This is a genomic window from Geodermatophilus saharensis (assembly GCF_900188205.1).
Classification (GTDB): domain Bacteria; phylum Actinomycetota; class Actinomycetes; order Mycobacteriales; family Geodermatophilaceae; genus Geodermatophilus; species Geodermatophilus saharensis.
This window is the reverse complement of record NZ_FZOH01000007.1, coordinates 113355-226033: the sequence shown is the minus strand read 5'-3', so window position 1 is coordinate 226033 and position 112679 is coordinate 113355. Positions and strand designations below refer to the sequence as shown.

The following is a 112679-nucleotide window of genomic DNA, read 5'->3' as shown; positions in this document are numbered from 1 at the left end:
GCAGCGGGCGCCCCGCCGGCACACCCGAGCACCACCCGCACCCCTCCGGGGCGTCGACGACGACGGCCCGGCCACCGAGTCCGGTACCCGCGAGGGACTGGAACGAGAGGTGACCGCGATGCCTGCTGCCCGCAGGACCCCCCGCGCCGCCGGGCTCCCGCCCGCCGACAGCGCCCCCGCCCGGCTCCGGGTCGGGATCATCGGTGCCGGCCGCGTCGGCGCCGTCCTCGGCGCCGCCCTCGCCGCCGCCGGCCACGACGTGGTCGCCGCCTCCGGCCTGTCCGCCGCCTCCGCCGAGCGCGCCCGCCGGCTGCTGCCCGGCGTCCCGTTGCTGCCCGCCGACGAGGTCGTCGCCGCGGCCGACCTCGTCGTCCTCGCCGTCCCCGACGACACCCTCACCGGGCTGGTCGCCGGCCTGGCCGGCACCGGCTCCTGGCGCGCCGGCCAGATCGCCTTCCACACCTCCGGCGCCCACGGGTTGTCCGCCCTCGAGCCCGCCGAGCGGGCCGGCGTCCTGCCGCTCGCCCTGCACCCGGCCATGACCTTCACCGGCGTCCCCGAGGACGCCGACCGGCTGCCCGGCACCCCCTTCGGCGTGACCAGCCGGCCCGCCCACCGGCCGGTCGCCGAGACCCTGGTGCTCGAGATGGGCGGCGAGCCGTTCTTCGTCGCCGAGGACGACCGGCGGCTCTACCACGCCGCGCTGGTCACCGGCGCCAACCACCTGGTCACCCTCGTGGCCGAGGCCGCCGACCTGCTGCGCGCCGCCGGCGTCGACAGCCCCGCCCGGGTGCTCGCCCCGCTGCTCACCGCCGCGCTGGACAACGGGCTGCGCCGCGGCGACCGCGGGCTCACCGGGCCGGTCAGCCGCGGCGACGTCGGCACCGTCGCCGACCACCTCGAGACGCTCACCGACCGGGCTCCGGCGTCGGTCGCCGCCTACGTCGCGATGGCGCAGCGCACCACCGAGCGTGCGGTGGCCGCCGGCCGGCTCAAGCGGCACGAGGGCGCCCCGCTGCTCGACCTGCTGTACGAGGCCGCCGACCCGGCGGGCTCGCGGTGACCACGAGCACCCGGCCGGTCGTCGCCGAGACCGCGGCGCAGCTGCGGGAGGTCGTCGCCGGGCTGCCCGGCCCGGTCGCCCTGGTGCCCACCATGGGCGCGCTGCACGAGGGTCACCGCACGCTGGTGCGCACCGCCCGCGAGCGCGCCGGGAGCGTGGTCGTCTCGGTGTTCGTCAACCCGACCCAGTTCGGCCCCGGCGAGGACCTCGACCGCTACCCGCGCACCTGGAACGCCGACCTCGACGCGCTCACCGAGGAGCGTGCCGACGTCGTCTTCCACCCGCCGGTCGACGAGGTGTACCCGCCCGGCGCGCTCGGCGTGACCGTCGACCCCGGCCCGCGGGGCGCGGTGCTCGAGGGCGCGGTGCGGCCCGGGCACTTCGCCGGCGTGCTCACCGTCGTCGCGAAGCTGTTCGGCCTGGCCCGGCCGGACCTCGCGGTCTTCGGCGAGAAGGACTACCAGCAGCTCACCCTCGTCCGGGCCATGGTCCGCGAGCTGGCGCTGCCGGTGGAGGTCGTCGGTGTGCCCACCGTCCGCGAGGACGACGGCATGGCGCTGTCGAGCCGCAACCGCTACCTCTCGCCCGGGGAGCGCGCCCGCGCCGCCACGGTGAACCGGGCGCTGCGCGCCGGGGCCGACGCCGGCCCGCGAGGCGCCGAGGCCGTCCTCGCCGCCGCGCGGGAGGTCCTCGCCACCGCGCCGCAGCTGGTGCCCGACTACCTCGAGCTCACCGACCCCCACCTCGGCCCCGCGCCCGCGGCCGGCCCCGCCCGCCTGCTGGTCGCCGTCCGCGCCGGCAGCACCCGACTCCTCGACAACACCGCCGTCCTGCTGGGAGGCCACCGATGATGCGCACGATGCTCAGGTCCAAGATCCACCGGGCGACGGTGACCCAGGCCGACCTCCACTACGTCGGCTCCGTGACGATCGACGAGGACCTGCTCGACGCCGCCGACCTGCTCCCCGGCGAGCAGGTCGCCATCGTCGACGTCACCAACGGGGCCCGGCTGGAGACCTACGTCATCCCCGGCGAGCGGGGCAGCGGCGTCATCGGCATCAACGGCGCCGCCGCGCACCTGGTGCACCCCGGCGACCTGGTCATCCTCATCAGCTACGGCCTGATGGACGAGACCGAGGCGAAGTCCTTCATCCCCAGGGTCGTGCACGTCGACGGCGCCAACCGCGTCGTCGAGCTGGGTGGCGACCCGTCAGCCCCCGTGCCGGGCGCAGCGGACCAGCGGCGCAGCGACCTGGGCGTGCCGGTCCGGTGACCTCGCTCGCGGCGCCGACCGTCACGGGGCTGCCCACCCGGCTCGCCGCCCCGGCGCCCGGGTGGGAGCTGTCGGCCGACGTCTGCGTCGTCGGCTCCGGCGTCGCGGGGCTGTGCGTGGCGCTGCACGCGCGCGCGGCCGGCCTGTCGGTCGCCGTCGTCACCAAGGTCCGGGTCGACGACGGCTCGACCCGCTGGGCGCAGGGCGGCATCGCCGCCGTCCTCGACCCCGCCGACACCCCGGAGGCGCACGCCCGCGACACCGAGGTGGCCGGCGTCGGGCTGTGCGAGCCGGCCGCCGTGCGCGCCCTGGTGACCGAGGGCCCGGCCCGCCTGCACCAGCTCATCGGGTGGGGCGCCGGTTTCGACCGCGACGCCGAGGGCCGGCTGCTGCTGACCCGCGAGGGTGGGCACACCGCCGACCGGATCGTGCACGCCGGCGGCGACGCGACCGGGGCCGAGGTCATGCGCGCGCTGTGCGAGGCGGTGCACGCCGACCCGGCCATCACCCTCGTCGAGCACGCGATGGTGCTCGACCTGCTCACCGACGCCACCGGCCGCGCCGCGGGGGTCACCCTGCACGTCCTCGGGGAGGGCACCGAGGACGGTGTCGGCGCGGTGCGCTCCCGCGCGGTCGTGCTCGCCACCGGGGGGATGGGGCAGGTCTACGCCGCCACCACGAACCCGCCGGTCTCCACCGGGGACGGCGTGGCGCTGGGCCTGCGCGCCGGCGCGGTGGCCACCGACCTGGAGTTCGTGCAGTTCCACCCGACGTCGCTGTACCTGGGCCCCGGCGTGCGCGGGCAGCAGCCGCTGGTCAGCGAGGCGCTGCGCGGCGAGGGTGCGGTGCTGCGCGACGACACGGGCGAGCGGTTCATGCTCGGCGTGCACCCGCTGGCCGAGCTCGCCCCGCGCGACGTCGTCGCCAAGGCGATCACCCGGGTGCAGCTGCGCGACGGCGTCGACCACGTGTGGCTCGACGCCCGCGGGATCCCCGGGGTGGCCGAGCGGTTCCCGACCATCGTCGCGCGCTGCCGGGCCGGCGGCGTCGACCCGGTCACCGAGCTGGTGCCGGTCACCCCCGCCGCGCACTACGCCTCCGGCGGGCTGGTCACCGACCTGTCCGGGCGCACCACCGTCCCCGGCCTCTACGCCTGCGGCGAGGTGGCCTGCACCGGGGTGCACGGGGCCAACCGGCTGGCGTCGAACTCGCTGCTGGAGGGGCTGGTGTTCGCCGCCCGCATCGGTGCGGACCTGGCCCGCGCCCTCCCGCCGTCGGCTCCCGCGGTGGCGGCGGCACCGGCGACGGGCGGGCTGCTCGACCCGGCCGGCCGCCGGGCGGTCACCGACACCATGTCGGCCCGGGTCGCGGCGCTGCGCTCGGGCACCGGGCTGGCCGAGGCCACGCACACCCTGGCCGGGCTGGCCGCCTCCCTGGCCGGCGGTCCGGGCGCGGCGCCCGGAGTCGAGAGCTGGGAGGCCACCGGGCTGCTCACCGTCGCAAGCGCGCTGGCCGCCGCGGCCACCGCCCGCGAGGAGACCCGCGGCTGCCACTGGCGGGAGGACCACCCCGACAGCGAGGAGCGGTGGCGGGTGCACCTCGACGTCCGCCTCGACGGCGACGGGCGGCTGACGCTGACCCACCGCCCGGTCGGCGCGCCGGTGGGAACCCCGTGGTGAGCGCCGACCCGCGCTCGCTGGCGGGCACCGGGCTGACGGAGGCCTGGGTCGACGACCTCGTCGAGCGCACGCTGGCCGAGGACCTCGCCGGCGGCGCGGTGCTGCCCAGCGAACCCGACCTCGCCGTCGCCCTCGACGTCACCAGCGCCGCCACCGTGCCGCCCGCCCAGTACGGCACCGCCGACCTCGTCGCCCGCGCCGACGGCGTCGCCGCCGGCCTGCCGGTCGCCGCGCGGGTGCTCACCCGGCTGGCGCCCGGCGCGACGCTCACCGCCGGCGCCACCGACGGTGACCGGGTCGCCCGGGGCGACGTGCTGCTCACCGTCCGCGGCCCGGTGCGGGCGCTGCTGGCCGCCGAGCGCAGCGCGCTCAACATCGCCAGCCGGGCCAGCGGCATCGCCACCGCCACCCGCGCCTGGGTCGACGCAGTGGCCGGCACCGGTGCGGTGGTCCTCGACACCCGCAAGACCACGCCCGGCCTGCGCCCGCTGGAGAAGTACGCCGTGCGCTGCGGCGGCGGGTCGAACAAGCGGATGGGCCTCTACGACGTCGCGATGGTGAAGGACAACCACGTCGCGGCCGCCGGCTCGGTGGCGGCCGCCGTCGCCGCGGTGCGCGAGCGCGCGCCGCGGGTGCCGGTGCAGGTGGAGGCCGACACCCCGGCGCAGGCGCTGGAGGCGGTCGAGGCCGGCGCGGACTTCCTGCTGCTGGACAACATGCCCCCCGCGCAGCTGCGCGAGGTCGTGGCGCTGGTCGGCGGCCGCGCGGAGCTGGAGGCCACCGGCGGGCTGACCCTCGCCGTCGCCCGGGAGGTCGCCGCGACCGGCGTGGACTTCCTGTCGGTCGGCGCGCTCACGCACTCCTCGCCGATCCTCGACCTCGCCCTCGACCTGCGGAGCTGAGCCCGGTGCTGCTCACCGTCGACGTCGGCAACAGCCAGACCGTGCTGGCCACCTTCGACGGCGCCCGGCGGGTGGGGTGCTGGCGGGTGACGACGCACGCGCGGGCCACCTCCGACGAGCTGCGGATGCTGTGGCGCGGCCTGCTGCGCGACACCGAGGTGACCGGCGTGGCCGCCTGCTCCACCGTGCCCGCGCTGCTGCCGGCGCTGCGCCGGCTGCTGGACTCCCTCGAGGTGCCGGTCGTGCTCATCGGCCCGGGCGTGCGCACCGGCGTCCCGCTGCACGTGGACAACCCCCGCGAGGTGGGCGCCGACCGCGTCGTCACCGCCCTGGCCGCCCACGAGCTGTTGGGCACCGCCCCGGACGGGCGCACCCGGCCGGTCGTCGTCGTCGACTTCGGCACCTCCACCAACGTCGACGCCGTGGGCCCGGACGGGCAGTTCCTCGGCGGTGCGCTCGCGCCGGGCCTGGAGGTCAGCCTGGAGGCCCTGGCCTCCCGGGCGGCGCAGCTGCGCTCGGTCGAGCTCACCGTCCCGCCGCAGGCGATCGGCAAGAACACCGTCGCGGCGCTGCAGTCCGGCGTCGTCCTCGGCTTCGCCGGCCTCGTCGACGGGCTCGTCGACCGCATCGGCGGCGAACTCGTGGCGCAGTTCGGCCGCGAGCCGGTCGTCGTCGCCACCGGCGGGCTGGCGCCCCTGGTCGCCGACAGCTGCCGGTCGATCGCCGCCCGCGAGCCCGACCTCACCGTCCACGGGCTGCGGCTGGCCTTCGAGCGCTCCCAGGCCGCCGGCCGCCGGTGACCGCCGGGGTGGCGCGGCGCACGGCCGTAGGCTCGGGCGCCGTGACCGACGAACCCCCCGGCCCGCTGGACGACGAGCTCCCCGAGCAGATGCGCGTGCGGCGCGCCAAGCTCGACCGGCTGCGCGAGGCCGGCACGGACCCCTTCCCGGTCACGGTGGCCCGCACGACCTCGCTGGCCGACGTCCGCGCGGCGCACCCCGACCTGGAGCCGGACACGCTGACCGGGGACCGGGTGGGCGTCACCGGCCGGGTCATCTTCAGCCGCAACACCGGCAAGCTGTGCTTCGCGACCCTGCGCGAGGGCGACGCCGAGCTGCAGGTCATGCTCTCGCGCGACCGGGTCGGCGCCGAGGCGCTCGACGCCTGGAAGGCCGACGTCGACCTCGGCGACCACGTCTTCGTCGAGGGCGAGGTCGGCACGTCGCGGCGCGGCGAGCTGTCGGTGTTCGCCGACTCCTGGCGGATGGCGGCCAAGGCGCTGCGCCCGCTGCCGGTGGCGCACAAGCCGATGAGCGAGGAGCTGCGGGTGCGCCGCCGCTACGTCGACCTCATCGTCCGCGACGAGGCGCGCCGCACCGTCCGCCAGCGGGCCGCGGTCGTGGCCGCGCTGCGGGCCGGCCTGACCGGCCGGGGCTTCCTCGAGGTCGAGACGCCGATGCTGCAGACGGTGCACGGCGGCGCCGCGGCCCGGCCGTTCCGCACCCACATGAACGCCTTCGACCTCGACCTGTACCTGCGCATCGCACCGGAGCTGTTCCTCAAGCGGTGCATCGTGGGCGGCCTGGAGAAGGTCTTCGAGATCAACCGGAACTTCCGCAACGAGGGCGCCGACAGCTCGCACTCCCCGGAGTTCGCGATGCTGGAGTTCTACGAGGCGTGGGCGGACTACACCGACGTCGCGCGCACCACCCGCGAGCTGGTGCAGGAGTGCTGCGCGGCGCTGTTCGGCGACCACGTCGCCCGCCACCACGACGGCACCGAGATCGACCTGTCCGGGGAGTGGCCGCACGTGCCGCTGTACTCGCTGGTCTCCGACGCCGTCGGCGAGGAGGTCACGCCGGAGACGCCGGTGGAGCACCTGCGCGCGCTCGCCGGGCGGCACGACGTCGGCGTGGACCCCGCGTGGCTGCCCGGCAAGGTGGTCGAGGAGCTGTTCGAGGCGCTGGTCCAGGACTCGCTGCAGGCGCCGACGTTCGTCGTCGACTACCCGGTCGACACCTCGCCGCTGACCCGGGCGCACCGCACGACGCCGGGGCTGGCCGAGAAGTGGGACCTCTACATCGGCGGCGTCGAGCGCGGGACCGGGTACTCCGAGCTGGTCGACCCGGTCGTGCAGCGCGAGCGGTTCACCCAGCAGGCGCTGCTGGCCGCCGCGGGCGACCCCGAGGCGATGGTGCTCGACGAGGACTTCCTCGAGGCCCTCGAGTACGGCATGCCGCCCAGCGGCGGCGTCGGCATGGGAATCGACCGGCTGATGATGACGCTCACCGGTCTCGGCATCCGGGAGACGATCCTGTTCCCTTTGGTGCGGCCCATTTCCTGATACCGACTCTCACGAACGGACGATTCCTCCCCGTATTGGGCGAACTGCGGTGGGCTAATCGTCTTCTCGCCCTTCCGTGTGGTGGAATGGCCACGTCGTCCACGACGGCGACCAATCGTCCGGCCGCGGGGCCGAGGAGGAGTGAGGCAGAAGAATGGCGCGCAAGGTGCAGGTGATCCTGAGTGACGACCTCGACGAGGACGTCCCCGCCGACGAGACGGTGAGCTTCTCCCTCGACGGCACCAGCTACGAGATCGACCTGTCGGAGAAGAACGCCACGGAACTGCGGGACACGTTCTCCCGGTACGTGCAGGCCGCCCGCAAGGTGAGCCGCGGCGGTGGTGGCCGGGCCTCCGGCGGCGGCCGTTCGCGCGCCACCGGTGGTGGCGGCCGCATGGACCGGGAGCAGGCCGGCGCCATCCGCGACTGGGCCCGCAAGAACGGCCACAACGTCAGCGACCGCGGCCGCATCCCGGCCAGCGTCGTCGAGGCCTACGAAGCCGCCCACTGACGAAGGACCCCGCTGCCCCCCACCGCTCGCACGCTCGCGGTGGGCCCCTGCAGCGGGGCCGTTCCAGCACGTCACCCCGCTCGGGGCGGGTCCCTGCGAGGGGGCCGTTTCAGCACGTCACCCCGCTCGGGGTGGGCCCCTGCGAGGGGGCCGTCCAGCACGTCACGACGGCCCGGCACCCACTCGGGTGCCGGGCCGTCGGCGTCTCCTGGTCGCGACGCGCCGTCCGCTGTCGGCGTAACCGGATCGGAACACCGCCACGGCACCATCGGTTGGACCGGGCAGCCACCCACCGCCCGCCGGTCGAGGCCGACAGGACGGCGTGGTCCGTGACTACAGTGGAAAGACCGGTGCCCCAGCGCGCCGACGGACGTCGGGTGCTCCTCCCCAGGAACGGGGAGGGCAGTGCCGGACCAGCCGGTCAGAGGAGAAGCAGCGCATGTTCGAACGGTTCACCGACCGAGCCCGACGGGTGGTCGTCCTGGCGCAGGAAGAGGCCAGGATGCTCAACCACAACTACATCGGCACCGAGCACATCCTCCTGGGCCTGATCCACGAGGGTGAGGGCGTCGCTGCCAAGGCCCTCGAGTCCCTCGGCATCTCGCTCGAGGGCGTCCGCCAGCAGGTCGAGGAGATCATCGGCCAGGGTCAGCAGGCCCCCTCCGGCCACATCCCCTTCACGCCGCGGGCCAAGAAGGTCCTCGAGCTGTCCCTGCGCGAGGCCCTGCAGCTCGGCCACAACTACATCGGCACCGAGCACATCCTGCTCGGCCTGATCCGCGAGGGCGAGGGTGTCGCCGCGCAGGTCCTGGTCAAGCTGGGTGCCGACCTCAACCGCGTCCGCCAGCAGGTCATCCAACTGCTCTCCGGCTACCAGGGCAAGGAGCCGGCCGCGGCCGGCGGCCCGTCCGAGGGCACCCCGTCGACCTCGCTGGTGCTCGACCAGTTCGGCCGCAACCTGACCCAGGCCGCGCGCGACTCCAAGCTCGACCCGGTCATCGGGCGCGCCAAGGAGATCGAGCGGGTCATGCAGGTCCTCTCGCGGCGGACCAAGAACAACCCCGTCCTCATCGGCGAGCCCGGCGTCGGCAAGACCGCCGTCGTGGAGGGCCTGGCCCAGGCCATCGTCAAGGGCGAGGTCCCCGAGACCCTGAAGGACAAGCAGCTCTACACCCTCGACCTCGGCGCCCTCGTCGCCGGGTCGCGCTACCGCGGTGACTTCGAGGAGCGCCTGAAGAAGGTCCTCAAGGAGATCCGCACCCGCGGCGACATCATCCTGTTCATCGACGAGATCCACACCCTCGTCGGTGCCGGTGCCGCCGAGGGCGCGATCGACGCCGCCAGCATCCTCAAGCCGATGCTGGCCCGCGGTGAGCTGCAGACCATCGGCGCCACCACGCTCGACGAGTACCGCAAGCACCTGGAGAAGGACGCCGCGCTCGAGCGGCGCTTCCAGCCGATCCAGGTGGGCGAGCCGACGCTCACCCACACGATCGAGATCCTCAAGGGCCTGCGCGACCGCTACGAGGCGCACCACCGGATCAGCATCACCGACGGCGCCCTCGTCGCCGCCGCCACGCTGGCCGACCGGTACATCTCCGACCGCTTCCTGCCCGACAAGGCGATCGACCTGATCGACGAGGCCGGCGCCCGGATGCGGATCAAGCGGATGACCGCGCCGCCGGACCTGCGCGAGTTCGACGAGCGCATCGCCGGCATCCGCCGCGAGAAGGAGTCCGCGATCGACGCGCAGGACTTCGAGAAGGCGGCGTCGCTGCGCGACCGCGAGAAGCAGCTGCTGGGCGAGAAGGCCGAGCGCGAGAAGGCGTGGAAGGCCGGCGACATGGACGTCGTCGCGGAGGTCGACGACGAGCAGATCGCCGAGGTGCTGGCCAACTGGACCGGCATCCCCGTCTTCAAGCTCACCGAGGAGGAGACCACGCGTCTGCTCCGCATGGAGGACGAGCTCCACAAGCGGATCATCGGCCAGGAAGAGGCCATCAAGAGCGTCAGCCAGGCGATCCGGCGCACCCGCGCGGGCCTCAAGGACCCGCGCCGCCCCGGTGGCTCGTTCATCTTCGCCGGCCCCTCGGGTGTCGGTAAGACCGAGCTCGCCAAGGCGCTCGCGCAGTTCCTCTTCGGCGAGGACGACGCCCTCATCCAGATCGACATGGGCGAGTTCCACGACCGGTTCACCGTGTCGCGCCTCGTCGGTGCCCCTCCCGGCTACGTGGGTTACGACGAGGGCGGCCAGCTGACCGAGAAGGTGCGGCGCAAGCCGTTCTCGGTGGTCCTCTTCGACGAGATCGAGAAGGCGCACGCGGACGTGTTCAACACGCTCCTGCAGGTGCTCGAGGACGGCCGGCTCACCGACGGTCAGGGCCGGATCGTGGACTTCAAGAACACGATCCTGATCCTCACGACCAACCTCGGCACGCGCGACATCTCCAAGGCCGTGGGGCTGGGCTTCCAGGTCGGCAACGACACCCAGTCCAACTACGAGCGGATGAAGAACAAGGTCAACGAGGAGCTCAAGCAGCACTTCCGGCCGGAGTTCCTCAACCGGATCGACGACATCGTCGTGTTCCACCAGCTCACCGAGGACGAGATCATCCAGATCGTCGACCTCATGGTCGCCCGCGTGGAGGGCCAGCTGGCGAACAAGGACATGTCCCTGGAGATCACGCAGGACGCCAAGAAGCTGCTGGCGGCCCGCGGGTTCGACCCGGTGCTGGGTGCCCGGCCGCTGCGCCGGACCATCCAGCGCGAGATCGAGGACGCGCTGTCGGAGAAGATCCTCTACGGCGAGCTGACCGCCGGTCAGATCATCGTGGTGGACGTCGAGGGCGAGGGCCCGACCGCGAAGTTCACCTTCCGCGGCGAGGCCAAGCCGATCGACCTGCCGGACACGCCCCCGGTCGCGCTGACCGTCGGCGACGACGAGGACGGCCAGGGCGGCACCACGTCCCTGGAGAAGAAGTAGCTCCACCCGCACCATCGACGAGGGCCGTCTCCCGCACCGCGGGGGGCGGCCCTCGCCGCGTCCGGGCCCGCGCCAGGAGCAGGGACCTGATCGTGGCGCCTCCTCCCGCACGGTGGGACGTGAGGGAGGACGCCCGGCGGTGAGGGAGGACGGCGGGCGGCCGGGCCCCCCGCGACGACGTCGCCGGCCGGTGTCGTCTCCGCGACCCGTGGTCCGGTCAGCGGGGGACGGCGACCGGTCCCAGGTCCACGGCGCGGTGCACCCAGGTCCCGGTGACCACCATGCCCACCCGCTCGTAGAGGCCGAGGGCGCCGGTACGGGAGTCGGTGGACAGCTCGCAGCGCGTGGCGCCGTGCCGGCGGGCGTTCGCGAAGGCGTCGGCGAGGAGGGCCCGGGCCAGACCGAGCCCGCGCCGGTCACGGCGCACCGCCAGCCTGTCGACGTAGCCGTCCCGGCCGCCGGTGACCAGGAAGCACGCCCCCACCACGTCGCCACGGTGGTCCACGACGACCCGCAGGTGCCACGGCTCGAACCCGGGCCGGCGCACGGTCGTCGCGGCGAAGTCCTCGAACGACCGGCGGTCCCGCTGCGACCACTCGAGGAAGGCGTCCTCGACCACCGTCCAGGCGGCCCGGTGGTCGGCCTCGCCGTCCGCCGTCCGGATGGCGTACCCGTCGGGCAGCGGCTGCGTCTCGATCCGCCTGTCCTCGGGGAGCTCCAGCAGCCACGAGGTCCACCGCACGTGGTAGCCGAGGTCGGCCAGCAGGACGTCCGCGGGGGAGCCCTGCGGCACGGACATGCCGAAGACGTGGGCGCCGCGCTCGCGGGCCCGCTGCCGGGTCCAGGCGGCCAGCGCCGTCCCGATGCCCCGTCCGCGGTACCGCGGGTGCACGGCGGCGTCCCCGCGCCCCTCGCCGGAGACCTCCGCGTAGGCGACGAGCCGGTCGCCGTCGAAGACGCCGAGCGTGCCGGCCGCGACTCGAAGCTGGGGCGCTGCCAGTCCCCGACGATGTCGGCCTCCTCGATCTCGACGAGCCCGATGTCGTGCTGCTCCTGCGCGGCCATCACCTCGTACACCGCGCGGGCGTCGTCCCCGGTCAGGGGTCGGGCGGTGAGTCCCGCGGGCAGCTGCACGGGTCCCAGTGAACCGTGCCGCGGGGTCGTCGCACGACCGGATCGGTTGCGGGTGGCGGCGCGGGGCCGGTCAGTGGGGGAGCCGGAACAGGCCGTCGTCGGTCTGCTCGACCAGCCCGTCGGCGAGCAGCGAGTCCAGGCAGCGGGACCGCTGGGCGGCGTCGTCCCACGCGGCGTCGAGGGCCTCGGCGGGCACCGGGCCGTGTGCGGCCCGCAGCACGTCGAGCAGCCGGCCGCGCACCTGCCGGTCGGTCCCGGCGAAGCGCTGCACCCGCCGCGGCGGCCCGTCGGCGGCCGGGCAGCCGGCCAGCCGCCAGGCGCAGCGCTCGCGCACCGGGCAGACGGCGCAGCGCGGCGTGCGGGCCACGCAGACCAGCGCGCCGAGCTCCATCGCCGCCACCGAGAAGCGGCACGCCCGCTCCCGGTCGGCCGGCGCCAGTGCCGCGACGTCGGCGAGGTCGGCGGCCCGGGCGGTGCCCGCCTCGGCGCGGCCGTGCACCAGCCGCGCCACCACCCGCCGCACGTTGGTGTCCACCACCGGCTGAGGCTGTCCGTGGCCGAAGCAGGCCACCGCCCGGGCGGTGTAGGTGCCGACACCCGGCAGCGCCTCCAGGGCCGCCACGTCGGCCGGGACGGTCCCGCCGTGCCGCTCGGTGAGGGCGACGGCGGTCTCGCGCAACCGCAGCGCCCGGCGCGGGTAGCCGAGCTTGCCCCACGCGCGGATGACCTCGGCCGGGGAGGCGGCGGCCAGGTCGGCCGGCGTGGGCCAGCGGGCCATCCACGCGGTCCACACCGGCTCCACCCGCGCCACCGGCGTCTGCTGCAGCATCACCTCGCTGACCAGCACCGCCCACGGGTCCACGCCGGGACGCCGCCACGGCAGGTCGCGGGCGGCGGTGTCGTACCAGTCGACGAGGGCGTCGCCGAGTCCGGCCGTGCTGCTCACGGGGGTCCAGTGTGCCCGGCGCCAGCCGCGGCGTGCCCTGTGCGGTGGTCCGCGGCGGGGCCGACTACGGTCCGACTCGTGCTGCACCCGGTCGGACCCCTGCCGGCCGCCGTCTACTGGCGACGGCGACTCCTGGTGCTGCTCGTCCTCCTGGTCGTGCTCGGCGGGGGCGGCTGGCTCGGCGTCTCGCTGCTGACCGGATCGGGGGACACCGCCGCGGCGGCCGGCTCCGCGGCGTCGTCCTCGCCGGTGGGCACCCCCGCCCTCGACCGGGTGGTGCCCTCGCTGGCCGGCGTGCAGACGCCGACCCCGCCACCGAGCACCACCCCACCCGCCCCGCAGCCGCCCGCACCGCCCGCCCAGGAGGCCGGTGCCCCGTGCGGCGACGACGTCGTCGCCCTCGAGGTGCGCACGCCCGGCAGCGCGCCCTCGGGGTCGGCACCGGTGCTCGAGCTCGTTGTCACCAACACCGCGGCCGTGCCCTGCACCCGGGTGCTGGACAAGCAGCTGCAGGAGATGGTGCTGCTCGACGCCGCCGGCGCGCGGCTGTGGGGGAGCAACGACTGCCAGCCCGAGACCAGCAGCGACACCCGCACGCTCGCGCCGGGTGAGCAGGTCGTCTTCCCGCTGACGTGGAGCGGCCTGACCAGCGAGCCGACCTGCACCGCGGCGCGCGTGCCGGTGGCGCCGGGCAGCTACGTGGTGCGGGCGCGGCTGGACACCAAGACCAGCCCGGACGCTCCCCTGCAGATCACCTGAGGGCGCAGCCCTCGTGGTGACCGGCCGGAACGGCCCTCCTGCAGGGTCCGACCGCGAGCGTGCGAGCGGTGGCGGGCAGGAGGGTCCTCACTCAGCTGTAGCGGTCGAGGATCGAGGTCTCGGCCAGCCGCGACAGGCCCTCGCGGATGCCGCGGGCGCGGGCCTCGCCGACCCCCTCGACGGCCAGCAGGTCCTCGATGGTGGCGGCCAGCAGCTTCTGCAGCCCGCCGAAGTGCTCGACCAGCCGGTCGATGATCGCGGCCGGCAGGCGCGGCACCCGCGCCAGCAGCCGGTAGCCGCGCGGGCTCACGGGGGAGTCCAGCGCGTCGGGGGTGGTGGGCAGGCCGTAGCAGCGGGCGACCGCGGAGAGGTCGAGCAGTTCGGTGGCCGACAGCGTGCGCAGCTCGGCGAGGACGTCCTCGATGGTGCGCGGCCGCCGCGCGGCGCCGCCGGGCATGTAGTCGCGGACCAGCAGCGCGCGGTCCTCCTCCACCCCGGCGAGCATCTCGTCGAGCTGCAGCGCCAGCAGCCGGCCGTCGGTGCCGAGCTCGACGACGAAGCCCTCGATCTCGTCGGCGATCCGGCGGACCATCTCCAGCCGCTGGCTGACGCTCATCGCGTCGCGCACGGTGACCAGGTCCTCGATCTCCAGCGCCGACAGCGTGCTGGCCACCTCGTCGAGGCGCAGCTTGTAGCGCTCCAGCGCCGCGAGTGCCTGGTTGGCGCGGGCGAGGATCGTCGTCGGGTGCTCGAGGGTGTACCGGCGGCCGGCGACGTAGACGCTGATGATGTGCATCGACTGGCTGACCGAGATGACCGGGAAGCCGGTCTGCACGGCCACCCGCTCGGCGGTCCGGTGGCGGGTGCCCGACTCCTCGGTGGGGACCGTGGGGTCGGGCATGAGGTGTACGCCCGCCCGCACGATGCGCAGGCCGTCGGAGGAGAGGATGACCGCGCCGTCCATCTTGGCCAGCTCGCGCAGCCGGGTGGCCGACAGGGCGACGTCGAGGGCGAACCCGCCGGTGCAGATGGACTCCACGACCCGGTCGTAGCCCAGCACGATCAGCGCGCCGGTGCGGCCGGCCAGGATCCGCTCCAGGCCGTCGCGCAGCGCCGTCCCCGGGGCGATGCGGCCGAGGAGCTCGCGCAGAGCGACCTCGGAGTCCACAGCGGGGGGCACGGGCACTCCTGACGTCGACGCGGTTGGCCGCGATTCTACGGGTCACCCCGCGGGGCCGGTCGCGAGCGGGGCGCACGACCGGGCTCAGCCCGGGAACAGCCCCGCCAGCGCCGCGCCCAGGTCGGGCACCTCCATCAGCCGCATGCCCTTCGGCGCCGGCCCCGCGTCCGGCGGCACCAGCGCCAGCCGGTAGCCCTGCCGGGCCGCCTCGGCCAGCCGCCGCGCGGTGCCGCCGACCCGCCGGATCTCCCCGGACAGGCCGACCTCCCCCAGCGCCACCATCCCCTCGGGCAGCGGGGTGTCCCGCGACGCCGAGGCGATGGCCAGCGCCAGCGCGAGGTCGGCCGCGGGCTCGGCGATCTTCACCCCGCCCACCGAGGCGGCGAAGACGTCGGCGTCGGCCAGCCGCACCCCGCCGCGCCGCTCGACGACGGCGTTGACCATGGCGACCCGCTGCGAGTCCAGCCCGCTGACCGCGCGGCGGGGCGAGCCGCCGCCGGCGCTGGTGGCGACCAGCGCCTGCACCTCGGCCAGCAGCGGCCGGCTGCCCTCCATCGTCACCGTGACGCAGCTGCCGGGCACCGACGCGGTGCGGCGGGAGACGAACAGGTGCGACGGGTCGGGCACGCCCACCACGCCGCCGTCGCCGATCTCGAAGCAGCCGATCTCGTCGGCCGGGCCGAACCGGTTCTTGGTGGCCCGCACCAGGCGCAGCGTGGAGTGCCGCTCGCCGTCGAAGGAGACGACGACGTCGACGAGGTGCTCGAGTGCCCGCGGGCCGGCGATCGCGCCGTCCTTGGTGACGTGCCCGACCAGGATCGTCGTCATCCCGCGGGACTTCGCGACGGCGGTCAGCGCCGTGGCGACCGCGCGCACCTGCGAGGCGCCGCCGTCGGTGCCGTCGACGGCGGGGGAGCGGACGGTCTGCACGCTGTCGAGGACCAGCAGCGAGGGCGACACCTGCTCGACGTGGGCGAGGACGGCCGACAGCTCGGTCTCCGCCGCCAGGTACAGCCGCTCGTGCAGCGCGTCGATGCGCTCGGCGCGCAACCGCACCTGGGCCGCGGACTCCTCGCCGGACACGACCAGCGTGGGGCCGTTGGACGCGGCCACCCGGTGGGCCACCTCGAGCAGCAGCGTGGACTTGCCCACGCCCGGCTCGCCGGCGACGAGCACGACCGCGCCCGGGACGAGGCCGCCGCCGAGGACCCGGTCGAACTCCGCGATGCCGGTGGGCACCGCGCGGGCGCCGGTGAGCTCGACCTGGGCGATGGGCCGCGCCGGCGCGGTCACCGGGCCCGCGGCGACCGCCCGCAGCGCCGGCGCCGTGGCGCCGACCTCCTGCAGCGTGCCCCAGGCCTGGCACTCCGGGCAGCGGCCGACCCACTTGGCCGACGCGTAGCCGCACTCGGTGCAGCGGTGGGCGGGGCGGGCGGGCTTCACTCCGGAGGGGGGCACCCCGTCACGGTAGGTGGGGGGACCGACAGTCCCGCCTCACTCGGCCTGGGTGTCCTCCTCGGACTCGGGGTTCTCGGCCTCGCCGGCCTCGCCCTCGTGGAAGTCGAAGGCCTCGCCCCGCTCGACCTCCTCGTCGGGGTTGCCCACCAGCGCCTGGACCTCGATCTCGCCGGCCTGCTCGAAGGTGAGCGTCAGGCTCAGGCTCTGCCCGGCCGTCAGCGGCTCGCTGAGGTCCTCGAGGGTGATGGTGGCGTCGCCGTCGCGGCCGATGTAGAGCGCGGTGTCGGCGGGGATCTCCAGGGACAGGTCCGAGCTCGCCGCCGAGGACCCGGTGGGGGTGGCCGGGGAGCCCGGGGTGGCGCCGGTGGTGCCCGGCGTCGGCGCGGTGGTCGGCTGGTTCCCCGCGGGGGACGACGGCGACGGCGTCGGGCCGGTGCCGCTGAGCCGCACGCCGGAGAAGCCCTCGCCCTCGATCGAGGTGAGCGTCTCGTCCTCGTTCGACTCGTTGACGATCGTCATGACGAGCGTCGCGTCGTCGCCCTCCTCGTAGAGGCCCTCGTCGGGGTAGGCGAGCAGCACCTGGCGCAGGAGCACGTCCTCCACCTGGGCCTGCGGGCCGACCTTGTCGCGGTCCTGGGTCCCGGTCTGGGACACCTGCCCGGCGCTGCACGCACCGAGCGCGACCGGGCTGATCACGAGAGCGCCCGTCAGGGCGGCGCGCAGGGCGCGGTTCACAGCGGTCGACCTCCAGCGAGCACGTGCCGGCCACCGTGTCGTCGATGGCCCGAGTCGCGCCGAGCCTAACGGTCCACCCACCATGTCCGCCGGGAGGTGGAGCCGATGCAGCGCCCGGGACACGGCGCCGAGGAGCACGACCCCGCGCTCGCCGACTTCCCCGAGCGGTCGCCCGCCACGCGGCGCTGGCTGTTCGCCGACCAGCTGGGCCCGCACTTCCTCGACCGCCCCGACCAGCCGGTGCTGCTCGTCGAGTCGAGGGCCGTCCTCGCCCGCCGCCGCTTCCACCGGCAGAAGGCGCACCTGGTGCTCTCCGCGCTGCGCCACCGCGCCGCCGAGCTGGGCGAGCAGGCGCACCTGCACCAGGTCGGCACCTACGCCGAGGCGCTGGACCGCTACGAGGAGCCGCTGAGCGTCTGCGCGCCGACCACCTGGAGCAGCCGCGACTTCGTGCTCGCCCGTCCCGGCCTGCAGGTGCTGGCCGCCCGCGGGTTCGTCAGCTCGCAGGACGAGTTCGCCCGGTGGGCGGAGGGCAGGGGGCGCCGCCGGCTGCTCATGGAGGACTTCTACCGCGACGCCCGCCGCCGCCTCGGCGTCCTCATGGACGGCGCCGAGCCGCTCGGTGGGAGGTGGAACCTCGACCCGGAGAACCGCGAGCCCCCGCCGCGGGACGGCCGCTCACCGGCGCCCGAGCCGTGGTGGCCGGCGGAGGACGAGATCGACGAGCAGGTGCGTGCCGACCTCGACCGCTGGGAGGCCGACGGCGAGGTCTCCTTCGTCGGTGACGACGGCCCGCGGCGGTTCCCCGTCACCCGCGAGGAGGCCCTCACCCGGCTGCACGACTTCCTGACCGCCCGGCTGGGCGTCTTCGGCCCGCACGAGGACGCCATGCTCGCCGAGGAGCGGTGGCTGGCGCACTCGCTGCTGTCGCCGGCGATGAACCTCGGCCTGCTCGACCCGCTGGAGGTCGTGCGCGCCGCCGAGGCCACCGCCCGCGCCCGGGCCGCCGACGGCGACCCCCTGCCGCTGAACTCCGTCGAGGGGTTCGTCCGGCAGGTCATGGGCTGGCGGGACTACGTCTGGCACACCTACTGGCACTTCGGCCGCCACTACCGCCACGCCAACGCGCTGCGGGCGCTCGAGCCGGTGCCGGACTGGATGGCCGAGCTCGACGACTCCGCGGTCGACGCGGCGTGCCTGTCCGGCGTCCTGGGCGACCTGCGCCGCGACGGCTGGGTGCACCACATCCCGCGGCTGATGGTGCTGGGCAACTACGCGCTGCAGCGCGGCATCGACCCGCGGGAGACGACCGACTGGTTCCACCGCACGTTCGTCGACGGCTACGACTGGGTGATGGTGGCCAACGTCGTCGGCATGAGCCAGCACGGCGACGGCGGGGCGCTGGCCACCAAGCCCTACGCCGCCGGGGGCGCCTACATCGACCGGATGAGCGACTACTGCGGCCGCTGCCCCTACGACCCGCGCCGGCGGCTGGGCGAGGACGCCTGCCCCTACACCGCCGGCTACTGGACCTTCCTCGACCGCAACCGCGAGCGGCTGGCCGGCAACCAGCGGATGCACCGGCCGCTGCAGGGCCTCGACCGGCTGCGCGACCTCCCGCTGGTCGTCGAGCAGGAGACCGCCCGCGGCACCAGCCCTCCCTGATCGGGGGACCGCGGTCCAGTTCCGCGGCGTCCCTGCCGATGCCTCCCCCGCACGGGGAGACGGCAGGGAGGTGCGGATGGCGGTCGGACCGGCGTTCGACGACGTCCTCACGGCGGCCCAGGCGGGCGCGGCGTGGGGGTTCGAGGTGCTGTACCGGGACCTGTCCCCGGCGGTCACCGGCTACCTGCGGCTGCACGGCGCGCAGGACCCCGACGACCTCGCCAGCGAGACCTTCCTCGCCGTCTTCCGCGGGCTGGGCGGCTTCCGCGGGGACGAGGACGCGCTGCGCTCCTGGGTGTTCACCATCGCCCACCGCCGGCTCGTCGACGACTGGCGCCGGCGCAGCCGGCGACCGCAGCTCACCGACGACGCCGGGGGCCTGCTGCCCGAGGCCGCCGGCGGCGACGTGGAGGACGACGTCCTGACCCGGCTGGGCACCGAGGCCGTGCACCGGCTGTGCGCGGGGCTGCCCGCCGACCAGCGCTCGGTGCTGCTGCTGCGGGTGCTCGCCGACCTCACCGTGGAGCAGGTGGCCGCGGTGATGGACCGCTCCGTGGGCTCGGTCAAGGCGCTGCAGCGGCGCGGTCTGCGCCGGCTGCGGGCCGAGCTCGAGCCGGCCGGCACCACCCGCCCGGGTGAGACCGCGGGGACGGGCGCACCCCTGCGCGTCCGTCCGGCGATGACGGGAGCGAGATGACCACGCCAGCCGACGCCCGGACCGACGAGGAGGCCTTCGCGGCCTGCCTCGCCGGCCGTCCCGTGCCCGCGGGCGCGCCGGACCTGACCGCGTTCACCGACGCGGTCCGGGCCTGCGCCACCGCACCCGGGCGGCCGAACGCGGCCCTGGCCGAGCTCCTGGCGACCGGTCTGATCACCGACCAGTCGCAACCGTCCACGCGGACGACCGGGCACCCCGCCCGGGCCTCACGGAAGAGACCCCGCATGCTGCTCAGCACCCTCACCGCCAAGATCGCCGCGGCCGGCGTCGCCGCCAAGGCCGCCGCCGCCACCGGCGTCGTCGCCGTCGCCCTGACCGGCACGGTGACGACCATCGCCGCCATCGAGGAGCCCGCCGTCGTCGAGTCCGGTGACAGCGCCGTCCTCGAGCCCGGCGAGACCACCGGCGAGGTGCCCGCCGAGGAGGCGCCCACCGACGAGACCCCGGCCGGCGAGCTGCCCGCGGACGACACCCCGGCCGAGGAGGTCCCGACGGAGGAGACCCCCACCGGGGATGTCCCGACGGAGGGCACCCCCGAGGAGGTGCCCACGGAGGGGACCCCCACCGAGGAGGTGCCGACCGAGGAGGTGCCGGCCGAGGACGAGCCCGTCGCCACGCCGGAGCGCAGCCAGGACGAGTGGGCCGCGGGCCCGGCCGCCGGGGAGTCCCACGGCCACTGGGTCAGCGAGGGCGCGCGCAACGGCTGGGTCACCGGCGAGCAGGTGAGCCAGGCGGCCCACGACCGCAACGACGAGCGGAAGGCCGACCGCCAGGGCGGGCAGCCGGCCGGGGCGCCCGCCCAGCCGGTCACCGAGCAGCCGGCCGCCGCCGCGCCCGCGCCCGCCCCGGCCCCCGCACCGGCCGCGACCGGCGGCGGGAACGGGAACGGCAACGGCCACGGCAACGGCAACGGCAACGGCAACGGCAACGGCAACGGCAAGAAGTGACGCCGGGCGGGGCCGCGCTCAGGTGAGCGCGGCCCCGCCGAGCACCAGCAGCACCACGTCGAGCACGGTCAGGACCAGCACCGCGGGGAAGGCCAGCCGCCGCAGACCCGGCCGGCCGGCCAGCGCGGCGACGGCGACCGCGGGCACCGCCAGCGCCAGGCCGGCCCAGCCCCACCACGCCGGCGGCCCGTCCGGGCCCAGCACGAGCACCAGCGTGGCGGCCCCCAGGAGCAGCGCGCCGAGCGCCGCCGACCCGTTCGCGCCCAGGCGGTGCGGGAGACCGCGCACCCCGGTGGCGAGGTCGTCGGCGATGTCGGGCGCCACGTTGGCCAGGTGCGCGGCGGCACCCAGCGCCGCCCCCGCCAGCGGCAGCCACCACGGCGCCAGGGGGGCGCCGGGCGCGGCGGCCACCACCCCCGCCGGCAGGGCGCCGAAGCCGGTGACGTAGGGCAGTCCCGACAGCACCGTCCGCTTCAGACCCGCGTTGTAGGCCCAGCCGCTCGCGACCAGCACCAGCAGCAGCAGGCCGGGCACCCGGCCGAGCACGAGGGACAGGACGACGGCGACCGCGGCCGCCGCGAGCGCCGCGGCACGCAGCACGGCGGGGTCGACCGCGCCCTGCACGACGGGCTTGTCGGCGCGGGCGACGGCGCGGTCGCGGTCGGCGTCGAGCCAGTCGTTGCTCCAGCCGATGGACGCCTGACCTGCGAGGACGGCCAGCCCCACGAGCAGCACCCGTGCCGGCGGCACCTGCGCGGCCACCGCCAGCAGGGTCGCGACGACGGTGACCGCGGCCGCCGGAGGTGCGTGCGTGGCGCGCACGAGGGCCCGAGCCGAGGCCGCCCGGGCGGGCCGCGCACGCACACCGACCACGCCTCTGTCAACCCCTTCCCCGGACTTCACCAGGCCTCTGACCTGCGCATATCCGCCGCCGCGCCATTCCGGGCGTCAGTCTGCCGTGCTAACCTGGGTACAGCGAAAGGGGTCACACACACATGGGCTTCACTGTCGGCGAGACCGTCGTCTACCCGCACCACGGTGCCGCTCTGATCGAGGCGATCGAGACGCGGGTCATCAAGGGCGAAGAGAAGGCCTACCTCGTGCTGAAGGTCGCCCAGGGCGACCTGACCGTGCGCGTGCCGGCCGACAACGCAGAGATCGTCGGCGTCCGCGACGTCGTCGGTCAGGACGGGCTCAACCGCGTGTTCGAGGTCCTGCGGGCCCCGCACACCGAGGAGCCGACCAACTGGTCGCGCCGCTACAAGGCCAACCTCGAGAAGCTGGCCTCCGGCGACGTCAACAAGGTGGCCGAGGTCGTCCGCGACCTGTGGCGCCGCGACAAGGACCGCGGCCTCTCCGCCGGCGAGAAGCGGATGCTGTCCAAGGCCCGTCAGATCCTGGTGAGCGAGCTCGCGCTCGCCGAGGGCACCAACGAGGACAAGGCCGAGATCCTGCTCGACGAGGTCCTCGCCAGCTGAGCTCCGCCTCCGCGCCCCCGCACCACCCGGCCACTCCCGTGTCCGCTGTCGGCATCGTCGCAGCGGCCGGGAGTGGTTCGCGTCTGGGGGCCGACCTGCCCAAGGCGCTCGTCCCGCTCGCCGGCCGGCCGCTGGTCGTGTGGGCGGTGGAGAGCCTGCTCGCCGGCGGGGTCGCCGAGGTCGTCGTCGCGGTACCGGCCGCCGACCGGGCCGCCTTCGCCGCCGCGCTGCCCGGCACCGTGCAGCTCGTCGACGGCGGGGCCACCCGCACCGCCTCGGTGCGCGCCGGCCTGGCCGCCGCCGGTCCGGCCGCCGACGCCGTCCTCGTGCACGACGCCGCCCGCCCGCTCACCCCGCCCGAGGTCGTCGCCCGGGTGCTGGCCGCCCTGGCCACCGGCGCCCCGGCCGTCGTCCCGGTGCTGCCGGTCGTCGACACCACCGTCGTCGTCGACGAGGCAGGCACCGTCACCGCCGCCGTCCCCCGTGCCTCGCTGCGGCGGGTGCAGACCCCGCAGGGCTTCGACCGGGCGGTGCTCGTGGCCGCCTACGCCGCGCTCGAGGACGGGGTCGAGCTGACCGACGACGCCGCGGTGGTGCGCGCCGCCGGGGTCGCCGTCGGCACGGTCGAGGGCGACGAGCGCGCCGCCAAGGTCACCGTGCCGCACGACCTGCACCTGGCCGGGCTGCAGGTGGGCCGGTGACCGAGCTGCCGCGGGTCGGGCTCGGCCTCGACGTGCACCCGGTCGAGGCCGGCCGGGAGTGCTGGCTGGCCGGGCTGTCCTGGCCCGGCGCCGACGGCTGCGCGGGGCACTCCGACGGCGACGTCGTCGCCCACGCGCTCACCGACGCGGTGCTGTCGGGGGCCGGCCTGGGCGACATCGGCGGGCTGCTGGGCACCGACGACCCGCGCTGGGCGGGTGCCCGCGGCGTCGCCGTCCTCCAGCACGCCCGGGACACGCTGGCCGCCGCCGGCTGGCGGGTGGGCAACGCCGTCGTTCAGCTGGTGGCGCCCACGCCGAAGCTCGGCCCGCGCCGGGCGGAGGCGGAGGCGGCGCTGTCGGCGGCCCTCGGGGCCCCGGTGAGCGTCACGGCGACCACCACCGACGGGCTCGGTCTGGTCGGCCGGGGGGAGGGCCGGGCGGCGGTCGCGACGGCGCTGGTGGTCCGGGCGGGGTCCGTAGACTCCCCGCGGTGAGCCTCCGCCTCTACGACTCGGCCGCCCGGGCGGTCCGCGACTTCACGCCGCTGCGGGCCGGGGAGGCCTCCATGTACGTCTGCGGGCTCACCGTCCAGGGGCCGCCGCACCTCGGGCACGTGCGCGCCGGGCTGGTCTTCGACCTGCTGCGCAACTGGCTCGAGCAGGGCCACGGCACCGAGGTCACGCTGGTCCGCAACATCACCGACATCGACGACAAGATCCTCGCCAAGGCCGCCGAGCACGGCGTGCCGTGGTGGGCGTGGGCCTACGAGAACGAGCTGGCCAGCACCCGCGCCTACGAGGCGCTGGGCGTGCGGCCGCCCACCTACGAGCCGCGGGCCACCGGGCACGTGCCCGACATGGTCGAGTTCATCGCCCGGCTCGTCGAGCGCGGGCACGCCTACGCCGTCGATGGCGACGTCTACTTCGACGTGCGCTCCTTCCCCGGGTACGGCGCGCTGACCCGGCAGAAGATGGAGGACCTGGAGCCCGCGGCCGACACCGACACCGACGAGAAGAAGCGCGACCCGCGCGACTTCGCGCTGTGGAAGGCGCACAAGCCCGGCGAGCCCGACACCGCCGGCTGGGCCACGCCGTGGGGCCGCGGGCGGCCCGGCTGGCACCTGGAGTGCTCCGCGATGGCCGAGCGCTACCTCGGGCCGGACTTCGACGTCCACGGCGGCGGGCTGGACCTGCGCTTCCCGCACCACGAGAACGAGCAGGCCCAGTCGCACGCCGCCGGGCACGGCTTCGCCCGGTACTGGGTCCACAACGGCTGGGTCACCCTCGGCGGCGAGAAGATGAGCAAGTCGCTGGGCAACACCGCGCTGGTCGACGAGGTCGTCCGCCGGGTGCGCCCGGTGGAGCTGCGCTACTACCTGGTCACCCCGCACTACCGCTCGACGATCGAGTTCACCGACGCGGCGCTGGAGGAGGCCGGGTCGGCCTTCCGGCGGATCGAGTCGTTCGTGCAGCGGGCCGCCGAGCGGGTGGGCGCCGAGCAGCCGGCCGAGTTGCCCGGGGAGTTCCGGGCGGCCATGGACGACGACCTGGGCACCCCGGCCGCCGTCGCCGTCGTGCACGAGACCGTCCGGCAGGGCAACACCGCCCTCGCCGAGGGGGACGACGCCGCGGCCGCCGCGGCCCTGGGCCGGGTCCGCGCCATGCTGCGCGTCCTGGGCCTGGACCCGCTCGACCCGCGCTGGGCCGGCGGTGGCGACGGCCGGCTCGCCGAGGTCACCGACGGGCTGGTGCGGCTGGCGCTCGAGCAGCGGCAGGCCGCCCGCGCCCGCAAGGACTACGCCGCGGCCGACGCCGTGCGCGACCAGCTCGCCACCCTGGGCGTACAGGTCGAGGACACCCCGCAGGGACCCCGATGGGAGCTGACCCGCTGATGGCCGGCAACAGCCAGCGCCGCGGCCGCACGAGCGGTGCCGGCAAGAAGACCGCCACGGCCGGCACCGGCGGCAAGAACCGCCGGTCCCTGGCCGGCCGCGGTGCCACCCCGCCGGCCGAGATGCGCAAGGGCCACCCGGCGCAGCGCCGCGCGCAGGCCGACGCCCGGCGGCGGGCCGAGCGCGACCGCAGCCGGCAGCGTGCCGAGGAGGCGCCCGAGCTGCTGCTGGGGCGCAACCCGGTCGTCGAGGCGCTGCGGGCGGAGATCCCGGCCAGCGCCCTCTACGTGGTCACCGGCGACGCGACCCGCACCGACGAGCGGGTCGCCGAGGCCGTGCAGCTGGCCGGCGACCGCGGGCTGCCGCTGCTGGAGGTCGGCAAGGCCGAGTTCGACCGGATGTCGGGCGGCGCGCTGCACCAGGGGATCGGCCTGCAGGTCCCGCCCTACGACTACGCCCACCCCGACGACCTGCTCGACCTCGCCCGCGACTCCGGCCGCCCGCCGCTGGTGGTCGCCATGGACGGCGTGACCGACCCGCGCAACCTCGGCGCGGTGGTGCGCTCGGCGGCCGCGTTCGCCGCGCACGGCGTCGTCGTGCCGCAGCGGCGCGCGGTCGGGATGACCGCCTCGGCCTGGCGCACCAGCGCCGGTGCGGCCGCCCGGCTGCGCGTGGCGCGCGCGGTGAACCTGGCCCGGGCGCTCGCGTCCTACCAGGACGCCGGCCTGCAGACGGTGGGCCTGGCCGGCGACGGGGACATGGAGCTGCACGAGTACGACGGGTTCGCCGACCCCGTCGCGCTCGTCGTCGGCGCCGAGGGCACCGGCCTGTCGCGGCTGGTGCGCGAGCGGTGCGACGTCGTCGTGCGCATCCCCATCGCCCGCGACACCGAGTCGCTCAACGTCAGCGTCGCCGCCGGCATCGCCCTCTACGCGGCGGCGCAGGCCCGCGGCTGACCCTCCGCACGCCGTCGAGATCGCGCGACCTCGACGGGGACGGGGCGCGGGCGGTGGCTCACCCGAGCAGCTGGGCGACGCTGTAGATGACCAGCCCGGCCAGCCCGCCGACGACGGTGCCGTTGATCCGGATGAACTGCAGGTCACGGCCCACCTGCAGCTCGATGCGCCGGCTGGTCTCCTCGGTGTCCCACCGCGCCACGGTGGTGCCGACGACGTCGGCGAGGTCGCCGGCGAACCGCTCGACGAGGTAGCCGGCCACCCGCACCGACTGCCGCTGCACCCGCTCGCGCACCCGCGGATCGGTCTGCAGCAGCCTCGCGGCGTCGACGATCAGCCCGGCCACGCGGGCGCGCAGCTCCGAGTCGGGGTCGGCGGCCGCGGCGAGGAAGGCCGTCTTGGCGTTGGTCCACAGCGACGACGACCAGGTGCGCACCGCCGGGTGCTCGAGCAGCTGCTTCTTGAACGCCTCGACACTCGCCGCGGTGTCGGGGTCGGTGCGCAGCGCGTGCACGTAGGCGCGCAGCCGGGCGTCGTAGACCCGCCGCAGCTCGTGGTCGCGCTCGGCGCCCACCTCGTGCAGGAAGCCCTGCAGCGCGGCGAAGACACGGTCGAACACCCGGTCGTCGACCCAGTCGGGCACCCACGCCGGCGACGCGTCGCCGAGCTGGGCGCGGAAGACGATCCGGTTCTCCTCGAGGAAGCGGGCCAGGTACCGCAGCGCCGCGGAGAGCACCTCCTGGTGCCGGTCGCCGTCGACCACGAGCTCCAGCACCCGGGCGAGCACCGGCGCGGCCGGCGTCTCGTGCAGCTTGCGGTCGACCAGCCCGGCGACGGCGTGCTGCACGTCGTCGTCGCGGAGCAGGTCGGTCACCCCGGTGAGCGCGACGGCGGCGTCGCCGGCCAGCCGCTGCGCGCGGCCGGGTGCGACGAGGAAGTCGCCGAGCCGGCGGGGGACGTCGACGGTGGCGAGCTTGTCCTCGACGACGGCGCGGGTCAGGAAGTTCTCCTGCACGAAGGTGCCCAGGCTCGCGCCGATCTGGTCCTTCTTGCGCGGGATGATCGCGGTGTGCGGGATCGGGATCCGCAGCGGGTGCCGGAACAGCGCGGTGACGGCGAACCAGTCGGCCAGCGCCCCGACCATCGAGGCCTCGGCGGTGGCCCGCACGTACCCCACCCACGCGCCGGCGTCCTCACCGATCAGCACGCAGGCCAGGAACACCGCCGCGGCCAGCCCGAACAACCCGGTGGCCAGCCGCTTCATGCGGCGCAGCCCCTCGGCGCGGGCGGGGTCGTCGAGCGAGGAGGTCAGCGGGACGCTCACCGGGGGTCTCCAGGACGACGACACCCTCCCGAGCCTAGGGCGGCCCGGGAGGGTGTCGGAGGTGGCCGTCGGGTCAGCCGGCGCTGCCGCCGAGGGTGACCTCGACCGTCGTCGTCTGCCCGCCGCGCTCGACGGTGAGGGTCACCCGGTCGCCGGGGGCGGAGCTGCGCACGGCGGCGGTGAGCTCGGTGGAGGTGGTGACGGCGCGGTCGCCCACGGCGGTCACCACGTCACCGGCCTGCAGCCCGGCGTCCGCGGCGGGGCTGCCCGGCTCGACCTGCGCCAGCTGCGCGCCGGTGCCGACCTCGCTGTTGGCGCCGTCGGTGGCGGTCTGCGCGCGGACCCCGAGGACGGCGTGGGTGGCCGTGCCGGTGTCGATGATCTCCTGGGCGATGCGCTGCGCCACGTTGCTCGGGATGGCGAAGCCGACGCCGATGTTGCCGCTCTGCCCCGACGAGCCGGGCGCGCCCGAGGCGACCGAGGCGATGGCGGTGTTGATGCCCACGACCTCGCCCGAGGCGTTGACCAGCGCGCCGCCGGAGTTGCCGGGGTTGATCGCGGCGTCGGTCTGCAGGGCGTCGAGCACGGTGGCGTCGTCCTGGGTGGAGCCGGTGGCCACCGCGCGGTCGGTGGCGCTGATGATCCCGTCGGTGACGGTGTCGGACAGGCCCAGCGGCGCGCCGATGGCCACGGCCAGGTCACCGACCTGGACGTCGTCGGAGTCGGCGAAGGTGGCCGGGGTCAGCCCGCTGGCGCCGTCGAGCCGGAGCACGGCCAGGTCGGAGGTCGGGTCGGTGCCCACGACGGTCGCGTCGTGCAGCGTGCCGTCGGCGGTGCGCACCTGCACGGCCGCGCTGGTGGTGCTGCCGTCGAGGCTGACCACGTGGTCGTTGGTCAGCACGTAGCCGTCCTCGGTGAGCACGACGCCCGAGCCGCTGCCCGAGCCCGAGCCGCTGGTCACGTAGACGGTCACCACGCTCGGCGCGGCCTTGGCCGCGGCCGCGGTGACGGCGGTGGCGTTCTCCGGGTCCTGGATCACGACCGACTGGGCCGGGGCGGCGCCGCTGCCGCCGCTCCCGCCGTCGTCGGTCAGGGCGACCACGCCGGCCCCGGTGCCGCCCCCGATGAGCGCGCCGGCCAGCAGGCCCGCGACGCCGATGCGCAGCCGGCCGGCGCGGCGCGCCTCCGGGGCGTGCGGTGCGACGGGCGGCCCGACGGGGGGCGCGACGGGCGGTGGCAGCGTGGCGGTGCCGGTGGACGCCGCCGGGTGCCAGGAGCCGCCGGACGGCGGCGGGTTCCACCCCGGGGTCGCACCGGCCGGCTGCTGCGGCTGCGCCGGCTGCTGCGGCTGGGGAGTCGGGTACGGGGTGCCGTTCATGGTGGTGGTCCTCCTCGCGTGGCGGCGCTCCGCCGCCTCGGGACCGACTGTCGGCCGGGCGTCTGACCGGGCGCTGCGGGTCGGCTGTGAGGTGTCTGGGCGCGGTCAGCGGGGGAGGCCGGGCAGCAGCCGGCCGCGGGCGACCAGCTCGGTCACGATCCAGATCGCGGCCACCTGCACGGCCAGCAGGCCGACCAGGACGAGCAGCTGCGTGGCGCCGGCGGCCAGCGGGCTGCCGCCGCCGAGCAGGACGCCGACGTAGGCGCCGGGCAGGGTGACCAGCCCCACGGTCCGGGTCTGGTCCAGCGGCGGGAGGAGCGCGGTGGCGGCCGCGTGGCGGCCCACCTCCAGGACGGCGTCGCGCGGCAGCAGGCCCAGGGCGAGCGCGGCCTCGACCTCGCCGCGGCGGGTGGTGAGCTCCTCGCGCAGCCGCCGTCCGGCCAGCGACGTCGCCGTCATCGCACCGCCGACGAGGATCCCGGCGACCGGGACGACCGCCTCGCCGCGCAGCGGCACCGTCCCGCCGGCCAGCACCAGCGCGACCACCGGCAGCGCGCCGCCGGCCACCGCGAGCGCCGCCGTGGCCGTCCGCCGGGCCGTCCCGGGAGCGCGCAGCGGCAGGCCGGTGACCCGCCCGGCCGCGGTCCCCGCCGCGACGGTGACCATGAGCGCGACGAACGCCGCCGACAGCCACAGCGAACCCACCACCAGCAGCACCACCGCCGACACCGCCGCCAGCTGGACCGTGGCGCGCAGCGCGGCGACCACCACCGGCCGCTCCTGACCCAGCCCCGACAGCCGCCCGCCGGCCGCCGCCAGCCCGGTGAGGAGCACCAGGACGACGACCAGGCGCGGGCCGAGCTCGACGACGGAGGTCCCCACGGGCGGCGATCCTGCCGGGCGCGCCGCGACACGCCGTGCACGGTGTGCGCCCGGACCGTCGCTGGGTAGAGGGGGGTCCCGGCCGGTCCTCGCGGAGCGGGTGGGGACCTCTGCCCGGCCTGCGTCCCTGGAGGCTGCTCGTGTCCGACCGCGGAGTCCCCGCCCGGCTGCTCCTGGGGCTGGCCGCCCTCACCGCGGCGGCGGTGGCCGTCGTCGGCGGGCTGGCGCTGCGACCCCCCGGGCTGCTCGCCGTGGGGCTGGCCTCCGTCGTCACCGCCTGCCTGGCCGCCGGGGTGGCCCGCGAGTCCGCGGTCGACCCGCGCGCCGACCTCGGGATCCTCGACCGCCGCTCTCCGCTCGAGGCGGCCTGGCGCGTCGGCGCGGCCACCATCGGGGTGCTGCTGTTCCTGTCCGGGACGGCGGCGGTGGGCGGACCGGTGCTCACCGTGCTCGCCGGCGCCGTGCTCACCGTCGGTGGGCTCGGGCTGTGGCTGCTGCGCACCGGGCGCCCGCCGCGGCGCGACGCGAGCCCGCCCGCCGCCCGGGCCGCGGGCGGGGCGCCGCCCGCCGCGGCCCCCTCGCCGCTGACCGGTGCCCGGCCGGGGGAGACCGTCGGCACGGTCACCTACCTGCCGCCGGTGGCGACGCTGTCGACCGCGGCGCTGGGCCGGGAGTGGCTGAGCACGACGACGGCGCTGGCCGGGCAGCTGCACCCGGCGGCGCGGCAGTCGATCGTGCGGCGCCGCCAGGAGACCCTCGACGAGCTCGAGCGCCGCGACCCCGCCGGGTTCGCCCGCTGGCTGGCCGAGGCCTCGCCGCGCACCGACCCGGCCGGCTACCTGAGCGAGGGGCCCTCCGCGGCCTGACCGGCGACGGGGAAGACGACGGCCGGGTCGACGTTCATCACGACCTCGCAGTCGCAGAACCCGCCGAACTCCTCGAGGCCTTCGTGCAGCCGGTCGAGGGCGACGCCGTGGCTCGCGGCCCAGGCGTCGGTGGCGCGGCGGGTCTGGTCGCAGCCCCCGTCCCCGAGCAGCGCCTCGACGTGCTCCCGCAGCGCGTCGAGCTGGGAGCGGTCCAGCGGCAGGAGGGCGGCCTCGTCGTCGGTCGGTGCCACACCGTCAGGATCGGCCGGGAGGGGTGCGGCTGGAGCCCAACCCGGTCGAGTCCTGCGCGCCGCCCTGGCACCCTCGTGCGCCGTGCCCGCCGATCCCGTCGTCCTGCGCCCCGCCGTCCCCCCGGACGCCGCGGCGATCGCCGGGGTGTGGTCGCGCTCCTTCTCCGCCGCCCTGCCGACGGTGCGGCGCGCGCACACCGACGACGAGGTCCGCGGCTGGGTCCGCGACGTGCTGGTGCCGCGGCACGACACGTGGGTGGCCGAGGCCGGCGGTGCCGTCGTCGGCCTCCTCGCGCTCTCCGACGGCTGGCTCGACCAGCTGTACCTCGACCCCGCCTGGCGCGGGCGGGGGATCGGTGACCGGTTCGTCGAGCTGGCCAAGCGGCGGCAGCCCGCGGGCCTGCAGCTGTGGACGTTCCAGGTCAACGCGCCCGCGCGGCGGTTCTACGAGCGGCACGGGTTCCGCGCCGTCGAGGAGACCGACGGCTCGGACAACGAGGAGCGCGAGCCCGACGTCCGCCACGTCTGGCGGCCGGGCAACCCGTGGGCGGGGGCAGTCCGTCAGGGCGCGTCGCCGTCCTCGGGCGGCCGAGCGGGCCGTGGCCCGTGGACAGTCGGTCGCGAGCGTCGCAGACTTGCCCCGGAGGACGAGCGAGCCAGAGGCGGCCGACGATGAGCGAGTCGACGCACCGGACGGATCCCACCTTCTACCGCAGCGCCGCCGACGCGATCGCCGCGCCGACCGAGCAGTTGGCCTACGTGGTCGCCTTCGACCGCGCCAGACAGCGACCGGATGCGCTCACCGTCGTCGACACCGACCCGGACTCCGCCACCTACGGACGACTGGTCGGCTGGGCGGAGCTGCCCACGGTCGGCGACGAGCTGCACCACTTCGGCTGGAACGCCTGCTCCAGCGCGCTCCAGCACGAGGGCCACGACATGGGCCACGACGGCCTGCAGCGCCGTTACCTGCTGCTGCCCGGCCTGCGCAGCTCGAACGTGCACGTCTACGACACCCACCCCGACCCGCGTTCGCCGCGGCTGCACAAGACCATCGCGGCGGAGGAGTTGGCCGGGAAGGCCGGCTACTCACGGCCGCACACGCTGCACTGCGGCCCGGACGGCGTCTTCCTCACCTGCTTGGGCAGCGGCGAGGGGGACGGCGGCCCCGGTGGGATCGCGCTGCTGGACCACAGCACCTTCGACGTCCTGCGGGCCTGGGAGACCGACCGCGGCCCGCAGTACCTGGCCTACGACGCCTGGTGGCACCTCAACCAGAACACGCTGGTCTCCAGCGAGTGGGGGACCCCGGCGATGGTGGAGGACGGGCTGGTCCCGGAGCTGCTCCTCGGCGGGGAGTACGGCCACGCACTGCACTTCTGGGACCTCGCCGAGGGCCGGCACCGGCAGACGGTCGACCTCGGCGCGGAGCACCAGATGGTGCTCGAGCTGCGGCCCTCCCACGACCCGGACGAGACCTGGGGCTTCGTCGGGGTCGTCGTCTCCACCGCGGACCTGTCGGCGTCGGTGTGGCGCTGGTTCCGCGACGGCGAGGAGTGGAAGGCCGAGCAGGTCATCACGATCCCCGCCCAGCCCGCCGACCCGGACGACCTGCCGCCGGCGCTCAAGCCGTTCTCGGCGGTGCCGCCGCTGGTCACCGACATCGACCTGTCGGTCGACGACCGGATGCTGTACGTGTCCTGCTGGGGCATCGGCGAGCTCAAGCAGTACGACGTCACCGACCCGGCGGCGCCACGGGAGGTGGGCTCGGTCCACCTCGGTGGCATCGTCCGGCGGACCGCGCACCCGGCGGCCCCGGGCGAGCCGCTGGCCGGTGGCCCGCAGATGGTCGAGGTCAGCCGCGACGGCAGGCGGATCTACGTCACCAACTCGCTGTACGGGGCCTGGGACGACCAGTTCTTCCCGGCCGGCACCGGCTCCTGGATGGCCAAGATGGACACCGACCCCCAGGCCGGCGGGATGACCCTCGACGAGCGGTTCTTCCCGCACGGCGAGGACTGGCGCGGCCTGCGGCCGCACCAGGTACGGCTGCAGGGCGGCGACGCGTCCAGCGATTCGTACTGCTATCGCTGACTCCCGGCTCGCTCACGGAGGTCGTGCCCGTTGACGGCCGCTTCACGCTGCCCGCCCTGGCGCCCGCAGACCGGTGACCTACCGCGGCGGTGTGGACGGACAGGTGGTCCAGTCCGCGCCGGCGGCGGACGGACCACGGCACCCGACACGGCGGAGTCGTCCCGTGCGGTGTCCCTATCCTTGTCCCGGGACTCGTTCCCGGGTCTCGCCGGCGTGGCGCAACTGGTAGCGCACCCGACTTGTAATCGGGCGGTTGGGGGTTCGAGTCCCCCCGTCGGCTCAGTCGAAGCTGCCCGACCCGCCGACCCGGTAGGGGAAGCGCTCCTCGACCCGCGCGCTGCGGCGGCGCTCGGCACGCTCCTCGCGCAGCCGGGCGGCGGTGCCGGCGGGGTAGCCGGCCTTGGCCACCCGGTGCTCGGTGGTCTCCACCATGAAGGCCAGCGAGTACACCAGCCCGACCAGCAGGCCGCCGAAGGCGGCGGTCAGGCGGTAGGCCAGCGCCATGGGGACGGCGACCAGGCAGATCACGACGAGCGGCGAGAGCTGAACCAGCGAGCGGGTCACGTGCCGGCGAACCCACCCGGGCCGGGTGGTGTCCGACAGCACCCAGGCCGACAGGTCGCGCGGCAGACCGCCGCCGAAGGCGTAGCGGAGCCACTGCAGGACCGAGGGGGACGCCGCCGTGGGGGCGTCGTGCCGGGTGGTGCGCACACGTCGACGGTAGGCCCGTCCGTCCACCCGTGGGGACGGTTCCGTCCCGTACGCCCGGGGGCGTTGCCCCGCGGTCCCGGCCGGGTGGAGACTGCCGCACCGACAGGTGAGGAGGCTCCCGTGCAGATCTCCCAGCTGCTCCGCCGCAAGGGTCCCGACGTGGTCACCGTGGACCCCGCCGCCAGCGTGCGGGACGCGCTCACGTTGCTCGCCCAGCACGGCATCGGCGCGCTGGTCGTCTCCTCGACGGGGAGCACCGTCGAGGGCATCGTCTCCGAGCGCGACGTCGTCCGGGGGCTGCACGCGTCGGGTCCGCCGGTGCTCGAGGGCCCGGTGTCGGCGCTGATGACGGCCGACGTCCACACCTGCCCGCCCACCGCCTCGGTGCACGACCTGGCCCGCACGATGACCGACCTGCGGGTACGGCACGTCCCCGTCACCCAGGACGGCCGGCTGCTGGGGATCGTGTCGATCGGGGACGTCGTCAAGGCCCGCCTGGACGAGCTCGAGGAGGAGCGCGCCCACCTGGTCGACTACATCCAGACCGGCTGATGGAGGACCCCCTTGCCCCCCACCACTCGCAGGCTCGCGGTGGGGGGCAAGGGGGCCACGGGTACGGTTGCCGCTCGTGGACGAGCGGCGGCTGGGGACGGCGGCGGGTCTGTCCGCCTACCTGCTGTGGGGCTGCTTCCCGCTGTACTTCCCGCTGCTCGAGCCCGCCGGCGGCGTCGAGATCGTCGCCCACCGGGTGGTCTGGTCGCTGCTGTTCATCGCCCTGCTGCTGACCGCGCTGCGCCGCTGGGCGCTGGTCCGGGCCGCGGTCACCGACCGCCGCACGATGCTCGTCCTCGCCGGCGCCTCGGTGCTCATCGCCGCCAACTGGCTGGTGTTCGTCTACGGGGTCAACTCCGGTCACGTCGTCGAGACCTCGCTCGGCTACTTCATCAACCCGCTGGTCAGCGTGCTGCTGGGCGTCGTCGTCTTCGCCGAGCGGTTGCGGCCGCTGCAGTGGGCGGCGGTGGCGCTGGCCGCCGTCGCCGTCGCCGTCCTGACCTGGGACTACGGCCGCCCCCCGTGGATCGCGCTCTCCCTGGCCGCCACCTTCGGCGGGTACGGGCTGCTCAAGAAGCTGGTCCGCGTCGAGGCCGCACCCGGCCTGTTCGTCGAGACGGCGGTGGCCTTCCTGCCGGCGCTGGTCTTCCTGGGCGTGCTGCAGGCCACCGGGCGGGGCACCGCGGGCTCGGAGGGGACCGGTCACCTGCTGCTGCTCATGGCCTCGGGGGTCGCGACGGCGGTGCCGCTGCTGCTGTTCGCCGCGGCCGCCCGCCGGATCCCGCTGTCGACGGTCGGGCTGCTGCAGTACGTGACGCCGCTGATGCAGCTCGCGATCGGCGTCTTCGTCTTCCACGAGCCGATGCCGCCCGCCCGCCTCGTCGGCTTCGCGATCGTCTGGGCCGCGCTCGCGGTGTTCACCGTCGACAGCCTGCGCACCGCCCGGGCGGCCGGTCGCCGGGCCGCGGCCGAGCGGGTGGTGGCGGCGGCCTGACGGCGGGCGCGACACGCTGAAAACGTCGGCCGGCGGGCATACCGTCGTCGGTGACGGCTTCCCCCCGATCGAACGGACCCTCCCATGACCCCCGACCCCGTCCCCGCGGTCTCCCCGCCGGGGGGCACGGCGTCCGGGAGCGAGCCCGCGCAGCCCGCGGGCCTGACCCGGCGCGAGCACGAGATGCTGGCCTTCGAGCGGCAGTGGTGGCGCCACCCGGGCGCTAAGGAGACGGCCATCCGCGAGCAGTTCGGCCTGCCCCCGACTCGCTACTACCAGGTGCTCAACGCCCTGGTCGACCGCCCGGCCGCGCTGGAGGCCGACCCCCTGCTGGTCCGCCGGTTGCGCCGCCTGCGCAGCGCCCGACGCCAGCGGCGTTCCCCGTCCCTCCTGGGCAAGGACCCGTCGGCCATCTAGATTTGGTCACCGTGGGCAGGCACGCGGCGTCAGGTGGTGACCAACCGGACCGGCCGTCCGCCCCGGTGGCCGGTGGACGCCGGCGCACGGACCCCGTTCCCGGGCAGCCCGGCGCGGACGCTGCCGGCGTGCTCGACGACACCGACTGGAGCGACTCCCCGACGCTGACGGGGCCGCTGCGCAGCCGCGCCGAGCGCCGGCGCGACGCACTGCTGGGGGACGAGACCGACCGCCGCCGCCCGCTGACCGGCCGGCCGGGCCGGCCCGCGGTCCCCGCTCGCACCGGCGAGCCGGACCGCGCCGCGCAGCCGGCCCCCGCCCCGCAGCCGGAACGCCGCGCCGAGTCCGCGCGCCCCGGCGCGTGGGTCCGCCCGCCGGCCGCCGGCGCCACCCGCCAGGCTCCCGCGCCGGTCGAGCGGGCCGCCCGCCCGGCGCCGGTCCCGCAGCGGCCGGCACCCGCGCGGCCCGCGGCCCCGCCCCTCGTCCCGCCGACCGCCGCGCGGCTGCCCGCGCCGCCGTCGGTGTCCCCGCCCGCTCCGCAGGCCGCGGCGGCGCCCGCGGCACCGGCCCGCCCGGCCGCCCCGCTCACCACGGTCGCGCCCTTCCAGGCGGTGCCGACCCCCCAGCCCGACACCCCCGCGCCGGCCGCCGCGCCGCTGGACCCGTGGGACCGGCCGGCCCGCCCGGCCGCCGCGGGTCGCGCACCGCAGGCCGCCGCGTCCTCGGCCCCACCAGCCGCCCCGGCCACCGAGGCGATCCCCGACCGCGAGATCGCCCGGGGACGGGCGGCGGCCCCGCTGACCGAGGCCATCCCCGACCGCGAGATCACCCACGGGCGCGCCGCCGCACCGCTGACCGAGGCCATCCCCGACCGCGGTGTCCGGCGGGGCGAGCGGACCCGTGCGCCGGAGCCGGACACCGGCCCGCCCACCGGGTCGCCCACCGGGCTCTCGAGCGACACCGGCGTCGTCGGCAACCGCGCCGCGCTGCGGGCCGAGCGGCAGGCGCGCGAGGCCGAGCGGCAGGCGATGGAGTCCGAGCGCCGCAAGGCCGCGCGCCGGGCCGGTGTCTCCCGCGCCGCGCTGCGGGCCGCGGCGACCGCCGAGGACGACGCCCCGCCGCGCCGGGGCCGGACCGTGCCGGCGCTGCTCGCCGTCGTCGTCGTCGCGCTGGTGGTGCTCGGCGTGTACAGCTTCACCTCCTCGGCGACGCAGGAGGCCGGCTCCACCAGCACGCCGACCCGGACCTCGGCACCGGCCGGCGTCGCCGCGCCCAGCGGCGCCCTCCCGGAGCTGTCGGTGGAACCGCTGCCCCCGGTCGCGCAGGCGCCGAGCACGCCGGTCCGCGTCCCGGTGACCGTGCTCAACGCCACCGACGTCAGCGGCCTGGCCGGCGACGCCGCCGACGCCTTCCGCGCCCAGGGCTGGGAGTCCAACGGCATCGGCCAGTACGAGGGACCGGGCGTCGCCGTCACCACGGTCTTCGTCAGCGCCGGTGACGAGCAGCAGCGCCAGTCGGCGGTCCAGCTCATGGCGGCCTTCCCCGGCGTGGTCGGCGGCCCGGCGGAGCGCTTCTTCGAGGTGCCCGGCGTGGCCGACCCCGGCCTGGTGGTCGTCGTCACCGGCGAGTGGCGGCCCTGACCGGACCCCGCGGCACCCCGGCCGGACGGCGCCGGAACACCGGCGCGGGACCGTCCGTTGGCCGCTTCGTGCGTCCCGTCCGCGGGCCCGTGCGTCCTCGCCCGCGCCCCGGCGCCCGCACGACGCTCGGCGCCCTCCTCGCCCTGCTGGTCACCGGCAGCCTGCTCGCGTGGGCGCCGGCGACCGCCGTCGCGGCGGAGGAGGTGCGCACCGAGGACGCCCGGGTCCCCTCCGGCTCCGGTGCCGACGCCGTCGAGCTCGACACCACGCTGTACCTGCCCGGGTCGGCCACCGCGGACGACCCCGCCCCGGCGGTCGTCCTCGCGCACGGCTTCGGCGGCAGCAAGCAGTCGGTGGCCGACGACGCCCGCGACCTCGCCGGTCGCGGCTTCGTCGTCCTGACCTACTCCGCGCGCGGGTTCGGCGCGAGCACCGGCCAGATCGGCCTCGACGACCCCCGCTACGAGGTCGCCGACCTCTCCACCCTGCTCGACCTGCTCGCCGGGCGCGACGACGTCCTCCTCGACGGCGACGGCGACCCGCGGGTCGGCGTCGCCGGGGCCAGCTACGGCGGGGCGCTGTCGCTGCTCGGCGCGGCCTACGACGACCGGGTCGACGCCATCGCGCCGCAGATCACCTGGAACTCGCTGACCGCCGCGCTGTTCCCCTCCCAGAGCGGCACCGCCGACGCCGCCACACCCGCCGCCACCCCGCAGGCCGCCGACACCGGCGTCTACAAGCGGCTGTGGGCCGGGCTGTTCTTCGGCGTCGGCTCGGTCCCCGGCGGCGGGCTGCTCGACGCCCTCGGCGGCGGGGACGGCGCCGCCGGGGCCGAGGACGGCGAGGACGGCGGGGGCGGCACCGCCGCCACCGGCGACGGCGCGGCCGCCGCGCCCGCCTCCGTCCCCTCGCCGGAGGACCTGCCGGTCGACCTCTCGACGGTCGACCCCGCCGCGGTGGAGCAGGCGCTGACCTGCGGCCGGTTCCGCGCCGACATCTGCGCCGCCTACCAGGCGGCCGCGGCCACCGGCACGCTCACCCCCGAGGTCGCCGCGGTGCTCGACCGCAGCAGCCCGGCGGCCGTGCTCGACCGCATCACCGCGCCGACCCTGCTGGTCCAGGGCACCGAGGACTCCCTGTTCGGCCTCGGCCAGTCCGACGCCAACGCCCGCGGCATCGCCGCCACCGGCACCCCGGTGAAGGTCGTCTGGTACGCCGGCGGCCACGACTCCCCGGCCTCCGAGCGGGAGACCGCCGAGCTGCGCGACCTCGTCGCCGGCTGGTTCTCCTGGCACCTGCGCGACGCGGACGACCCCGCCCGCGGCGAGGACCCCGGCACCGGTTTCGAGTTCCCCGTGCCCAGCGGCCTGGGCAGCACCCTCGGCAGCGTCCAGGGCGGCACGCAGAGCGTCGTCGCCGACGCCTACCCCGGTCTGGAGGGGACCGAGCCCACCGCGCGCACCGAGCTCGCCCTCGACGGCCCGCTGCAGCCGGTGGTCACGCCGGCCGGCGGCACGCCCGCGGCGATCACCACCGTCCCCGGCCTCGGGGCGCTGGCCTCGGCGCTGGGCGGCGCCGCCGTCGAGATCCCCGGCCAGTTCGCCGCCTTCGCCACCGAGCCGCTCGACGGGGCCGTCGAGGTCGTCGGCGCGCCCACCGTCGAGCTCGCCGTCGCCTCGCCCACCGGCACCGCGACCCTGTTCGCCAAGCTCTACGACGTCGGCCCCGACGGCGCGCAGACGCTGCCCGGCGGGCTGGTCGCCCCCCTGTCGCTGACCGGCCTGTCGGCCGACCCCGCCGCGCCCACCGAGGTCGCCGTCACGCTGCCGGGGATCGTGCACCGGTTCGAGGCCGGCCACACGATGCGCGTCGTCGTCTCCTCCACCGACCAGGCCTTCGCGCTGCCGGCCGACGCGGGCGTCTACTCGGTGTCCCTGGCCGGCGACGGCGGCAGCGCGCTCGCCGTCCCCTCCGTGGCGGGGGAGGCGCAGGCCGACGGCGGCACCTCGCGCTGGTGGTGGCTGCTCGGCGCCGTCGTCGTCCTCGGGCTGCTCGGCTGGGCGGCCGCGGTGCTGTGGGGGCGCCGGCGCCGCCGGGTCACCTCGGCCGTCGAGCCCGACGGCGAGGACGTGCCGCTGCGCTTCGAGGGCGTGACCAAGGCCTACAAGGACGGCTTCGTGGCCGTCCGCGACCTGTCCTTCGAGGTCCGCCGCGGCCAGGTGCTCGGCCTGCTCGGGCCCAACGGCGCGGGCAAGACGACGTCGCTGCGGATGCTCATGGGCCTGATCCGCCCGACGCAGGGACGGATCAGCGTCTTCGGCCACGCCGCCGGACCCGGTGCCCCGGTGCTGTCGCGGCTGGGCTCCTTCGTCGAGGGCACCGGCCTCATGCCGCACCTGTCGGGCCGCGACAACCTGACCCTGTACTGGGCGGCCACCGGCCGGCCGGTCGAGGACGCGCACATGGACGAGGCGATCGAGGTCGCCGGCCTCGGCGCCGCCATCGACCGCCCGGTCCGCCGCTACAGCCAGGGCATGCGGCAGCGGGTCGCGATCGCCCAGGCGATGCTCGGCCTGCCCGACCTGCTGGTCCTCGACGAGCCCACCAACGGCCTGGACCCGCCGCAGATCCACGCCATGCGGGAGGTGCTGCGCTCCTACGCCGCCACCGGCCGCACGGTGATCGTCTCCAGCCACCTGCTCAGCGAGATCGAGCAGACCTGCACCCACGTCGTCGTCATGGCCAAGGGGCAGAAGATCGCGCAGGGCACGGTGGAGGAGATCGTCGGCGCCGGGGGCGCGGTGCTCATAGGCCTCGCCGACCCGGCCGACGCCGACCGCGCGGCCGCCGTCCTGGCCGGGCTGCCCGGCGTCGCCGTCGAGCGCACCGACGACGGCCTGGTCGCCGACCTGGGGCCGCAGACCTCCCGCGCGGCCGCGCTGCAGGCGCTGGTGGCCGCCGACGTCGCCGTCGACCAGTTCACGCCGCGCCGCCGCCTGGAGGACGCGTTCCTGGCACTCGTGGGGGAGTCGTGACCGCGACCGAGCACGTCCAGCCCACCGGCGCCGTCGCCGGCTACCGCCCCGAGCGCACGCTGCGGCTGCCGGTGGAGCTGCGCCGGCAGTTCAGGCGGCGGCGCACCCTGGGCGTGTTCGCGCTCATGGTGGCCCTGCCGCTGGTGCTCATCGCCGCGCTGCAGCTGGGCGCGAGCGAGGACGCGCAGGAGAACAGCCGGATCAACCTGGTCGACGTCGCCACCTCCAGCGGGCTGAACTTCACGCTGTTCGTGCTGTTCGCGACCACCGGCTTCTTCCTCGTGGTCGTCTACGCGCTGTTCTTCGGCGACACCGTCGCGAGCGAGGCCCAGTGGGGGTCGCTGCGCTACACGCTCGCCACCCCGGTGCCGCGGATGCGGCTGCTCCGGCAGAAGTGGCTGGCCGCGCTGGTGCTGGCGGTGGCCGCCCTGCTCACCCTCGCCCTGGTCGCGGTGGTGGCCGGCGGCATCGCGTTCGGCTTCGGCGACATCCGCACGCCGATCGGCGTGAGCCTGCCGCAGGGCGAGGGGCTGCTGCGGCTGGCGGGGATGCTCGGCTACCTGTCGGTGCACCTGCTCGTCGTCGGCTCGCTGGCGTTCTGGCTGTCCACGGTCACCGACGCGCCGCTGGCCGCCGTCGGCGGCGCGGTGTTCACCACGATCGTCTTCTCGATCCTCGACCAGGTCGAGCAGCTCGGGGCGATCCGCGACTGGTTCCCCACCGCCGAGTCCTTCGCCTGGACCGACCTGCTGCAGACGCCGGTCGACTCCTCGGACCTCTTCCGCGGGGTGGTGCAGTCGCTGGTCTACGTCGCGGTGTTCACCGCACTCGGCTTCCGCCACTTCGCCCGCCGCGACGTCACCAGCTGACCGAGGTGAGCCGCCCTGCGGGGGCGGGACGCGGGGACGGGCCCGGAGGGTCCTCGCCAGGTCCGCGCGCAGCGGCTCCACGCGGCAGGGGGACGGCACCTGGCCGCGGTGCGGTCCGGTAGGACCGCGGTGTCACAAACTCGCTCTCACCGCCTGGGCCCAGCCGACGCCCATCGCGCCGTCGGTCACCGACACGTTCGGGACGGCGGCCATGAGCCCCGCCATGCCGTCGACCTCGGCCCCGTTGGCGGTGATCCACAGCCGGCCGACGGCGCCGGCCATGTCCAGGTCGCTCACGCTGTCCCCGACGGCCACCGCGTCGGCGGGGTCGAGGCCGCGCCGCCGCAGGTCCCAGGCGATGGCCGCGCCCTTGGAGATGCCGCGCGGCATGAGGTGGTAGACCCGCGCCAGCTGCCCCTCGGGTGCCAGCCGGAGCCGCGCCGAGGCCGGGATGGCGCCGTTGTCGTGGAGGGTCAGCCAGCCCAGGCCGCGCTCGGCGAGCCACGCGTCGACGGCGGCCGGGTCGACGTAGCCGCGCAGCAGCGCGTCACCCTCGTGCGTGGCGTGCCAGGGCGCGTGCCACTCCAGCCGGCCGGGGTGTGCGGCACACAGCGCCTCGACGACGCCGAGCTCGGCCATCACGTCCATCGGCGTGCGGCCGGCGTACTCGGCGGGCAGCTCGCCGGTGAGCTGGTGCCGCTCGCGGCCGCCCCGCCAGGTGACCAGCGAGCCCAGCTCGGCGATGGCGCCCTCGGCGGCGAAGATCCGGCCGGCCTCGGTGACCTGGTCGGCGGTGCGCCCGCTGACGATGACCAGCTCGACGCCGGCGGTGTGCAGCTCCAGCAGCGCGGCCGCGGGCTCGGCGGTGGGGGAGCCGTCGGCGCCGTGCCAGAACGACCCCCGCGGGCCGACCATCGTGCCGTCGAGGTCGGTGTAGACGATGCGCGCTGCCACCCGCCCATCCTCACCTGCCGTCGTCGTCAGTCCGTACCGGCCCGGCAGGTCTCCACCGCGAACGCCTCCAGCCGGCGCCGGACCTCCGGGCCGGGCGTCACCACCACCGGGCGCGGCTCGGCGTCGGCGAGGGCGACCACGAGCCCGACCAGCCCGGTGCGGTAGCTCTCCCCGAGGGCGTGGACGTCGCACCGCGAGGGCCGCATCCGCAGCACCACCTCGACGGCGGGCTCGTCGTCCAGCGTGGGCAGCGGGCCGGTGGCGTCCACCGCGTACACGGTGTTCGAGCCGACCCCGGTCACCCGCAGCGGGTCGCTGCCGGCGAGCCGGGTCAACCGCACGGTCAGGTCCAGTGCCGGACCCTCGGCGCCGTCGACCTCCCGGACGCCGGTCGCCTCGATGCGGACCTGCCGCGCGAACTCCTGCTCCGCGCAGTCGGCCTCGTGCAGCCGGGCGACGAGGCCGCCGTCGTCGAGGGGGACGTCGACCTCCCGCTGCGCCCCGGTGGCGTCGCGCAGCCGCACCACCGCGTGCGGCGCGCCGGGTGTGGTCGCGCAGTCGCTCGCCGCGGCCACCACGGGCAGCGCCAGCCCGGCGCCCGGGCGCAGCTCGGCGCCCCGCGGGTCCGCCGGTGCCGTCGGTACACCCGGGGCGACCAGGTCGAGCGCCTCCACGACGAGGCCGGCGTTGCCGGCGACGAGCTCCACCTGCAGGCGCCGGGCCGGGACGTCGCGCCGGTACTGCAGCAGCCTCCCCCGCAGTCCGGCGCGGGGGTCACCGGCCACGGCGGCGAGCCCGGGCGCCGGAGCGGCGGAGCTGCTCGCCGGCGGGGAGGGAGGAGGTGCCGTCGCGGCCGGCCCGGTGTCCCCGTCACCGCTCCCGCAGCCGGTCACGGCCAGGGCGAGCGCGGCGGCCAGCCCGGGCCAGGGGCGGCGGTGTCCGCGACCGGGGTGCACGGCCCTCCTCGCGGGTCGGTGGGGCCCGCATGGTGCGCCGGGGACCCGGGGCGTGTCGAGAGCCGGACCGGCCGTGCCGCCGGCCGGGCCGGGGCTCCCGGGTGGGTAGAGTCGGCCGCGTTCCACTCATCCAGAGGGGCAGAGGGACACGGCCCGGTGAAGCCCCGGCAACCGCCGCACGCGACCTGCGCGCGGAAGGTGCCAATTCCGTCCCGCGCGGCTCGACGGCCCGTCGCGGGGAAGATGAGGAGGTAGTCGTCGCATGACCCTGACCGCCCCGCCCCCCACCGAGGTCCCCGCGAGTCCCGCGCGCGGACTGGTCTGTCGCAACTGCGGCGCCACCTTCGGCCTGGTCGCCGAGCACGCCTGCGCGCAGTGCTTCGGCCCGTTGGAGGTCGACTACGACCCCGAGCGCATGCGCGCGGTCACCCGCGAGCAGATCGAGGCCGGCCCGCAGAACATCTGGCGCTACGCCGGCCTGCTCCCCGTGGGCCAGGACCCCGCCGACCGCGTCTCGCTCGACCCCGGGCTCACCCCGCTGGTGCGCGCCGACCGGCTCGCCGCGGAGCTCGGCATCACGGGCGGCCTGTGGGTGAAGGACGACTCGGCCAACCCCACCCACTCGTTCAAGGACCGCGTCGTCAGTCTCGCCGCGACCGCGGCCAGGGGCCTGGGGTACGCGAAGATCGCGGCCGCCTCCACCGGCAACCTGGCCAACTCCGTGGCCGCGCACGCCGCCCGCGCCGGCCTGCCCTCCTACGTCTTCATCCCCGCCGACCTCGAGCCGGGCAAGGTCGTGCAGTCGGCCGTCTACGGCCAGACGCTGGTCGCCGTCGACGGCTCCTACGACGACGTCAACCGGCTGACCAGCGAGCTCGCCGAGACCGACGAGTTCGAGGACACCGCCTTCGTCAACCAGAACGTGCGGCCCTACTACGCCGAGGGCTCCAAGACGATGGGCTACGAGATCGCCGAGCAGCTCGGCTGGCGGATCCCGGCCCAGGTCGTCATCCCGATGGCCTCGGGCTCGCTGCTGACCAAGGTGGACAAGGCCTTCCGCGAGCTGGTGGCCGCCGGGATCGCCGAGGACACCCCGTGGCGGGTCTTCGGCGCCCAGTCGGCCGGCTGCGACCCGATCGCCACCGCGTTCGACAACGGCTGGGACGTCGTGAAGCCGGTCAAGTCCACCGGGATCGCCAAGTCGCTCAACATCGGCAACCCCGCCGACGGCCCGTACGCGCTCGACGCGATCCGCCGCACCGGCGGCGCCGTCGGCCGGGTCGGCGACGAGCAGATCGTCCAGGGCATCCGGGACCTCGCCCGCACCACGGGCGTCTTCGCCGAGACCGCCGGCGGCGTCACCGTCGCCGTCCTGCGGCAGTTGGTCGAGGACGGGCGGCTGGACCCGGCGCAGGAGACCGTCGTCCTCAACACCGGCGAGGGCCTCAAGACCCTCGACCCGCTCACGCCGGTCGTCGGCCCCACCCACCGGATCGACCCGTCGCTGCGGTCGGCCCGGGCGGCGGGCCTCGTCGGCTGACGCGTACCGTCCCCGGGAAGCCGATCCGGTCGGGTGTCACCCCGTCGCCGGATCGTGGCCGGGTCGTGTGTGCAGGATCTCCCCGCGACGACCTCGCTGTTGTACCGTCTCGCGCGGTCGTCAGTTCCACGCACGTGTCCACGGGCGGGTGAGCTGTACCCCGGCCCCCGGATCACGGGGGTCGTCCGCACGCACGAACGTGGGAGCACACGTGGCACAGGGCACCGTGAAGTGGTTCAACGCCGAGAAGGGCTTCGGCTTCATCGCCGTCGACGGCGGGCAGGACGTCTTCGTCCACTACTCCGCCATCCAGATGGACGGGTACAAGAGCCTCGACGAGGGCCAGCGGGTCACCTTCGAGGTCGTCCAGGGCGAGAAGGGCCCACAGGCCGACGGCGTGCGCGTCGCCTGAGCTCCCGAGCACCGAGCCGCGGCCCGGTCCCCCGAGCGGGGGGCCGGGCCGTCGCCGTTCCCGGGGAGGGCCAGGGCGGGAACAGCCCCGCCCCACCCCCCGTTCTTGCACTCGGCAGGGGCGAGTGCCAGACTTCGGATTGGCACTCGACAGTGCCGAGTGCCAATCAGGTCGGAACGGTGAGGCACCGGAGCGCGGGCCGTAGGAGCGTCCGCGGCGCCGGTGTCGTCCGTCGCGGGCGCCGGTCCCGGCCGTGCAGCGATCCATGCATGGAGGACATCACCACATGGCCAAGATGATCGCCTTCGAGGAAGAGGCGCGCCGCGGCCTCGAGCGGGGCATGAACACCCTCGCCGACGCCGTCAAGGTGACGCTCGGCCCCAAGGGCCGCAACGTCGTCCTCGAGAAGAAGTGGGGCGCTCCCACGATCACCAACGACGGTGTGAGCATCGCCAAGGAGATCGAGCTCGAGGACCCCTGGGAGAAGATCGGCGCCGAGCTGGTCAAGGAGGTCGCGAAGAAGACCGACGACGTCGCCGGTGACGGCACCACCACCGCCACCGTGCTGGCCCAGGCGCTCGTCCGCGAGGGTCTGCGCAACGTCGCCGCCGGCGCCAACCCGATGGCCCTGAAGAAGGGCATCGAGAAGGCCGTCGCCTCGGTCACCGAGCACCTCCTCTCGACCGCCAAGGACGTCGAGACCAAGGAGCAGATCGCCGCCACCGCGTCGATCTCCGCCGCCGACACCGCCATCGGTGAGCTCATCGCCGAGGCGATGGACAAGGTCGGCAAGGAAGGCGTCATCACCGTCGAGGAGAGCAACACCTTCGGCCTCGAGCTCGAGCTCACCGAGGGCATGCGCTTCGACAAGGGCTACATCTCGCCCTACTTCGTCACCGACGCCGAGCGCATGGAGGCCGTCCTCGACGACCCGTACGTGCTCGTCGTCAACAGCAAGATCAGCTCGGTCAAGGACCTGCTCCCGCTGCTGGAGAAGGTCATGCAGTCGGGCAAGCCGCTGGCCATCATCGCCGAGGACGTCGAGGGCGAGGCCCTCGCGACCCTGGTCGTGAACAAGATCCGCGGCACCTTCAAGTCGGTCGCCGTCAAGGCCCCCGGCTTCGGTGACCGCCGCAAGGCCATGCTCGCCGACATCTCCATCCTCACCGGCGGCCAGGTCATCAGCGAGGAGGTCGGCCTCAAGCTCGACACCGCCGACGTCTCGCTGCTCGGCCGCGCCCGCAAGGTCGTCGTCACCAAGGACGAGACGACGATCGTCGAGGGTGCCGGTGACAGCGACCAGATCGCCGGCCGGGTGAACCAGATCCGCGCCGAGATCGAGAAGTCGGACTCCGACTACGACCGCGAGAAGCTGCAGGAGCGCCTGGCCAAGCTGGCCGGTGGCGTCGCCGTCATCAAGGCCGGTGCCGCGACCGAGGTCGAGCTCAAGGAGCGCAAGCACCGCATCGAGGACGCGGTGCGCAACGCCAAGGCCGCCGTCGAGGAGGGCATCGTCGCCGGTGGTGGCGTCGCCCTGGCGCAGGCCGCCGCCGTCGCGTTCGAGAAGCTCGACGTCGAGGGTGACGAGGCCACCGGTGCCAACATCGTGCGCGTCGCGCTCGAGGCGCCGCTGAAGCAGATCGCCGTCAACGCCGGCCTCGAGGGCGGCGTCGTGGCGGAGAAGGTGCGCAACTCCGAGGTGGGCCACGGCCTCAACGCCGCCACCGGCGAGTACGTGGACCTGGTCTCGGCCGGCATCATCGACCCGGCCAAGGTCACCCGCTCGGCGCTGCAGAACGCCGCCTCCATCGCGGCGCTCTTCCTCACCACCGAGGCCGTCATCGCCGACAAGCCGGAGAAGGCCGCTGCGGCCGCCCCCGGTGGCGACGGTGGCATGGGCGGCATGGACTTCTGATGAAGGACTACGTCGTCCCCCACGATACGCTTCGCGCGCCGCGGGTCCCTATGACGTAGCCGTTTCAGAACGTCACCTCCGGCAGGGGCGGTCCCGCACTCGCGGGGCCGCCCCTGTCGGCGTTCTGCGCCCGGCCTGTCCCGTCGAGATCACGTGATCTCGACGCGGGCCGGCGTCGTGTGCGTCGAGATCGCGTGATCTCGACGGGCGAGCGGGGTCAGGAGCCGGGCGGGAAGCAGCAGAACTCGTTGCCCTCGGGGTCGGCGAGCACGTCCCAGCCGATCTCCCCGGCGTCCTCGTCGGCCTGGTGACCCGGGCGCTCGTCGGAGGCCCGCACCACCGTGGCACCGGCGGCCTGCAGCGCCGCGGAGTCGCCGACGACGTCGAGGTGCACCCGGTTCTTGACCACCTTCGCCTCGGGCACCGGGTTGAGCCAGATCACCGGGCCGCCCCCGGCCGGGTCCTCGATGAGCACCGGCCAGTCCCGCTCGCGCGGCGTCCCGTCGGGCAGGGTGTCGCGGCGGACGTAGCCGATCGCGGCGCACCACCAGTCGGCCAGCGCCTGGTGGTCGCGGGCGTCGATGCAGAGGTCCTTGAAGCGCGCGGGTGCGTCGGCCATGGGTGCGGAGGGTAGGCCGACGGCGTGGCCGTGGTGATCGGGACGTCGGGGTGGCAGTACCGCGACTGGCGCGGCCGCTTTTACCCCCAGCGCCTGCCGCAGCGGCTGTGGCTGGAGCACCACGCGCGGCACTTCGCCACCGTCGAGAGCAACGCCGCGTTCTACCGGCTGCCCGAGCGGGACACCTTCGCCGCCTGGCGCGAGCGGACCCCGCCGGACTACCGCTGGGCGGTCAAGGCCAGCCGCTACCTCACCCACGTCAAGCGACTGCGCGACCCCGAGGAGCCGGTGGCCCGCCTCGTGCAGCACGCCGAGGGCCTGGGCGACCGCCTCGACGTCGTCCTGCTGCAGCTGCCGCCCACGCTCAGGGCCGACGTCGGCCTGCTGCGCGACTGCCTCGCCTGCTTCCCGCCGGGCCTGCGGGTCGCCGTGGAGCCGCGGCACGACAGCTGGTGGACCGACGAGGTGCGGGCGCTGCTGGAGCGCTACGGCGCCGCGCTGTGCTGGGCCGACCGGGCGGAGCGGCCGGTGACGCCGCTGTGGCGGACGGCGGCCTGGGGCTACCTGCGGCTGCACACCGGTGCGGAGGGCTGGGGCTACCCCCCGGCGGTGCTCGAGGAGTGGGCACAGCGCCTCGCGGCCACCTACGCCGACGACGAGGACGTGTTCGTCTACCTCAACAACGACCCCGGCGGCGCGGCCGTCGTCGACGCCGTCGCGCTGGCCGGCGCCGTGCACCGGGCCGGCCGCACGCCCACCCGGGTGCCGACGCCGGAGGAGGCGACCGGCGCGGCCTGGGCGGCGGCCTGATCAGCCGAGGACGTGCGGGTCCTCGCGGTGGTGCACGCCGAGCTGGTGGGCCGCCTGCTCGAGCACGTCCTGCACGGCGAGGGTGTCGGCCAGCGGCATGACCGCGCTCTCGCGGTGCCCCTCCTGCACGCACCGGGTGACCTCGGCGAGCTCGTGGGAGTACCCGACACCGTCCGGCGGGAGGGTGATCTCCTCGGGCTCGGCACCGGTGCGGTGCAGCACGATGGTGGCCGGGTGGTGGAAGCGGGGGAGGACGTCGACCCACCCCTGAGTCCCGAACACCCGGGCCTGTCCCGGCGTCGGGTACCGCAGCGACGTGGTCAGCGTGGCCGAGCGGCCGTCCGCCCAGCCGAGCAGCAGCGCCGCCTCCGCGTCGGCCCCGGTGGGGTAGGTGGAGCCGACGGCGGTGACCGTGTCGGGGGGGCCCAGCAGCATCTGGGCGAAGGAGACGACGTAGACGCCGAGGTCGAGCAGCGCGCCGCCGCCGAGCTCGAGGGCGAACAGCCGGTCGGAGGGGTCGTAGGCGCGGTCGACGCCCAGATCGGCCTGCACCGACCGGACCTCGCCGATCGCCCCCTCGGCGACCAGCTCCCGCAGCCGGACGACGGCGGGCTGGAACCGCGTCCACATCGCCTCCATGACGAAGACGCCGCCGGTCCGCGCGGCGTCGACGACCTCCTGCGCGCCGGCCAGCGTCGCGGTGAACGCCTTCTCCACCAGCAGCGCCTTGCCCGCCGCGATGGCGGCCAGCGCGACCGCGTGGTGCTGCGGATGCGGGGTGGCCAGGTAGAGGACGTCGACGTCGGGGTCGGCGACGATGTCGGCGTAGGAGCCGTGGGCGCGCTCGAGCCCGTGCTGCTCGGCGAACGCCCGCGCCCGGTCGATCGAGCGGGAGGCGACGGCCACCGGCCGGGCTCCCGGCACGTGCGCGAAGTCGCCCATCACGCTCTGCGCGATGCGGCCCGGCCCGACGACGCCCCAGCGGATCTCGTCCACGGCGTCGACCGTAGTGGGCGGGCAGACTGGGCCCGTGGTCGTGCTGATCGACAGCCCCGTCTGGCCCTGGCGGGGGCGCCGGTGGTCGCACCTGGTCAGCGACGTCTCCCACGACGAGCTGCACGCCTTCGTCGCCGCCGAGCTCGGCATCCCGCGCCGGGCGTTCCAGGGCGACCACTACGACGTCCCCGAGGACCTCTACGACGTCGCGGTCGCCGCCGGGGCGCAGCCCGTGGGCGCGCGGGAGCTGCTCGCCCGGCTGACCGCCGCCGGCCTGCGGGTCAGGAAGACCGCGCGCGCAGCAGGCCGATCTCCGCGGTGAGGTTGGCCCGCGCCCGCGCCTCCCAGGCCGCCGTCGCCGGCAGCCGGTAGAGCGCCGGCAGCGCCAGCAGCGACTCCAGCACGGCGATCCGCCCGGCGGTGAACGCCTCGTCGGGCAGGTGGCCGTACTCCGCGCGCACGGCGGAGGCGTAGGCGGCGTAGGCGTCCGGGGGCGCGGCGAGGACGGCGAGGTCGGCGTCGCAGAGCACCGCGCCGTTGGCGTCGTCCGGCGCGGCGCCGTGCCCGGCGGTGAGCAGCACCAGCCGCACCACCTCCTCGACCCGCGCCGCGGGCACCAGCCCGCGCAGGCCGGCCCGTGCCCGCTCGGCGCTGACCTGCTCGTTGTCGCCGCGGCGGGGGTCGTAGACGACGTCGTGGTACCAGGCGGCCAGCGCGACGGCGGCGGCGTCGTCGGCCGCGGCGCCCAGCTCGCGCACCAGCCCGAGGACGGCGGCCAGGTGGTGCAGGTCGTGGTAGCGGCGGTGCGGCTCGCTCCACGCGGCGACGACGGCGGCCCACTCGGTGCGCGCGGTGGGGGAGTCGCCGGTCAGCGCCGCGAAGTCCTCGTAGCCGATCACGCGACCCCGCAGCGCCGGACGGTGAGCAACGCCAGCGCGCGGGCGACGGCGGCCACCTCGGCCACGGGCACCCGCTCGGCCGGGCCGTGCGCGAGGTGCAGGTCGCCCGGACCCAGGTGCAGCGCGGGGACGCCGGCGGCGGCGTAGAGCCGCAGGTCGGTGCCGGCGGGCACGGCGCGCTCGGGCGGCAGGGCGCCGCCGGTGTCGACGACGGCGTCGCGGACCTGGCCGAGGAGGGCGTCGCCCGCCGGCAGCGACCCGCTGGCGAAGGCCCCACCGGTCCAGGCCACCTGCACCGGGTGGGCGGCCAGCCACGGGTGCCCGGCGCAGAACGCGGCGAGGCGCTCCTCGAACGCCGCGCGGGCGGCCTCGACCGGCTCGCCGAGCCGCACGCCGTAGCGGCCCTCGGCGACCAGCCGGTCGGGCACCGTCGAGGCCCAGTCCCCGGCGTGCACCGTGCCGATCGACAGGCCGTAGGGGTACCGCTCGCCGGCGAAGCGCGGGTCGGCGTCGCGCTGCCGCTCCTCCTCGAGGGCCCGCAGGTCGGCGTGCACCGCGGCGAACAGTTCCACCGCGCTGACCCCGCGGTCGCGCATCGCCGCGTGGGCGGCGTGGCCGGTCACCTCCAGCCGGAAGGTCAGCGCCCCGGCGGCGGCGGTGACCACGGCGCCGTCGGTGGGCTCGGCGATGACGCAGGCGTCGCCCCGGTGGCCGCGGGCCAGCGTCGCCCACGCGCCCAGGCCGCCGTCCTCCTCGCCGATCACGCTGTGCAGCGCCACCGGACGGCGCAGCCGCACGCCCGCCGCGCGCACCGCGGCCAGCGCCGCCACCGACGCCGCGAGGCCGCCCTTCATGTCGCAGGTCCCGCGCCCGTGCACGTCGCCGCCGGCCAGCCGGGGGAGGAACGGGTCGCCGTCCCACAGCGCGCGGTCGCCGGTCGGGACGACGTCGGAGTGGCCGCACAGCACCAGCGCGGGGTCCCCCTCCGCCCGCCCGGGCAGCGTGCCGACGACGCCCCACGCCTCCTCGCGCGCGACCTCCTGGCCGGGCGCGTCCGGCGCGGTCGCGGCGGTCTCGAGGTCGATCGCCCAGTGGTCGACGTCGCAGCCGAGCCCGTCGAGCTCGGCGGCGACCAGGGCCTGCACCTCCGACTCGGCCGCGGTGCCGCCGACCGAGGGGACGGCGACCAGCCGGCACAGCAGGTCGACCGCGGCGGCGTCGTCGACGGCGTCGAGCACGGCGGCCTCGGTGGGTGTCAGGTCGGCCACGGCTGAGGAGTCTGGCAGGCCGGGTTCCCGGCGATCGGATGTGTCACCGCCGGGGAGAGGGGTACCGTCGGTGTCGTCCGGACCGGGCGATTCTGTGTCCCCGGGTGCCAATTGGATACCGCCGTCGCGGAACACCGCCCCGACCCCGGTCGGGGGCTGGAGCCGCGTCGTGCCTCTCGCCGCGAGGCGACCAGAGCCCGGTCCGGACCCTCCTCCTCAACCGCCCAGCACCCACCCGCACGGGTCGGCCAGCACGTCGGCCGCCTCCGGGCCCCAGGAGCCGGGCGCGTAGGGCTGCACCTGCGGCCGGGCGTCGAGCAGCGGCGCGACCGCCCGCCAGGCCTGCGCCAGCCCGGCCCCGGTGGTGAACAGCGACCGGTCGCCGACCAGCACGTCGTGGATGAGCGAGGCGTAGGCCGGCAGGGGCTCCCCGCCGGGGACCTCGCCCAGGTCCAGGGAGGCGCCCGCGACGGCGAGGTCGAGGTCGGGCCCGGGGCGCTTGGCCACCAGCCCCAGGTCGAGGGAGCCGGCGCCCTTCAGGGACAGCGACACGGTGTTGCCGCCGCCGGGCGTCGGCCCGACCGGCCCGTCCGGCCGCCGCATCACCAGGGTGACCCGCTGGTGGCTCTCGGCCAGCCGCTTGCCGGTGCGCAGCAGGAACGGCACGCCGCGCCAGCGGTCGGTGTCGACCCACAGCCGGGCGGCGACGAAGGTGTCGGTGCGGCTGTCGTCGGGGACGTGGTCGAGGCCGCGGTAGCCGTCGAACTGGCCGAGGACGACGTCCTCGGGGGACAGCGACCGGAACGCCGTCAGCACCGCCTCGCGGGCCTCCTGCAGGTCGGCCGGCGTCAGCGAGGCCGGGGGCTCCATGGCCACCTCGGCGGCCACCTGGAACAGGTGGGTGACCAGCATGTCCAGCGTGGCGCCGGTGGCGTCGTAGAACTCCGCCCGGTCGGCGACGTCGAGGGTCTCGGGGACGTCGACCTGCACCTGGGCGACGTGCTCGCGGTTCCACACCGAGGAGAACAGCCCGTTGGCGAAGCGCAGCACGTGCAGGTCCTGGGTGCCCTCCTTGCCGAGGAAGTGGTCGATGCGGAAGACCTGCTCCTCGTCGAGGACGGAGTGCACCAGCTCGTCGAGCTCGCGGAACCCCTCCGGTGAGGTGCCGTAGGGCTTCTCGTAGACGACGCGGGCGCCCTTGGCCAGGCCGTGGGTGTCCAGCGCGCGGGTGATGCCCTCGAACGCCCCGGGCGGGACGGCGAGGTAGTGCACCAGCTGGGCGTCCGCGCCGAGCTCCTCGCGGGCCCGCTGGACCTCGTCGAGCAGCTGCCCGGGGTCCTCGGGCGTGTGCCCGCCGCCGGCGAAGCGCAGCCGGTCGAGCAGCCCGTCGGCGGGGTCGCCGTCGCCGTGCTCGGCGAGGGCGCCGCGGACCAGGTCGCGGAACTCGTCGTCGGACCGCTCGCCGCGGCCGCTGCCGATCAGCCGCCAGTCCGCGGGCAGCAGGCCGCGCCGCTGGAGCTGGTCGAACGACGGCAGCACGAGCCGCGAGGCGAGGTCGCCGGTCGCGCCGAAGAGGACGAAGACGGTGGGGGGCAGGTCGGCCATGTGCCCAGCCTCGCCGCCCGGCTCCTCAGGCGCGCGCCAGGTGCGTCTGAGGGGGTCTCAGACGCCAGGAGCGGGCGAGGACTGCCCGGTCGCCCGATGCCCGGGGTGCCGCCTCAGGCCGACCGTGGTCGCCGTCCCCACCGGACGACCACACGAGGAGACCGTCGTGAACACCTACCCCAACCCCGGACTCGAGGCGGAGCTGGCCTACCGGCGCGAGGTGCTGCAGGCGATCGGGCACGGCACCCGGCGCGGCGCGCGGCGCGGCTCGTGGCTGCGCCGGCCGCGTTGACGAAGGACCCCCGTGCCCCCCGCCGCTCGCACGCTCGCGGCGGGACCCTGCACGGGGCCGTTCCGACACCACACCAGTGGCCACCCCCGAGGCAGCCGTCCTGTCGGCGGCGCATGCCACGATCGGCGCCGTGCCGCGGTGGGACGAGCGACCCCTGGTCGGCCGGGCCGGTGAGCTGGCCGCCCTGGAGGCGGCCGTCGAGCGCGCGGTGACCGGCCGCGGCTCGGCCGTGCTCGTCGCCGGCGACGCCGGCGTCGGCAAGTCCCGCCTGCTCGACGAGCTCACCGCCCGGGCCACCGCGCGCGGCCTGCGGGTGCTCGTCGGCCACTGCGTCGACCTGGGCGAGGTAGGCCTGCCCTACCTGCCCTTCGTCGACCTGCTGCGGCCGGTCGCCGCCGAGCTGGGCGAGGACGCCGCGGGTCTGTTCGCCGCGCGGGTCGGGAGCCGGGAGCCCGACGCCGCCGACCTGCCCAGCCCGGTCCGCACCCTGCGCCCGCCGGTCGACGACGGCCGGCTGCAGCTGTTCGAGTCCGTCGCCGGCGCGCTGGCCGGGCTGGCCGCCGACGCGCCGGTGCTCGTCGTGCTCGAGGACCTGCACTGGGCCGACCGCTCCAGCCGCGACCTGCTGCGCTACCTGCTCGCCCGGCTCGGCGACGAGCCGGTCGCCGTCGTCGCCTCCTACCGCTCCGACGACCTGCACCGCCGGCACCCGCTGCGCCCGCTGCTGGCCGAGCTGGTGCGGCTGCCCGGCGTCGAGCGGCTCGACCTGGCCCCGCTGCCCGACGCCGCGGTCGAGGAGCTGGTGCGCGGCCTGGCCGCCGGCGTGCCGGACCGCACCGTCGACGACGTCGTGGCCCGCGCCGAGGGCAACGCCTTCTACGCCGAGGAGCTGCTGGCCGCGGGCCTGGCGGGGGAGACGCTGCCGCTGGGCCTCACCGACGTGCTGCTGACCCGGGTCGAGCAGCTGGCGCCCGGCGCGCAGCAGGTGCTGCGGGTGGCCGCGGTGGCCGGCCGGCGGGTGCGGCACGAGCTCGTCGCCGCCGTCGGCGGGCTCTCCGACGCCGAGCTGGACCGGGCGCTGGCCGAGGCGGTGCACTCGCACCTGCTCGTCGTCGGCCCCGACGGCGCCTACCGCTTCCGGCACGCGCTGCTGCGCGAGGCCGTCCTCGCCGACCTGCTGCCCGGCGAGCGGGTCCGGCTGCACGCCGCCGTCGCCGCGCACCTGGCCGCCGTCCCGGCCGCGGGCACCGCCGCCGAGCGGGCCCACCACCTGCGGGAGAGCAACGACCTGGCCGGCGCCCTGGCCGCGTCGCTGGAGGCCGCCGACGAGGCGCGCCGCGTCGGCGCCCCGGCCGAGCAGCTGCAGCACCTGGAGGCCGCGCTCGCGCTGTGGCCGGCGGTGCCCGGCGCCGCCGACCGCGCCGGGCGCGGCCAGGCCGAGCTGCTGCTGGAGACCTCGACCGCCGCCCGCCGCGGCGGGGAGCTGCACCGGGCGGTGGCGCTGCTGCGGGCGGCACAGGACGTCCTCGGCCCCGACGGCGACCGCGAGCTGCGCGCCCGGGTGCACTACACGCTGGCGCAGGCGCTGGCCCGCATCGAGGACCAGGCCTCCGCGGTGCGCGAGACCACCGCGGCGATGGCGCTGGTCCCGGCCGCGCCGCCCTCCCCGGTGCGCACCTGGGCCGCGGCCACGCACGCGCGGGCCTGCTACGAGGTCGGCCGCCGCGCCGATGGCGACGCCGCCGCCGAGGAGGCCCTCGCCGCCGCTGACGCCCTCGGCCTCGACAGCGCCTGGGCCGACGTCGCGGTGACGCTGGCCCGCTCCCGCGGCGGGGACGGCCTGACCGCGCGGCTGGAGGAGGCGCTGGCGCGGGCCCGCCGGTCCGGCGATGCCGACGTCGAGATCCGGGTGCTGTTCAACCTGGCGATCGTCGCCTACGAGGCCGGGACGGTGCGCGAGACGCTGCGCTGGAGCGACGAGGGGCTCGCCCGGGCGCAGGTCCTCGGCGTCGAGTGGTCGTTCTACGCGGCCGAGCTGCGCCACCTCGGCGTCGTCTCGCGGTACGTGCTCGGCGACTGGGACGGCAGCCTGGCGCTGGCCGACCGGCTGGCCCGCGTGCCGGAGATGGCGGCGCACGTGCGGGCCGCCGGCCTGCTGGTGCAGGTCGGCCGCGGCGACCCGGCGGCGGCCGCGCGGATCACCTGGGCGCGCGGCCTGGCCGGGCGGCTGGACGCCCACGTGCTGCTGCTCCTGGCCACCGCGGGCGCCGAGATCGACCTCGCCGCCTGGACCGGCGACCCGGCCACCGCGCTGGACACCGCGCGCAGCGCCGCGGCCACCCTGGCCGAGCTGTGGGGCGACGAGCGGCTCGCCGTCGTGCGGCTGGTGGCCACCGCGCTGGCCCCGGTCGCCGACGCCGCGGTCACCGCCCGGCTCACCGGCGACGCCGCGGCGCTGGCCGGGTGGACGGCGGCGGGGGAGTCACTGGTGGCCCTGGGTCGTGACGCGGTCGCCGACCACGCCCGCGCCGTCGGGCCGCACGGGGTCGAGGCCGACGCCTGGGTGGCGCGGCTGGACGCCGAGGCCGCCCGGCTGGCCGGCGAGAACGCACCCGAGCTGTGGTCGGCCGCCGCCGAGGCGTTCGGCTACGGGCACGTCTACGAGCAGGCGCGCTCCCGGTGGCGGCTGGCCGAGGCGCTGGTGGCCACCGGAGACCGCGACGCCGCGCTCGGGCCGCTGACGTCGGCCGCCGACACCGCCCGGTCGCTGGGTGCGCGGCCGCTGGCCGACGCGGTCGCCGCGCTCGCCCGCCGCGCCCGGCTGGAGCTGCCCGGCGCCGGGCGCGTGGTGGACACCGCGGCGGTGTTCACCCCGCGCGAGACCGAGGTGCTCGCGCTGCTCGCCCGGGGCCGCACCAACCGGCAGATCGGCGGCGAGCTCTTCATCAGCGAGAAGACCGCCAGCGTGCACGTGAGCAACATCCTGGCCAAGCTCGGCGCCGGCAGCCGCACCGAGGCCGTCGCCGTCGCCGCGTCGCGGGGCCTGCTCCCCACCGGCTGAGGCCGGGCACTTCCGCGGAAGTGCCCGGCCTCAGAGCATCGTGCGCAGGCGTTCCCGGCGGGCGCGCAACACCTCGACCGACGCCGACGCCGACGGCGGACCGGGCACGGACTTGCGCAGCTCGGTGTGCACCACGCCGTGCGGCCTCGACGTCTTCGCCGCGACCCGCGCGACCAGGCGGTTGACCTCGCGGCGCAGCTCGGCGGCGTCGCGCCACGAGCGGCCGGCGTCGTCCTCGTCGGGGTGGTCCTCCACGACCGGCAGCTCGCCGGTGTCCTCCTCGTGCACCCGCTGGGCGATCCGCAGCCGCAGCTCGTCGTCGCGCCTGGCCAGCAGCGACGCCGTCTGCTCGGCGGTGAGCAGGCCCGGGATGCCGAGGAACTCCTCGTCCTCGGGCGCGATCACCGCACCGTCGGAACCGGTGTGCGCCGTCCCGCCGTGCAGCACGTGCGCGAAGCGGGCGTCGGCCTCCAGTGCCTCCCACTGCTTGAGGCCCACCGCCTCGCGCTCCTTGGGCGGCAGCGGGTCGAGGTCGAGCGCCTCGGGGTCGGCCGCCTTGGGCGGCGGCATGACGTGGTTGCGTTCCTTCTCCAGCGACGCCGCCAGCCCCAGCAGCGGCCGGACGGCGGGGAGGAACACCGTGGCGGTCTCGTGCGACGCCCGCGAGCGGACCACGCGGCCGACGGCCTGCGCGAAGAACAGCGGCGTCCGGTAGGAGGTCATCCACGCCAGGACGGCGGCGCGCGGCACGTCGACGCCCTCGGAGATCATCCGCACGCAGACGGCGATCCGCGCCGACCCGGCGGCGAACCGCTCGATCTTCTTCGACGCCTTCGGGTCGTCGGAGAGGATCAGCTCGGGCGCCTTGCCGGTGATGCGCTTGACGATGCGGGCGTAGGCGCGGGCGTCGTCCTGGTCGCTGGCCAGCACCAGCCCGGCGGCGTCGGGCATGCCCCCGTGCTCGCGCAGGTGGGTGATCCGCTCGTCCATCGCGGCGATGACGTGCGGCACCCACTGCCCCTTGGGGTCCAGCGCGGTGCGCCAGGCGGCCATCTCCACCGAGCGGGTGCCGGCCTCCGACAGCGACGCGGCCACGACCTCCCCGGCGGAGTTCCGCCAGCGCGAGGTGCCGGTGTAGGCGGCGAAGACGACCGGCCGGACGACGTCGTCGGCCAGCGCCTCCTTGTAGCCGTAGGTGTAGTCGGCGCGGCTGACCAGCCCGGCGCCGGCCTCCCCGGCGTCGCCCTCGAACCCGTCCTCCTCGTAGCGCACGAAGGGGATCCGCTCGTCGGGCTTGGTGCGGAACGGCGTCCCGGTCAGGCACAGCCGGCGGGCGGCGAAGCCGTAGGCCTCCTCGATCGCCTCGCCCCAGGACAGCCCGTCCCCGGCGTGGTGGACCTCGTCCAGGACCACCAGCGTCTTGACGGCGGTGGCGCGCGCGGCGTGCAGCATCGGCTTGCCCGCCACCTGCGCGTACGTGGTCACGTAGCCCTGGGTGCCGGCGCGCACCGGGCCGACGGCGTTGGTCAGGCCGGGGTCGAGCACGATGCCCATCCGGTCGGCGGCGTCGGCCCACTGCAGCCGCAGGTGGTCGGTCGGGCAGACGACGATGACGCGGGCGACCTCGCGCCGCTGCAGCAGCCGCGCGGCCAGCGTCAGGGCGAAGGTCGTCTTGCCCGCGCCCGGGGTCGCGGTGACGAGGAAGTCCTTGGGGGCGGCCTCCTCGTAGCGCTCGAGGGCGGCCTGCTGCCACGCCCGGAGCGGTCGGCTGGTCGTCTGCGGGGCGACCGCCCCGGCCCGTGCTGCACTCGCCATCTCGGGGCTCATCCTGCCTGCGGCCGCCGGGACACGCCCAACCGGCCGCCTCCCGCGCGCCTGCCGCGCGACGACGTATACGCGCCGGTCCGCACGTCGCTGACCTGCGCGGACGTCGTCGGCCACGCCCGGTGAGTGGTGTGTCTCACGCTGCGGGCGGACCGGTCCGTCGCGCGCGACCGCGCCGCCCGGCGTGCGGGCGGCGCGGCGGCGGGACCCCTCGTCAGCGGCGGACGGGCGCACCCGCGGCGGTGCGCCGGGTGAGGTCGGGGCGGACGACGGCGACGGCGACGGCGGTGACCACGACCAGGCCGAGGGCCGCGGCGAGGACCGGCTGCCCGCCCGAGAGCAGCTCGTCGACGAGCCCGCCCTCGCCGCTGCTGCCGTTCCAGGCGCCGTGCAGCACGGCGACGGCCAGGACGCTGCCGGCGGCGCCCCGCAGGAACACGCCGACCAGCAGCCGGAACACCAGCGCGGCGCCGAACACGATCCCCAGCCCGGTCGCCACCGACTCCACCGTGACCTCGCCCCACAGCAGCAGCGGCAGGTGGATGGCGGCGAAGGCGACGGCGGTCAGCGCCGAGCCGGCGAGCAGCCCGTGCCGGCGCTCCAGGCGGGTCTGCACGAAGCCGGCCCAGACGGTCTCCTCCCACAGGTTGACCAGGACCACCGGGAGCAGCATCAGCGGCACGGCCTCCACCAGGACCGCGACGGGGTCGCTCGCCAGGGAGCGGCCGAGCAGCAGACCGACGACGACGGTGGCCACCGGCAGGGCGGCCAGGGCCGCGATCCACCAGCCCGGTCCGAACCGCCAGCGGAACGTGCGGGCGAACAGCGCCCGGACGCCCGCCCGGCCCTCGGTGACCGACACGACCCACACGGCGGTGGGCAGCAGGACCAGGACGGTGGCGGCCAGGGCGAAGACCTCCCCGGGCAGCTCACCGCCCGGGATCACGCCGTGGTCGGCGAGTGCGGGGATCCCGAGCACCGCCCAGCCGAGGGGGAGGGCGATCGCCAGGAACGCGCCGATCGGGTGCCGGGCGGTCCAGCCGCGGAAGCCGCGTGCCGGTGTGCCGGGAGGGGCCGCCTGACGGCGGCCGGTGCGGGTGTCGTCGAGAGCGGACACGTCAGGACCTGCCTCTGTGTCGGGGGGACGGGGGATCGGGGAGCGGGCGCACCCGGTGGACGCTCGCGTTCGGCAGCGCGGCGGTGTCCCGGGCGAGGACGACGTCGTCGCGGCTGCCGGCCTCCACCAGGCACAGGACCCGGTGCTCGGCGGGGACGAGCAGCCCGCTGCACCACCGGATCGCCGTCCCGGCGGCGGCCAGGCGCCGGACGGCGTACCGCAGGGCGTGGTGCACCTGCGCCGCGTCGTCGGCCGCCCAGGTGGCGCAGAACTCGACGAGGAAGAGGTCCGCGTCCCCGGGGGGCGCCGACCTCCCCGTCCGCCGGGTGCCGTCCACGGCGGCCACCCTGTCCGGCTCCGCCGCCGGGGACATCGGGAGAACCCCGGTCGGCGGTACGGGAACGCCCCCTCTCCCGTACGGGCGTCGCTACGGTCCTGCGGCATGGCGGGGCACCGGCTCGACCGCACCCGCGGGCTGCCGGCCGAGCGCAGCTCGTTCGTGGGGCGACGCGCCGAGCTGGCCGACGTGCGGCGGCTGCTGTCCGGCTCCCGGCTCGTGACCCTCGTGGGCCCGGGCGGGGTCGGGAAGACCCGGCTGGCGGTCCGCGCGGGCACCGAGCTGCGCCGGTCGTTCACCGACGGCGTGACCCTGGCCGACCTGACCGCCGTCGCGGACCCGGCCCGGGTGGGAGAGCACGTGGCGCGCGCCCTCGACGTGCGGGACGTGTCCGGCCGCTGGCTGCCCGCGACCGTGGCCGAGGTCGTCGGCGACCGGCAGGTGCTGCTCGTGCTGGACAACTGCGAGCACCTGCAGGACGCGTGCGCCGTGCTGGTGGACACCCTCCTCGCCACCTGCCCGGGCCTGCGGGTGCTGGCGACCAGCAGGGTGCCGCTCGACGTCGACGGCGAGGCGGTGCTGTGGGTCCCCCCGCTCGGCGTCCCGTCCCGGGACCGGCCGGCTGCGGGGACGCCGTCGGAGGCCGTCGCGCTCCTGGTCCAGCGGGCGACGGCGGCGGTGCCGGGACTGGTCCTCGGTCCTGTCGACGACGCCGCCCTCGCCGACGTGTGCCGGCGCCTGGACGGCCTGCCGCTGGCGATCGAGCTGGCCGCCGTCCGGCTGCGGACGCTGACCCCGGCCGAGCTCGCCGGCCGCCTCGACGACCGGTTCGGCCTGCTGCGCCGGTCGGGGACCGCCGTCCCGGAGCGCCACCGCACCCTGCAGGCGACGATGGAGTGGAGCGCCGAGCTGCTCACCGAGGCCGACCGGGTGCTGTGGCGCCGGGCGTCGGTGTTCGCCGGCGACGTCTCCCTGGCGGCCGCCGAGGCGGTGTGCGCCGACGACGTGCTGCCGGCTCCCGCGGTCCTCGACGCGCTGGACCGGCTGGTGGCGGCGTCGCTGCTGGAGGCCGTGCCGGGGCCGGGCGGCCGCCGGTTCCGGATGCTGGAGACGGTCCGCGCCTACGGCCGGGAGCTGCTCGACGCCGCGGGCGAGGCCCACGCGGTGCGGCTGCGGCACGCGGGCTGGTGTGCCCGGCTCGTCGCGGCCGCGTCCGCGGAGTTCGTGGGGCCGGGGCAGGTGGCCGCCTTCGACCGGCTCGACGCCGTGCACGCGGAGCTGGGCGCGGCACTCGACGTGTACCTGGCCGGACACGCCGAGCGGGGCCTCGTGATGGCGGCCGACCTGTGGCTGTACTGGGCGGCGCGCGGCCACCTGGGCGAGGGGCGCCGCCGGCTGCAGGACCTCCTCGCCGCGTGCCCGGAGCCGTCCCGCACCCGGGCCCGCGGGATGGTCGCCGCCGGGTTCCTCGCGCTGGCGGCGACCGACCCCGCGGCGGCGGTCCCGCTGCTCACCGGGGCGCGGGAGCTCGGGGAGGCCTGCGGCGCGCCGTCCGTCGTCGCGACGGCCACCCAGTACCTCGGTCAGGCCGCGCTGTTCGACGGCGACCTGGCCGCGGCCGACCGGCTGCTGCGCGAGGCGGCGGCGCGGCACGCCGCGGCCGACGGGCGGTACGAGGCCTTCTGCTGGGCCGACGTCGGGGTGGCCGCGCTGCTCGCCGGACGGGACGCGGACGCCGCGGAGGCGTTCGGCCGCAGCCTCGCGCTCGCCGAGCGGGGTGACCCCTGGACCCGGTCGCACGCGCTGTGGGGGCTGGGCCTGGTGCGGCTGACCACCGGGGAACCGGACGAGGCCACCGCGCTCGAGCGGTCCGCGCTCGGCCTGATGCGGGAGGTCGACGACCGGAGCGGGACGGCGCTGTGCATCGAGGCGCTGAGCTGGGCGGCCGCGGCCCGGCAGGCGTGGGAGCGCGCGGCGCGGCTCGGCGGCGCGGCCGAGGCCGTGTGGCGGTCCATCCCGGCCGACCTGCCCGCCCCGCTCACCCGGCGGCGCGAGGAGTGCACGACGGCGGCCCGCCGCGCGCTGGGGGACCGCCGCTGGGGAGCCCTGCACCGGGAGGGCGCCGCCCTGGACCGGACCGGCGCGGTGACCCTGGCGCTCGACGAGCGGCCGACGCCCGCCGTGCCGCAGGCCGGTGCCGGGGCCGGCCCGCTCACCGCGCGGCAGCAGGAGGTGGCCCGCCTCGTGGCCGAGGGCCTGACCGACCGGCAGATCGCGGCCCGGCTGGTCATCTCACCGCGGACCGCGGAGTCCCACGTCGAGCAGATCCTGGCGCGGCTGGGCGTGCGGTCGCGGGCGGAGATCGCCGCTTGGACGGCCGCCCGCGCCGCCGGCTGATCAGCCCCGGTCCTCGCCGTTCTGCACGAGGCGCAGGTGCGGGCCGGTGGGCACGTCCGCCCGGGGGTCGGGGACCTCGGGCAGCCCGGCGGCGCGTCGCACCCGGTTCTCGGGGACGTCGAGGGCGCGGGCGAGGTGGCCGGCCATCCACGGGCTGATCAACGCCCAGCCGCGGGTGTGCGCGAGCCGCTCGAGCACCTCGGGCCCGACCGCACCGCGCGCGCGGCGGGAGGCCTCGTACACGGACCCGCCCAGCTCCCACAGCCGTCGCCGGACGAGTGCCTGCAGGTCCTTCGTGGACATGGACGAACTGTATTTCGGGAGAGCTCCGAGAGCAGCCGGTCGATCAGTGTCGGGCGGCGTCCGTGCGGGCTCGCGGAGCCTTCTATCGGGATGTCAGCAGGTGCCCCTCCTCTCTGACCTGCGGGTTCGACTTGCCGTCCTCATCTTTCGAACCTGTGATCGAACGCGCGACGGAGGTCCTGGCGGTCGACGAGCCCGTGGTGGGCTGGGCGTCGGGGCCGCTGGGCGCGGTGCAGGCCGCCGACCGGGAGATCGGCCGGCAGACGGCGCTGCGGGCGCGGGCGATCGCTGCCTTTGCCGCGTCGCGGCCGGCCTCGGCCGATCGGCAGCCCGGTGAGGCGGGTGCGATGGCGGCGGAGCGGTGGGCGTCTCGGGCGGAGGTGCTGCGTCCGGTGAGCGAGTGGGCGACCTCCGAGCTGGCGATCGCGCTGAACGTGACCACCCAGCGGGCGGAGGAGGAGCTGGTCCGCTCCCTGACGCTGGTGGGGCGGCTGCCGCGGGTGCTGGCCGCGCTGCAGTCCGGGGTGCTGCACGTCGGGCACCTGTGTGCCTGCTCGAGCACGTCGCGCCGATCGCGGAGGACGCGCTGCGCGCCCGCGTCGAGGGCGAGCTGCTGGGCTGGGTGGCGGCCCGGTCGGTGACCACTCCGGCGCAGCTGGGCGACAAGGTGCGCCGGGTGGTGCTCAGGCACGCCGCCCGCGACGCCGCCCGTGACCTGGCCCGCGCCGTCCGCCGGCGCGGCGTGTCCGCCCGCCCCGACCGCACCGATGGGATGAGTGTGGTGTCGGCGCTGCTGACCACCCCGGAGGCCGCCGCGCTGCTGGCGGCGCTCGGGGCGTATGCCGACGCGCTGCCCGCCGACCCGGCCGATGGCCGCACCAGGGGGCAGGAGATGGCCGACTGCCTGCTGGAGCTGGTGCTGCGCCCCGGCGAGTGCGGCTTGCCGCCGGTGCAGGTGGCCTTGACCGTGGTCGCACCCGTGGTCGCACCCGTGGGCGCGCTGCTGGGCGGGGACGCCGCGTGCGAGATCGACGGGCAGGTGGTCCCCGCGGAGGTGTCCGCGCGCTGCTCGCCGCCCTCACCGGCCACCGGGTCGACACCGCCGCGACCGAGTCCGAGCCGACCGAGTCCGAGCCGACCGATAACGAGCCGACCGACACGGAGTCCCCTGAAACGGCGGGCACGTCCGCGGTTGTGTCCGAGGAGGAGGACTTCGCACGCTGGTCGGAGGAGATGGAACGCCGCATCCTGGCCAGGAAGTTCGACGCCGAGCCGGCCCCCTGCTACCTCGACGAGGACGGACCACCACCCGACACCGGGCCCGACGACCCGGCAGTGCGCCACCGCTCCGCCCCGGCCGTCCCCGACGGGTGGTGGGCGCGCGCCGACCGCGCCGTCGACGACGCCGCCCTGCTGGCCCTCGACCGTGCCCTCGGTCACGCCCGCCGGCTGGTGGCCACCGCCGAGCGCGCCGACACCGCCGAGGAGACCACCTGGGCCACCAGCCCCGCCGGCCGGGTCAGCGCCGCACGCGACGTCCTCACCGCACTGGCCGCCGCCACCGATCAGGCCCGTGCCGACCTCGCCGACCTGCTCGGTCGCACCGCCGGCGGCGGGCTGGCCGACCGGCCCCGCCTCGCCCTCACCGACACCCTCACCGGCGCCCTGCTCGCTCTCACCGACCTGCCCGCCCCGCAGCAGGCCGCCCGCGCCGGCACCGGCCTCGTCGCCCCCGGCGCCAGCCCCGGCTACCGGCCCGCCGCGGCACTGGACCGGTACGTGCGCGCCCGCGACCGCCGCTGCCGCTTCCCCGGCTGCCGCCGCCTCGTCCCCCGCCGCGGCGAACTCGACCACCACACCCCCTGGCCCGCCGGGCCGACCACCGCGGCCAACCTGGCCGGCTCCTGCACCGGCCACCACCGCTCGACGGCCCCGTTCAGGGTCCCGCCCTGAGCTTGCGAAGGGTGGGGAGGGCGGGGTCCTTCCTCAGGCCCCCGGCTGGCCACACCACCTCGCCCCCGACGGCACCCTCCCCGTCACCACACCGTCGGGCCTCACCGCCACCACCACCCCACCGCCCTACTAGGGGCGGGTCAGTCCCCCGAGGACGGTGAGGGCACGGTCGGCCTCGTCCGCGGGGACGAACAGGTGGTCGTGATGGTAGCCGGCCAGCACGTTGCAGCTGATCCCGGCGTCGGCCAGGGCGGTGCTCACCGCGGCGGTGAGACCCACCGCGGCGAGGTCGGAGTGCACCAGCAGCGTGATGCGGGCGGCCACGTAGTCGTAGCAGAGCCCCACCCGGTCGGCCTCCTCACGGGGGAGGACCAGGGTGAGCCCCTCGTCCTCCCGCACCGTGGCCACGGGGGTCAGTCCGTCGGGCACCTCGGAGCCCGGCACGGTCGTGAACACGTACGTCCCGGGCGCACGCCGTGGCGCCATGCCGGACAGCAGGCGGTCCAGGTCCCGTTCACCCGCCACGGGAGCATCCTGCAGCCATGACCGGACCCGAGTACGCCGGACTCCGCGAGCGGGCGGCCAAGGGCGACCGCGACGCCGTCGACGAGCTGATCGAGCTGGCCGGCGAGCAGGGCGACCTCGCCGAACTCCGCCGGCTCGCCGACCTCGGCTACCGGGACGCCGCCGACGAGCTCGTGCAGCGGGCGAGCGAACGGGGCGACCTGGCCGAGCTGCGCCGGCTGGCCGAGGAGGGCAACGCCGACGCCGCCGACGTCCTGCACGAGCTCACCGAGGGGTGAGACGGTCCGGCCCCGGTCCGCAGGGACCGGGGCCGGACCGGGCACTTCCGCGGAAGTGCACCAGGACTAGTCGGCGGGCTCGTCGACCCAGTCGGGGCCGTTGACCTCACCCGGGCCGGCCAGGTCGGCGGCGTCGACGATCGTGTACGCGTAGCCCTGCTCGGCGAGGAACCGCTGCCGGTGGGCGGCGTACTCGGCGTCGAGGGTGTCGCGGCTGACCACCGTGTAGAAGTGCGCCTGCCGGCCGTCGGCCTTGGGGCGCAGCACCCGGCCGAGCCGCTGGGCCTCCTCCTGTCGCGACCCGAACGTCCCCGACACCTGGACGGCGACCGCGGCCTCGGGCAGGTCGATGGAGAAGTTGGCGACCTTCGACACGACCAGCGTGCGGATCTCCCCGGCGCGGAACGCGTCGAAGAGCTTCTCCCGCTCGCGGTTGGTGGTCGACCCCTGGATCACCGGGGCGTCCAGCGCCCGCCCGAGCTCCTCGAGCTGGTCGAGGTAGGCCCCGATCACCAGCGAGGGCTCCTCGGGGTGCCGCTCGAGCACCCGCCGGATCACCGGCAGCTTCGACGTCGCCGTGGCCGCGATGCGGTACCGCTCCTCGGGCTCGGCGACGGCGTAGGTCATCCGCTCCTCGTCGTCGAGCCCGACGCGCACCTCGATGCACTCGGCCGGGGCGATGTAGCCCTGCTGCTCGATGTCCTTCCAGGGCGCGTCGTAGCGCTTGGGCCCGATGAGGGAGAACACGTCGTCCTCGCGGCCGTCCTCGCGCACCAGCGTCGCCGTCAGCCCCAGCCGGCGGCGGGACTGCAGGTCGGCGGTGAGCCGGAAGATCGGCGCGGGCAGCAGGTGCACCTCGTCGTAGACGATCAGGCCCCAGTCCTGGGCGTCGAAGAGGTCCAGGTGCCGGTACTCGCCCTTCCGGCGGGTGGTCATCACCTGGTAGGTGGCGATGGTGACCGGGCGGATCTCCTTGCGCTCGCCCGAGTACTCGCCGATCTCGTCCTCGGTCAGCGAGGTGCGCGCGATCAGCTCGCGCTTCCACTGCCGCCCGGAGACGGTGTTGGTGACCAGGATCAGCGTGGTCGCCTTGGCCTCGGCCATCGCCGCGGCGCCGACCAGCGTCTTGCCCGCGCCGCACGGCAGGACGACGACGCCCGAGCCGCCGGCCCAGAAGCCCTCGACCGCCTCGCGCTGGTAGTCGCGCAGGTGCCAGCCGTCCTGCGCCAGCTCGATCGGGTGCGCCTGCCCGTCGACGTAGCCGGCGAGGTCCTCGGCCGGCCAGCCCACCTTGAGCAGCGCCTGCTTGAGCCGGCCGCGCTCGGAGGGGTGCACGACGACGGTGTCGGGGTCGATGCGCGCGCCGATCATCGGCGCCACCCGCTTGGAGCGGACGACCTCCTCGAGCACCGCGCGGTCGGTGGTGGTGAGCACCAGGCCGTGCACGGGGTTGTTGACCAGCGTCAGCCGGCCGAACCGGTCCATGGTGTCGGCGACGTCGACCAGCAGCGCGTGCGGCACGGGGTAGCGGGAGTAGCGCACCAGCGCGTCGACGACCTGCTCGGCGTCGTGCCCGGCGGCGCGCGCGTTCCACAGCGCCAAGGGGGTGACCCGGTAGGTGTGGACGTGCTCGGGGGAGCGCTCGAGCTCGGCGAACGGCGCGATGGCCGCGCGGCAGTCGCGGGCCTGCGGGTGGTCGACCTCGAGCAGCAGGGTCTTGTCCGACTGGACGATGAGCGGTCCGTCGTTCACGTGATGGGGAGCCTCTCCTCGGCGGGCGTCTGGACTGGTCAACCGTTGCCGGCGGCCGGTGCTTCCTCGTCGACCAGCGCCACCGTGGTGATCCGGTGCACCGCGAAGGTGCGGCTCTCCTGGCGGCGCTCGTCCCAGCCCTGGAGGAAACCACCGGCCAGTGACACCGGCTGCACCACGCGCTGGCTGCCGCTGCCCTGGGCGTCCACGTAGCCCAGCCACACCGGCACGCCGTCGCGGATGGCGCGGGAGAGCACCTCCAGCGTGCCGGCGGTGGTGACGCCCGGGACCTGCCGCACCGGCGCCGCCGGCCGGGCGGCCAGCGCGGCGTCACCGGCCCGGATCTCCCGCACGGTGGCCGCGGTCTCCGCCTCGGTGAGCGGGCGGGCCGCCGCCGACGGCGGCAGCCCGGGCCGGCGGCCGGCGGCGCGCGGCCGCGCCGGCGGGCGGGTGAGCACCGCGCCGCCCGGGGACTCCCCGGCCGGGGCGTACCCGGCGCCCCGCAGCACGGTGAGCACCTCGTCGGCGCCCAGCCCGCTGACCAGCACCCCCGGTGCCAGCCGGCGCAGCTCGGCCGCCGCCGTCCGCCGGTCGCCGAGCACCTGGGACAGCAGCCCGTGGTCGTCGGAGCGCACGTAGCACTCGATCGAGCCGACCCGCAGCCGGCCGTGCTGCCGCGCCACGTCGTCGACGAGGTAGTCCAGCGCCTGCGGCACCGGCGTGCGCGAGGAGCGGGCGAAGAGGTCGTGCAGGCCGGTGGCCGACCACCCGGCGTCCAGCGCCCGCCGCACGGAGGACTCCGACACCCGGAACACCGTCGCCCCGCCCGAGGACTCGACGTCGGCGACCACCGACAGCGTGTCGGCCAGCGCGGCCACCAGCGGCCCGGGGGCGACGAGCGTGAGGTCGGGCTGGGCGAGCACGTGGTCGACCGGCTCGGGCAGCAGGCCCTGCACCCCGTCGGCCGCCCCCTCCTCACCGCGGGTCAGCAGCCCCCGCCCGCCGGTGGACAGCACCCCGCCGACCAGGACGCCGAGCCGCGCGGCCTCGGCGAGCACGTCGGGCACCGGCGCGAGCCGGTCGGCGCGCCGCGGCGTCCGCCAGCGCAGCAGGGCGACCAGGTCGTCGGGCGCCAGGCCCGAGCCCGGCGGGGAGGCGGCCAGCGCGGTGAGCGCCGACCGGCGGATCGCCGGCGCGGTGTGCCGCACCAGGTCGGGGGACAGCGCGTTGACCGCCTTGCCCGCCACGTCGCGCTGCCCGACCAGCGAGGGCAGCCGCGGGCTGTCCAGCCAGCCGGCGGCCAGCGCCGCCCACCGGTCGGCCAGCGGCTGCTCGCGCCACAGGTCGTAGCCGCGGGTGGGCAGCCACTCGTCGCGGTGCGGGCCGCCGACGTCGAGCAGGCCGGCGGCGAAGGCGAGCTCGAGCAGCCAGCCGGCGTCGGTCTCGGAGACCGACAGCGCCTTGGCCAGCCGCTTGCGGTCGCGGACGGCGACCCCGCCGCTGCGCAGCAGCCCCGCGGGCTCCTCCTCGAGGACGGCCAGCAGCTCGCCCACCCGCCCGACCGACTCCAGCGCGGCACCGGCCGCCTGCCGGTCGACGGCGGCGGGGTCCCGCTCGACGACGGCCGGCCGCGGCTCCGGGCGGGAGGGGCCGTACGGCCGGTCGCCGCGCAGCAGCAGCCCGATCTCCCGGGGCAGCTCGACGTTGAGCGCGTCGACGCGGGCCAGCAGCCCCGCCTGCAGCAGCCGCCGCGCGGGTGAGGCCGCGCCGCCGCCGGTCTCGGGCAGGTGCCCCACCGGGCGGTCGCCGGCCAGCCGCTCGAGCACCTGGCGCTCGGCGGGGTCCAGCGCGCCGACGGCGGCGGGCAGGTCGGCCGGCAGCGTCACCCGCAGCTCGGCGGCGCGGCGGCCCAGCCCGGCGGGGTACCGCACCGCCCGGCGCACGTGGTCGGGGGCGTGCAGGACGTCGTCGCCCCACAGCAGCGCCCGGGTGGTCAGGCGCTCGACGGCCGCCGCGACGACGTCCTCGGGCAGCCCGGGCAGCGAGGCGGCGACCTCGGCGGCCTCCACGCCGTCGGTCGGGGCGAGCAGCACGACGTCGAGCACCTGCAGCGTGGCGGCGTCGAGGTCGTCGAGGGCCCGGTCCACCGACACCGGCACCGCCAGCCGGCTGGCCAGGGCGATGACGTCCGACGGTGCGGGGCGGGCCACGTCGGGTCGCGCGGCCAGCAGCGCCGCGAGCTGGGCGTCGCTGCGGGTGCGCAGCCACGCCGAGAGCGTGGCGGGACGGTCGGCAGGCATCCGGACCACGTTACGTCCCCGCGCGCGGGTGCCGCCCCGGACGCCGGGCCTGCGAGCATGGGGACGTGCAGCCGGCCGCCGACGACCCGCACACCCGCGCGGCGCTCGAGGGGTACCGCGCCGGCGCGCTGCGGTGGCTGGCCGGCGGGGTGATCGCCGTCGTCCTCGCGGTGCTGCTGGGCGCGGTCGCGATCGGCGTGGCCGAGGACCGCGGCCGCCCGGTGCCCCTTGCCGGGCTGGTGGTCGTGGGGCTGGTGCTCGGCGGTCTCGTGGCCGCGGCCGCGGGTCTGGGCGCGCTGGCGCGTGCGCTGCGCTGGCGCCGGGCGCTGGCCGCCGTCCCGTGGCAGCGCGGACTGCTGCGCATCGCCGGCCCGGCGATCGTGGCCTTCGAGCCCGAGGGCTACGACGAGTGGGACCCCGACGACGAGCCCGTGCGGCTGACCCTGGTGAGCACCTCGGTGTGGCGCACCCGCCAGGTGCAGGGCCTCGACGGCGGCGAGGTGCGGGCGGCCCCCGTGGGCAGCGGGCAGTGGGTGCTCACCGCGGAGGGGCTGCCGACGCTCTACGGCGCCCGGACCGCCCGCCGGTCCCGCTGAACCCGTGTCGCGGCCGGGCCTCGTGCGGGTAGGAGGACCGGCGCGAGAGGATGGCGTCGAACGCGCGCCCGTGGGTGCGCCCGAGCACGGAGGCGAGATGGCCAAGCGCAAGGAGAAGCACGCCCACCTGGTCGAGCCGACCTGGGGCCAGTCGGAGGACGCCGGCCCCCCGGTGACCGAGTTCCTGGGCGAGATGGCCGGCCCGCTGTCGCCGTTCGGCGAGGACCACAGCTTCCCGCTGCCGCCCGACCGCATCCGCTACGCCCACCCCACCGACAAGCCCAACCGGGCCGGGGTGCAGCTCCCCGAGAACCGGCGCCGCTGACCCCTCCCGCGCCGCCGGCCGCCGGGCCGGCGGCGCGGGACGCCCGCCGGTCAGGTGGGCTCGACGTCGACGACGAGCGCGCGGTGGTCCGACAGGGGCAGCCGCACCGCCTCGGCCGGGCCGGCGGCGGCCAGCCGGCCGCGGACCAGCACGTGGTCGAGCTGCCGGGTCGGCTCCTCCGCCGGGAAGGTGAGCGCCCGGGCCAGCGGCCGCAGGCCGCTGACGAGGGTGGCCTTGCGCGGCTGCATGTTGAGGTCACCGAGCACGACCAGCGGCTCGCGCGTCCCCCGCAGCGCCCGCACCAGCCGGCGCAGCTGAACGGAGTTCCAGTACGGCACGAACGACAGGTGCGTGCAGGCGACGGTGAACTGGCCGTGCGGGCCGTCGAGGACGGCGGCCACCGCCACCCGCGGCTCCTCGCTGACCAGCATCGGCCGCGGCGCGCCGCGGAACCACACCGGTACCCGGCCCGGCAGCGCCGGCAGCCGCACCACCCGCCAGGACACCACCGGGTGGCGGGACAGCAGCGCGATCCCGTAGCTGGCGGCACCGGGCTGCTCGTCGCCGGTGGCCGCCATCCAGGTGCCGCCGGGGGTGCCCGACAGCGCGGCGACGAACTGCGAGTCGACGGCGCCCATCGCCTCGGCGGCCACGGCGGTGAGGTCGGCGTTCATCGAGCGCGGCTGGTCGCGGTCGACCTCCTGCAGCGCCAGGACGTCGGCGTCGAGCGTCTTGACGGCGGTGGCCAGCCGGTCGACGTCGACCCGGTCGTCCTCGGGTGTGCGGCCGTGCAGGATGTTGAAGGTCGCGATGCGCACGAGGAGTGCCATGCCCGGAGGCGGGTAGCTGCACGCGCGTGCAGCCCTCCGACCGCGACGAGATCCGTGACCTGCTCAAGCGCGTCGCCGTCGCGCTGAAGGAGGGCGGGGTGCCCTTCGCCCTGTGCGGCGGCTACGCCGCGTGGGTGCGCGGCGCCCCCGAGCCCGACCACGACGCCGACTTCCTGGTGACCGCCGAGGAGGCCGAGCGGGCGACCAAGGTGCTCGCCGACGCCGGCCTGCAGGTGCAGGACCCGGCCGAGGACTGGCTGACCAAGGTGGTCCAGGGCGACTCGTTCGTCGACGTCCTGTGGCGCACCTGCGGCCGGCCGGTGGAGGCCGACCTGATCGACCGCGCCGAGGACCGTCCCGTGCTCTCGGTGCACATGCCGGTGCTGGCGGCCACCGACATCCTGGTCACCAAGCTGATGACGCTCGACGAGCACTACTGCGACCTCTCGCGGCTGTTCCCGGTGGCCCGGGCGCTGCGCGAGCAGGTCGACTGGGCCGTGGTCCGCCGGGAGGTCGCCGACAACGTCTTCGCCGTCGCCTTCCTCGAGCTGCTCGGCCGCCTGGGCGTCGTCGACCCGGAGGTCGTCAGCGGCTGAGCACGCTCACCGCGGCGGCGAGGGCCGCCGCGGCCACCGCCGCGGTGGCCAGGGCGGCCGGGACCGGCGCTGCGGCCGGACGCCGGTCCAGCTGCCGGGCCCGCCACGGCGCCAGCCCGGTGAGGACGCCCAGCCCGAGCACCGCGACGGCGGCGCCGAGCAGCAGCGGGGCGGTGGCGCCGGCGCGCAGCCCGTGGTGGCCCAGCAGCGCCGCGATGCCCAGCAGGCCCAGCCCGGTGCGCTGCCAGGACAGCCGCGTGCGCTCCGGCTGGGTCTCCCGGCCGCTCACCGCGCGGCGACCTCGACCGCCAGCAGGCAGCCGACCAGCAGCAGCACCAGCGCGACCGCACCGGCCAGGGCGACGGTGCCGCGGGCCGCCGGCAGCGGCCGGTCCTCGGCGATGGCGCGCTCGTTGCCCCGCCAGCGCGCGTAGCCGGTCAGCGCCGCGCCCAGCCCCGTGGCCACCAGCGCCAGGCCCGCCGCGCCGCCGCCCCAGGAGGTGCCCAGCGAGGGGACGTAGGACGCCACCGCCACGCCCGCGGCGACCAGGGCCAGGCCGGTCCGCAGCCAGGCCAGCAGCGTGCGCTCGTTGGCGAGGGTGAAGCGGTAGTCCGGGTGGCCGGGGAGCCCGTCGGCGGGTGGCACCGGGCCAGGCTAGGGGCCGCGTGCGACTAACCTGGGGCCAGCGGCGACCGCGCCGCCGTCCGCCGGCCTCCCGGCCGGGCCACCCCGCGAGCGACCGAGGGATCTCACCGTGCCCACCGGCAGAGTCAAGTGGTTCAACCCCGAGAAGGGGTTCGGCTTCCTCTCGCGCGAGGACGGGCCCGACGTCTTCGTGCACAAGGACGCGCTGCCCGCGGGCACCGCCGAGCTCAAGCCGGGCCAGCGGGTGGAGTTCGGCATCGTGGCCGGCCGCCGGGGCGACCAGGCCCTGCAGGTCCGCGTGCTCGACCCGCTGCCCTCCGTGGCGGCGAAGGTGGCCGCGGCCAGCCGCAAGAAGCCCGACGAGCTGGTCCCGATCATCGAGGACCTCATCAAGCTGCTCGACGACGTCTCGAACTCCCTGCGCCGGGGCCGGCACCCCGATCGCGCCGAGTCGCGCAAGGTGGCGGCGGTGCTCCGCGCGGTCGCCGGCGACCTGGAGGCCTAACCCGCCGGTGTCGTCGGGGTCGGCTCCCCGAGGTCGCCGCCGGCGCGCAGGAAGCCGACCGGCCACGAGCCGGTCAGCAGGCACTCGCCGTGCCGGTCCTCGACGACGACGAGGTAGAACGCCGGCGGGACGACGTCGGAGCTGTTGACGTCGAACGCGGTGGTGCCGGCCTCGACGTCGACCTCGCCGATCCGCTCCTGCAGCTGCTCGTCGAAGACCTGCACCGACCAGCCGTTGGCCGCGACCTCCTCGGGCACCGTGAGGGTGATCGGGGTGTCGGGGGAGACCTCGACCACCGGCGGCGTGACGTCGTAGCGCTGCCCCTGGCCGGACCCGCAGTACTGACTCGGCCGCGCGGTGACCTCCTGGGGGCCGGCGCTGATCGTGACCTCCGGCGGGGTGGCGGCGGCGGACGAGCCGCAGGCGGCCAGCACGGCGGGGAGCGCGCCGGCGAGCAGGACGGCGGCGGCGCGGGGGAGCGTCCTCACGGGCGGGGTGCCTCCGGCACGGTCGGGGCCCCGGGCGGGGCGACGACGCCGGGGACGGTGGGGGCGTCGGGGTCGACCGTGGCCCACCGGCGCCGCCGCGGGCGCACGAGCACCAGGCCGACGGCGAGCACCAGCAGCGACGCCGCGACGGTGAAGCCGAGCCACCCGATGGGCGGCAGCGCGATGCCGACGGCGCCGCCGACCACCCACGCCAGCTGCAGCACCGTCTCGGAGCGGGCGAACGCCGAGGCGCGCAGGCTCTCGGGCACCTCGCGCTGGATGATCGCGTCGAGGGCGACCTTGCCCAGGGCGTTGGCGACGGCGGAGACCCCGGCGACGACGGCCGCGGTGGCCAGGCCGAAGAACACCGCGGCGAGCACGGTGACCGCGGCGGCGGCGCCGGCCGACCACACGACCACCCGGTCGGGGTCGGCGGCGTGCAGCCGCGAGCCGATGCCCGTGCCGATCACGCTGCCGGCGCCCGCGGCCCCGGCGATCGCGCCGAGCGCGAGGGTGGGCTCCCAGCCGCCCTCGACGGTCGCCTGCACGAGGAACGCCGAGAAGATGGTCAGGAACCCGCCGAGCCCGCGCAGCGCCGCGTTGGCCCGCAGCGCCAGCACCACGTGCGGGTTGACCGGGCGCCGCCGCCGGCCGGCGACCGGCAGCTCGTCGGTGCTCAGCACGTCGGCGGGCTGCTCACCGGTGGGGACGTCGACGTGGCGCGGCAGCCGCACCGCCAGCACCCCGGTGACGGTGAAGACCGCGGCGGTGACCCACAGCAGCGGCGAGAAGCCGAACGCCCAGGCGATGCCCGCCCCGAGGCCGCCGACGACCCCCGCGGTGACCAGGCCGAACACCGACAGCCGGGCGTTGGCGGAGGTCAGCGACATGGCGGCGGGCAGGACTCGGGGGACGACGGCGGCGCGCAGCACGTTGTGCGCCTTGGACAGCACCAGCACGCCGAGAGCGGCCGGGTAGAGCCACCAGTCGTCGTGGTGGGCGGCCATGACCAGCGCCAGCACCGCCCGGCCGAAGGACGCCGCGCCCAGCGCCCACCGGCGCCCGCGCTGCAGCCGGTCGAGCAGTGGGCCGATGACCGGCGCCACCACGGCGAACGGCGCCATCGTGACCAGCAGGTACAGCGCGACGTTCCAGCGCTGGGCGTCGGAGGCGGCGGCGAAGAACAGCGTGCCGGCCAGCGAGACGGCGATCAGCGCGTCGCCGGCCATGTGCAGCGCGTTGACCCACAGCAGCTGGGTCAGCCCGCTCTCGCCGGCGCCGTCGGCGCGGCTGGCCGCCCGCACCCGGGCGACACCGGCGCGGGTCAACTCGCGGCTGCGCGCGACGGCGACGCGGGTGACGGTGACCCGCGGCGCGGCGGCGGACTCCGCCGCCGGAGGAGGAGCCGGCGGTGGCGGGGCGTAGCCGGGTGGCGGGGGCGGTGGCCCGTAGCCGGGTGGCGGGGCGTGGCCGGGTGGCGGGCCGTAGCCGGGCGGTGGCCCGTAGCCGGCCGGCGGCGCGGGGTGCACCGGCGGTGCCGCGACCTGCGGCTGCGTTCCCGGCTGGGGCAGGTCGAGCGGGGTCGTGTCCAGGCGGTCCGCCGGATCCGGCCCGGACCGCCCGCGGCGCAGCGGACCCCGGCGGGACCCGGGCGGGCGCGAGGACGGCACGCCCCCATCGTGCCGCACCTCCCTGGCAGTCCGGGCGGATGTGATCACCTCGACCGGCCGCTCGGTCACGCGCCCGCCGTCTGGGACGATGAGCGGGTGCACCCCGAGACCGCCCCCGCGGGCAGCGACGTGCTGACCGCCGCCGTCGACGTCGCCCGCGCCGCGGCCGAGGAGACCGCCGGGGACCCCGGCCTGGTCGGCGAGCACCTCGGCGTCACGGCCGAGCCGCTGGGGACGCCGGCCGAGGGCGTGGCGCTCGAGGCGCTCGGCGCCGTCGTCACCCACTCCTTCGCCAGCCGCCAGCCCGGGTACGTCGGCTGGTACTGGGCGGTCACCCTGGCCGCCGTGCCGGGCGAGGACCGGGTCACCGTCGACGAGGTCGTCCTGCTGCCCGGCGACGCCGCGCTGCTCGCCCCGGCCTGGGTGCCGTGGCACGAGCGGCTGCGCCCCGGTGACCTGTCGGTCGGCGACGTGCTGCCGGCCACCGAGGACGACCCCCGGCTGGTGCCCTCCTACACCGCCGACGACGACGCCGCGACCGACCCCGAGGCGCAGGCCGTGGCCACCGAGATCGGGCTGGGCCGCGAGCGGGTGATGTCGGCCGAGGGCCGTGGCGGCGCCGCCGCGCGCTGGCTGGCCGGCGACTTCGGCCCCCGCGCGCCCATGGCCCGGCAGGCCCCCGGCCCCTGCGCCACCTGCGGCTTCTTCCTGCCGCTGGCCGGGTCGCTGCGCACGCTGCTCGGCGCCTGCGGCAACGAGTACTCCCCGGCCGACGGGCGGGTCGTCGCCGTCGACTACGGCTGCGGCGCGCACAGCCAGGCGACCCTGCCGGCCGGCGAGCCCACCGAGGTCGTCACGTCGGCCCGCTACGACACCGCGGACTTCGACGTCCTCTAGCGACGGCCCCGGTCGCCGGCGCGGACCTCAGACGCGGGAGCGGTCGATGAGCCGGGAGAGGACCACCGCGCTCTCGGTCCGCGCCACGGTGGGCAGCGCCCGCAGCCGGCGGACGGCGCGCTCGAGCTCGGTGGTGTCGCGCGCCTGCAGCCGCAGCACGGCGTCGGCGGTGCCGGAGATCGTCGTCGCCTGCACCACCTCGGGCACGTCCTCGAACTGGCGGCGCACCTCCTCGGGGTCGGGCGCGCCCTCGCAGTAGACCCAGACGTAGGCCTCGACGTCCCAGTCGAGGACGGCGGGGTCGAGCACGGCGGAGAACCCGCGGATGGCCCCGGTGCGCACCAGGCGGTCGACCCGGCGCTTGACGGCCGGCGCGCTCAGCGACACCTCCGCGCCGATCCGGCCGTAGGTCGTGCGGGCGTCCCGGAGGAGCCGCTGCACGATCGCCTTGTCCAGCTCGTCCACCGTGCTCCTCCGTTGCGTCCACCCCGCTGCAGACGCAACGGATCGTAGGGAGGACGCACCGTTTCGGGCTCCCGCCGGGCGCCGCGTGTCCCTAGCGTCTCCCGCGCCCGCCACGGTGGCGGGACCGGGAGGAGGAGTCGTGACACTGACGGGGTCGTGGGCGCCCGAGACGAGGGCCCCGCGGGGGAGGACCAGCCGGACCGAGGAGGCCGTCCTCGACGCCCTCGACGTCACGGCGCTGCACCGCACGCTCGCCGACCTCCTGCGCGTGCCGAGCGTCACCGGCAGCGACGCCGAGTCCGAGCTGCTCGCCGGGCTGGCCGAGCGCACCGCCCGCGCCGGCATGGACGTCGACCACTGGCGGCTCGACGTCGACGAGCTCGCCCGGCGCCCCGGCTTCCCGGGCACGGAGGTCCCGCGGCGGGAGTCCTGGGGGCTGGTGGCCACGACCGGCGGCGACGCGGGACCGACCGTGGTGCTGCAGGGCCACGTCGACGTCGTCCCGCCCGGGGACCTGCGGCGGTGGGCCGCGAACCCCTGGACGCCGCGGGTGTCGGGCCCGCGGCTGCACGGGCGCGGCGCCTGCGACATGAAGGCCGGCGTGGCCGCCAACCTCGCCGTCGCCGAGGCGGTGCTGGCCAGCGGCGTGCGGCTGCCCGGCCGGCTGGCGCTGCACCTGGTCGGCGGGGAGGAGGACGGCGGCCTGGGTGCCTTCGCGACGCTGGCCCGCGGCCACCGGGGGGACGCCTGCGTCATCACCGAGCCGACCAGCGGCACCCTCACCACCGCGGCCGGCGGTGCGCTGACCTTCCAGCTCGTCGTCCCGGGGGAGCCGGCGCACGGCAGCGCCCGCTGGGCCGGGCGCAGCGCCGTCGAGCACTTCGTCGTCGTCGACGCCGTGCTGCGCGAGCTCGAGGCCGAGCGCAACGCCGTCGTCGACCCGCTCATGGCCGAGTACCCGATCGCGCACACGCTCTCGATCGGCACCGTCGTCGCCGGGGACTGGGCGAGCACCGTGCCCGACTCGCTCACCGCCACCGGGCGGCTGGGCGTCCGGCTCGACGAGGACCCCGCGCAGGCGCGCGCCGCCGTCGAGGAGCGGCTGGCCGCCGCCTGCGCCGAGCACCCCTTCCTGCGCTCCCACCCGGTGGAGGTGACGTGGCCCGGCGGGCAGTTCGCGCCGGGGCGCACCCCGGCCGGGGCCCCGCTGCGGCAGGTCGTGACCGCCGCGCAGCAGGACCTGACCGGTACCGCGCCGCGCGAGCGGGGCGTGCCCTACGGCAGCGACCTGCGGCTCTACGCCGCCGAGGGTGTCCCGACGCTGCACTACGGCCCCGGCGACGTGGTGCACGCGCACTCCTACGACGAGCACGTCGACCTCACCGAGCTGACGGCGGTCACCCGGGTGCTCGCCGTAGCGACGGTGCGCCTGCTGCAGGCCGGCTGAGCGGGGCGCCTACCGGTCGTCGCCGGGGTCGCGCCGGCCGAGCTGGCCCTGCCAGCGCATGATCGCCAGGCCGACGAACGGGAGCACGATCCCGGCGACGCACGTCCAGGTCCACACCCGCTCCACCCGGTCGCCGAGGAGCAGCACGACCACCAGGGCGACCACCCACAGCGCCGTGCCGGCGAGGACGACGCGGGCGGTGTCGACGCGCAGCGGGGGAGGGGCCGGCTTCAGTGGGCGGCCGGAGGCGGGACGGGACACGACGCCGACCCTAGGCGGCGCCGCCCGGCCGGGAGCGCGTCCGCCGTGTGGCACGCTGTCGCCGCTCACCGCCCGGCAGCAGCAGTCCGCAGGAGCCCGCATGCCCGAGAAGTCCCGACGGTCCCGGAGCACCGGTGCCACCGCCGCCCCTGCTGCGCGGGCCACGCCCGCCGCCGGCGCCCCGGCCACCGGCGACACCCCGGCCGACGTCGCGGCGACCGGGACGCGGCCCCGCCGCAGCGCCGGCCCGCAGCTGCGGCCGCGCAACGGCCTGGACCGCTACTTCGGCATCAGCGCCCGGCGCAGCACGGTCGGCCGCGAGGTGCGCGGCGGGCTGACCACCTTCTTCACGATGGCCTACATCGTGGTGCTCAACCCGATCATCCTGTCGGGGCCCGACGTCACCGGCGCCACGCTGCCCTTCGGCGCGGTCGCGGCGGTCACCGCACTGGTCGCCGGTGCGCTCACCGTGCTCATGGGCGTCGTCGGCCGCTACCCGTTCGCGGTGGCCACCGGCCTCGGCATCAACGCGATCGTGGCCGTCTTCGCCGCCACCCAGCTGTCCTGGCCGGAGATCATGGGCCTGGTCGTGCTCGAGGGCCTGCTCATCACGGTGCTGGTGCTCACCGGATTCCGCCGGGCGGTGTTCGAGGCGATCCCGCCGCAGCTGAAGACCGCGATCGCCGTCGGCATCGGCTTCTTCCTCACCATCATCGGCCTGGCCGACGCCGGCGTGATCCGGCCGGGCTCACCCCTGATCAGCTTCGGCGTGGGCGGCCAGCTCGCGGGGTGGCCGCTGCTGGTCTTCGTCGTCGGCCTGCTGCTGACCGCCGTCCTGGTCGTCCGCCGGGTCCGGGGCGCGCTGCTGATCGGCATCGTCGTCTCCACCGTGCTCGCGATCGTGGTCGAGGCAGTGGCCGACATCGGCGCGCGGATCGGCCCCGACGGCACCGAGGCCAACGCCCGCGGCTGGGCGCTGCAGGTCCCGCGGCTGCCCGAGGACGTGGTCGGCACGCCCGACCTGTCGATCGTCGGGCAGTTCTCGCTCGTCGGCGGGTTCGAGCGGATCGGCGTCGTCGCCGCGCTGCTCATCATCTTCTCGATCATGATCGCCGACTTCTTCGACACCGTCGGCACGGTCACCGCCGTCGGCGCCGAGGGCGGCCTGCTCGACGAGGACCGCAACCTGCCCGGCTCGCAGCCGGTGCTGCTGGTCGACTCGCTGGCCGCCGCGGCCGGCGGCGCGGCGAGCGTCTCGTCCAACACCACCTACATCGAGTCCGCCTCCGGTGTGGCCGACGGCGCCCGCACGGGCCTGGCCAGCATCGTCACCGGCGTGCTGTTCCTCGTGGCGATGTTCTTCACCCCGCTGGTGCAGGTGGTGCCCTCCGAGGCCGCCGCCCCGGCCCTGGTGATCGTCGGTGCGCTGATGATCAGCCAGATCCGCACCCTCGAGTGGGACGACATGACCCTGGTCATCCCGGCCTTCCTCACCATCGCGCTCATGCCGTTCACCTACTCGATCACCAACGGCATCGGCGCCGGCGTCGTCACCTACGTCCTGCTGCGGGCGGCGACCGGCCGGGCCCGCGGGATCCATCCGCTGATGTGGGTCATCAGCGCGCTGTTCCTGGTGTACTTCGCCCTGGAGCCGCTCCAGCAACTGTTCTGAGCAGTGCTAAGGACCCGGGTAGGCTGAGGGCGTGACGAGGTCGACGCTGGACACCGCGGCGCTGGCCCACGACCTGCGGCTGGCCGTCATGCGGTTCTCCCGGCGGCTGCGCAACCAGCGGGTCGACACCTCCGTCACGCTCACCCACCTCGCCGCGCTGTCCACGCTCAAGCGGCACGGCCCGATGAGCCCGGGCGAGCTGGCCGCGCACGAGCGGGTCCAGCCGCCGTCGATGACCCGCGTCGTCGTCGCCCTGGAGGGCCGGGGGCTGGTCACCCGCACCCCGCACCCCACCGACGGCCGGCAGGTGGTCATCGGCCTCACCGACGCCGCCGAGGAGTTGCTCGGCGAGGAGGCCCGGGCCCGCGAGGCGTGGCTGTCGGGCCGGCTGCACTCGCTGACGCCGGAGAAGCGGGCCACCCTGCGCGAGGCCGCCGCGATCATGGAGGAGCTCGCCGGTGGGTGACGTCCACGGCTGCTGACCCGACCCCCGCGGGCCACGGCTCGTTCCGGTCCCTGCGGGTGCACAACTTCCGGCTCTACGCGTCGGCCAACCTGGTCAGCCTGACCGGGACCTGGATGCAGCGCATCGGCCAGGACTGGCTGGTGCTGCAGCTCTCCGGCGACAGCGGCGTGGCCCTCGGCGTGGTGACGGCGCTGCAGTTCGGGCCGACGCTGGTGCTGAGCCTCTACGGCGGGGTCCTGGCCGACCGCTACGACAAGCGCCGCGTCCTGGTGGTCACCCAGGCGCTGATGGGTCTGCTCGCGCTCGTGCTCGCCGCGCTCGTGGCCGCCGACGCGATCGCGCTGTGGCACGTGCTCGTGCTGGCCGCGGGCCTGGGCTCGGTGTCGGCCGTCGACGCCCCGGTGCGCCAGGCGTTCGTCCCCGAGATGGTCGGCCGCGACCTGCTGCCCAACGCCGTCGGGCTGAACTCGACCATCTTCAACGGCGCCCGGCTGGTCGGGCCGGCGCTCGCCGGCCTGCTCATCGGCGCCTCCGGCGGGGACACCGCGCCGGCGTTCGCCCTCAACGCCGCCACGTTCGCGTTCACCATCGCTGCGCTGCTGGCCATGCGGCCGGCCGAGCTGCGCCCCAGCGACCCGGTGGCGCGCGGCCGCGGCCAGCTGCGCGAGGGCCTGGCCTACACCTGGGGCCGGGCCGACCTTCGCCTGGCGATGGTCCTGGCCTTCGTCATCGGGACCTTCGGGTTCAACTTCCAGGTGACGATCGCGCTCATGGCCCGCGAGGTGCTCGACCTCGGCGCCGAGGGGTTCGGGCTGCTGTCGACGCTGTTCGCGGTCGGCTCGCTGACCGGCGCGCTGCTGTCCACCCGCCGCAGCGCCCGCCCGCGGCAGCGCTTCCTGCTCGTCTCCGCGGTGGTGTTCGGCCTGCTCACCGTGGCCTGCGGGCTGGTGCCGGGCTCCTGGCCCTTCGCCGTCCTGCTGGTGCCCACCGGCGCGGCCGCCCTGGTGTTCAGCGTGGCCAACAACAGCTTCGTGCAGCTCGGCGCCGACCCGCAGATGAGGGGGCGGGTGATGGCGCTGTACTTCACCTGCTTCCTCGGCGGCACCCCGCTCGGCGCGCCGCTCATCGGCTGGGTGTCCGAGCACCTCGGCGCACGCTGGGGGCTGGTCCTCGGCGGCGCGGTGGTCGCGCTCGCCGGGGCGGCGGCGGCGCTGGCGGTGGCCCGCGGGCGGCGGGTTCGGGCGGCGGCCCTGGCCCGGCGGGTGCCGGCCGCGACCTGAGCTGCGACGTGAGCTGCGACGTGGCGGACGGCGCCGCGCCGTCGTACCGTCGCGGCCACCCGACGCGGCCACCGTCTCACCGGAGTGACGATGACCTCCGCCCTGCTCCAGCTCGCCGGCATCACCGCGATGCTCGTCGGCGCCTTCGCCCTGATGGGCCTGGCCTTCCGCCTGTTCTCCGGGCAGTTCCTGTCCGACCTGCGGGCCCGCCGCAGGGCGCGGGAGCGCCACGTCCCCCCGGCGCCGGTGCACCGGCCGGTCGAGGCGGTCGCCGCCGACCTGCGCCGGCTGGCCCGGCAGCTCGAGGTGGTCCCGGCCGGCTCCCCGCAGGCGCGCCGGCTCGGCTTCCAGGCCGCCTACGACGACGTGCTGTGCGAGGCGGCCCGGCAGTTCGACGTCCCGACGACGCTCACCGGGTTGCCGCCGGGCTTCCCCCGTGACGTCGAGCGGCTGCGGGTGCAGTCGGCACTGTCCGACGCCGGCATGGTCGTGCGCTGAGCGGGTCGGCTCCGCTGCGGCTGTTCGTGGCGGTGACCCCGCCACCGGAGGCCCGCGACTCCCTCGCCGCCGCCCTGGCGCCGCTGCGCGACGCCCCCGGCGCCCCGCGCTGGGGCGACCCCGCCCGCTGGCACCTGACGCTGCTGTTCCTCGGCGCGGTGCCGCCCGACCTGCTGCCCGCCCTGACCGCGGGGGTCGGCGAGGCGGTCGCCCCGACCCCGCCGGCGGTGCTGCGGCTGGCCGGCGCGGGGCGCTTCGGCTCCCGGCGCCGGCCGCAGGTGTGCTGGGCCGGCGTCGACGGCGACGTCGCCGTGCTCGCCGTGCTCGCCGCGCTCGCCGGCCGGCTGGCCGCCGCGGCGCGCGGGCTGGGACTGCCGGTCGAGGACCGGCCCTTCCGCCCGCACCTCACCCTGGGCCGGTGGCACCCGCGCCGGCCCGCCGACGGCGACCTGCCCGAGCGGCTGGCCGGCTACCGCGGACCGCAGTGGCCGCTGCGCGAGGTGACGATGGTCCGCAGCACCGGCGGTCGGCACGAGGTGCTCGAGAGTTTCCCGGTCTCCACGCGTGATCCGTCGGAGCGGCCCTGAAGCGGGTCCGCGTCACCGCCGCGTCACCGCCCGCGTCACCACCGCGTCACCGCAGGCGTACGGAGTGTTGCGCTCGACCCGGGCGGGTCCCTAGCGTCGTCCCACTCACAACACGTCACGGCCTCGGCCGCGAGAAGCGCGGCAGCCGAGACCGAGGATCCGCACGCCCGGGGCGTCGGCGACCACGCCGGTGCCCGACCGGGGTGCGGCGGCCACGGCCGGGGTGATCGCATGTCGAGGTTGCGCACGAGCGTGGTGTCCGGGATCGCGGCGGTGCTGGTCGTCGCCGGCTGCGGCGGTGGAGGGGACGGGGACACGCGGGCCGCACCTGCGTCCACGACGTCGGTCGAGCCGGCTCCCCCAGGGGGGACGACCGGGCCGTCGTCCGCACCACCGACGGGACCGTCGAGCGCACCCGGCTCCCCGGCGCCCTCGACCGGACCGTCGTCCGCACCACCGACGGGACCGTCGGGCGGGCCCGGCTCCCCGGCGCCCTCAGGAGGTGCGTCACCGGAGGGGCCGGACTCCCCGGCACCCGAGGCCCCGGCGGACCCACCGTCCGCACCGGGTCCTCCGGCACCGACCCCCTCCGCGGACCCGTCGAGCGCGCCGCAGCCACCGGCGTCCCCGCCGAGCACGCAGGACCACCCTCCGCCACCCCCGCCACCCCCGCCTCCGCCACCTCCGCCGCCTCCGCCGCCTCCGCCGCCTCCGCCTCCGCCTCCGCCTCCCGAGCCCCCACCGGAGCCAGGAGGGCCGCAGCCTCCGCCCGAGCAGCCGGGGCCGGAGGCACCGGAGCCGCCGGCACCTGCTCGGCCCACCGTCGACATGCCGAGACTGCCGATCGGCGGCGACGGCGAGGTGCCGGCCGACGTCGGGGCGACGGGCTGCGTCGAGATCAACTTCAGGACCGAGGAGCAGGTCTTCCCGCAGGGAGGGCGCGTCGTCGTCGAGGGCGTCGCCGTCACCGGGGCGGACCACGTCCGGGCCGGTGGGTCAGCGTGCGCGGACCGGGACACGGTGTCGTGCACGGGGTTCGTCTTCGAGGACGGCAGCGAGAGCTGCGGCGTCGACGTCGAGGTCCTGACGGGAGCCGTGGTGGGGGAGACGGGGGACATCGAGCTGTCCGGTCACCTGGACTGCTCGTCGGCCGGCGACCTGGACTCCTGCCTGGCGGTCGGCGCAGCGCTCAACGAGGACCCCCCGACGGGATCGGTCACCGTGATCGAGCCCGTACAGCCGGGATGACCGCGCCGCCCCCCGACCCGGCGACGTCCCTCGACCGGCTCGGCCAGGTCGCGGGATCGGTCGCGCAGGTCGTCGCGCCGCTCAGCGTCCTGACCGCGCTGCTCTTCTACTTCGGCTACGCCTCCTCGCGGGCGCGGTACCTGTACTTCGGCGTCGACGTCGACACGATCGGCCTGAGCACGCAGGACTACGTCATGCGCAGCCCCGAGCCGCTGCTGACCCCGCTGCTGGTCCTGGCACTGCTCGCCGTCGTCGTCGCGGTCGTCCACGAGCGGGTCCACCGCCGGGTGCAGGCCGCACTGGCGGACGCGAAGAGCGCCGACCCGAAGGTGGCCGCGGCCGGGCGCGACCGCCTGGAGCGGGGGAGCCGGGGAGCGCGGGCCGTCGTCGCCACGGGAGACGCCCTCGTCGTCGTCGGCGTGCTGCTCCTCCTCGCCTTCCCGCTCTGGGGCGGCTGGGCGTACTACACCCTCGTGACCCCGCTGCTGATGGCGGCCGGCGCCGGACTCGCGCTCTACGGGAGGCGGATCGCGCGGTCGCTCGAGTCGGCGCAGCAGAGGTCGGCCCTGGTCACCGTCGTCCTCTCGGTGCTCCTGGTGATCAGCGTGTTCTGGGCGACGGCGACCTTCGCGGAGTGGTCCGGCCGGGGTGCGGCGCGCGAGGCGGCGCGGCACCTCGACCGCCTCCCGGCCGTCATCCTCGACACCACCGAGCGGCTGCACCTGACCTCCCCCGGGGTCCGTGAGACGACGCTGGAGGCGAACGAGGGGCAGACGTTCCGCTACCGCTACCGCGACCTGCGGTTGCTGATCCAGGGCGAGGACCGGGTGTTCCTGGTGCCCGAGACGTGGGACGCCAGCGACTCCACCCTGCTCGTGATCATGGACGACTCGGTGCGTCTGCAGTTCCGCTTCCTCAACGACCCCCCGTGACGGAGGTCGGGCGGCACGCCGCCCGGGCGGGGCCGCTCACCACGCGTACTCCATCGGCGCGGCCCGGAACCCGGGGAAGACCTCGTCGAGCCGGTTGAGCTGGGGCTGCTCGAGAGTGACGTCCAGGGCCGCGAGCGAGCCCTCGAACTGCGCCATCGTGCGCGGCCCGACGATCGGTGCGGTGACGCCGTCCTGGTGCAGCAGCCAGGCCAGCCCGACGTCGGCCGGCGCCAGCCCCCACTCGCGGCAGGCGTCCTCGTAGGCCTGCAGGGCCGGGCGGTGCCGCTCGACGCGCGCGCGGTTGCGCTCCTGGTGCCGGCGGTCGCCCTCCTGCTCGCCGAGCACGCCGGCGAGCAGTCCCTGCGCGAGCGGGCTCCACGGGATGACGCCGATGCCGTAGTGCCGGGCGGCGGGCAGCACCTCCAACTCCACGTGCCGGGTGAGCAGGTTGTAGTGCGACTGCTCGCTGACCAGGCCGAGGAAGTGCCGGCGGGCGGCGGCCTCGTTGGCCGCGGCGAGCTGCCAGGCGGCGTGGTTGGAGGAGCCGACGTAGAGCACCTTGCCCTGGGCGACGAGCGTCTCGCAGGCCTGCCAGATCTCCTCCCACGGCGTGGCCAGGTCGACGTGGTGGAACTGGTAGAGGTCGATCCAGTCGGTCTGCATCCGGCGCAGCGAGGCCTCACACGCGCGCACGACGTTGCGGGCGGACAGGAAGGTGTCGTTGGGCCAGTCGCTCATCGAGCCGTAGACCTTCGTGGCCAGCACGGTGCGCTCGCGGCGGCCGTCGCCCTGCGCGAACCAGGTGCCCAGCACCTCCTCGGTGCGGCCCTTGCCGGCCTCGAAGCCGTAGACGTTGGCGGTGTCGAAGAAGTTGACCCCGGCGTCGTGCGCCCGGTCCATGATCGCGTGGGCGTCGGCCTCCGCCGTCCGCCAGCCGAAGTTCATGGTGCCGAGGCAGAGGCGCGAGACGGACAGGCCGCTGCGTCCGAGGTGTGTGTACTCCACGTCCACCGACCCTGGCACCCTGGCGGCCGTGCCGCAGACCGACACCGCCCAGTCCGCCTTCGACCGGGCCACCGCCGTCACCCGCACCGAGGGCGGCGGCCTCCGCGCCGAGCTGGACCCGGGGTGGGACGTCGGCAACGGCGTCCTCAACGGCGGGTACCTGCTCGCCGTCGTCGCCCGGGCGGCGCTGCTGGACAGCCCGCACCCGCACCCGGTGGCGCTGTCGGCGAGCTACCTGCGCGCCACCCCCGGCGGCCCGGCCGACCTCACCGTCACGCCCGGCCCGGCCGGCCGGACGCTGGCACACCGCACCGTCCTGCTCAGCGGCGCGGCCGGGCCCTCGCTCGCCGTCCAGGTGACCACGGCGGCCCTGTCGGCCGACCCGGCCGACTACACGGTCAACCCGGCGCCGCAGCCGCCCGCCCCCGACGCGTGCGTGCCGACCCGGACGAGCGAGGCCGGGCCGGCCGTGGGCCTCGCCCGGCAGCTGGACACCCGGCTGGACCCCGCGACGGCGGGCTGGGTCGCCGGCCGGCCCTCCGACACGCGGCTGCTGCGGGCCTGGATCCGGCTCGCCGACGGCCGCGACCCCGACCCGCTCGCGCTGCTGCTGTTCGCCGACGCGCTGCCGCCGACCGCGTTCGCCGTCGGCCGGCCGGGCTGGGCGCCGACCGTGCAGCTGCAGGTGCTGGTGCGCGCGCTGCCCGCGCCGGGCTGGTGCCTGGTCGAGTCCCGCTCCACCGAGGTGACCGGCGGGTGGTCGGACGAGGAGTGCCGCATCTGGGACTCCACCGGCCGGCTGGTCGCCCAGGCCCGGCAGCTCGCCCGGGTGGCGCGCTAGTCGCGCCGGCCGGGGAGGAGGACGTCGCCGGTCAGGTAGTGCTGCACGGTCGGGCCGACCGCCGCGACCACCTCCTCGCGGGGCGCCGACGCGAGCGGCTCCAGCTTGAGCACGTAGCGCATGAGGACCAGACCGGCGACCTGCGAGGCGACCAGCGCGCCGCGCGCCTCGCGCTCCTCGCGCGGCACGTCCAGCGAGCCCACCACCCGGCGGATGATCTTCGTCAGCACGAACTCGCGGAGCAGCCGCGCCGACCGCTCGTGGTTGACCGCCGAGCGGACCAGCGCCAGGACGGCCGACCGGCCGGGGCCGTCCCAGACCCGCAGGACCATCCCCACGACGGCGGCGCCGCGCTGGTCCGGCGGCGCGGCGAGCACCTCGGGCAGGAACTCGTCGGGGTCCCCCGGCGCCTCCACCGCCGCCAGGAACAGCCCCTCCTTGGTGCCGAAGTAGTGGTGCACCAGCGCCGGGTCGACGCCCGCGGCGGTGGCGATCCCGCGGATCGAGGCGCCGTCGTAGCCGCGCTCGGCGAAGGCGGCGCGGGCCGCAGCCAGCACCGCCTCCCGGGTGTCCGGGTTGCCCGGCCGCCGGCCGGGTCGCCGTACAGCGCTCAGCTGGTCCTCCTCCGCAGGGTGCCCGCCGCCAGCGCGAGGGCGAGGACGGCCGCGCCGGCCACGATGCCGACGTCCCGCCACATCGTGCCCGTCTCCGCGGCCGACCGCCCGACCTCCTGCAGGGCCTCCACCGCGTAGGTCAGCGGGAGCACGTCGCTGATCGCCTGCAGCCAGCCGGGCATCTGCCCGCGGGGCACGAGGAGGCCGCAGAGGAAGAACTGCGGCAGCACGACCACCGGCATGAACTGCACGGCCTGGAACTCGCTGCGGGCGAAGGCGCTGGCCAGCAGGCCGAGGGCGACCCCGAGGACGGCGTTGGCGACGGCGATGAGCACCACCAGCAGCGGCGACCCGGCGATGTCGAGGTCGTAGAGGGTGGTGGCCACCGTGACCGTGACGACCGCCTGCACCGCCGCGGCCAGGCCGAACGCGGCGCCGTAGCCCAGCAGCAGGTCCAGCCGGGACAGCGGGGTGGTCAGCAGCCGCTCGAGCGTGCCCGACGTGCGCTCGCGCAGCATCGCGATGCTGGTGACCAGGAACATCACCACGAACGGGAAGACGCCGAGCATGGTCAGCCCGACCCCGTCGAACGGGGACACCGGCAGGTCGACCCACAGCAGGTACAGCAGCCCCAGCAGCAGGCTCGGCAGCAGCACCATCAGCGCGATCGTGCGGCGGTCGTGCCGCAGCTGCCGCAGCACCCGGGCGGTGGTCGCCGCGGTGAGCCGCGGGCTCAGGACGGCGGTCGTGGCACTCATGCCGCCACCTCCTGCTGCGCCCGCACCAGGCGGAGGAAGGACTCCTCGAGGTCGTCGGTGCCCGACTCGGCCCGCAGCTGCGCGGGCGTGGAGTCGGCCAGCAGCCGGCCCTCCCGGAGCAGCAGCAGCCGGTCGCAGCGGCCGGCCTCGTCCATCACGTGGCTGGAGACGACCAGCGTGGTGCCGGCCGCGGCGAGGGCGTGGAAGCGCTCCCACAGCTCCACCCGCAGCAGCGGGTCCAGCCCCACGGTGGGCTCGTCGAGCACGAGCAGCTCGGGCTCCCCGACCAGCGCGCAGGCCAGCGACGCCCGGCCCTGCTGGCCGCCGGAGAGGTCGCGGACCAACTGCCCGGCGGCGTCGGCCAGCCCGACGGCGGCCAGCGCGTCGTCGGCGGCGCGGGTGCCCCGGCCGTAGAGCGCGGCGAAGTGGCGGGCGTTCTCCCGCACGGTGAGGTCGGGGTAGACGCTCGGCGCCTGGGTGACGTAGCCGACCCGGTGGCGCAGGCCGGGGGAGCCGGCCGGCTCGCCGAGCACGGTGACCGTGCCCGAGCGCACCCGCTGCACGCCGACCAGGGCGCGCATCAGCGTCGTCTTCCCGCTGCCGCTGGGGCCGAGCAGGCCGGTGACCCGGCCGGCCGGGACGGTGCAGGACAGGTCGTGGAGCACCCTGCGGTGCCCGCGTTCCACGACGAGGTCGGTGACGGTGACGGCGTCGGTCATGTCGGCCTCCCGAGTGGCGAGAACTCAACACCTGATGAAGTCAACGCTAGATGAGTTCTGTGGGCGGCGTCAACGCCCGGCCTCGCGGGGGAGGGGATCAGCCGCGGCGGCGGGAGACGGCGTCGGTCAGCGCGATGAGCGCCGGCGGGAGGACGCACCACAGGGCCAGCACCCACACGGCCCGGGCCACGCCGTCGCCGTCGAGGTAGGCCAGGCCGCGCAGCGCCCGCACGGCCACGCCGGGCGGCAGCACCGACGCCAGCGGCTCGAGCCAGCCCGGCAGGTACTCGGCGGGGAGGCTGCCGGTGCTCGTGGCGGCGCCGACGGTCAGCAGCACCGCGGTGGCCACGAAGGTGCCGGCCCCGCCGAGCAGCCGCAGGGCGAGCGCGGCCGCCGCGCCGGAGGCCAGGGCCAGCAGGGCGACGATCCCGGCCACCGGCCAGAACCCCGCGGGCAGGGCCTCGAACACGGGAACCGCCAGCCAGGCGCCGAGCAGGCCCGCCGTGGCGGCGAACAGGACGGCGCTGGCCAGCCGCAGCCGCAGCCGTTGCTTCGGGGCGACCTGGTAGCTGGTGATGCCGAACAGGAAGCCGCCGAGGACCACGCCGAAGGCGGTGTGGTCGATCGCGCGGCCCCGCAGGTCACCGGCGGCCAGTGGCGCGACGTCCGTGACGGTGGGCTGCGCGCCGGTCCGCCCGGCGACCACCGGGCCGAGGACCGCGGTGAGGTCCTGCGTCACCGGCTGGCCGTGCGCCCCGGCGACGAGCAGCTGCGGGCCGGGCGGCCCGAGCACCAGCGCCGCGTAGACGTCGCCGGAGGTGACCGCGCGCTCGGCGGCGGCCGCTTCGGGCAGCCCGACCAGCCGCAGCGCACCCGGCCGCGCCTCCTCGACCGCCTGCCGCACCGCCGCGACGTCGGCGGAGGAGCCGGTGACGCCCACCGGCAGGTCGTGCGGCGTCGCGGTGGGGAAGGCGGCCAGGTAGACGACGACCAGCAGCGTGCCGATCCCGACGGCCACGGCCGCCGGCAGGACGATGCCGCGCAGCCCCGCCTTGGCCGGCGAGCCGTCGGAGCGCTCCTCCTCGGCCCGCTGGTCGGTGGGTCCCGGCGGCGGGGCCAGCCCGGCGGGCACTCAGCGCCCGCCCAGCTCGGTGCCGAGCAGGTGCCCGGAGGTCCAGGCGCTCTCGACCTTCGACGGCGCCCGCCACCCGTCGCCGCACGCGCCGACCCCGTCGACCAGGCCGAACGGCTCCTCCCGGGGCGCCGCCGGCTTGGCGAATGTCCAGCGGTGCACGTGCGTCCAGGCCGGCGCGGCGTCGATGCCGAGCGCCCGGCACACCGCGGTGGTCACCTCCGGGGCGGCCCGGCCGGGGTCGTCTAGGTGTGCCGCGGCGGTGGCCGGCGTGGTGTGGGCGACGAGGACGGGGGCGCCGTCGCCGCGCCGGTCGCCGTCGTCGGCGATCCACTCGACCACCGGGTCGTCGTGGACGAACGCGCCGTGCAGCTCGGCCGGCCAGTGCCGCCGGTCGAACCCCAGGACGACGGCGAGGGCGGGCTGCCAGGGGTGCGCCTCCTCCGCCCCGAGCAGCCGGCCGGCCAGGTCGGCCGGCAGCAGCCGGCGGGCCTGCGGGTCGGGCAGCGCCAGGACGACGGCGGGCGCCTCCTCGCCGTCGACCCGCGGGCCGGGCTCCACCCGCGCCACGGTGTGCTCCTGCACGACGTCGAGGCCGGCGGCGAGGTCGGCGACCAGCGAGCACAGCCCGCCCGGTGCGGCGTAGCGGACCGGGCCGCTGCGGGTCTCGCGGACCCCGTCGGGCCCGGCGACGGCGAAGGTGTCGGTCCACGGCCGGGCCAGGCCGCGGTGGACCCAGCCGGCGACGACGTCGGCGAACGGCGACCCGCCGGCGGCGGTCAGGTAGCTGGCGCCGGTGTCGATGACCCGCCCGGACAGCGTGCGGGTGGCCATGCGGCCCCCGGGGCGGCGCCCGCGGTCGAGGACGCGCACCGGCACCCCGGCCTCCCCGAGCGCCCGGGCGCAGGCCACGCCGGCGATGCCGGCTCCGACGACGACGATCCCGTTGGGCACCACTGGATCCTGCGGGCAGCGCGGCCCCGCCGCTCGGGGAGGACCGGCTCGGGGAGGATCGCGACGTGCCCGAGCCGATTGCCGACCCCGCCGACCCCCGGGTCGCCGACTTCCGCGACCTGCACGCCGGCGACCGGCCGGCCGGTCGGGCGCGCGGCACCGGCCCGGTGATCGTCGAGGGCGTGCCCGCGGTGCAGCGGCTGCTCGCCTCGCCGTACCGGGTGCGGGCGGTGCTCGGCGTCCCCGGCCGGCTGGCCGCGCTCGACCTGCCCGGCGACGTGCCGGCCTACGAGATGGACGAGTGGGCACTGTCGGACCTCATCGGCTTCCGGCTCACCCGCGGTGTGCTGGCCTCGGCCGACCGGCGCCCGCCGGCGGACGTCGGCGCGCTGCTGGCCGGCCCCGATCCGGCCGCGCCCCGGCGGCTGGCGGTGCTCGAGGCGCTCAACGACGCCGAGAACCTCGGCTCGATCGCCCGCTCGGCCGTGGCCCTCGGCGTCGACGGGCTGCTGCTCGACCCGCGCTGCGCCGACCCGCTCTACCGCCGGGCGGTGCGGGTGTCGATGGGGCACGTGCTCGCGCTGCCCTTCGCCGTGCTGCCCGGCTGGCCCGGCGACCTCGACCGGTTGCACGACGCCGGCTACCTCACCGTGGCGCTCACCCCGGCACCGGACGCCGTGGACCTCGGTGACGTCGACCCGCGGGCGCACCCGCGCACCGCGGTGCTGCTCGGCGCCGAGGGGCCGGGCCTCACGCCGGAGGCGCAGGCCGCCGCGCGGGTGCGGGCCCGCATCCCCATGCGGGCCGGCGTCGACTCCCTCGGCGTCGCCGCCGCGGCGGCCGTCGCCTTCGCCACGCTGCGGTGAGGTGCTGGGACGGCCCTCCTGCAGGGACCCGTCCCGAGCGGAGCGAGGGGCGGGGGGCAGGAGGGTCCTTCACCCGTTGCGCAGCGACCAGCGGGCGAGGATGGCGCGGGCCTCCTCGGCGCGGGAGGGGTCGCACATGACGTCGTAGCGGCTGGCGGTGATCTGCGAGGTGCTGGTGAAGTCGCGCCGCCCGCCGGTGGCCCCGTACCCCACGGCGCCGAACAGCGCGCCGAACGCCAGGCCGATGAGCAGGCCGGTGAGCACCGCGCTGAGCCAGCTCGTCCCGCTGGGGGCGAAGATGCCGAGCAGCAGGCCGACGAACAGGCCCCACCAGGCACCGCCCGCGGCCCCGGCGCCGATCGCGCGGCCCCACGTCAGCCGGCCGGTGACCCGCTCGACCATCCGCAGGTCCGAGCCGATGATCGTGACGTTCTCCACCGGGAACTTCTCGTCGGACAGGTGGTCGACCGCGGCCTGCGCCTGCTGGTAGGTGTCGTAGGACCCCACCTGGACCCCGCCCAGGGGCATCGACACGGACATCGACATGTGGCTCCACTCCCGCACTCGTTCGGTTGTGGACGACGTACCCGTGGCCCCCCGGACGGACACGTCGGTCCGGTGGGGCGAGCCTACTGCTCGGTGGCCGGCACTCAGTGGTTGCGGCGGACCCCGAAGACGATGTCCTCCCACGCCGGGACGCGGGCCCGCGGGTCCTCGTCCTCGCCGTCGGTCTCGCCGGTCCGCAGCACGACCGTGTCGTGCTCGGCGATCTCGTCGTCGGTGAGCTCCGCGGCGTCGGTGCGCCGCTCGGCCGGCGGGCCGGCGGGGGAGTGGTCGGCGGGCCCGGGGCCGCGGTCGGCGGCCGACCGCTCGGGCGCGGGGCGCTCGGGGACGGGGCGCTCGGCGACGGGGCGCTCGGGGACGGGGCGCTCGGGGACGGCGGCCGCGCGGTGCACCGGCAGCACCGGGCGCTCGGCGGGCACCCCGGGGACGACGCGGACCAGCCGGGTGCCCTCGGCGAAGTCGCGGGTGGCGGCGTCCAGCGGGGCCACCGTGCGGGCCGGGACGTCGTAGACCCAGTGCGTGGTGCCCTCCTTGGCGCCGGCGCGCCAGGCGGCGGTGACCACCCAGGCGCCGTCGTCGGAGCGGGCGGCGTCCCAGCGGACGGCGTCGAGGTCGGCGCCGAGCAGCCGCAGCCGCTCGGCCATGAACTGCTGCAGCGGGGCTCCGGGGACGCCCTCCGACAGGCGCACCCGTGCCTCGCGGGCCTGCTCGGCCAGCCGGGCGCGCTCCTGCAGCACCGTGTGCGCGAAGCGCATGATCCGCTCGACCCGGGTGCCCGAGGCCGCCGCGACCTGCTCGGGGGTCTCCCCGGCGCGGATGCGGGCCTGGATCACCCGCGGCGAGAGCCCGCCGTCGACCTCCATCTGGCCCAGCCGGCGGGTGTCCCCGCGGGCCGCGGCGCGCACCCGGTCGTCGATCGGCAGCTCGAAGCGCTCGCCGTCGTCGGTCCCGTCGCCGCCGTCGAGGGCGAGCACCAGGTTCCGGCCGTCCTCGGACAGGCCCACGAGGCGCAGCATGCGCACGGGAGACCTCCTCGGGCGGGCGGTGGGCGGGGCCCGGGGTACACCGGAGCCACGGGCGAGGCTATCCGCGGACGGGCCCGCGCGCTGGCAGGCCACCCGGCGTGGCGGACGCCGGCGCCCCCCGGCCGCGCGCCGCGGCCGGTCCCCGCACCGGCCCTAGACTCGGCGTCCATGCTGACCGGTCCCCGCGACGACGCCGGCCTCGTCCGCGACGAGACCCGCAACGACGCCGAGCCCAACGAGCGCTTCCTGCCCTCGCCGGTCGACGCCGGCCAGAAGCGGCTGCCGATCGACATGGACTACGTCGAGCGCGTGATGATGGAGCTGCTCACCATCCCCAGCCCGTCCGGGCGCACCGACCACGTCATGCAGCTCATCGGCGGCGAGCTGCGCGACCTCGGCCTGCACTTCGAGGTCACCCGCCGCGGCGCGCTCGTGGCCGAGCTGCCCAGCCAGTCACCCGGCGCCGACCGCACGGTGGTCGTGCACGCCGACACGATCGGCTGCATGGTCAGCCAGCTCAAGGACAACGGCCGGCTGGCGATCGTGCCGGTCGGCACGCACAGCGCCCGCTTCGCCGAGGGCGCCCGGGTGACGATCTTCAGCGACGACGTCTCCGGCGACTACTGGCACACCGGCACCATCCTGCCGATCAAGGCCAGCGGGCACCGCTACGGCGACGAGGTCGACGAGCAGGGCGTGGGCTGGGACCACGTGGAGGTCCGCGTCGACGAGGTGGTGCACAGCCGGGCCGACCTCGAGCGCCGCGGCATCCAGGTCGGCGACTTCGTCGCCATCGACGCCCAGCCGGTCATCACCGCCAGCGGGTTCGTCAACTCCCGCCACCTCGACGACAAGGCCGGCATCGCCGCCGCGCTCGGCGCCTTCAAGGCGATCCTCGACCACGGCGTCGAGGTGCCGGTCACCGCGCACCTGCTCGTGACCATCGCCGAGGAGGTGGGCCTGGGCGCCAGCCATGGCCTCGACGCCGACGTCGCCGAGCTGGTCTCGATCGACACGTCGGTGGTCGCACCCGGGCAGTCGTCGTCCGAGCACTGCGTCAACGTCGCGATGCAGGACTCGACCGGCCCGTTCGACTACCACCTGACCCGCCACCTGATCGACCTGTGCCGGGTCCACGACGTGCCGCACCGCCGCGACGTCTACAAGTACTACCGCTCCGACGCCGCCTCGGCGCTGGAGGCCGGGGCCAACACCCGCGCCGCGCTCATCGGGTTCGGCATCGACGGCAGCCACGGCAACGAGCGCACCCACCTCGACGGCATCCGCGCCACCGCCGAGCTGGTCGCGCTCTACCTGCAGACCGATCTCACGTTCCGCAGCTGGGACCGCACGCCCACCGGTGACCTGCGCGACTTCCCGAGCACCGCCGTCCAGCCCGCCGACGGCGAGCAGGCCCGCTAGAGGCGCTCGACGACGTAGTCGATGCAGGCGGTCAGCGCGCTGACGTCGTCGGGGTCGACGGCGGGGAACATCCCCACGCGCAGCTGGTTGCGGCCGAGCTTGCGGTAGGGCTCGACGTCGACGACGCCGTTGGCCCGCAGCGTCCTCGCCACGGCCGCGGCGTCGACCGACCCGTCGACGTCGATCGTGCCGACAACCAGGCTGCGCTGGCCGGGCTCGGCGACGAACGGCGTCGCGTACGGGGACTTCTCCGCCCAGCCGTAGAGCCGGCCCGAGGACTCCTGGCTGCGGGCGACGGCGCCGGGGAGCCCGCCGAGGCCGAGCATCCAGCGGACCTGGTCGGCCAGCAGGAACAGCGTGGCGATCGCCGGGGTGTTGTGGGTCTGGTCCCTGGTGGAGTTGTCGACGGCGATCGACAGGTCGAGGAACGCGGGGATCCACCGGCCCGAGGCCTTGATCTCGGCGATGCGCGCCAGGGCGGCCGGGCTCACCAGCGCGATCCACAGCCCGCCGTCGGCGGCGAAGGACTTCTGCGGGGCGAAGTAGTAGGCGTCGGTCTGCGAGACGTCGACCGGCAGGCCGCCGGCACCGCTGGTGGCGTCGACGAGCACCAGCGCGCCGTCGTCGGCCCCGGCGGGGCGGACCACCGGCGCCATCACGCCGGTGGAGGTCTCGTTGTGCGCCCAGGCGTAGGCGTCGACTCCCGGCCGGGCCTCGGGCAGCGCCAGCGAGCCCGGCGCCGCGGTCACCACCACCGGGTCGGCGAGGAACGGCGCCTCCGCCACGCCGGAGGCGAACTTGGCCGAGAACTCGCCGTAGGTGCCGTGCGCGCTGCGCTCGCGGATCAGGCCGAGGGTCGCGGCGTCCCAGAAGGCGGTGCTGCCGCCGTTGCCGAGCACCACCTCGTAGCCCTCGGGCAGGCCGAACAGCTCGGTGAGCCCCTCGCGCACCTGCCGGACCAGTCCCCTGACCGGCGCCTGCCGGTGGGAGGTCCCCATGAGCGCCGCGCCGTCGGAGGCCAGCGCCTGCAGCGCCTCGGGGCGGACCTTCGACGGGCCGCAGCCGAACCGGCCGTCGGCGGGGAGCAGGTCGGCGGGGATCTGGATGGTCACCAGGTCATCTTCCCCGCGGCCGGCCGGCGCCCGGGGACGGGGGCGCACCGACGACGACGGCCCGGGTCCGCGCGGTGGCGGGCCCGGGCCGTCGCTGCGCGTCAGGCCGGTGTCGGCTGGTCGACGGACTTGACCTGGATGGTGTCGAAGCCCTCGACCTCCTCGGGCTTGCGCGCCGCGGGGCCCACGTAGCGGGCCGACGGGCGCACGAGGCGGCCGGTCTGCTTCTGCTCGAGGATGTGCGCGCACCAGCCGGCGGTGCGGGCGCAGGTGAACATCGAGGTGAACATGTGGCTGGGCACCTCGGCGAAGTCGAGGACGATCGCCGCCCAGAACTCCACGTTGGTCTCGATCGGCCGGTCGGGACGGCGCTCGCGCAGCTCCTTGAGCGCGGCGTTCTCCAGCGCCAGCGCGGCCTCGAAGCGCGGGGCGCCGAGCTCCTTGGCGGCCTTGCGCAGCGTGCGGGCGCGGGGGTCCTCGGCCCGGTAGACCCGGTGCCCGAAGCCCATCAGCCGCTCCTTGCGGTCGAGCAGGTCCTTGACGTACTTCTCCGCGTCGCCGGCCTGCTCGACGCCGTCGAGCATGTGCAGCACCCGGGAGGGGGCGCCGCCGTGCAGCGGGCCGGACATGGCGCCGATCGCGCCCGACATCGCCGCGGCGACGTCGGCGCCGGTGGAGGCGATGACGCGGGCGGTGAAGGTGGAGGCGTTCATGCCGTGCTCGGCGGCCGACGTCCAGTAGGCGTCGACGGCGGCCACGTGGCGGGGGTCGGGCTCGCCGCGCCAGCGGACCATGAACCGCTCGACGATGGTGGAGGCCTCGTCGATGCGGCTCTGCGGCACCGCCGGGACGCCGATGCCGCGCGCGGACTGGGCGACGTAGGACAGCGCCATGACCGCGGCGCGGGCCAGCTGGTCGCGCGCCTCGTCGTCGCTGATGTCCAGCAGCGGGCGGTATCCCCAGAACGGGGCGAGCATCGCCAGCGCGGCCTGCACGTCGACCCGGACGTCACCGCTGTGCACCGGGATCGGGAACGGCTCGGCCGGGGGCAGGCCGGGGCCGAACTTGCCGTCGACCAGCAGCGCCCACACGTTGCCGAAGGTGATCTTGCCGACCAGGTCCTCGATGTCGACCCCGCGGTAGCGCAGGGACCCGCCGTCCTTGTCGGGCTCGGCGATCGTGGTCTCGAAGGCGATGACGCCCTCCAGGCCGGGTACGAAGTCGTCGGCCATCTCGCACGCCTCTCTGCTGCGGACCTCGTGCGCACCGGTCATGCCGCACGACTGCACCGCGACACTAGGCCCCGGCCGGCCCCGCCCTCCACGGGGGGCTGCCGCCCAGCGGGAGCCGTCCGGCGCCCGCCCGGCGGGGCGGTGTCAGCATGGCGGGGTGGCCGACCTCTCCCGCATGCGCAGGGACTACGACCGCCCCGGACTGCGCGAGGAGGACCTCGCGCCGAGCTGGGTCGAGCAGTTCGACCGGTGGTTCCGCGACGTCGTCGCCGCCGACGTCCCCGACCCCAACGCGGTCGTCGTGGCCACCGCCGACGCCGACGGCGCGCCCGACGCGCGCATCGTGCTGCTCAAGGGCTACGACGAGGCCGGCTTCGTGTTCGGCACCAGCTACGCCTCGACCAAGGGCGCCCAGCTGGCGGCCAACCCGCGCGCGGCGCTGGTCTTCCCCTGGCACGCCCTGCAGCGGCAGGTGCGGGTGACCGGCCGGGTCGAGCGGATCGGCGAGGCCGCCTCCGACGACCTGTGGGACCCCCGCCCGCGCGAGGCGCAGCTGGCCGCCGTCGCCTCCGTGCAGTCCACCGTCGTCGACTCCCGGGAGGAGCTCGAGGCGCGGGTGCGGCTGCTCGACGAGGAGACGACGACGGAGAAGCTGCCCCGGCCGCCGGTGTGGGGCGGCTACCGGGTGGTCCCCGAGCGGGTCGAGTTCTGGCAGGGCGGCCCGGGCCGGCTGCACGACCGGCTGCGGTTCGTCCGCGACGACGAGGAGGGCGGCGGCTGGGTGCTCCAGCGGCTCGCCCCGTGACGGCGGCGCCCCGCCGGTCCTGGGCGATCGACACCACGCCGCTGCGCGACCCCGGCTACCGGCGGCTGTTCTGGGGCGTGGCGGCCACCATGCTCGGCCAGCAGATGACGCTGGTCGCCGTCCCGTACCAGGTCTACGCGCTCACCGGCTCCTCCCTGCTGGTGGGCGTCACCTCCGTCGTCGCGCTCGTGCCGCTCGTGGTCTTCGGGCTGCTGGGTGGCGCCATCGCCGACGCCATGGACCGCCGTCGGCTGATGCTGGTCACCGGGGCCGGCTCGGCGGTGACCAGCGCGCTGCTCGCGGTGCAGGCGCTGCTGCCCGGCGGGGGGAACCTGTGGCTGCTGTGGGCGCTGGTCGCGGCCGTCTCCGGCTTCACCGCGGTCAACCAGCCCACCCGCAGCGCGGTGATCCCCGCGCTGGTCGGCCCCGAGGGGGTGCCCGCGGCCAACGCGCTGGCGATGACGGTGCGCCAGGTCGGCGTCATCGCCGGGCCGCTGCTGGCCGGGGTGCTCATCGGCCTCGGCGACCTCTTCCTCGCCTACGCGGTCGACGCCCTCGGCTTCGGAATCGCGGTCCTGCTGCTGCGCGGGCTGCCGCCGCTGCCCCCCGCGGGCGTCACCGGGCCGCTGCGCCTGGGCGCCGCGCTGCGCGGGGTGGGGGAGGGGTTCACGTTCCTGCGCACCCAGCCGGTGCTGCTCATGACCTTCGTCGTCGACGTGGTCGCGATGCTGTTCGCCTGGCCGCAGGCGGTGTTCCCCGAGCTGTCGGAGGGCCGGTACGCGGGGTCGCCCAACGCGCTGGGCTGGCTGTTCGCCGGTGTCTCGATCGGCGCGCTGCTCATGGGCCTGACGTCGGGGTGGGTGTCGCGGGTCGACCGGCAGGGCGCGGTCGTGCTCGCCGCCATCGTCGTGTGGGGCGTGGCGATCGTCGGGTTCGGGCTGGCACCGACCCTGTGGCTGGCCGTGCTCTGCCTGGCCGTCGCCGGCGCCGGGGACATGGTCAGCGCGGTGCTGCGCTCCTCCATGCTGCAGACGGCGGCGCCCGACGACATGCGGGGCCGGATGCAGGGCGTGTTCCTGGTCGTCGTCGCGGGCGGCCCGCGGCTGGGCGACCTGCGCGCCGGGGCGGTGGCCAGCGCGGCCGGCGTCGGCGTGGCGATGGTGTCCGGGGGCGTCGTCGTGGTGGTGGCGATGGCCGTCGTCGCCCTGGTGGTGCCCTCCTTCCTGCACTTCCGGGCCTCGCGGGCGGTCGCTCAGCCGCCCGGCTGACCCTCCGCGACGTGCAGGCCGACCTCGACGTTGCCCAGGGTGGCCCGCGAGTAGGGGCAGACGGTGTGGGTGCGCTCCATCAGCGCCCGCGCCTGCCCGGCGTCGAGGGCGGGCAGGTGGCCGGTGAGGTCGACGGCGAGACCGAAGTCGCCGGGCTCCCCGCGCAGGAAGTGCACCCGGGCGGTGACCGAGGAGCCCGCCAGCGCCGCCGGGGACAGGCCCAGCGGCCCCAGCGAGAAGCGCATGGCGCTGTGGAAGCAGGCGGCGTACCCGGCGGCGAACAGCTGCTCGGGGTTGGTGCCCGGGCCGCCGTCGCCGCCCATCTCGGCCGGCCGGGACAGCGCCACGGCCAGCCGTCCGTCGGAGGAGGCGACCTCCCCGGTGCGGGCGCCGGTGGCGGTGGCCTCGGCGGTGTAGAGCCGGTCCACGGCCTCGCCCCTCAGGCCAGCGCGCCGGCGACGACGCGCAGGTCGGCGACGAGCGCGTCGTAGGCCTTGGGCCGCTCCTCGTCGGGCACCCGCAGCACCGCCGAGGGGTGCGCGGTCGCGAGCACCCAGGTCTGGGCGGGGGCCTCCTCGTCGGCCTCGTCGTCGCCCTGCTCGGCCCGCGCGACACCCGGCGGCGTCCACGGCATGAGCACCCCGCGGTCCTTGGTGATCCGGAACGACGGCGAGATCAGCGCCTTGGCCGCCGTCGCCCCCAGGCAGACGACGACCTCGGGCTTGAGCACCTCGAACTCCGCCTCCAGCCACGGCCGGCACGCGCGGATGTGCTCGGCGCCCGGCGACTGGTGGATCCGCCGCTTGGCCGTCGGGGTGAACCGGAAGTGCTTCACGGCGTTGGTGACGTAGGCGTCGCGCCGCTCGATGCCGGCCTCCTCGAGCGCCCGGTCCAGCAGCCGGCCGGCCGGGCCGACGAAGGGCTCACCCCGGCGGTCCTCCTGGTCGCCGGGCTGCTCGCCGACGAAGACGATGCGCGCGGTCTCCGGGCCCTCGCCGAACACCGTCTGGGTGGCCGGCTCCCACAGCTCGCACGCCCGGCAGCCGGCCGCCGCCGCGCGCAGCCCCTCCAGCCCGACGCCCGAGGGTGGGGAGGCGGGGTGGTTCTCCTGGCTCATGGACCGATGACACCCCACGTCCAGCGGCCGCGCGAGGTGGATCACCTTCCGGTCCCGCGTCGGACCGCAACCCGTCACCGGGCACCGATAACGTCGGGCGCGCACGGGGCCGACGACGGGATGAGGAGCGGTGCTCGAGTTCGACGGGCTCCACAAGAGCTACGGGGACCACCACGTGCTGGAGGGCGTCGGCTTCACCGTCGCCCCCGGTTCGATGTTCGGCTTCTGCGGGTCCAACGGGGCCGGGAAGACGACGACGATGCGGATCGCGATGGGCCTGGCCCGCGCCGACGCCGGCGAGGTCCGCTGGCGCGGCCGGCCGCTGGACGAGGAGTCGCGCCGCCGCATCGGCTACATGCCGGAGGAGCGCGGGCTCTACCCGAAGATGCGGGTCGGCGAGCAGCTGACCTACTTCGCCCGCCTGCACGGCCTCGACGCCGCCGCGGCCGCCCGCGCCGCCGAGGAGTGGGCCGGCCGGCTGGGCCTGGGCGAGCGCCGCCGGTCCCGCGTGGAGGAGCTGTCGCTGGGCAACCAGCAGCGCGTGCAGCTGGCCGCCGCGCTGGTCAGCCGGCCCGAGGTGCTCATCCTCGACGAGCCGTTCAGCGGCCTGGACCCGGTCGGCGTCGACGCGCTCGCCGACGCGCTGCTGGAGCAGTGCCGCGGGGGCGTGCCGGTGGTGTTCTCCAGCCACCAGCTCGACCTCGTCGAGCGGCTGTGCGACTCCGTCGGCATCCTCGCGCGCGGCCGCATGGTCGCCACCGGCACCGTCGAGGAGCTGCGGCGCCGGGAGTCCGGGCGGGTGCTGCGGGTCGTCGTCCCCGACGCCGCGCCGGGCTGGGCCGGCGCCGTCCCCGGCGTCTCCGTCGTCTCCGAGCAGGCCGGCGACACCCTGCTGGATCTCGCCGAGGGCGCCGACGACCAGGCCGTGCTGGCCGCCGCGCTGCGCACCGGCCGGGTCACCCACTTCGCCTGGCGGCAGGCCACCCTCGTGGAGCTGTTCCGCGAGGCCGTCGCCGACCCCGCGCAGCAGGCCGCCCGCCAGGAGGTCGCCGCGTGAGCGCCCCCCTGTCGAGCGGGCAGCTGGTCCGGCTGGTCGCCGCGCGCGAGGTCTCCACCCGGCTGCGCGACAAGACTTTCCTGGTCAGCTCCGCGGTGATGCTGCTGATCATCCTCGGCATCCTGGTCTTCCAGGCGGTGGTGAACTCCGGCAGCGACGAGAACCGCATCGGCGTCGTCGGCGACCCCGGCGCGCTCGGCCCGGCGCTGGAGGCGCAGGGCGAGCTGCTCGGCCGCGACGTCACCGTCGTCGGGCTCGACGACGACGTCGCGGCGCGCACCGCCGTCGAGGACGAGGACGTCGACGCCGCCGTGCTCGGCGCCACCGGCGGCGCCCCGGAGCTGCTGGTGCGCGAGTCCGACCCCACGGTCGAGGGGCTGGTGTCCGGGGCCGTCGGCGCGGTGGCCCTGCAGCGGGTGCTCACCGAGGCCGGCGTCGACCCGGGCGGCCTGCCGCAGCTGACGGTCACCGCGCTCGACGAGTCCTCCGCGGCCGCCGGTCAGCGCACCGCCGTCGCCCTGGTCGGCGTCGTCCTGCTCTACAGCCTGATCGTCCTGTTCGGCCAGTTCGTCGCGCAGGGCGTGGTGGAGGAGAAGGCCAGCCGGGTGGTGGAGCTGCTGCTGGCGACGATGCGACCCTGGCACCTGCTCGCCGGCAAGATCCTCGGCCTCGGCGCGCTCGGGCTGGCGCAGATCGCGCTGATCGCCGTCATCGGCGTGGGCGGCGCGCTGGCGTTCGACGTCGTCGACGTGCCCGGCGACCTGATCGGCACGGTCGGGTGGGTGCTGTTCTGGTTCGTCCTCGGCTATGCCCTGTTCGCCTCGCTGTTCGCCGTCGCCGCCTCGCTGGTCAGCCGGCAGGAGGACCTCGGCAGCGTGCTCACCCCGGCGACCCTGGTGCTCTTCGTCGGCTTCGTCGTGGCCATCCAGGCCGCCGGCGACCCGGACGGGACCGCGGCGGTGGTGACCTCCTTCGTGCCGGGCCTGTCGCCCATGGTCATGCCGGTGCGCCAGGCCGCCGGTGACGTGGCGGCGTGGGAGGTCGCGGTGGCCGTCGTCCTCATGCTGGTGGCCATCGCGCTGGTGGTCCGTCTCGGCGGTCGGGTGTACTCCGGCGCGCTGCTGCGGACCAGCGGGAAGACCAAGCTGAAGGAGGCCCTCCGGGCCGGCCGGGCGTGAGTCCGCCGGGCCCCGTCCGGGCCGGGGACACCCGCCCGGACGAGGCCCGGACACGTTGGGGTGACCTCACTCTCCGGGAGGGCGTGCGCCCAGGTCAGGGCCGACATCATCGGCGTCATGACGGAGGACCTGGACGCACGCCTCTGGCGGCTGCAGGCCTCCGAGGACGCCGACGAGCTCATCGAGCTGGGCTGCGACCTCGCCGAGGCCGGCCGGCAGACCGACGCCGAGTGGTGCTTCCGCCGCGCGGCGGCCCTCGGCGACGTCACCGGCTACTACGACCTGGGCAACAGCCTCGCCGCGCAGGAGCGCTGGACCGAGGCCGTGGACGCCTACGAGGTGGCGCTGGCCGGCGGGGAGATCGACGCCTGGCGCAACCTGGGCCTGGTGCTCGAGCAGCTCGGCGACCTCGCCGGCGCGATGGAGGCCTACCGGGGCGCGGCGGAGGCCGGCGACACCGAGGGCGGCCTGCAGCTGGCGTTCCTGCTGCGCGAGCAGGGGGAGCGCGAGCACGCGCTGGCCGTGGCCCAGGAGCTCGCCGCCGCCGGCAACGAGGAGGCCGACGCCGTCGCCGCCTGCTGGCAGTGGTGCGCCACCCTCGACCCGTCGCTGGAGGACCGGCTGCGCGCCGGTGCCACCTACTTCCCGGCCGCCCGCGCCGACCTCGCCGCGCTGCTGCTGCAGACCGGCCGCGCGGTGGAGGCCCGCTCGGTGCTCGAGCGCGGCGCGAAGCTCGGTGAGCAGGTGGCGTGGCTGCCGCTGGGCAACCTCTACCGGGAGGAGCTCGCCGACGACGAGGCGGCCGAGGAGGCCTACCGCGCCGGCATCCACGCCGGGGACACCTACTGCCACCACAACCTGGGCGTGCTGCTGGCCGACCGCGGCGACCTCGCCGGCGCCGCCGAGGAGTTCCGGCGCGGCGCCGACGCCGGCGACCAGCTGGCCGCCGCCGCGCTGGCGCTGCTGCAGGACAGCTGACCCCACCGCCCCTCCCGGGCACATCCGCGGAAGTGCCCGCAGCTAGACGACCTGGCGGAGGCCGGCCAGCGGGCCCCGGTAGGGCTCCGCGGCCGGGCCCGACACCCCCGGCCGCACGGTGAACAGCCGGCCGGCGTCGGGCTCGTCCTCGTCGCCCCTCGCGGTGCTGACGACCAGCAGGTCGCCGGTGAACGCGCAGCTCGACGTGTTCGCCACGCCCACCTCGACGACGGCGAGCAGTTCCCCCTCGGGCGACCAGCGGCGCACCTGGCCGCCGCCCCACATCGCGGTCCACAGGCAGCCCTCGTCGTCGACGGTCAGCCCGTCGGCGACGCCGTCGGGACCGCCGGTCTCCAGCAGCACCCGGCCGCCGGTGAAGGCGCCGCTGCCCGGGTCGTAGGCGAAGGCGTGCACCAGGCCGGGCCCGGAGTCGGTCAGGTACACCGTGCGGCCGTCGGGTGACCAGCCCAGGCCGTTGGACACGGTCAGCCCCTCCCGCACGGTGGTGACGGTGCCGTCGGTGTCGAGCCGGTAGAGGGTGCCGGCGCCGGGCCGCTCGTCGAAGGCCATCGTCCCGGCGTAGAAGCGCCCCGCACGGTCGCACTTGCCGTCGTTCATCCGGGTGCCGCCGTCGGCCTCCCCACCGCCCTCGCCGGCCAGGTCGACCAGCACGCGCGCGGTGCCGTCCTCGGCGACGTGGGTGAACCCACCCCCGGCGCCGGTCAGCCAGCCACCGGCCGCGGCGGGGACGACGACGCCGACGGTGTCCCCGGCGCGCAGCGACCCGGTGTCGCGCACGTCCTCGCCGTCGACGGCGCCACGGCGGACCGTGCCCGCGGAGATGTCGACCCACAGCAGCTCGCCGCGGGCGTCGTCCCAGGTCGGGCCCTCGCCGTGGTCGGCGGGCGAGGCGGAGGCGGGGGTGGCGCGCAGGGTCTCCACCCCCGTCCAGGTGCCCGGGACACCTGCCCGTCACACGGGCGGTCGATACTGCGGGCCATGTCGGAAGCCACCGTCGACGTCGCCGACCTCCGCCTGCCCGGGCGCGACCCGGAGGGCGGCGGCCGGGCCGACGACGCCCCGCTGCGCGAGGACATCCGGTTGCTGGGCCGTGTCCTCGGCGAGGTCATCCGCGAGCAGTCCGGCGACGACGTGCTGGACCTGGTCGAGTCCACCCGTGTGCAGGCCTTCGCGGTGCGCCGCTCGGAGACCGACCGGACCGGCCTCGCGCACCGCCTGGGCGACCTCGACGTCCGCGCGGCCAACCACGTCATCCGCGCGTTCAGCCACTTCTCGCTGCTGGCCAACCTCGCCGAGGACCTGCACCACGAGCGCCGCCGCCGGCACCACCGCCGCGCCGGCTCCCCGCCGCAGCCGGGCAGCCTGGCGGCCACCTTCGCCCTCCTCGACCGGGCCGGCCTCGACCCCGACGCCGTCGCCCGCGAGCTGGCCGGCGCGCTGGTGGTCCCGGTGGTCACCGCGCACCCCACCGAGGTGCGCCGCACGACCATCTCGCAGGTGCAGCAGCAGGTCACCGAGCTGATCCGCCGGCGCGACCGGATGGCGCCCGGTGAGGTCGACGAGGCGGCCTGGTCCGCGGAGCTGGAGCGCGCGGTGCTCACGCTCTGGCAGACGGCGCTGCTGCGGCTGTCGCGGCTGCGGCTGACCGACGAGATCGACGAGGCGCTGCGCTACTACGACCTCTCGCTGTTCCGCGTGGTGCCCGAGATCAACGCCGACCTGCGCCGGGAGCTGGGCGCGCGCTGGCCCGGCAGCGGGCTGCCCACCCAGCCGGTGCTGCAGCCGGGCTCGTGGATCGGCGGTGACCGCGACGGCAACCCGTTCGTGACCGCCGAGGCGGTCCGCCGGGCCAGCACCCGGCACGCCGAGACCGCGCTGACCCACCACCTCGGCGAGCTGGTGGGGCTCTACCGCGAGCTGTCGATGTCCGACCGGCTGGTCACCCCGACGCCGGAGCTGTCCCACCTGGCCGAGGCCTCCCGCGACGACTCGCCGTTCCGCGCCGACGAGCCCTACCGGCGGGCGGTCAACGGCATCCACGCCCGGCTGGCGGCCACCGCGCGGCGGGTCCTCGGGCGGGTGCCGGGCGTGCCGCCGGTGGCCGACCTCCCGCCCTACGACGAGCCCGGCGAGCTGCTCGCCGACCTCGCCGTCGTCGACGCCTCGCTGCGCAGCCACGGCGCCGGGGCGCTGGCCGACGACCGGCTGGCCCGGCTGCGCGACGCCGTCGAGGTGTTCGGCTTCCACCTCGCCGGGCTGGACATGCGGCAGAACTCCGCCGTCCACGAGGAGGTCGTCGGCGAGCTGCTGGCCTGGGCCGGCGTGTGCCCGGACTACGCCGAGCTCGACGAGGCCGCGCGGGTGGAGCTGCTGGCCGGCGAGCTGCGGCTGCGCCGGCCGCTGGTGCGGCCCGACGCGCAGCTGTCCGAGCTCGCCCGCGGGGAGCTCGACCTGCTGGTCGCCGCCGCCGAGCAGGTGGCGCTGCTGGGCCCGCGGGCGATCCCGAACTACGTGATCAGCATGTGCGAGTCGGTCAGCGACGTGCTCGAGGTCGCCGTCCTGCTCAAGGAGGTCGGGCTGCTCGACCCGGACGGGCCGGCGGGCCCGTCGTGCCCGGTGGGCATCTCGCCGCTGTTCGAGACCATCGCCGACCTGCAGGCCGCCGGCGAGACCATGACCGCCGTCCTCGCCCAGCCGCTGTACCGGGCGCTGGTGCGCAGCCGCGGCGACGCGCAGGAGGTCATGCTCGGCTACTCCGACAGCAACAAGGACGGCGGCTACCTCGCCGCCAACTGGGCGCTGTACCGGGCCGAGCTGGCGCTGGTGGAGGTGGCGCGGCGGGAGGGCGTGCGGCTGCGGCTCTTCCACGGCCGCGGGGGCACGGTCGGCCGCGGCGGCGGGCCGAGCTACGAGGCGATCCGCGCCCAGCCGCCGGGTGCGGTGGCCGGCGCGCTGCGGATCACCGAGCAGGGCGAGGTGATCGCGGCCAAGTACGGCGAGCCGGACCTCGCGCGGCGCAACCTCGAGGCGCTGGTCGCGGCCACCCTGGAGGCCACGCTGCTCGACGTCGAGGGGCTCGGCGACGACGCCGAGGACGCCTACGCGCTGCTCGACGACCTCGCCGCCCGCGCGCAGGCCGCCTACCGGGCGCTGGTGCACGAGACCCCGGGGTTCGTGGAGTGGTTCCGCGCCGCGACGCCAATCCGGGAGCTCGCCGAGCTCAACATCGGCAGCCGCCCGCCCTCCCGCAAGGCCGGCGACCGCATCGCCGACCTGCGCGCCATCCCCTGGGTGTTCAGCTGGTCGCAGGCGCGGATCATGCTGCCCGGCTGGTACGGCACCGGGACGGCGCTGGAGTCGTGGATCGACGGCGACGGTCCCGGGAACAGCGCAGCGCGACTGGCCCGGCTGCAGGAGCTGCACCGGCGCTGGCCGTTCCTGCGCACCGTGCTGTCGAACATGGGGATGGTGCTGGCCAAGACCGACCTCGACCTGGCCGCCCGCTACGCCGGGCTGGTGCCCGACGAGGAGCTGCGGGCGCGGGTGTTCGACCAGATCACCGCCGAGCACGAGCGCTCCTGCCGGGTGCTGCTGGCCGTCACCGGCGACGACCACCTGCTCGCCGACAACCCGTCGCTGGTGCGCTCGATCCGCAACCGCTTCCCCTACCTGGAGCCGCTGCACCACCTGCAGGTGGAGATGCTGCGCCGCCGCCGCACCGGCGACGACGACGAGCTGGTGCGCCGCAACATCCAGCTGACCATCAACGGGATCGCCACCGCGCTGCGCAACAGCGGTTAGGGGGGGGTGACCGGCAGCCGGTGCCGGTCGAGCCAGGCCGCCAGCCGGTCGCCGTCCCAGGGCCGGCGGCGGCGGGCGGCGGCCAGCGCCAGCGAGCGCGGCAGCTCGAGCAGGGCCAGCGCGATGCCGGCGGCGCCGGCCGGGTCGCCGTCGCGCAGGTGCCGGGCCACGGCCAGCGGCCGGCGGGCGAGGAAGGCCGCCGTCTCCCGGACCGGGCGGCGGGCGTGCTGCGGGACGAGCACCTGCGCCGTCCGGGCGTAGTGCCACTCGCGCAGCAGCCCGGCGCGGGGGCCGTCCTTGCCGTGCCGGAAGCGGGTGCCGGGGACGCGCAGCAGCAGGTGCCCGGCGGCGCGCAGCCGCCGGGAGGCGTCGCGGTCCTCGTTGTAGAAGAAGTACAGCGGGTCGAAGCCGCCGGCGGCGAGGAACTCCTCCCGGCGGAGGAGCAGCGCGGTGCCGGGCAGGTCGTCGGCGGCGAACGGCGGGCCGGGCGGGTGGTCCTCCTCGCCCGGGCCCTCGACGGCCGGCGCCGCCCACACCGCGGCCGGCTCGGCGTCGAGGACCTCGGCCAGCCGGTGCAGCATCCCCGGCTCGGGCTCGCCGTCGGAGTTGACCAGCGCCACGTAGCGGCCGCGGCAGGCGTCGACGGCGAGGTCCATGGCGCGGGCGAAGCCGAGGTTGCGCGGCGCCCGCAGCACCCACCGGTCGGCGTCCGGGTAGCGCCGGCGCAGGAGGGCCCGCGCCGCGGCGGAGGTGCGCGGCGCGGGGTCGTTCTCCACCAGCAGCGCCCGGCCGCGCCAGCCCGGGCCGGTGGCCGCGGCGAGCGCCGCGTGGTGGCGAGCGAGCAGCTCGGGGGGCTCGCGGTGCACGAGGAGGACGACGTCGACGTCGTCGAGGCCGGTGCGCGCGGAGACGGTCACCGTGGCGCCCTACCCGCCCGGCCGCGGTGGCCTACCGTGCCGGTCAGGGCGGACGGCGGGGGGACCGTGACGGAGACGATGTGGGTGGCGGCGTCGGGGGAGGACCTGCGCGCCGTGGCCCGGCTGCTGGGCGTCGGCCCGCCCGCGCTGGCCGCCGAGCTGCTCGACCCGGGGGCCCGGCTGCTGGTCGCCGACGACGCCGCGGCCCACCTGCGCCGCCGCTGGACCGACGAGGGCACCACCGAGGCCGTCGTCCTGCACCGCTCGACCCACGTGACCGGGCGCACCGCGCTGCTCGCCGTCGCCTCGGCCTGGGGCTGCTCGAGCGTCCGCGACACCGGGACCGGCCGGGTGCTCGACGTCGAGCCCCCGCCGGAGGACGCGCCGCTCACCGAGCGCTTCGCGCACCTGGCCGCGCTGGCCGCCACCCGGGTGGAGATGGCGGTCGCGCTCGCCCGTGACACCGGTCGGGACCACCGCAAGGACGACGGCAGCTGGTCGATCGCCGCCGACGAGGCCGCGCACGCCGCCGCGGTGGAGGTGCTGGCCCCGCTCGGGGTGCCGGTGCTCTCCGAGGAGCGGGCCGACCCCTCGGTGCCCGAGGACCGGCCGTGGGTGGTGCTCGACCCGCTCGACGGCACCGGCAACTTCCGCGCCGGGCTGCCGCCGTGGGCGTTCTCCGCCGCGCTGGTCGACCGCGGGCAGGCGGTGGCCGGGCTGGTGGTCGACCTGTCCTCGGGCCGGCGCTGGTCCGGGACGGCGGGCGTCGGCGCCTGGCGCGACGGGGTGCCGGCGCGGGTGCGCGAGGGCAGCACCGTCGTCGCGCCGTCGGGCCGGGTGGTGCGGGTCCCGTCGACGGCGGCGCGGGTGCGGGTCACCGGCTGCACCGCCGTCGACCTGTGCCTGGTCGCCGACGGGTCGGCCGGCGCCTGGCACGACCTCGACCGCAGCGGGACGCACGTGCACGACGTCGCCGGGGGGCTGGCGGTGCTGGCCGGGGCCGGCGGGGTGGCGCTGACCCCCGACGGGGCGCCGCTGCGGCTGCGGCCGGACACCGGGACGCTGATCCGCTTCGCCGCCGCGGCCACCGACCGGGCCGCGCGCGACCTGATCGCCGCGGTCGCCTAGCGACCCGCTGCGGCGCGCACGGCCGACAGCAGCGACTCCCGTTCGTGCAGGGTGGTGCGCGCCCGGCCGCGGGTGGCGCCGAGGGCGACCTCGGCGGCGTCGATGGCCCGCCAGTCCTCCAGCAGCACCGGCTCGGCGCCACGGGCCCGCAGCGTCTGCACCAGGTCGTCGCGGTCGCCCGACGGGCGGATCACCCCGGCCTCGGCGTCGGCCAGCAGCGACGCGACCGTCTCCCGGGCGTCGTGCTTGTTGGTGCCGACGACGCCGGTGGGCCCGCGCTTGATCCAGCCCGCCACGTACTCCCCGGCCGACGGGGCGCCGTCGCGCAGCACCCGGCCGTCCTCGTTGGGCACGGTGCCGCTGCGCTGGTCGACCGGCAGCCCGGGCAGGCCCTGCCCGCGGTAGCCGACCGAGCGCACCACCAGGTCGGCGGGCAGCACCTCGTACTCCCCGGTGCCCACGGCGCGGCCCTCGTCGTCGACCGTGGTCCGCTCGACCTCCACGCCGGTGACCCGGTCGGCGCCGAGCAGCCGCACCGGCCGGCGGTGGAACCGCAGGTGCAGCCGCACCCGGTCGGGCTCGGGCCGGTGCCCGGTCCACTCCCGCAGCACGGCGAGGTTGCGGGTGGCGTTGCGGTCGCCGGCGATGCGCTCCTCGGCGGCCGGGCTCAGCTCCAGGTCGGCGGGGTCGACCAGCACCGTGGCCTGCTCGAGGCCGTCGAGCTCGCGCAGCTCCATGGTGGTGAAGGAGGCCTGGGCCGGGCCGCGGCGGCCGAGCACGGTGACCTCCTCGACCGGTGCCGCGGCCAGGGCGTCGAGGACGTGCTGCGGCATGTCGGTGGGCTCGAGCTCCTGCGGCGCGCGGGCCAGCACCCGGGCGACGTCGAGGGCGACGTTGCCGACGCCGACGACGACGGCGCGGCGCACTCCCTCCAGCGAGGCCTCGACCCGCGCCCGGTCGGCGTCGGGGTGGCCGCAGTACCAGGCGACGAGGTCGGTGGCGGCGAGGCTGCCGGGCAGGTCCTCCCCGTCGATGGACAGCGGGCGGTCCAGCGCCGCGCCGTAGGTGTAGACGACGGCGTCGACGTGCGCGCGCAGGTCGTCGAGGGTGATGTCGGTGCCCACCTCGACGTTGCCGACGAACCGCACGCCGGGGTCGTCGAGTGCCCGGTGCAGGGTGTCGCGGATCGCGCGCATCTTCGGGTGGTCGGGGGCGATGCCGTGCCGGACCAGGCCGAAGGGGGTCGGCAGCCGGTCGAGCAGGTCGACGGTCACCGGGACCGGCGCGCGGCGGGTGAGGGCCTCGGCGGTGTAGATGCCGGCCGGGCCGGCGCCGATCACGGCCACCCGCAGCGGCCGGCCGTCTCCCGGATCAGTCTCGTCCGACACGACTGGGATCCTGGCCCGCCCGGGTAGTGGTGCGCCAGATCACCGTCCGCAACCCGATCGCGAGAGCAGGGGGGACCGCCCGTGTCCGTCGTCGTCGTCGCCACCATCAGCCCGAAGGCCGAGCACGCCGAGGAGGTCCGCCAGGCGGTGCTCGAGACGGTGCCGAGGGTGCACGAGGAGCCGGGGTGCGAGCGCTACTCCCTGCACGAGGGCTCCGACGGTGCCCTGGTCATGGTGGAGAAGTGGGAGAGCCCGGAGGCGCTGGCCGCCCACGGGAAGGCCGATCCGCTCAGCGAGCTGTCGGGCCGGCTGGAGGGCAAGCTGACCGGCCCGCCGTCGGTGACCGTGCTCGACGCGCTGCCCGCCGGCGACCCGGCCAAGGGCGCCCTCTAGGCCTACCTCCTCCGTCGAGATCCCGTGATCTCGACGGCGGAGGCCCCTCTGCGCGCCGAGATCACGTGATCTCGGCAGGAGAGCTAGGCGGCCTGGCAGACGGGGCACCAGTAGAGGTTGCGGCCGACCATCTCCTCGGTGCGCACCTCGGTGCCGCAGAGGCGGCAGGGCAGGCCGGTGCGCCGGTAGACGTAGTGCGCGTCCTCCCGGCGCACCGCACCCGACCGGCGGGAGCGGTCGGCCGGGGAGGTGGTGACGATCCGGCCCATCCGGACGCCGGCGCGCATGAGCACCACCAGGTCGTCCCACAGCGCCTGCCACTCCGGCTCGCCGACGTCGCGGCCCGGGCGGAACGGCGAGATCCGGTGGCGGAAGAGGATCTCGGCGCGGTAGACGTTGCCGACGCCGGCCAGCACCGACTGGTCCATCAGCAGCGCGCCGACCGCCGTCCGGCTGCGGCCGACCCTCGCGTACGACAGCGGCCCGCCGCGGCGGGTGCGCAGCGGGTCGGGGCCCAGCCGGTCGAGGACAGCGTCGACCTCGGGCTGGGTGAGGACGTCGCAGGCGGTCGCGCCGCGCAGGTCGGTCCACACGCCCTCGCCCTTGGGCCCGTCGGCGGTCCACCGCATCCGCAGCGCACCGCGCGGGGGCGGTGGGTCGCCGAGGCCGGTGGTGTAGGTGCCGTAGAGGCCCAGGTGCACGTGCAGGACGGGGCCGCCGAAGTCGGCGAACAGGTGCTTGCCGTAGCTGGTGACCTCCTCGAGCACGCGGCCGTCGAGCAGCGCGGCACCGGCGGCGAAGCGGCCCTGCGGGCTGGTCACGTGCACCGGGCGGCCGGCGAACAGCTCCGACTGCTCCCGCGCCAGCCGGTACAGGGTGTGGCCCTCAGGCACCCCGCACCGCCTGGTAGCGGGCCAGCGCCACCTGGCGCTCCTCGGCGTGGTCGACGACCGGCGCGGGGTAGCCCTCGGGCGGACCGCCGGGCATGGTCCACGGCTCGTGCACGTACCGGTCGGGGACGTCGCGCAGCTCGGGTACCCAGCGCCGCACGTAGGTGCCGTCGGGGTCGAACTGCTGGCCCTGCCGGGTCGGGTTGAACACCCGGTGGTACGGCGAGGGGTCGGTGCCGGTACCGGCCACCCACTGCCAGCCGTGCTGGTTGCTCGCCAGGTCGCCGTCGACCAGGTGGTCGAAGAAGTACCGCGCCCCGCGCCGCCAGTCGATGTGCAGGTCCTTACACAGGAACGAGGCGACGACCATCCGCACCCGGTTGTGCACGTAGGCCTCACCGTGCAGCTGCCGCATCCCGGCGTCGACGATCGGGTAGCCGGTGCGGCCCTCCGCCCACGCGGCGAAGTGCTCGTCGGCGACCGGGCCGGAGTCGTACTCCATCCGCCGCATCTCGGGGTCGAACGGCTCGCGCGCGGTCTCCGGGCGGTGCCAGAGGACGTCGGCGTAGAAGTCGCGCCAGATCAGCTCGCCGACGAACTTGTCCACCGCCCCGGCGGAGTCCTCGCCGAGCGCCTGTGCCTCGGCGACCAGCGTCCGGGGGTGGACGGTGCCGTACCTCAGGTGCGCCGAGAGCCGGCTGGTGCCGTCGGTGCCGGGGGTGTTGCGGCCGGTGGCGTAGCCGAGGAGCCGCTGGTCGCGGAACAGCGTCCACGCGTCCAGGCCGGCCTGCTCGCCGGCCGGGGGGAGCACCGTGCCGCCGAGGTCCTGGGCCGGCGGCAGGTCCTCGGTGCGGACGCCGTCGGCCCAGACGAGGCGGTCGGGGCGGGCGGCGGGGGAGTGGACGCCGCGGGCGCGCCACACCCGGGCGAAGGGTGAGTAGACCTTGAACGGCGTGCCGTCGTCCTTGAGCAGGCGGCCGGGGGCGACGCCGTAGGGCGACCCGGTGCACACGAGCGGGACCTCGCCGAGTGCCCGCTCGACGGCGGCGTCGCGGGCCCGGCCGTAGACGCCCGCGTCGGCCGAGACGTGCACGCTCCCCGCCGCGGTCTCGCGGACCAGGTCGGGGAGCACGCGCGCGGGGTCGCCGGAGCGGATGACCAGCGCCCCGCCGGTCTGCTCGCGCAGGTCGGCCAGGCAGCCGCGCAGGAACTCCCGGCGCGGCCGCCCCGAGGGCTCCCACAGCCGCGGGTCGACGACGAAGACGGGCACCACCGTGCCGTCGGGACCGGCGGCGTCGACCGCGGCCAGCAGAGCCGGGTGGTCGCCGAGCCGGAGGTCGCGGCGGAACCAGAGCAGAGCGGTCGGCACCCGCCCCAGGCTAGTCGGAGGACCTCGGTGCCCCCCGCGACTCGCACGCTCGCCGCGGGCCCCTGCACCGAGGCCAGCCGCAGGTCAGCGGCCGGTCAGTGGTCGGCGGTGGCCAACCCGAACCGGGGCTTGTCCTCGTCGGCGACCAGGTCCAGCGTCTCCGGGTGCTGCTGGATGTAGTGGCGGACGAAGGAGCAGTAGGGGAGGACGGTCAGTCCCCGCTCGCGGACGGCGTCGAGGACGCCGGCCACCAGGACCGTGCCGAGCC

General features: G+C 76.4%; 112 protein-coding genes, 1 tRNA gene, 1 pseudogene and 1 riboswitch (1 of these 115 only partly in view). Of the genes and pseudogenes, 64 read left to right on the top strand and 50 right to left on the bottom strand.

What is annotated here, in order from left to right; all coding sequences use genetic code 11:
* Positions 1–118: 118 nt before the first annotated feature.
* The 9 genes from CHC04_RS25375 to CHC04_RS17515 all read left to right on the top strand — a co-directional run bounded on the left by CHC04_RS25375 (position 119) and on the right by CHC04_RS17515 (position 10755).
* A complete protein-coding gene (locus CHC04_RS25375) occupies positions 119–1063 on the top strand; it encodes a Rossmann-like and DUF2520 domain-containing protein (RefSeq protein WP_089405297.1) in 945 nt (314 codons plus the stop codon).
* Entirely contained in the window at positions 1060–1914 is an 855-nt protein-coding gene (gene panC, locus CHC04_RS17550) for a pantoate--beta-alanine ligase (protein WP_089405217.1), read from the top strand. The genes CHC04_RS25375 and panC overlap by 4 nt, the downstream gene beginning before the upstream one ends.
* Positions 1915–1922: 8 nt before the next feature.
* Positions 1923–2336, top strand: a complete 414-nt coding sequence (gene panD / locus CHC04_RS17545) for an aspartate 1-decarboxylase (RefSeq protein WP_281252252.1) — start codon at positions 1923–1925, stop codon at positions 2334–2336.
* Positions 2333–4015 (top strand): L-aspartate oxidase, encoded by a 1683-nt coding sequence (locus tag CHC04_RS17540; protein ID WP_089405215.1) that lies wholly within the window; start codon positions 2333–2335, stop codon positions 4013–4015. The genes panD and CHC04_RS17540 overlap by 4 nt, the downstream gene beginning before the upstream one ends.
* Complete coding sequence (nadC, locus tag CHC04_RS17535; protein ID WP_245817381.1) at positions 4012–4917, top strand: carboxylating nicotinate-nucleotide diphosphorylase; 906 nt, start codon at positions 4012–4014, stop codon at positions 4915–4917. The genes CHC04_RS17540 and nadC overlap by 4 nt, the downstream gene beginning before the upstream one ends.
* A 5-nt stretch (positions 4918–4922) precedes the next feature.
* Positions 4923–5717 carry a type III pantothenate kinase gene (locus CHC04_RS17530; protein ID WP_089405214.1) on the top strand — a complete coding sequence of 265 codons (795 nt, stop codon included), beginning with the start codon at positions 4923–4925 and terminating at the stop codon, positions 5715–5717.
* A gap of 41 nt (positions 5718–5758) precedes the next feature.
* Positions 5759–7261, top strand: coding sequence for a lysine--tRNA ligase (lysS, locus tag CHC04_RS17525; RefSeq protein ID WP_089405213.1), 1503 nt, complete (start codon positions 5759–5761; stop codon positions 7259–7261).
* A gap of 154 nt (positions 7262–7415) precedes the next feature.
* Complete coding sequence (locus tag CHC04_RS17520) at positions 7416–7772, top strand: histone-like nucleoid-structuring protein Lsr2 (protein ID WP_089405212.1); 357 nt, start codon at positions 7416–7418, stop codon at positions 7770–7772.
* A gap of 439 nt (positions 7773–8211) precedes the next feature.
* Positions 8212–10755 carry an ATP-dependent Clp protease ATP-binding subunit gene (locus tag CHC04_RS17515; protein ID WP_089405211.1) on the top strand — a complete coding sequence of 848 codons (2544 nt, stop codon included), beginning with the start codon at positions 8212–8214 and terminating at the stop codon, positions 10753–10755.
* 217 nt (positions 10756–10972) lie between these two features.
* Here CHC04_RS17515 and CHC04_RS17510 read toward each other — a convergent pair whose 3' ends face one another.
* Both CHC04_RS17510 and CHC04_RS17505 read right to left on the bottom strand, forming a co-directional pair.
* Positions 10973–11755, bottom strand: coding sequence for a GNAT family N-acetyltransferase (locus tag CHC04_RS17510; RefSeq protein ID WP_281252254.1), 783 nt, complete (start codon positions 11753–11755; stop codon positions 10973–10975).
* 204 nt (positions 11756–11959) lie between these two features.
* Positions 11960–12835, bottom strand: a complete 876-nt coding sequence (locus tag CHC04_RS17505; protein WP_089405210.1) for an HhH-GPD family protein — start codon at positions 12833–12835, stop codon at positions 11960–11962.
* 78 nt (positions 12836–12913) lie between these two features.
* Between CHC04_RS17505 and CHC04_RS17500 the strand changes: the two genes are divergently transcribed.
* On the top strand, positions 12914–13594 hold the full coding sequence (locus CHC04_RS17500; RefSeq protein WP_089405209.1) for a MucR family transcriptional regulator: 681 nt from the start codon (positions 12914–12916) through the stop codon (positions 13592–13594).
* Between the two features lie 91 nt (positions 13595–13685).
* Here CHC04_RS17500 and disA read toward each other — a convergent pair whose 3' ends face one another.
* The 3 genes from disA to CHC04_RS17485 form a co-directional block, all read right to left on the bottom strand.
* Entirely contained in the window at positions 13686–14774 is a 1089-nt protein-coding gene (disA, locus tag CHC04_RS17495; RefSeq protein WP_089405208.1) for a DNA integrity scanning diadenylate cyclase DisA, read from the bottom strand.
* A gap of 84 nt (positions 14775–14858) precedes the next feature.
* On the bottom strand, positions 14859–16232 hold the full coding sequence (gene radA, locus CHC04_RS17490) for a DNA repair protein RadA (RefSeq protein WP_089405207.1): 1374 nt from the start codon (positions 16230–16232) through the stop codon (positions 14859–14861).
* A gap of 36 nt (positions 16233–16268) precedes the next feature.
* Positions 16269–16967, bottom strand: a complete 699-nt coding sequence (locus CHC04_RS17485; protein WP_089405206.1) for a copper chaperone PCu(A)C domain-containing protein — start codon at positions 16965–16967, stop codon at positions 16269–16271.
* A 105-nt stretch (positions 16968–17072) separates the two neighbouring features.
* Here CHC04_RS17485 and CHC04_RS17480 point away from each other — a divergent pair, with 105 nt between their 5' ends.
* The 3 genes from CHC04_RS17480 to CHC04_RS17470 all read left to right on the top strand — a co-directional run bounded on the left by CHC04_RS17480 (position 17073) and on the right by CHC04_RS17470 (position 20297).
* A complete protein-coding gene (locus CHC04_RS17480) occupies positions 17073–18632 on the top strand; it encodes a cryptochrome/photolyase family protein (RefSeq protein WP_089405205.1) in 1560 nt (519 codons plus the stop codon).
* Between the two features lie 76 nt (positions 18633–18708).
* Complete coding sequence (locus CHC04_RS17475; protein WP_089405204.1) at positions 18709–19329, top strand: RNA polymerase sigma factor; 621 nt, start codon at positions 18709–18711, stop codon at positions 19327–19329.
* Complete coding sequence (locus CHC04_RS17470; protein WP_089405203.1) at positions 19326–20297, top strand: hypothetical protein; 972 nt, start codon at positions 19326–19328, stop codon at positions 20295–20297. Before CHC04_RS17475 ends, CHC04_RS17470 begins: the two co-directional genes overlap by 4 nt.
* 18 nt (positions 20298–20315) lie before the next feature.
* Here CHC04_RS17470 and CHC04_RS17465 read toward each other — a convergent pair whose 3' ends face one another.
* Positions 20316–21119, bottom strand: coding sequence for a UbiA family prenyltransferase (locus tag CHC04_RS17465; RefSeq protein WP_245817379.1), 804 nt, complete (start codon positions 21117–21119; stop codon positions 20316–20318).
* Positions 21120–21292: 173 nt separating this feature from the next.
* Between CHC04_RS17465 and CHC04_RS17460 the strand changes: the two genes are divergently transcribed.
* Genes CHC04_RS17460 through rlmB form a run of 5 tightly spaced genes read left to right on the top strand, consistent with a single transcriptional unit; the run spans position 21293 to position 25323 of the window.
* A complete protein-coding gene (locus tag CHC04_RS17460; RefSeq protein ID WP_089405202.1) occupies positions 21293–21775 on the top strand; it encodes a CarD family transcriptional regulator in 483 nt (160 codons plus the stop codon).
* A 38-nt stretch (positions 21776–21813) separates the two neighbouring features.
* Complete coding sequence (gene ispD, locus CHC04_RS17455; RefSeq protein ID WP_089405201.1) at positions 21814–22476, top strand: 2-C-methyl-D-erythritol 4-phosphate cytidylyltransferase; 663 nt, start codon at positions 21814–21816, stop codon at positions 22474–22476.
* A complete protein-coding gene (gene ispF / locus CHC04_RS17450) occupies positions 22473–22970 on the top strand; it encodes a 2-C-methyl-D-erythritol 2,4-cyclodiphosphate synthase (RefSeq protein ID WP_089405200.1) in 498 nt (165 codons plus the stop codon). Before ispD ends, ispF begins: the two co-directional genes overlap by 4 nt.
* A complete protein-coding gene (gene cysS, locus CHC04_RS17445) occupies positions 22967–24367 on the top strand; it encodes a cysteine--tRNA ligase (protein WP_089405199.1) in 1401 nt (466 codons plus the stop codon). The genes ispF and cysS overlap by 4 nt, the downstream gene beginning before the upstream one ends.
* Positions 24349–25323: a 23S rRNA (guanosine(2251)-2'-O)-methyltransferase RlmB gene (rlmB, locus tag CHC04_RS17440; RefSeq protein WP_245817377.1), complete on the top strand. Its 975-nt coding sequence runs from the start codon at positions 24349–24351 to the stop codon at positions 25321–25323. The genes cysS and rlmB overlap by 19 nt, the downstream gene beginning before the upstream one ends.
* A gap of 58 nt (positions 25324–25381) precedes the next feature.
* Here the strand turns inward: rlmB and CHC04_RS17435 are convergent, their stop codons facing one another.
* From CHC04_RS17435 to CHC04_RS17425, 3 genes are all read right to left on the bottom strand, one after another.
* Positions 25382–26647, bottom strand: a complete 1266-nt coding sequence (locus CHC04_RS17435) for a DUF445 domain-containing protein (protein WP_245817375.1) — start codon at positions 26645–26647, stop codon at positions 25382–25384.
* Between the two features lie 73 nt (positions 26648–26720).
* Positions 26721–28025, bottom strand: a complete 1305-nt coding sequence (locus CHC04_RS17430) for a S1C family serine protease (protein ID WP_089405198.1) — start codon at positions 28023–28025, stop codon at positions 26721–26723.
* A gap of 105 nt (positions 28026–28130) precedes the next feature.
* The gene (locus tag CHC04_RS17425; RefSeq protein ID WP_089405197.1) at positions 28131–28907 is read right to left on the bottom strand and encodes an ABC transporter permease; all 777 of its coding nucleotides are present in this window, start codon (positions 28905–28907) and stop codon (positions 28131–28133) included.
* A gap of 140 nt (positions 28908–29047) precedes the next feature.
* On the opposite strand from CHC04_RS17425, the gene CHC04_RS17420 reads away from it, so the two are divergent.
* Positions 29048–29773, top strand: a complete 726-nt coding sequence (locus CHC04_RS17420; RefSeq protein WP_089405196.1) for a hypothetical protein — start codon at positions 29048–29050, stop codon at positions 29771–29773.
* On the opposite strand, the gene CHC04_RS17415 is transcribed toward CHC04_RS17420, so the two are convergent.
* Positions 29743–30024: a DUF2695 domain-containing protein gene (locus tag CHC04_RS17415; protein WP_089405195.1), complete on the bottom strand. Its 282-nt coding sequence runs from the start codon at positions 30022–30024 to the stop codon at positions 29743–29745. The two genes, CHC04_RS17420 and CHC04_RS17415, sit on opposite strands and share 31 nt — an antisense overlap.
* A gap of 82 nt (positions 30025–30106) precedes the next feature.
* Here CHC04_RS17415 and CHC04_RS17410 point away from each other — a divergent pair, with 82 nt between their 5' ends.
* From CHC04_RS17410 to CHC04_RS17400, 3 genes are all read left to right on the top strand, one after another.
* Entirely contained in the window at positions 30107–30700 is a 594-nt protein-coding gene (locus tag CHC04_RS17410) for a GNAT family N-acetyltransferase (RefSeq protein WP_089405194.1), read from the top strand.
* Positions 30697–32118, top strand: a complete 1422-nt coding sequence (locus tag CHC04_RS17405) for a selenium-binding protein SBP56-related protein (RefSeq protein WP_089405193.1) — start codon at positions 30697–30699, stop codon at positions 32116–32118. The genes CHC04_RS17410 and CHC04_RS17405 overlap by 4 nt, the downstream gene beginning before the upstream one ends.
* Before the next feature lie 207 nt (positions 32119–32325).
* A tRNA-Thr gene (locus tag CHC04_RS17400) sits at positions 32326–32398 on the top strand.
* Here CHC04_RS17400 and CHC04_RS17395 read toward each other — a convergent pair.
* Entirely contained in the window at positions 32398–32829 is a 432-nt protein-coding gene (locus CHC04_RS17395; protein ID WP_089405292.1) for a DUF5313 family protein, read from the bottom strand. The genes CHC04_RS17400 and CHC04_RS17395 overlap by 1 nt on opposite strands.
* 120 nt (positions 32830–32949) lie before the next feature.
* Between CHC04_RS17395 and CHC04_RS24300 the strand changes: the two genes are divergently transcribed.
* From CHC04_RS24300 to CHC04_RS17365, 6 genes are all read left to right on the top strand, one after another.
* Complete coding sequence (locus CHC04_RS24300) at positions 32950–33381, top strand: CBS domain-containing protein (RefSeq protein ID WP_176450066.1); 432 nt, start codon at positions 32950–32952, stop codon at positions 33379–33381.
* 76 nt (positions 33382–33457) lie between these two features.
* Positions 33458–34375, top strand: coding sequence for an EamA family transporter RarD (rarD, locus tag CHC04_RS17385; RefSeq protein WP_089405191.1), 918 nt, complete (start codon positions 33458–33460; stop codon positions 34373–34375).
* Positions 34376–34459: 84 nt separating this feature from the next.
* Complete coding sequence (locus CHC04_RS17380; protein WP_089405190.1) at positions 34460–34792, top strand: DUF3263 domain-containing protein; 333 nt, start codon at positions 34460–34462, stop codon at positions 34790–34792.
* A gap of 128 nt (positions 34793–34920) precedes the next feature.
* Entirely contained in the window at positions 34921–36432 is a 1512-nt protein-coding gene (locus CHC04_RS17375; RefSeq protein WP_089405189.1) for a LytR C-terminal domain-containing protein, read from the top strand.
* 89 nt (positions 36433–36521) lie between these two features.
* Positions 36522–39467 (top strand): alpha/beta fold hydrolase, encoded by a 2946-nt coding sequence (locus tag CHC04_RS17370; protein WP_245817374.1) that lies wholly within the window; start codon positions 36522–36524, stop codon positions 39465–39467.
* The gene (locus CHC04_RS17365; RefSeq protein WP_089405188.1) at positions 39464–40336 is read left to right on the top strand and encodes an ABC transporter permease; all 873 of its coding nucleotides are present in this window, start codon (positions 39464–39466) and stop codon (positions 40334–40336) included. The genes CHC04_RS17370 and CHC04_RS17365 overlap by 4 nt, the downstream gene beginning before the upstream one ends.
* A 132-nt stretch (positions 40337–40468) precedes the next feature.
* Here CHC04_RS17365 and CHC04_RS17360 read toward each other — a convergent pair whose 3' ends face one another.
* Positions 40469–41290 carry an HAD family hydrolase gene (locus tag CHC04_RS17360; protein WP_089405187.1) on the bottom strand — a complete coding sequence of 274 codons (822 nt, stop codon included), beginning with the start codon at positions 41288–41290 and terminating at the stop codon, positions 40469–40471.
* Between the two features lie 26 nt (positions 41291–41316).
* Positions 41317–42246 (bottom strand): hypothetical protein, encoded by a 930-nt coding sequence (locus tag CHC04_RS17355; RefSeq protein WP_089405186.1) that lies wholly within the window; start codon positions 42244–42246, stop codon positions 41317–41319.
* 123 nt (positions 42247–42369) lie between these two features.
* Positions 42370–42496, top strand: a riboswitch (SAM riboswitch).
* Positions 42497–42508: 12 nt separating this feature from the next.
* Between CHC04_RS17355 and thrC the strand changes: the two genes are divergently transcribed.
* The 3 genes from thrC (at position 42509) to groL (ending at position 46113) form a co-directional block, all read left to right on the top strand.
* Complete coding sequence (gene thrC / locus CHC04_RS17350; protein ID WP_089405185.1) at positions 42509–43786, top strand: threonine synthase; 1278 nt, start codon at positions 42509–42511, stop codon at positions 43784–43786.
* Positions 43787–43997: 211 nt separating this feature from the next.
* On the top strand, positions 43998–44198 hold the full coding sequence (locus CHC04_RS17345) for a cold-shock protein (RefSeq protein ID WP_089405184.1): 201 nt from the start codon (positions 43998–44000) through the stop codon (positions 44196–44198).
* A 286-nt stretch (positions 44199–44484) separates the two neighbouring features.
* Positions 44485–46113, top strand: coding sequence for a chaperonin GroEL (gene groL / locus CHC04_RS17340; RefSeq protein ID WP_089405183.1), 1629 nt, complete (start codon positions 44485–44487; stop codon positions 46111–46113).
* A gap of 217 nt (positions 46114–46330) precedes the next feature.
* On the opposite strand, the gene CHC04_RS17335 is transcribed toward groL, so the two are convergent.
* Positions 46331–46732 carry a VOC family protein gene (locus CHC04_RS17335; RefSeq protein WP_089405182.1) on the bottom strand — a complete coding sequence of 134 codons (402 nt, stop codon included), beginning with the start codon at positions 46730–46732 and terminating at the stop codon, positions 46331–46333.
* Positions 46733–46756: 24 nt separating this feature from the next.
* On the opposite strand from CHC04_RS17335, the gene CHC04_RS17330 reads away from it, so the two are divergent.
* The gene (locus CHC04_RS17330) at positions 46757–47542 is read left to right on the top strand and encodes a DUF72 domain-containing protein (protein WP_089405181.1); all 786 of its coding nucleotides are present in this window, start codon (positions 46757–46759) and stop codon (positions 47540–47542) included.
* Here CHC04_RS17330 and CHC04_RS17325 read toward each other — a convergent pair whose 3' ends face one another.
* Complete coding sequence (locus tag CHC04_RS17325) at positions 47543–48538, bottom strand: Gfo/Idh/MocA family protein (protein ID WP_245817372.1); 996 nt, start codon at positions 48536–48538, stop codon at positions 47543–47545.
* Positions 48539–48572: 34 nt separating this feature from the next.
* On the opposite strand from CHC04_RS17325, the gene CHC04_RS17320 reads away from it, so the two are divergent.
* Positions 48573–48860: a DUF4031 domain-containing protein gene (locus CHC04_RS17320; protein ID WP_089405289.1), complete on the top strand. Its 288-nt coding sequence runs from the start codon at positions 48573–48575 to the stop codon at positions 48858–48860.
* On the opposite strand, the gene CHC04_RS17315 is transcribed toward CHC04_RS17320, so the two are convergent.
* The 3 genes from CHC04_RS17315 to CHC04_RS17305 form a co-directional block, all read right to left on the bottom strand.
* Entirely contained in the window at positions 48820–49437 is a 618-nt protein-coding gene (locus CHC04_RS17315) for an HD domain-containing protein (RefSeq protein ID WP_089405180.1), read from the bottom strand. The two genes, CHC04_RS17320 and CHC04_RS17315, sit on opposite strands and share 41 nt — an antisense overlap.
* On the bottom strand, positions 49434–50705 hold the full coding sequence (locus CHC04_RS17310; RefSeq protein WP_089405179.1) for an ArgE/DapE family deacylase: 1272 nt from the start codon (positions 50703–50705) through the stop codon (positions 49434–49436). The genes CHC04_RS17315 and CHC04_RS17310 overlap by 4 nt, the downstream gene beginning before the upstream one ends.
* Before the next feature lie 216 nt (positions 50706–50921).
* Positions 50922–52310 (bottom strand): glucose-6-phosphate dehydrogenase, encoded by a 1389-nt coding sequence (locus CHC04_RS17305; RefSeq protein ID WP_089405178.1) that lies wholly within the window; start codon positions 52308–52310, stop codon positions 50922–50924.
* Positions 52311–52476: 166 nt separating this feature from the next.
* On the opposite strand from CHC04_RS17305, the gene CHC04_RS25370 reads away from it, so the two are divergent.
* Together CHC04_RS25370 and CHC04_RS17300 are read left to right on the top strand one after the other, a co-directional pair.
* Positions 52477–52602 (top strand): hypothetical protein, encoded by a 126-nt coding sequence (locus tag CHC04_RS25370; RefSeq protein ID WP_281252251.1) that lies wholly within the window; start codon positions 52477–52479, stop codon positions 52600–52602.
* Positions 52603–52732: 130 nt separating this feature from the next.
* Positions 52733–55663 (top strand): helix-turn-helix transcriptional regulator, encoded by a 2931-nt coding sequence (locus CHC04_RS17300; protein WP_089405288.1) that lies wholly within the window; start codon positions 52733–52735, stop codon positions 55661–55663.
* 30 nt (positions 55664–55693) lie between these two features.
* Here CHC04_RS17300 and CHC04_RS17295 read toward each other — a convergent pair whose 3' ends face one another.
* The 3 genes from CHC04_RS17295 to CHC04_RS25055 all read right to left on the bottom strand — a co-directional run bounded on the left by CHC04_RS17295 (position 55694) and on the right by CHC04_RS25055 (position 58941).
* Positions 55694–57478 (bottom strand): DEAD/DEAH box helicase, encoded by a 1785-nt coding sequence (locus tag CHC04_RS17295; protein WP_089405177.1) that lies wholly within the window; start codon positions 57476–57478, stop codon positions 55694–55696.
* A 223-nt stretch (positions 57479–57701) separates the two neighbouring features.
* Positions 57702–58604, bottom strand: a complete 903-nt coding sequence (locus CHC04_RS17290) for a CPBP family intramembrane glutamic endopeptidase (RefSeq protein WP_245817370.1) — start codon at positions 58602–58604, stop codon at positions 57702–57704.
* A gap of 1 nt (position 58605) precedes the next feature.
* On the bottom strand, positions 58606–58941 hold the full coding sequence (locus CHC04_RS25055) for a hypothetical protein (protein ID WP_245817368.1): 336 nt from the start codon (positions 58939–58941) through the stop codon (positions 58606–58608).
* A 105-nt stretch (positions 58942–59046) separates the two neighbouring features.
* Here CHC04_RS25055 and CHC04_RS17285 point away from each other — a divergent pair, with 105 nt between their 5' ends.
* The gene (locus CHC04_RS17285; RefSeq protein WP_089405175.1) at positions 59047–61338 is read left to right on the top strand and encodes an ATP-binding protein; all 2292 of its coding nucleotides are present in this window, start codon (positions 59047–59049) and stop codon (positions 61336–61338) included.
* Here CHC04_RS17285 and CHC04_RS17280 read toward each other — a convergent pair whose 3' ends face one another.
* Positions 61339–61641, bottom strand: a complete 303-nt coding sequence (locus CHC04_RS17280) for a hypothetical protein (RefSeq protein WP_089405174.1) — start codon at positions 61639–61641, stop codon at positions 61339–61341.
* A 155-nt stretch (positions 61642–61796) separates the two neighbouring features.
* On the opposite strand from CHC04_RS17280, the gene CHC04_RS17275 reads away from it, so the two are divergent.
* The 3 genes and pseudogenes from CHC04_RS17275 to CHC04_RS17270 all read left to right on the top strand — a co-directional run bounded on the left by CHC04_RS17275 (position 61797) and on the right by CHC04_RS17270 (position 63594).
* Positions 61797–62282 (top strand): hypothetical protein, encoded by a 486-nt coding sequence (locus tag CHC04_RS17275; RefSeq protein ID WP_089405173.1) that lies wholly within the window; start codon positions 61797–61799, stop codon positions 62280–62282.
* Positions 62186–62635: pseudogene (locus CHC04_RS25605) on the top strand (DUF222 domain-containing protein); the annotation flags it as partial. The gene CHC04_RS17275 and the pseudogene CHC04_RS25605, both read left to right, overlap by 97 nt.
* 239 nt (positions 62636–62874) lie before the next feature.
* Positions 62875–63594, top strand: coding sequence for an HNH endonuclease signature motif containing protein (locus CHC04_RS17270; protein WP_141233841.1), 720 nt, complete (start codon positions 62875–62877; stop codon positions 63592–63594).
* 129 nt (positions 63595–63723) lie between these two features.
* Here the strand turns inward: CHC04_RS17270 and CHC04_RS17265 are convergent, their stop codons facing one another.
* Positions 63724–64119: an ACT domain-containing protein gene (locus tag CHC04_RS17265; RefSeq protein ID WP_089405171.1), complete on the bottom strand. Its 396-nt coding sequence runs from the start codon at positions 64117–64119 to the stop codon at positions 63724–63726.
* A gap of 17 nt (positions 64120–64136) precedes the next feature.
* Between CHC04_RS17265 and CHC04_RS17260 the strand changes: the two genes are divergently transcribed.
* Positions 64137–64397: a hypothetical protein gene (locus CHC04_RS17260; protein WP_089405170.1), complete on the top strand. Its 261-nt coding sequence runs from the start codon at positions 64137–64139 to the stop codon at positions 64395–64397.
* A 66-nt stretch (positions 64398–64463) separates the two neighbouring features.
* Here the strand turns inward: CHC04_RS17260 and CHC04_RS17255 are convergent, their stop codons facing one another.
* Both CHC04_RS17255 and CHC04_RS17250 read right to left on the bottom strand, forming a co-directional pair.
* On the bottom strand, positions 64464–66149 hold the full coding sequence (locus tag CHC04_RS17255; RefSeq protein WP_089405169.1) for a DNA repair helicase XPB: 1686 nt from the start codon (positions 66147–66149) through the stop codon (positions 64464–64466).
* A 38-nt stretch (positions 66150–66187) separates the two neighbouring features.
* Positions 66188–68449 (bottom strand): helicase C-terminal domain-containing protein, encoded by a 2262-nt coding sequence (locus tag CHC04_RS17250; protein ID WP_089405287.1) that lies wholly within the window; start codon positions 68447–68449, stop codon positions 66188–66190.
* A gap of 65 nt (positions 68450–68514) precedes the next feature.
* On the opposite strand from CHC04_RS17250, the gene CHC04_RS17245 reads away from it, so the two are divergent.
* Positions 68515–69045 (top strand): hypothetical protein, encoded by a 531-nt coding sequence (locus CHC04_RS17245; protein WP_089405168.1) that lies wholly within the window; start codon positions 68515–68517, stop codon positions 69043–69045.
* A gap of 97 nt (positions 69046–69142) precedes the next feature.
* Positions 69143–69370, top strand: coding sequence for a hypothetical protein (locus tag CHC04_RS17240; RefSeq protein WP_089405286.1), 228 nt, complete (start codon positions 69143–69145; stop codon positions 69368–69370).
* A gap of 50 nt (positions 69371–69420) precedes the next feature.
* On the opposite strand, the gene CHC04_RS17235 is transcribed toward CHC04_RS17240, so the two are convergent.
* Complete coding sequence (locus tag CHC04_RS17235) at positions 69421–70200, bottom strand: endonuclease/exonuclease/phosphatase family protein (protein ID WP_245817366.1); 780 nt, start codon at positions 70198–70200, stop codon at positions 69421–69423.
* Positions 70201–70226: 26 nt separating this feature from the next.
* Here CHC04_RS17235 and CHC04_RS17230 point away from each other — a divergent pair, with 26 nt between their 5' ends.
* Positions 70227–70796, top strand: coding sequence for a nucleotidyltransferase family protein (locus tag CHC04_RS17230; RefSeq protein WP_089405167.1), 570 nt, complete (start codon positions 70227–70229; stop codon positions 70794–70796).
* Here the strand turns inward: CHC04_RS17230 and CHC04_RS17225 are convergent.
* Complete coding sequence (locus CHC04_RS17225) at positions 70786–71085, bottom strand: DUF202 domain-containing protein (protein WP_089405166.1); 300 nt, start codon at positions 71083–71085, stop codon at positions 70786–70788. The genes CHC04_RS17230 and CHC04_RS17225 overlap by 11 nt on opposite strands.
* Positions 71082–71441, bottom strand: coding sequence for a YidH family protein (locus tag CHC04_RS17220; protein ID WP_089405165.1), 360 nt, complete (start codon positions 71439–71441; stop codon positions 71082–71084). Before CHC04_RS17220 ends, CHC04_RS17225 begins: the two co-directional genes overlap by 4 nt.
* A gap of 109 nt (positions 71442–71550) precedes the next feature.
* Between CHC04_RS17220 and CHC04_RS25600 the strand changes: the two genes are divergently transcribed.
* Positions 71551–71946, top strand: a complete 396-nt coding sequence (locus CHC04_RS25600) for a cold-shock protein (protein ID WP_089405164.1) — start codon at positions 71551–71553, stop codon at positions 71944–71946.
* On the opposite strand, the gene CHC04_RS17210 is transcribed toward CHC04_RS25600, so the two are convergent.
* Positions 71943–72434 (bottom strand): DUF2771 family protein, encoded by a 492-nt coding sequence (locus tag CHC04_RS17210; RefSeq protein WP_245817364.1) that lies wholly within the window; start codon positions 72432–72434, stop codon positions 71943–71945. The two genes, CHC04_RS25600 and CHC04_RS17210, sit on opposite strands and share 4 nt — an antisense overlap.
* Positions 72431–74104, bottom strand: a complete 1674-nt coding sequence (locus tag CHC04_RS17205; RefSeq protein ID WP_089405283.1) for an MFS transporter — start codon at positions 74102–74104, stop codon at positions 72431–72433. The genes CHC04_RS17210 and CHC04_RS17205 overlap by 4 nt, the downstream gene beginning before the upstream one ends.
* Positions 74105–74200: 96 nt before the next feature.
* Here CHC04_RS17205 and CHC04_RS17200 point away from each other — a divergent pair, with 96 nt between their 5' ends.
* The gene (locus CHC04_RS17200) at positions 74201–75001 is read left to right on the top strand and encodes a DUF3027 domain-containing protein (RefSeq protein WP_089405163.1); all 801 of its coding nucleotides are present in this window, start codon (positions 74201–74203) and stop codon (positions 74999–75001) included.
* A gap of 27 nt (positions 75002–75028) precedes the next feature.
* On the opposite strand, the gene CHC04_RS17195 is transcribed toward CHC04_RS17200, so the two are convergent.
* Positions 75029–75466 (bottom strand): Lrp/AsnC family transcriptional regulator, encoded by a 438-nt coding sequence (locus tag CHC04_RS17195; protein WP_089405162.1) that lies wholly within the window; start codon positions 75464–75466, stop codon positions 75029–75031.
* 139 nt (positions 75467–75605) lie between these two features.
* On the opposite strand from CHC04_RS17195, the gene CHC04_RS17190 reads away from it, so the two are divergent.
* Entirely contained in the window at positions 75606–76913 is a 1308-nt protein-coding gene (locus tag CHC04_RS17190) for an ArgE/DapE family deacylase (RefSeq protein ID WP_245817362.1), read from the top strand.
* 9 nt (positions 76914–76922) lie between these two features.
* Here CHC04_RS17190 and CHC04_RS17185 read toward each other — a convergent pair whose 3' ends face one another.
* Positions 76923–77174 (bottom strand): DUF2530 domain-containing protein, encoded by a 252-nt coding sequence (locus CHC04_RS17185; protein WP_245817360.1) that lies wholly within the window; start codon positions 77172–77174, stop codon positions 76923–76925.
* A gap of 100 nt (positions 77175–77274) precedes the next feature.
* On the opposite strand from CHC04_RS17185, the gene CHC04_RS17180 reads away from it, so the two are divergent.
* The 7 genes from CHC04_RS17180 to CHC04_RS17145 all read left to right on the top strand — a co-directional run bounded on the left by CHC04_RS17180 (position 77275) and on the right by CHC04_RS17145 (position 83857).
* Positions 77275–78846 carry an NCS2 family permease gene (locus CHC04_RS17180; RefSeq protein ID WP_089405161.1) on the top strand — a complete coding sequence of 524 codons (1572 nt, stop codon included), beginning with the start codon at positions 77275–77277 and terminating at the stop codon, positions 78844–78846.
* A 31-nt stretch (positions 78847–78877) separates the two neighbouring features.
* Positions 78878–79312, top strand: coding sequence for a MarR family winged helix-turn-helix transcriptional regulator (locus tag CHC04_RS17175; protein ID WP_089405160.1), 435 nt, complete (start codon positions 78878–78880; stop codon positions 79310–79312).
* Positions 79309–80592, top strand: coding sequence for an MFS transporter (locus CHC04_RS17170; protein WP_089405159.1), 1284 nt, complete (start codon positions 79309–79311; stop codon positions 80590–80592). The genes CHC04_RS17175 and CHC04_RS17170 overlap by 4 nt, the downstream gene beginning before the upstream one ends.
* A gap of 90 nt (positions 80593–80682) precedes the next feature.
* Positions 80683–81090, top strand: a complete 408-nt coding sequence (locus CHC04_RS17165) for a hypothetical protein (RefSeq protein WP_089405158.1) — start codon at positions 80683–80685, stop codon at positions 81088–81090.
* A gap of 32 nt (positions 81091–81122) precedes the next feature.
* Positions 81123–81677 carry an RNA 2',3'-cyclic phosphodiesterase gene (thpR, locus tag CHC04_RS17160; protein WP_245817359.1) on the top strand — a complete coding sequence of 185 codons (555 nt, stop codon included), beginning with the start codon at positions 81123–81125 and terminating at the stop codon, positions 81675–81677.
* Positions 81678–82505: 828 nt separating this feature from the next.
* A complete protein-coding gene (locus tag CHC04_RS24295) occupies positions 82506–82925 on the top strand; it encodes a hypothetical protein (RefSeq protein ID WP_089405156.1) in 420 nt (139 codons plus the stop codon).
* Positions 82922–83857, top strand: coding sequence for a hypothetical protein (locus CHC04_RS17145; protein WP_089405155.1), 936 nt, complete (start codon positions 82922–82924; stop codon positions 83855–83857). Before CHC04_RS24295 ends, CHC04_RS17145 begins: the two co-directional genes overlap by 4 nt.
* 36 nt (positions 83858–83893) lie before the next feature.
* Here the strand turns inward: CHC04_RS17145 and CHC04_RS17140 are convergent, their stop codons facing one another.
* On the bottom strand, positions 83894–84862 hold the full coding sequence (locus CHC04_RS17140; RefSeq protein ID WP_089405154.1) for an aldo/keto reductase: 969 nt from the start codon (positions 84860–84862) through the stop codon (positions 83894–83896).
* Between the two features lie 28 nt (positions 84863–84890).
* On the opposite strand from CHC04_RS17140, the gene CHC04_RS17135 reads away from it, so the two are divergent.
* Positions 84891–85703, top strand: coding sequence for a thioesterase family protein (locus CHC04_RS17135; protein ID WP_089405153.1), 813 nt, complete (start codon positions 84891–84893; stop codon positions 85701–85703).
* Here the strand turns inward: CHC04_RS17135 and CHC04_RS17130 are convergent.
* The 5 genes from CHC04_RS17130 to CHC04_RS17110 all read right to left on the bottom strand — a co-directional run bounded on the left by CHC04_RS17130 (position 85700) and on the right by CHC04_RS17110 (position 89880).
* On the bottom strand, positions 85700–86260 hold the full coding sequence (locus CHC04_RS17130) for a TetR/AcrR family transcriptional regulator (protein WP_089405152.1): 561 nt from the start codon (positions 86258–86260) through the stop codon (positions 85700–85702). The two genes, CHC04_RS17135 and CHC04_RS17130, sit on opposite strands and share 4 nt — an antisense overlap.
* Before the next feature lie 53 nt (positions 86261–86313).
* The gene (locus CHC04_RS17125) at positions 86314–87075 is read right to left on the bottom strand and encodes an ABC transporter permease (RefSeq protein WP_217897424.1); all 762 of its coding nucleotides are present in this window, start codon (positions 87073–87075) and stop codon (positions 86314–86316) included.
* Positions 87072–87794, bottom strand: coding sequence for an ABC transporter ATP-binding protein (locus tag CHC04_RS17120; protein ID WP_089405151.1), 723 nt, complete (start codon positions 87792–87794; stop codon positions 87072–87074). The genes CHC04_RS17125 and CHC04_RS17120 overlap by 4 nt, the downstream gene beginning before the upstream one ends.
* Positions 87795–87891: 97 nt before the next feature.
* A complete protein-coding gene (locus CHC04_RS17115; protein ID WP_089405150.1) occupies positions 87892–88926 on the bottom strand; it encodes a hypothetical protein in 1035 nt (344 codons plus the stop codon).
* The gene (locus CHC04_RS17110) at positions 88927–89880 is read right to left on the bottom strand and encodes an NAD(P)/FAD-dependent oxidoreductase (protein ID WP_089405279.1); all 954 of its coding nucleotides are present in this window, start codon (positions 89878–89880) and stop codon (positions 88927–88929) included.
* A gap of 65 nt (positions 89881–89945) precedes the next feature.
* Between CHC04_RS17110 and CHC04_RS17105 the strand changes: the two genes are divergently transcribed.
* Positions 89946–90746, top strand: a complete 801-nt coding sequence (locus CHC04_RS17105) for a TrmH family RNA methyltransferase (RefSeq protein ID WP_089405149.1) — start codon at positions 89946–89948, stop codon at positions 90744–90746.
* A 69-nt stretch (positions 90747–90815) separates the two neighbouring features.
* Here the strand turns inward: CHC04_RS17105 and CHC04_RS17100 are convergent, their stop codons facing one another.
* On the bottom strand, positions 90816–91292 hold the full coding sequence (locus CHC04_RS17100) for a YflT domain-containing protein (protein ID WP_089405148.1): 477 nt from the start codon (positions 91290–91292) through the stop codon (positions 90816–90818).
* Positions 91293–91396: 104 nt separating this feature from the next.
* A complete protein-coding gene (sepH, locus tag CHC04_RS17095; RefSeq protein ID WP_245817406.1) occupies positions 91397–92326 on the bottom strand; it encodes a septation protein SepH in 930 nt (309 codons plus the stop codon).
* Positions 92327–92503: 177 nt separating this feature from the next.
* On the opposite strand from sepH, the gene CHC04_RS17090 reads away from it, so the two are divergent.
* Positions 92504–93757: an osmoprotectant NAGGN system M42 family peptidase gene (locus CHC04_RS17090; RefSeq protein ID WP_089405146.1), complete on the top strand. Its 1254-nt coding sequence runs from the start codon at positions 92504–92506 to the stop codon at positions 93755–93757.
* Here CHC04_RS17090 and serC read toward each other — a convergent pair.
* Positions 93754–94869: a phosphoserine transaminase gene (gene serC, locus CHC04_RS17085; protein ID WP_089405145.1), complete on the bottom strand. Its 1116-nt coding sequence runs from the start codon at positions 94867–94869 to the stop codon at positions 93754–93756. The two genes, CHC04_RS17090 and serC, sit on opposite strands and share 4 nt — an antisense overlap.
* Before the next feature lie 101 nt (positions 94870–94970).
* Positions 94971–96143, bottom strand: coding sequence for a citrate synthase 2 (locus CHC04_RS17080; protein ID WP_245817356.1), 1173 nt, complete (start codon positions 96141–96143; stop codon positions 94971–94973).
* Between the two features lie 115 nt (positions 96144–96258).
* Here CHC04_RS17080 and pdxH point away from each other — a divergent pair, with 115 nt between their 5' ends.
* Positions 96259–96906, top strand: coding sequence for a pyridoxamine 5'-phosphate oxidase (gene pdxH / locus CHC04_RS17075; RefSeq protein ID WP_217897422.1), 648 nt, complete (start codon positions 96259–96261; stop codon positions 96904–96906).
* Positions 96903–98174 (top strand): MFS transporter, encoded by a 1272-nt coding sequence (locus CHC04_RS17070; protein ID WP_245817354.1) that lies wholly within the window; start codon positions 96903–96905, stop codon positions 98172–98174. Before pdxH ends, CHC04_RS17070 begins: the two co-directional genes overlap by 4 nt.
* Here CHC04_RS17070 and CHC04_RS17065 read toward each other — a convergent pair.
* Complete coding sequence (locus tag CHC04_RS17065) at positions 98159–98602, bottom strand: organic hydroperoxide resistance protein (protein WP_089405143.1); 444 nt, start codon at positions 98600–98602, stop codon at positions 98159–98161. The two genes, CHC04_RS17070 and CHC04_RS17065, sit on opposite strands and share 16 nt — an antisense overlap.
* Before the next feature lie 11 nt (positions 98603–98613).
* Complete coding sequence (locus CHC04_RS17060) at positions 98614–99291, bottom strand: UdgX family uracil-DNA binding protein (protein ID WP_089405142.1); 678 nt, start codon at positions 99289–99291, stop codon at positions 98614–98616.
* Positions 99292–99421: 130 nt separating this feature from the next.
* On the opposite strand from CHC04_RS17060, the gene CHC04_RS17055 reads away from it, so the two are divergent.
* The 3 genes from CHC04_RS17055 (at position 99422) to CHC04_RS17045 (ending at position 102504) form a co-directional block, all read left to right on the top strand.
* Positions 99422–100348 (top strand): ABC transporter ATP-binding protein, encoded by a 927-nt coding sequence (locus CHC04_RS17055; RefSeq protein ID WP_089405141.1) that lies wholly within the window; start codon positions 99422–99424, stop codon positions 100346–100348.
* Complete coding sequence (locus CHC04_RS17050; protein ID WP_141233840.1) at positions 100345–101526, top strand: ABC transporter permease; 1182 nt, start codon at positions 100345–100347, stop codon at positions 101524–101526. The genes CHC04_RS17055 and CHC04_RS17050 overlap by 4 nt, the downstream gene beginning before the upstream one ends.
* Before the next feature lie 117 nt (positions 101527–101643).
* Positions 101644–102504, top strand: coding sequence for a tetratricopeptide repeat protein (locus CHC04_RS17045; protein ID WP_089405275.1), 861 nt, complete (start codon positions 101644–101646; stop codon positions 102502–102504).
* Between the two features lie 42 nt (positions 102505–102546).
* On the opposite strand, the gene CHC04_RS17040 is transcribed toward CHC04_RS17045, so the two are convergent.
* On the bottom strand, positions 102547–103446 hold the full coding sequence (locus tag CHC04_RS17040) for an SMP-30/gluconolactonase/LRE family protein (protein WP_089405140.1): 900 nt from the start codon (positions 103444–103446) through the stop codon (positions 102547–102549).
* A 57-nt stretch (positions 103447–103503) separates the two neighbouring features.
* On the opposite strand from CHC04_RS17040, the gene ppc reads away from it, so the two are divergent.
* Positions 103504–106326, top strand: a complete 2823-nt coding sequence (gene ppc, locus CHC04_RS17035; protein WP_089405139.1) for a phosphoenolpyruvate carboxylase — start codon at positions 103504–103506, stop codon at positions 106324–106326.
* Here ppc and CHC04_RS17030 read toward each other — a convergent pair.
* Entirely contained in the window at positions 106323–107243 is a 921-nt protein-coding gene (locus CHC04_RS17030; RefSeq protein WP_089405138.1) for a glycosyltransferase family 2 protein, read from the bottom strand. The genes ppc and CHC04_RS17030 overlap by 4 nt on opposite strands.
* A 66-nt stretch (positions 107244–107309) precedes the next feature.
* Between CHC04_RS17030 and CHC04_RS17025 the strand changes: the two genes are divergently transcribed.
* On the top strand, positions 107310–108371 hold the full coding sequence (locus CHC04_RS17025) for an inositol monophosphatase family protein (protein ID WP_245817351.1): 1062 nt from the start codon (positions 107310–107312) through the stop codon (positions 108369–108371).
* On the opposite strand, the gene CHC04_RS17020 is transcribed toward CHC04_RS17025, so the two are convergent.
* Positions 108368–109759, bottom strand: coding sequence for an FAD-dependent oxidoreductase (locus tag CHC04_RS17020; protein WP_245817349.1), 1392 nt, complete (start codon positions 109757–109759; stop codon positions 108368–108370). The genes CHC04_RS17025 and CHC04_RS17020 overlap by 4 nt on opposite strands.
* A gap of 81 nt (positions 109760–109840) precedes the next feature.
* On the opposite strand from CHC04_RS17020, the gene CHC04_RS17015 reads away from it, so the two are divergent.
* Complete coding sequence (locus CHC04_RS17015) at positions 109841–110152, top strand: putative quinol monooxygenase (RefSeq protein ID WP_089405137.1); 312 nt, start codon at positions 109841–109843, stop codon at positions 110150–110152.
* Positions 110153–110235: 83 nt separating this feature from the next.
* On the opposite strand, the gene CHC04_RS17010 is transcribed toward CHC04_RS17015, so the two are convergent.
* The 3 genes from CHC04_RS17010 to CHC04_RS17000 form a co-directional block, all read right to left on the bottom strand.
* Entirely contained in the window at positions 110236–111045 is an 810-nt protein-coding gene (locus CHC04_RS17010; protein WP_089405136.1) for an Fpg/Nei family DNA glycosylase, read from the bottom strand.
* A complete protein-coding gene (locus CHC04_RS17005) occupies positions 111038–112411 on the bottom strand; it encodes a cryptochrome/photolyase family protein (protein ID WP_089405135.1) in 1374 nt (457 codons plus the stop codon). The genes CHC04_RS17010 and CHC04_RS17005 overlap by 8 nt, the downstream gene beginning before the upstream one ends.
* Before the next feature lie 95 nt (positions 112412–112506).
* On the bottom strand, positions 112507–112679 hold the 3' portion of the coding sequence (locus CHC04_RS17000) for a GNAT family N-acetyltransferase (RefSeq protein ID WP_089405134.1). 148 nt of this gene lie beyond the right edge of the window; 173 of the gene's 321 nt are visible here — the last part of the coding sequence; its start codon lies off the right edge, out of view; the stop codon is at positions 112507–112509.

What these genes read in the sequence shown, in the direction of transcription:
- CHC04_RS25375 (WP_089405297.1), top strand. Translation starts at nt 119, where the DNA reads ATGCCTGCTGCCCGCAGGACCCCCCGCGCCGCCGGGCTCCCGCCCGCC.
- panD (WP_281252252.1), top strand. Translation starts at nt 1,923, where the DNA reads ATGCTCAGGTCCAAGATCCACCGGGCGACGGTGACCCAGGCCGACCTC.
- CHC04_RS17520 (WP_089405212.1), top strand. Translation starts at nt 7,416, where the DNA reads ATGGCGCGCAAGGTGCAGGTGATCCTGAGTGACGACCTCGACGAGGAC.
- CHC04_RS17515 (WP_089405211.1), top strand. Translation starts at nt 8,212, where the DNA reads ATGTTCGAACGGTTCACCGACCGAGCCCGACGGGTGGTCGTCCTGGCG.
- CHC04_RS17480 (WP_089405205.1), top strand. Translation starts at nt 17,073, where the DNA reads ATGCAGCGCCCGGGACACGGCGCCGAGGAGCACGACCCCGCGCTCGCC.
- CHC04_RS17475 (WP_089405204.1), top strand. Translation starts at nt 18,709, where the DNA reads ATGGCGGTCGGACCGGCGTTCGACGACGTCCTCACGGCGGCCCAGGCG.
- CHC04_RS17470 (WP_089405203.1), top strand. Translation starts at nt 19,326, where the DNA reads ATGACCACGCCAGCCGACGCCCGGACCGACGAGGAGGCCTTCGCGGCC.
- CHC04_RS17460 (WP_089405202.1), top strand. Translation starts at nt 21,293, where the DNA reads ATGGGCTTCACTGTCGGCGAGACCGTCGTCTACCCGCACCACGGTGCC.
- rlmB (WP_245817377.1), top strand. Translation starts at nt 24,349, where the DNA reads ATGGGAGCTGACCCGCTGATGGCCGGCAACAGCCAGCGCCGCGGCCGC.
- CHC04_RS17430 (WP_089405198.1), bottom strand. Translation starts at nt 28,025, where the DNA reads ATGAACGGCACCCCGTACCCGACTCCCCAGCCGCAGCAGCCGGCGCAG.
- CHC04_RS17405 (WP_089405193.1), top strand. Translation starts at nt 30,697, where the DNA reads ATGAGCGAGTCGACGCACCGGACGGATCCCACCTTCTACCGCAGCGCC.
- CHC04_RS17380 (WP_089405190.1), top strand. Translation starts at nt 34,460, where the DNA reads ATGACCCCCGACCCCGTCCCCGCGGTCTCCCCGCCGGGGGGCACGGCG.
- thrC (WP_089405185.1), top strand. Translation starts at nt 42,509, where the DNA reads ATGACCCTGACCGCCCCGCCCCCCACCGAGGTCCCCGCGAGTCCCGCG.
- groL (WP_089405183.1), top strand. Translation starts at nt 44,485, where the DNA reads ATGGCCAAGATGATCGCCTTCGAGGAAGAGGCGCGCCGCGGCCTCGAG.
- CHC04_RS17335 (WP_089405182.1), bottom strand. Translation starts at nt 46,732, where the DNA reads ATGGCCGACGCACCCGCGCGCTTCAAGGACCTCTGCATCGACGCCCGC.
- CHC04_RS17305 (WP_089405178.1), bottom strand. Translation starts at nt 52,310, where the DNA reads ATGGCCGACCTGCCCCCCACCGTCTTCGTCCTCTTCGGCGCGACCGGC.
- CHC04_RS17295 (WP_089405177.1), bottom strand. Translation starts at nt 57,478, where the DNA reads ATGGCGAGTGCAGCACGGGCCGGGGCGGTCGCCCCGCAGACGACCAGC.
- CHC04_RS17285 (WP_089405175.1), top strand. Translation starts at nt 59,047, where the DNA reads ATGGCGGGGCACCGGCTCGACCGCACCCGCGGGCTGCCGGCCGAGCGC.
- CHC04_RS17280 (WP_089405174.1), bottom strand. Translation starts at nt 61,641, where the DNA reads ATGTCCACGAAGGACCTGCAGGCACTCGTCCGGCGACGGCTGTGGGAG.
- CHC04_RS17270 (WP_141233841.1), top strand. Translation starts at nt 62,875, where the DNA reads ATGGAACGCCGCATCCTGGCCAGGAAGTTCGACGCCGAGCCGGCCCCC.
- CHC04_RS17260 (WP_089405170.1), top strand. Translation starts at nt 64,137, where the DNA reads ATGACCGGACCCGAGTACGCCGGACTCCGCGAGCGGGCGGCCAAGGGC.
- CHC04_RS17250 (WP_089405287.1), bottom strand. Translation starts at nt 68,449, where the DNA reads ATGCCTGCCGACCGTCCCGCCACGCTCTCGGCGTGGCTGCGCACCCGC.
- CHC04_RS17240 (WP_089405286.1), top strand. Translation starts at nt 69,143, where the DNA reads ATGGCCAAGCGCAAGGAGAAGCACGCCCACCTGGTCGAGCCGACCTGG.
- CHC04_RS17235 (WP_245817366.1), bottom strand. Translation starts at nt 70,200, where the DNA reads ATGGCACTCCTCGTGCGCATCGCGACCTTCAACATCCTGCACGGCCGC.
- CHC04_RS17180 (WP_089405161.1), top strand. Translation starts at nt 77,275, where the DNA reads ATGCCCGAGAAGTCCCGACGGTCCCGGAGCACCGGTGCCACCGCCGCC.
- CHC04_RS17165 (WP_089405158.1), top strand. Translation starts at nt 80,683, where the DNA reads ATGACCTCCGCCCTGCTCCAGCTCGCCGGCATCACCGCGATGCTCGTC.
- CHC04_RS24295 (WP_089405156.1), top strand. Translation starts at nt 82,506, where the DNA reads ATGCCGAGACTGCCGATCGGCGGCGACGGCGAGGTGCCGGCCGACGTC.
- CHC04_RS17145 (WP_089405155.1), top strand. Translation starts at nt 82,922, where the DNA reads ATGACCGCGCCGCCCCCCGACCCGGCGACGTCCCTCGACCGGCTCGGC.
- CHC04_RS17125 (WP_217897424.1), bottom strand. Translation starts at nt 87,075, where the DNA reads ATGAGTGCCACGACCGCCGTCCTGAGCCCGCGGCTCACCGCGGCGACC.
- CHC04_RS17120 (WP_089405151.1), bottom strand. Translation starts at nt 87,794, where the DNA reads ATGACCGACGCCGTCACCGTCACCGACCTCGTCGTGGAACGCGGGCAC.
- CHC04_RS17100 (WP_089405148.1), bottom strand. Translation starts at nt 91,292, where the DNA reads ATGTCGATGTCCGTGTCGATGCCCCTGGGCGGGGTCCAGGTGGGGTCC.
- sepH (WP_245817406.1), bottom strand. Translation starts at nt 92,326, where the DNA reads ATGCTGCGCCTCGTGGGCCTGTCCGAGGACGGCCGGAACCTGGTGCTC.
- CHC04_RS17090 (WP_089405146.1), top strand. Translation starts at nt 92,504, where the DNA reads ATGCTGACCGGTCCCCGCGACGACGCCGGCCTCGTCCGCGACGAGACC.
- CHC04_RS17080 (WP_245817356.1), bottom strand. Translation starts at nt 96,143, where the DNA reads ATGACCGGTGCGCACGAGGTCCGCAGCAGAGAGGCGTGCGAGATGGCC.
- CHC04_RS17060 (WP_089405142.1), bottom strand. Translation starts at nt 99,291, where the DNA reads ATGAGCCAGGAGAACCACCCCGCCTCCCCACCCTCGGGCGTCGGGCTG.
- CHC04_RS17045 (WP_089405275.1), top strand. Translation starts at nt 101,644, where the DNA reads ATGACGGAGGACCTGGACGCACGCCTCTGGCGGCTGCAGGCCTCCGAG.
- ppc (WP_089405139.1), top strand. Translation starts at nt 103,504, where the DNA reads ATGTCGGAAGCCACCGTCGACGTCGCCGACCTCCGCCTGCCCGGGCGC.